The following is an 86,453-nucleotide window of genomic DNA, read 5'->3' on the forward strand; positions in this document are numbered from 1 at the left end:
GCTTTTGGGATAGATAGTGGTTTGGCGATTACTATCAGATCAAATTCAGAGCATGTTTTCAAGTTTTATTCCTTAAGATCCAACCTATGAATAATACTTAGACTTTCCAACCTAATTAACTTTCCTTGTATTAAGTAACAGGAGTTCAACTTAAATAATTTTATTTCACTAACTTTGCTATTACCTATACCTTTCAACCTGTTTTGGTGGCTAAAATTTATGTAGATGCATTTCGCCACGCAATTAATATATTTTCTGATTTAACATGAAGTAAACTCACCTACAACTTATCAAGTCAGTCGAAAAGTAATTTACATAATTAATAAACTTAATGTTTAAGTGCTAAATAACGATAAACACCCTAAATTTTAGCCATCTAGACGTTGAAACGTTTTTTGTAAAAGCGTAGTATGTAGTTAATCTGAGCTGAACTCACTTTTACCATGAGAATTTTTAAAGATGATTGGTCTTAAACACTTAAAAACTATTGCTACCCTAAAAGAAACTGGATCTTTGGTTAATACAGCACGAGAGCTGTTTTTAACGCAATCAGCTTTATCGCATCAAATCAAAGATCTAGAGAATAAACTGGATTGCCAACTATTTGAGCGTAAAACTCAGCCGGTACGATTTACCCCACAAGGAATGTTATTACTCGAGCTTGCTAACGAAATATTACCAAAAGTAGAAGCAACAAAGTGCCGATTAAAAGAAAGTTTAAATCAGCCAATCTCTCAACTTCGTTTGAGTGTTGAGTGCCATGCATGTTTTCATTGGTTACTTCCTACTATTAAAGAATTTAATAACTTTTGGCCTGACATAAAAATTGATTACGAGCGTGGTTTTAGCTACGACGCTATTCCTGATTTGTTAAATGACGAACTAGATTTAGTTTTAACATCTGATATACGTGAGCCAGACAAATTAGAATATGCGCATTTATTCGACTTTAAACTTAAACTGATTGTGGCTCCAGATCACGATTTAGCTAAAAAAGCGTATGTAACAGCGCTTGATTTAAAAAACGAAACTATTATTTCGTATCCAATACCACGTGAACGCCAAGATATTTTTAAACACTTTATCCAAAATGCACGCTTCGATGGTACGTTAAAAACAGTTGATCAAGGGCTACTTATTTTTCAGCTTGTTAGTGCTGGAATGGGAGTTGCTGCATTACCTGATTGGCTTGTTACACCTTATGAAAGCCAAGGCTTAATTAAATCTATTCCTTTGGGAGCACTTGGGTTAACACGCCCAATGTATTTGGCAATGAAAAAAGATATGAAAGATAACCCTGTTTACCGCCACTTTTTAAATACCTGTAAGTTAAATAACGGTCGATAAACACTTAGCTTATGAGTAATATAAACACTAACTTAGCTTTTTATATTACTCATTATGCTTGTTTTTAAAAAATTACTCGGCGGCTTATTAATGCCACTCCCTCTATTTGGTCTACTCGCATTTATTGCGATTTTCTTTGCGCTTAAAGGTTCAAAATCAGCACTGTTTTTATCTTCTTTAAGTATACTTATTTTACTTTTACTAAGTACTCCTTTTGTTGCTAATTTAATTTTAAAAAATAACGAGTCCCCTTCACTCGCTTTTAACTCATTAAAGCACCCTAAAATAGATAAAATAGTGGTACTAGGATGCGACATAAATCCAAACCCGTCCCTAAGCGCAAATAACCAACTTGGTAATTGTGCACTTACACGTTTAGTTGAAGGGGTAAAACTTGCAAAGCATTACCCTAATGCACAACTTATTGTGTCTGGTGCAGGGCACGAAAATATAACTAATAGCGAACTAATGTATAAAACAGCAATTACGTTAGGGGTTAATAAAAATCGGCTCGCTCAAAATGCGAGCGCTACTGATACTGCTGAGGAAGCAAAATTATTGGCACCAAAATTAGTCGACTATAACGTTGCATTAGTTACATCTGTACTGCATATGCCTCGTGCCAAAGACTTATTTAATGCTCAAGGTGTTGAAGTAATAACCGCAGCAACCGATTATCATAACTTTGCAGCTCTACCGTGGCATAAACAATTTATCCCTAATGCTCATGCATTATTTGTGGTTACACAATACAGCCACGAAATAATAGGGAATGCTTGGATAAGCATACGCCGCTGGATAGACCCAGAAGCGCTTTAGTTTTTATTAATTTAATTACTTTAATAGACTTAAATACTAGATCCATGAATAAATTAACCCGTTTATACCAATCTGCTTAAATATGGGTTCTATTTAACGATAAAAGAATTGCACTATAACAAGTTAAAAAATTTTATATCCAGTTGTTCTAAATGAAAATTTTTAACGGTGTTATCTGGAGATTTAATTCGTTAAATTATTTAAGTACTCATGCCGATTGGTATTAAATACCTTTGCTAATTAGTATTAAACTGGGTTATCTATATCTATAAATGTCACGTCAAAGCCATGTTCTTGGGCAAGTAACTCGCCCAAGGCTTTAATCCCATAACGCTCAGTTGCATGATGTCCAGCTGCAAAAAAATCAATATTTTGCTCTCGAGAGCTATGAATTGTTTGCTCCGATGCTTCACCCGTTAAATACGCATCAATACCTTGCTCTGCAGCAAGATCAATATAGCCTTGCCCGCCACCTGTGCATAATGCAATTGTTTCAATTTTAGCTGAGCGCACTAAACTTGTGAGTGGTATACGATTAAGTACTTTTGCAATTTTGTTCGCAAACTCCTCTCCACTTAAAGGGGTTTTTAAACGCCCTTTCATCGCCACACTATTCGCAACAGGCTCAAGCCCTGCTTCAATTTCAATATCTAATAACTTTGCAAGTTGTGCGTTATTACCAATTTCAGGATGAACATCGAGCGGTAGATGATAGCCAAATAAATTAATATCATTTGCTAATAGCGCACCTATACGACGTTTTTTCATTCCTGTAATTTGTTGCGTTTCACCTTTCCAAAAATAGCCATGATGAACCAAAATAGCATCTGCTTTTTGCTCAATTGCAGCATCAATCAATGCTTGGCTTGCTGTTACACCTGTAACTATTTTTTTTATCTCGTTTTTGCCTTCAACTTGTAAGCCATTCGGGCAAAAATCTTTAATTGTGTGGGGTTTTAAAATACCATTTAGAAGTTGGTCAAATTCTCGACGTTGCATACAACTTACCTTACTTAACACTGAATTTTGTACAAATTTTGGCGTTTTAATGATTAAAATGAAAGGAAAATCGCAAAAAATTGAAAAACTATTCTAAAATAGGTATAAATACGGCTTCTTTATCTGTGTTAACAACGTATAGGGTCTCTGATGAGCAAACTAGACAAAACAGAAGTGTTATCTGCCTTTGAAGCAGCGTACGAAACTGCCAATGGTAAAAAACCTGAAATCACAACTAAACCAGGCTGGTATAGCATTGATGGCGGTAAAAATTTACGCCTAGCTGACGTAGCAGAATTAACTAAAAAGTTAAATTCTGGTAAAACGGCTAAAACGAAAAAAACTAAAGCAGCTGCACCAGCTAAAACACAGAAAAAAGCGCCATTCACTGTTGTTACCGAAAACAAAGAAGGTTACACAGCTGAGGAGTCTTGGATTGTTGAATTAGCACGTAAAGATCACGACTGCCGCTTACCGCGCGGTGTTGTTTAATCAACTCACTGTGACTTTAAAAAAACCGCGTTAAGCGGTTTTTTTATGTTTGTTACTTATTGAAAAAGTCAGAAGCCATTTTGCCGCAAAACCACAAATAACAATAAACACCGTACCGACTAATACAGGCATGATCAAAAAATCCCAACTCTGTCCCGATACAATAATTAAAATTGGATTAGCACCCGCTGCTGGATGCACTGTTTTTGTTAGCATCATCAGTGTAATTGCAATCCCAACAGCCAATGCAATTGATACGCTACTATCGCCAATATAAGTTACAAATACAACTCCTACAAACGCTGTAATCAAATGGCCAACAATTACATTTTTTGGCTGTGCTAATGGACTATCCGAAATACCAAATACAAGTACCGCCGTTGCACCAAATGGTGCCATTAACCACAACCCATAATCTCCAACATTGCTTAACCATGCTAAAAAGCCCAGTACTAATGCAGAAAAAATGCCGGCAAAACAGGCTGATTTAATATCAATTGAATTCACTTTAACCTCCCCCTCAAAAGTAGACAGAGCTGTCTACCTATGTAGGGTAGACAATTCGGTCTACTCATGTCAATATTTGTTTTCTAGGAGAGTAAATGACTAAACAAGAACATATTATAGATACCGCACTTAATTTGTTTTACGCCAAGGGCTTGCACGCAGTTGGTATTAATGAAATTTTAACGGTATCTAAAGTAGCTAAAAAAACACTCTATAATCATTTTATTAGCAAAGATGAGTTAATTTGTGCATGTTTAACTAAAAGAGATGAGCGTTTTAATAAATGGTTTAAAAAACGCTGTGATAAACCTCATGCTTTAGAGATAGCCACTTCAATATTTGCAGGGTTAGAGCTATGGTTTGCCAACAAAGTACCTGAGCTTGGAAATTTTCATGGCTGTTTTTTTATAAATACCGCTGCTGAATACCCAATCGCTGAACACCCTATAGCAAAGCAGTGTATACAACATAAACAGACTATATTAGACATAATTTTAGTCGCTTTACTCGCTACACCTGAACTTAAAAGTAATAAAGCTAAAGCATTAGAAATTGCACACACCTTACTAACTCTTAAAGAAGGGTTAATATGCCAAGCGCGTGTAATGCATATTCAACCTATTATTATTCCAAACGTTACTTTGCTAAAACACATAATACAAAGCTAAAAAAAGCGGCTAATAGCCGCTTTTAAAAAGATTAAAAATAAATTATAACTTTTCGAAGTAAAGTGGTTGGCGTTCTTTTTTACCTACTTCATTCATTGTTTCGGCATTGAATAATCGACCATTGATCATGGTGTAATCGATTTTGTCTGAATCACGAATGTTTTTAAGTGGATCGCCATCAATAACCATTAAATCAGCAAGCTTGCCAACTTCAAGTGATCCTACGTTTTTATCAAGCCCTAAATACTTAGCCGGATCAATTGTCGATGCACGTATAGCTTCAAGTGATGTCATACCGCCTTGTGCAAACATCCACATTTCCCAGTGTGCACCTAATCCTTCACGCTGACCGTGTGCACCTAAGTTAACCAGAACACCTAAGTCTTGCAGTTCAGCAGCAACTCGTGCGTTATTAAAGTGGTTATAGTGATGATCGGGCGCTTTAACTCGGCGCATAGAACGCGGTAATAATTGGTTTTTAGGCACAAATTTACTTAAACGCGGATGATTCCATACATCGGTTTTATCGTACCAGTAATTTTCACCCCAAATGCCACCATAAGCCACTACAAGCGTAGGTGTGTAACCTACATCACTTTGCGACCATAACTGTTTTATATCGTCGTATATGTGCTCTACAGGGATTGAATGCTCAATACCTGTATGCCCATCAACAATCATACTTAGATTATGTTGTAATAATGAGCCGCCTTCTGGTACTACCATCATTTCAAGCTCACGACCTGCTTCGATAACTTGTTGGCGCTGCTCACGGCGAGGCTGGTTATACGACTTAACACTAAACGCACCTACTTTTTTTAGACGCTCTAAGTGAAATTTAGCATCATCTAACGAGTCAATATGCGAAGTATAACCTGGCATATTAGCTCCATATAAAATAGTGCCCGTTGAGAAAATACGTGGGCCGACAATCATGCCAGCTTTTTGCATTTCACTTGCTGTAAATATTTCTGAGGTATCGTTTGATGGATCGTGAATTGTAGTTACACCCAATGCTAAGCCTGCAAAATTTTTCCAGTTTTGCTCAGGTATAATTTCATCACTTGCTTGCGAGCCATGTGCATGAGCATCAACAATACCAGGCATTATTGTTTTACCTGTTACATCAATAACCTCAGCATCTTTAGGAATGCTTATATCATTGGCTGCGCCGATTGCTTTAATATGCTTGCCATCAGTTATAATTACACCATTTTCAATAACTTTTTCGCCATCCATAGTAATAATTTTTGCGCCAGTAAGCGCAATCATACCTTTTGGCTCAGCCATTTTTTTACTAAAGCCAATGCTTTCGCCACTCTTAACTTTAAAATCGCTATCGTCTGCGCTGTTAATAGCAAACATACCGTCAAGGCTTGCATGATAAAGTTCAGGACCTAATGTCCAGTAAAGTTTGTTACTTTTAGCGCTCCAACTAATATTTTCACCAGCACGTACCGATAGCTGCTCTATGGGAAATTGGCTGTCTTTAGGACCAATATTAATTATTTTACCGCTTTCAACAAGTGGCGTTACATACACTTTAAAGCGCTCAGCAAAAGCTAAGTACTGCCCATCTGGCGATATTCTAAATTCAGTAGCATGTTCTGATTCATATAATTTACGAACTTTTTTACTTTCAAGCTCCACTACGCTCAATGTTGGCTTTGGCCAAGGGCTCATTATATAAACACGATCATTCGCTGCACCAAATTGTGGTTGATAACCACTTTTTGAAATAAGCTCACTTTTACCGCCTTTAACGCTTACACTATAAACCCCCGGATTGAGTGACCATTTAGGGTTTAAAATACTGCCACCTGTCGCTTTTCGGTAAACAACTGTTTTACCGTCTGGACTAAACGTTGGCTCTACGTACTTGCCAGGCTCTTTAGTAATTGTATCGCCACGACCTCTGCGTGCAGACACAACTCTCACTGACCCTTGTTTGTTATCGTCCCATGTGGTGTAAACTATTTTTTTACCATCGCGGGAGTACTGCGGGAATAATTCATAATGATCAGTTTGCTTTGTTAAACGCTTAATTTTTCCTGATTCTAAATCACGCTTATAAATGTGCCCAAGCGCTTCAAAAATTGCGGTTTTTCCATCTGGGCTTACTTGCACATTACGCAACATTTTTACTTCAAACTCATCGGTATCTAAGTTTTGTGTAAAACGGACTGCTTTTTGGATTTTTTTAGTAGTTTGTACTTTAAAAGGAATGGTTTTTACAGATTTGTCTTCAACATCTAGCTTATGAATTGTTCCACCAGCCCAAAATACCAGTTCTTCATTATCTGGTGTCCATGCAATGGTTGGATAAACCCCGTGAATAGCCCATGTTTCTTGCATATCACGTTCAAGCTTATCGTAAAGCTTAGTGTGCTCACCGCTGGTTAAATCGTATAAATACAGGCTAGTTTGAAAATCATCACGTTTTATATAAGCAAGTTTTTTACCATCAGGAGACGGTGTTGGTCTTATTGCGCCGCCCATGCCATCAATCACGGTTTCAATTTCACCTGTTTCACGGTCGTAGCGTTTAATTTTATAAATACCTGCTACAGAATCCTTTGAATAATGAAATGTTTTACCAGGTGTCGCATCATGTGAAAAGTATACATAACGACCATCAGGCGAAAACATAGGCTCACCTAAATCTTTTTGATCGTTCTCACGTTTAGTAAGTTGTACTCCTTTGCCACCCGCTTTATGGTAAAGCCATACTTCACCTGCACCAAGTGAACGACTAGCCGTAAAGTGTTTACGAGCAACTAAATAATCACCATCGGGGCTCCATGCAGGGCTATTTAATAAACGAAAGGTTTCGTCGGTAACGGCTGTTTGGTTTTCACCTTTTAAGTCCATTATCCAAATGTTATCGCCACCACCTTGATCTGAGGTAAACGCAATATGTTTTCCATCTGGGCTAAAACGGGGCTGCATTTGCCATGCAATATCGGATGTAAGTTTTGTCGCTGTACCGCCACTCATCGCCATGGTGTAAATATCGCCAAGTAAGTCAAACACAACGGTTTTACCATCGGGGCTAATATCAATATTCATCCAAGTGCCTTGCTCAACACTTATAGCAGCATCTACAAACTGCCCTTTAGGTGAATCTACTTGCCATTTTTGTTCATCTTCTTCTGTGGCATTCACTTGCCCTACTGCTAATGACACAGATAGTGCCAATACTGTATGAAGCATTTTTTTCATGCGTTTCTCGCTTGTTATTGTTGCAGGTAAAACTATTTTACATGATTGCAACAAAAACAAGCGAGACTTGCCAGCATTATATGATAAAGCGCAGTTTATTAAGTTTAATGCCAAACAATAGGGTCAAATTGATAGTAATTAACCAACATACTATAAATTTCAGGATCGTAGCGTCGAAGTTCAGCTGGTTTTTCAATAAAGGTCTCGGTGAGCACAGCAAAAAACTCCGCTTCATTAGTTGCACCATAACTGTGAATAACATGCGGCATGCTATAGGCAACATGGCTTTTTAACTGCGTAAACGCACGACTAAATACTCGCCCCCATTCTTTGTAATCTGCTGAGCTTTTTAAAAGTGGTGTGCCTGTGGTTTTACCTGTTTCTTGATCGAGTTGATGTGCAAATTCGTGAAAAACCAAATTATGCCCATCACTAGGCAAGCGATTTCCTTCAAGCACATCGTGCCAACTTAGTACAAGCGTACCCCCAGGCCAAGATTCGCCTAACCGCACTGTATTATGGTAACTCACAAGCCCTGCACTATCGCGAGTTGATTGCGGCGCGTAATAAGCACTTGGATATAATAAAATTTCTTTTACATTTTTATAAAGTGGCCACGGTTTATTTAAAACCAGTACACACGCATCAGCAGCAACAATCAATTTCATTGCCGGTGTAAGCTTTAAGCCATCACAGCCAACAAAGCGTTTTTCATTTAAAAACCACGTTATATGACGCTCTAACTTTTCTCTATCGGCATCTGTCATTTTTTTATAAATAGGCATGCAGCGTAATAAAATATCTTTTTGCTGTGAATTTAAAGCAAAGTCTCTATATTTTTTACGCCATAGTCGAGTTTGAATTGATGGCCAGCGCCAAAAAACAACGACGAAAAGAATTAAAATAAAAATTAACAGTCCATTTATCATGAGGGCATCCTAAGCCAAAGTGTTCTATATAAATATGTCCGCAGAGGGCATTTTTCAATCAAATAATTTCAGTGCGATTTCGACCACTATTTTTAGCTTTGTATAGTGCTTGATCTGCCCGCGATAGTAATCGGTCGTAGTCATTAATACCAATTGAATCTGAAATACCAAAACTTACCGTTACATTAAGGTTTTGAGCTACCGTTGAAAAATCGTTATTACTGATATTTTCTCGAAGTTGCTCGCAAATAACGCGTGCCTCAAAAGCCGTTTTACCCGGAAATAACAGTGTAAACTCTTCGCCGCCCCAACGAGCAATTTCTTGCTCACCTTCACTATTTGTTTTAAGAATTCGGGCTATCGTACAAATTACTTTATCCCCAACAATATGCGACCAACCATCATTAATACGTTTAAAGTGATCAATATCCATTATTGCAATAGCGAGTGGTTTATTTTGAGTTTTAAATGATGCAAAGTTTTTAGCAAGCCAGCTATCAAATGCACGCCTATTTGGCATATCGGTTAATTGATCGTGAGTTGCTTGGTAAGCAAAAGCATCAGCTTGCTTTTGTAAGTCTTGAGTTTGGCTTTCAACTCGGCTAATTAGTTTTATTTCTACCTGTTTATAATGGTACAAACGATACTTATAAATAGCGTAAACGGTTAAGGTAAGTATAAAAAACACAAATAATTTAAAACTCATTTTTTGCCAAAAATGTGCTTGAATAACAAAACTAATTACTTTGTGATTTTGTTGCCACTTTGCGTTTGGATAACCTGCACGAACCATAAAGGTGTACCTACCAGCCGGTAAATTAGTGTATTCCGCTGTAGTACTATGTTGTCGATTAACCCACTTGTTATTAAACCCCTCTAATCGAGTCTGAAAGTTTAATCGCTGAGGCATAATAAAACTCAACCCAGCATACTGAAAAGATAACCGAGATACTCCCGGCGGCAATAACACCGATTCACCATCTAATGGTAAAGCGGTTGGTTTACCATCAACATAAAAGCTTTCAATAATAGTGGGCAACGAAACTTGAGTAGATGCCTGTAAACGAGCTGGTTTAACTGAGCTCACGCCCTTTGCGGTTGCAAACCAAAGCGTCCCATCATTATGTGCTGTAGCAGAGGGCGTTGAGCCCCCATTAGCTTGAGCACTGAGCATACCATCACCCTCATCATAAAGCTGATACTCTAATGGAATCACTTTTTTTTCTGCATCTGTATTAAGAATGTATTGAATCTGTTTTTTTTCTATTTGAATAATGCCGCGATTACTCGATAACCAAAAGGATTTTTCGGTAGCGACTACCTGAAATAACTTATCTACGGGTAGGCCTTGCTCACGTCCTAATATAGCCATTTCGCCTGTTGTGTATGTGTAGCGTACTAATCCTCGATCGGTAGCCATCCACATATAATCTTTATCTATATAAAAGCCAAACGCATACTCAGCAGCAAAACTTTTAGGAAAACTTAATGTAGTAAATTTCTCAGTGATTATATCAAATACAACAACACCAATGCCTGTTCCTACCCATATATTGCCTTGATTATCCTCACTCAATGCCATAACAAAGCCACTTGGCAGCTCTGCTTTATTAGTAAATTGCACTAACGTGCCATCTTCTTCTACACGAGTAAGCCCAGAGGCAGTACCAATCCATAAACGATTTTTTGAATCAAGGAGCAGCGTTCTTACTTCATTGCTGCCCAAACCATTATCACGATTTAAATAAGGCGTAATAACTCCGTTCTCAACTTTTAATACGCCTGAGGTGTAAGTTCCTAATAAAACCTCACCATTTTTGCCTTCAAGCAAACTAAGTACTGAATAAGATGAGTCTTTATTAATATCAGTGAAACTAGTTATCTTATTTTTATTAAGACGATTAAGCCCAGTGCTACTTCCAATCCATAAGCTGCCATCTGAATGCGATAATACGGTTCGGACGTAATCTCCAGCTAACCCTCTTTTTTTAGTCCAATATGAAAACGGGGCTTCTCTTAATCTAAACAAGCCTGCGTTAGTGCCTATCCAAATACTATTTTCTCGGTCTTGTAGCATGGATAATATACGGTTAGCAGGTAACCCATTTTCAGAATCTAGTTGCTCTAAGCCATCAGGGCTAAGTCTAAATACGCCTTTGTTTATAGTACCAAACCATAAATCACCATGATCATCTTCCAACAAACTAGAAATAGATTCAGTACTTAGTTGAGGGTCAACAGGCTCAAAGTGTTCATTATTTAAAATGTAAGCTCCTTTTTCACTGCCAATCAATAACTGTCCATCTCTCGTAATAAGTAAGTTATAAACAGGAGAATTAGGGAGTCCATATTCAGGGGTAACTAAAGTGGCATGTTTATCTGTAATTTTATAAAGACCGTCGCTTGTTGCTGCCCATATAATATTACTAGCATCTTCGATTATTCTATAAGCGCTCACATTTTTTATTATCGAAATGTCTTTTTTACTATTCGCTGCACGATAAAATACGCCATCGTTTTCAAGTGCAAGCCACAATGCGTTATCTTTGCTTTTAAATAAATGGTTAACCATACCGGCTGCCGAAAATTGGGTATCCCAAAGACGGTTATGATATAGGCTGACCCCCCCTCTTGAGCCGGCTATATATAAGTCACCATCATCTGTAGGTGTAAGTGTACGTAAACCAGAATCGGGAAGGTTGTTTATCTCGGAGCGAGTAAACAATTTAAATTCTTGACCATTAAAGCGCGCTAGCCCTTCCCAAGTCGCTATCCACAAATAACCATCTTGAGTTTGAGCAACGCTATTAATACTATTATGAGGTAAACCTGAGCGTGTATTCCATGTCTCAGAAAAGTAATCGCTAAGCGGTAAACGCGTTTGCTCTTGTGCTTCACAAACAAATATGACGAACAAAGAACATAAAATGCCTAAACATTTCATCATAAACAGCCTTTATAATTATTTTTTAACTAATAAATTAGCGATACAGACTAGACACCAATGTAACTAAACGTAATTACATCTAAACCTAAACTTTTGAATAACTGGAAATATTACCACAGGGCTTACTTCTATTACATTAACAAATCGTTACAAAAGTCATTAAATGTAGTTTGAAGCGTGTTTATAAACTTTGCTACGTGCAATCCATCCATTAATGAATGATGCACATCAATTGCTAAAGGTATCGTTCCTGTATGTTTATCATACTGACCAAACACAAATTTGGGGATCCCTAAACTTTGATCGTCACTAAATGCATGCGAAAATGCGCTAAAATTTAACCATGGCAAAACTGATATATGAATTAAATCTGCTTGTCCTTCGGTTTGGGCAAACGCATCAGAAAAAAGCGGTTGCGACTTCGCTTTTTCACCCACCTGCTCTGCATGAACAGTAAACTCTTTGAACGTGTTTTTATAATTAAAATAACTAAATATAAACGTATCGTTTTTGGCAAGTTCAACCACACTGGCACGCACAGTATTAAGTAAACATGGCTTACTATTATTTATACGTAACATTATTGGTTCATATGCATAGCAAGCTTTTAAGGTGCAATACACATACGCTTGAAAAAAAGAAATTTGATTGGTTTTACAATAATCGTATAGCGTTTGAATATCTAAACGTACACACACATTAAAATAAGGCTGAGAGAAGTTTTTAAATAATTCAAAATGTTGCTTTCGAGGCCAATTATCGAAGTCGATAGGCTGCATAAGAGAAGTTGAAGAAGTCATAATTTGCCGCACAAAATTAAAAATAAATTGTACCGCTGTTCAATAATAATTGCATTAACTTACAGATAAACAAAAGGTGTGCAATTGCACACCTTTATTGCATTTCAGCTTAAATTTATAGACCGTTTTTAATGATCTCTTGTGCTAATTCGTCAGCAATTAAATGCGTAGATTTTTGCTCTTTTTCGCTTCGAGCAAAGATTTCAGTTAACGTTTTAAAAATACCTTCAACATGCTTATTTGAAGCATCGCTACTGTAACCTTCTGGTGCTGTTTCGTAATAAACGTTAATAATACCACCGGCGTTAATTACGTAATCTGGAGCATATAAAATGCCTTTTTCACGAATAACTTCACCGTGGCGAGATTCAGCTAACTGATTGTTAGCACAACCCGCAATAATAGTTGCCTTTAAACGCGGTATAGTTAAATCGTTAACAGTTGCACCTAATGCACAAGGTGCATATACATCAACATCTAAGTCGTAAATTTCATCAATGCCAACCGCAGTTGCGCCAAACTCATTAACAACACGGTCAATAGCTACTTGGTTAATATCTGTTACAAACAACTCAGCGCCAGCATCGGCTAAATGTTTACATAAACCATAGGCAACAGCACCTAAACCTTGAACGGCTACTTTTATACCTGCAAAGTTTTGATGACCACGTTGATGTTGTAACGCGGCTTTAATTCCTAAAAAAGTACCGTATGCTGTAAATGGTGATGGATTACCACTTTTGCCTTCAAGTCCAAGTACGTAATTAGTTTCTTTATTCATAAGTGCAACATCAGCACAGGTAATATTTACATCTTCGGCTGAGTAATAGCTGCCATTTAATCGCTCTAATTGACGACCAAATGCACGAAATAATTGTTCCGATTTAATTTCTTTCGCATTGCCTATAATTACAGATTTGCCGCCACCAAATGGTAAGCGTGCTACTGCGTTTTTATAAGTCATGCCCTTCGATAAGCGCAGTACGTCATAAACCGCATCTTCGTCGTTCGCATAATCCCACATTCTACATCCGCCAACAGCAGGACCTAGCTTAGTGTTATGTACAGCAATAATTGCTTTTAAACCCGACTCTTCATCAGAACAAAAAACCACTTGTTCGTGGTTATCAAATTCAACTCGATTAAACACAGCCACTTAAAATACTCCGAAATAGTTAACCCGTGAGAGGGTATGCGCGCTGGAAATTGCCGAGACTTTATCACTTCATATTCGAGTTCGCTATACTCACAGAAGATAAAACCAATGAAAACATCAAGCTTAAATTAAATAACCTAATTAAAACTTTTATATAGATAAAAAATTCACAAAACCGCCATTTGTAAGTTTTAAAAACTATAAATAGAACAACCACACCAACTTACGTTTACGTGAACGTAATGCAGCTGTTGCATGTAAAGTTTAATATACAAGTGCTACTTGCCCGCCACGTACTGCTGCCTATAGGTTTTCAGTAAAAAGTGAGCTTTTTCGCAAACTGGTCAGAGCTGTAAGATTGGTAATGGCTCTATTTAAAAAACAAAAAAGCGAGCACTAGGCTCGCTTTTAAAAGCATAACTTACGTTATTTTAGTTTGCTATCAAGCTCTTCTATTTTAGCTTTCCAGATCGCAGGACCTTGTGTATGCGCATTAGCGCCTTCACTGTCTACTGCAACGGTCACTGGCATATCTTCTACTTCAAATTCATAAATAGCTTCCATACCTAAATCTTCAAAAGCAACTACGCGTGCTTTTTTAATTGCTTTAGATACTAAGTAAGCCGCACCGCCTACGGCCATTAAATAAACAGATTTATGCTCTTTAATAGACTCAACAGTTGCAGGTCCACGTTCAGCTTTACCAATCATGCCTACAATGCCTGTTTTTTCTAGCATCATATCGGTGAATTTATCCATGCGAGTAGCTGTTGTAGGGCCTGCAGGACCTACCGCTTCATCACGTACCGCATCTACTGGTCCAACGTAATAAATAAATTTATTATCAAAGTCTACGCCTTTTGGTAAACCTTCGCCTGAGTTGATCATATCTTGTAGACGTTTATGCGCTGCATCACGACCCGTTAAAATAGTGCCTGAAAGTAAAACGGTTTCGCCCATTTTCCATTCTTGAACATCTTTTTTGGTCAGTGTATTTAAGTCAACACGACGTGTGCCTTCGCCCACTTCAAATGTAACTTGTGGCCAATCCTCTAGTTTAGGTGCTTTTAAATTAGCAGGACCAGAACCATCAAGCGTAAAATGTACATGACGAGTTGCTGCGCAGTTAGGGATCATTACTACAGGTTTTGAAGCCGCATGCGTTGGTGCTGTTTTAATTTTAACGTCAACAACCGTTGTTAAACCGCCTAACCCTTGTGCACCAATACCTAATTTATTAGCACGGTCAAAAATTTCTAAACGTAGTTTTTCTTCTGTTGTTTCTGCACCGCGTTCCATTAACTCATGGATATCAACTGGGTCCATTAACGACTCTTTAGCCATTACTGCCGCTTTTTCAGCCGTACCACCAATACCTATACCTAGCATGCCTGGCGGACACCAACCAGCACCCATTGTCGGTAATGTTTTTTCTACCCATTCAGCAACATCATCTGACGGGTTTAACATAACCATTTTACTTTTGTTTTCAGAGCCGCCGCCTTTAGCCGCAACCATTACTTCTACTTTACCACCAGCCACTAAATCAATATGTACAACCGAAGGCGTATTATCTTTCGTGTTTTTACGCGTGCCCGCAGGGTCTGCAACAATAGATGCACGTAAAGGATTATCTGGATTCAAATATGCACGACGAGTACCTTCATCAACCATTTGTTGAACGGTTAAATCTGTTTTATCCCACTTAACATCCATACCTACTTTAACAAAACAGGTAATAATACCGGTATCTTGGCAAAGTGGACGCTTGCCTTCAGCCGACATGCGTGAGTTAATTAAAATTTGTGCAATGGCGTCTTTAGCCGCTTTACTTTGTTCTTTGTTGTAGGCTTTCTCGAGTGCTTGAACAAAATCAAGTGGGTGATAGAACGAAATATATTGTAATGCATCTTCAATGCTATCAATAAAATCTTGCTGACAAATTGTACTCATAGTGGTTCCTTAAGTTACCGTTACGCGTTGTCGCGTAAACTAAATCAAACCGGTGACGGTGGTTTGCACTGTTTTTTGCAGCTTAGTGCTGCCAAAAAATTTGACTTATGATACCCTCCCAGCCCGTTTCGAGCCAGTTCTTAAAGGGGTAGTAAATGCTAAACAATAAAAATAATTGTATTAAATTAGCCATAAAGCAAAGCTGTATTGATGTATTTGCACATTTTGCACACCTTCCTTATGCCATATTGCTCGATTCTGCCAATAGTGACCATGTAAATAGTCGCTTTGATATTATAGCTATCGAACCTACAAAAACGCTTGAAGTTCAAAACAACAAAAGTTTTCTAAATGATCAACAAAGCTGTAAAAGCTGTTTTGAAATAATGAATAGTGAACTTGCACTTCTTGATAAAACAAAAGCCGATTACGATTTACCCTTTAACGGCGGTTGGCTTGGTTACTTTGGCTACGACCTAGGCCGTACAATTGAAAACATTCCCACTAATGCTATCGAAGATATTAATCTTCCTCAAATGGCTATTGGCCTTTATTTAGATGCCCTTATTTACGATAAACAACAACAAAGCTGGTTTTATGTATCGCAGCCAAACGTTAATCGCCTCAGGCTTTATGAGCAGTATTTAGATGCACCAATAACTAACTTAAACTTCAAATTGAGTACTGATTGGCACTCAAACATGAGTAAAGATGCGTATGCTGCAAAATTTGCCCAAATTGAGGAGTATTTAAAAAGTGGCGATTGTTACCAAATTAATTTAGCGCAGCGCTTTAACGCTCAGTTTGAAGGCTCCCCTTGGGCAGCTTATATTAAACTGCGTGAGGCTAATAAAGCGCCGTTTTCAAGCTTTATAAATCACCCTCAAGGGGCTATTTTATCAATCTCCCCTGAGCGCTTTATATCTGTAAATAATAACGTTGTAGAAACCAAACCGATTAAAGGCACACTGCCACGAAAAGCGGATGCGTTAGAGGATCAATGTCAAGCACAAATACTCGCTGCATCAGCAAAAGATCGCGCTGAAAATGTCATGATTGTTGATTTACTGCGTAACGATTTAGGCAAAGTAGCAAAGCCTGGAAGTGTTCAGGTCCCTTCCCTTTTTGCTATCGAAAGCTTTCCGGCAGTGCATCATTTAGTGAGCACAGTAACCTCAGAACTTGATGAAGGAAAAACAGCGGTCGATCAGCTTCAGGCGGCTTTTCCGGGCGGCTCTATTACTGGCGCACCTAAAATAAGAGCGATGCAAATAATTGAAGAACTAGAGCCACATCGTCGCAGTATTTACTGCGGTTCAATTGGCTATTTAAGTGCGTGCGGCAATATGGACACCAGTATTACTATTCGTACCTTGGTATGCCACCAACAACAAATTTACTGTTGGGCAGGCGGCGGAATCGTAGCTGATTCTAAAGTCGAATTGGAATATCAAGAAACATACGATAAAGTAAACAAAATCCTCCCTTTATTAAAACAGTAGGTCGCTTTGAATAGTGAACATATTATGGCGCGTTTTCTGTTAAGCCCTACGGCTGCGCCAAATCAATTAAAAGACACGCGTAAAAAGCGTGCTAGCGCTGTTATGCTGCCTATTATTGATATAAATGACCATGCCCATATTTTACTGTGTAAGCGCCCTACCTATTTACACCATCACCCTGGGGAGATTTGTTTGCCTGGGGGCAAATTTGAAGTAAGCGATGTTACTCTTCGCACCACAGCACTTCGTGAATTAAAAGAAGAGTTAAATATTGCCGCGAGTAACGTTAAAGTATTAGGCAGCTTACCAGAGTATTCAACTTTAACGGGTTTTAGTATTAGCCCGTACGTGGGCTTACTAAGCAAAGGCACCACGTGGGAAAATGACTATAATGAAGTACAAGCCAGCTTTTTGTTGTCGATCTCAGATTTAAATAACGAAGCTAACTGGCAACCTTTACCTTTTCAACGGTTTGGAAAAACAGTGATTTTGCAGGGGTTTAAAACGCCTAATGGACTACTGTGGGGTGCTACGGCAAACATTATAAAAAACTTTACAAAACAACTCGCCTTACCAGTTTAAATCTTAGCTATTAGTAGTTACACGATTGCAATTCCACGTTATCATGGTCGACCGTTCAAAGAACAGCCTCGTGCTGAGAAACAAAGTAGAGACACACACATTATGATCAGTGCATTTGATATGTTTAGCATTGGCATTGGCCCATCGTCGTCACACACCGTTGGTCCAATGCGCGCATCACGTTTATTTGTTAATGAACTCCAAGAAAAACAATTATTAGCAAATGTTACCGATATAAAAGTAGAGCTTTATGGCTCGCTAGGTCAAACAGGCGTTGGACATGGTTCAGGTAAAGCCGTCATACTTGGCTTAGCTGGTTACGATCCTGAAACTATAGATGCCGATTTAGTCGATGATATTTTAGCGACCATTGAAAATGATCAGGTTATTTATTTAAATCAAATACACAAAGCAAAGTTTCCAAAACAAGGGGCTATTGTTTTTCATCGCCGTAAAACCCTGCCAAAGCATTCTAATGCAATGGAAATTATTGCCTCAAACAACGGCGAAAAAGTTTACAGTAAAGTGTATTACTCTATCGGTGGCGGTTTTATTGTTACTGACGAAGAATTTGAAAACGAAAAACAAGCTGCCCTCGATATTAGAGAAGAAAACCCCGCTCCTTTTCCATTCGATAGCGCAAAAGAGCTACTAGAAATGTGTAAAGAATCTGGCTTTAGCGTATCAAGCTTGATGATGAAAAACGAAAAGACACTACGCACTGAAGATGAAGTAAAAGATGAGTTGTTTCATATCTGGCAAGTAATGATGGCTTGTATTGACCGTGGTGTTCGAACCGAAGGTATTTTACCAGGTGGCTTAAAAGTAAAACGTCGTGCACCGAGTTTATACTTAAAACTAAATATAGAAGTAAGTAACGACCCTCTTCGTGCAATGGACTGGGTTGATTTATTTGCTCTTGCTGTAAATGAAGAAAATGCTGCTGGTGGTCGAGTAGTTACCGCCCCCACCAACGGTGCTGCAGGTATTTTACCTGCTGTACTGATGTACTATCACAAATTTGTAAAAGAAGTAGACCGCGATATAGCAACACGTTATTTATTAACGGCTGCGGCTATTGGTATTTTATATAAAAAGAATGCCTCTATTTCGGGTGCTGAAGTAGGTTGCCAAGGTGAAGTTGGCGTTGCATGTTCTATGGCAGCAGGCGCATTAACAGAAATTGTTGGTGGTAATGTTGTACAAGTAGAAAACGCAGCAGAAATTGGTATGGAACATAACTTAGGTCTAACGTGTGACCCTGTTGGTGGCTTAGTGCAAGTGCCATGCATTGAACGCAATGCAATGGGCGCCATTAAAGCGATTAACGCTTCGCGTTTAGCTATTCGTGGCAGTGGCGAGCAAAAGGTATCTCTTGATAAAGTGATTAAAACCATGCTTGAAACCGGCAACGATATGAAAACTAAATACAAAGAAACCGCTCGCGGTGGATTAGCTGTTAATATTATCGAGTGTTAGTCAGCCCTTTATAAAAAGAAAAAAGCCATCTATTTAAAGTAGACGGCTTTTTTATTATTCGTTGAATGTAATTAACCTGAACTTTAGATAATACATCTATCTCAAGCAGCTATTTAACTGGTAATTCTATATCTGCAAATAATTTATCTACGTCATCTTGATTACGCATTAAACTTGCACGCTCTACTCGCTCTTTGGTTAAGTGCGGCGCAAAACGCTCAATAAAGTCATACATATAGGTACGTAAAAAACTGCCTTTTCTAAAGCCAATTTTAGTTGTGCTCGCTTCAAATAAATGACTTGCATCAATACAAACCAAATCTGTATCGCTTACTTGATCTATTGCCATTGAAGCCACAACACCTACACCTAAACCCAATCGTACGTATGTTTTAATAACATCAGCATCGGTTGCTGTAAATACAATATGCGGCTCAAGCCCGTGTGCACTAAATGCTTTATCTAACTCTGAGCGTCCGGTAAAACCAAATACATAAGTAATTAATGGATACTGAGCAATATCAGCCACAGTTAAACTATGTGCTTTTTTAGCTAACGGATGGTCTTTAGCTACTACAATGCTGCGATTCCAGTGATAACACGGCAACATGACTAAATCTGAATACAAATGCAAAGCTTCTGTTGCTATTGCAAAGTCAGCATCGCCTCGTGCTGCTGCATCAGATATTTGTTGTGGTGTGCCTTGGTGCATATGCAGTGATACCGCAGGGTATTTTTTCATAAACCCTTGGATAACATTTGGGAGCGCGTAGCGAGCCTGAGTATGTGTAGTGGCAATATTCAATTTACCTTGATCAGGCAAAGTATGCTCATTCGCAACTGCTTTTATACCTTCTACTTTAGAAAGTATTTCGCGCGAAATGTTAATGATATCCTCACCAGCACCAGTAACATGCGTTAAATGCTTTCCGCTACGACCAAAAATTTGCACACCTAACTCATCTTCTAACATTCGTACTTGTTTAGAAATACCAGGTTGCGAGGTAAATAAGCTCTCAGCAGTTGCTGAAACATTTAATTTATGATTTTGTACTTCTACGATATATCTGAGCTGTTGTAGTTTCATGGCTGCATATTTTAACGTTATTATTCATATTATATATAAAGGCTACACTCACTAAAACCAAGCGTTATTTCACTTTAAAGGTAGTTTTAGTTCAATGTTAATGTATTTTATATGTTTAGAGTTTAAGGCTAGCACAATAAATATGCTTCAGATAGCAATGATTATCCGGTTTAATCTTATAATCCCTTAAGGTTGTAGCGCTTTATTTGCATATTTTAAAGTTAATCGGTGCAAAACTATCCTGTAACCATATTTTTAATGTAAGATTAACGAATTAGGTTATGAATCCGAGAATTACACCATGATCGTTTCTATTATAATTGTACTTATAGTTGCACTGATTGTGATTGCACTTTGGGTAAGTGCTGTACAACAACACAAAGAAAAACAAGAAAGCGAGCGTCGTAAAGAACTCACAAAACAAAAAGCGATAATAGAAGAAACTGAAGAAGCACTTATGAATAGTGCCAACATTCCGCTATCTGAATATATTATCCGTATTTTACAACGCCGTATTTACGAAGCACTAAGTACCATGGTGACTAACTCACCTAATTCTAAAGCACTGAAAAGTCGTTTAAATGAAGCAAAAGAACATCTTACAAATGCTGTGCAAGGTAACAACAACGAGACTCTATCTTTACCAAGTAACGACAAGCAACTCGTTAGCCTTATACAAGGCATAAAAAAGTTACGCGTTATTTTACGTTCAGAACATAATAAAGGTAGAGTAGATAGCCAAACGTTTGTAGCCGAAGATAAACGCCTTGAAAAACTTCAACTGCGTATAAACATTGAAAGCCAAATTAAGCGTGGTTTATCTGCACGTTCAGCGAATATGGTTGGCTCTGCAAGACAATATTTTGAAAAGGCACATGCAACATTAAGCGCTGTTTCTTATTCTGATGATTATGTAACCGCTAAGCGCCAAGAAGTTGAAGGTTACCTAGAAGCCATAAGTGTTGAGCTTAGAGCATCTAATGCAAGTGCACTTAAAAAGAAAAACGAACAAGAGCAAGATGATTTAGATGTACTGTTTGCTCCAAAGAAAAAATGGTAACCCCTTTGTAAAATTAAATATTAAAAAAGCCCATATAAACCTATATGGGCTTTTTACTATCTAAGTATTTATTAAGGTAAAAACACAAATTTCATGACAAACAATGCCGTTAATATCCAGACACTAATCGTTATTTGATCTTGCTTACCACACAACACTTTAACAGCCGTATATGATATGAAACCAAGCGCAATACCGTTTGCAATCGAAAACGTTAGTGGTGTCATTAGGAGCACAACGGTAACAGGGATAGCATCTGTCATATCATCCCAATTAACAAACTTTAGGTTTTGCAGCATTAAAACCGCAACATATAAAATAGCACCCGCAGTAGCATAAGCCGGAACCATTTGCGCAAGCGGTGCAAAAAACATCATCAATAAAAAGCAAGCGCCAACAACGACAGCCGTTAAGCCCGTTCGTCCGCCCACAGACACACCAGCAACCGATTCTATATAAGATGTTGTCGTAGAAGTACCGAGCATTGCACCTGCAATAGTTGCTGTACTATCTGCGCTCAACGCACGACCTAAACGTGGCATATTGCCCTTCTCATCTGCTAATCCTGCTTTTTGTGTTACCGCAACCAACGTGCCTGAAGTATCGAATAAATCGACGAATAAAAAAGCAAAAATAACACTCAGCATTGAAACATCAAATGCCGCAGCAAAATCAAGTTGCATAAAAGTAGGTAGAATAGAAGGTGGCATATCAACTACCCCATGATATTCAACTAGCCCTAAACCTAATGCAATGCAAGTTACTGATAAAATACTAATTAAAACACCGCTTTTAAAATCACGATATAAAAGAGCCGCAATAACAAAAAAGCTAAAAATAGCGAGTAATGGCCCTGCTGATGTTATGTCTCCTAATTGAACTAAAGTTTTAGGATTAGACACAATAATACCTGCATTTTTAAGCGCAATTAATGCTAAAAATGCGCCAATTCCTGTTGCGATAGCGCGTTTTAAAACCAAGGGGATGGCATTAATAATCCATTCTCTAACTTTAAATAAGCTTAAAAATAAGAAAATACACCCAGACATAAACACAGCACCTAATGCAGCCTGCCAAGTGTGCTCTAATCCTATTACAACACCGTACGTAAAAAAGGCATTTAAGCCCATTCCTGGTGCAAGTGCTAAAGGGTAATTAGCCCATAGCCCCATAATAAAACAACCAATGGCAGCAGCAATGCAAGTAGCCACAAACGCAGCACCTTGGTCCATTCCCGCTTCAGCTAGCATCGCAGGATTAACAAATACAATATAAACCATTGTAATAAATGTAGTTACACCTGCAATACATTCACGGCGAACCGATGAACCATTTTCATTAATTTTAAATAAGGTTTCGAGCATAATAAACTTACGATAATAAAAAGTGGCAAGATTTTATCACAAAAATTATCTTTTAAAGGACATTTTCCCTTGCGGTATACTAAACTATTGAGGTAACTAAAATAATGAATGAGTATGATAAAAACAATGCCCAAAGACCAAGATTTAGAGCAACAGTTAGATAATATACTGTTTTTTGTAACGCAACCAACCGATATAAACTCAGTGCAGGTTAGCGATAACAATCAACAAAGGACGCTAAATAAAGCTCTTTATTATTTAAAGAGTAAGCAACATGCCCTTGCTGCAAAATGGATGCGTTTAGCTGCAATGTCTGGCGATCATAGAGCGCAATTTTATTTAGGAATATTGTTTATTAAAGGTCAAGGCGTACCAAAAAGTATATTTCATGCTGCAGCTTGGTTAAGCTTATCAAGCTCTCAAGAACACCAACCCGCAATTGCCGCTTTAGCTGATTTACGTAAGCATATTGAAACAAAACGCTTCAAAGACGCACAATGCTATGCTGCAAGCTTATATGAACAAATTCACCAATTACAATTTTCTGATTTAATTCCAAGGACCCCATGTACTGAATAATCATTATGAATTACCTTCATCGTATTTAGTACAAAAAACCACTGTTTAAAAAAATAATATAAGTGCGAAATTGATCTCTACAATAAACGCACTACTGTATAAATAGTTACTTTAATTTGGATGAAGTTAAAGATGCTAAAAATAAGCCTTATAAATCAAATGATAAAAAATAAAATAATGTTGAGTAACATCTAAAAATGAATGACTGTACAAATAAATAGCAAAAAACACTTGCACACAAGCACTGTATAAACTACTGTATACGCATACTGTATATACAACCAGTGAGTGAGAGACATGTTACAGCCAATTACCGTAAGAACTGTTAAAAGCTATCAGCAAGATAACAAAAGCGATTGTGTTAACTTAATTCAAATAGAGGATGAAATTTCGGCTACATTTGAGTTATTAAAAGTGCTGCACCAATATAATAGCTTGAATGCATGGACGTTATTAATTGCGCCGGATCATGTTCCTAGCAAAGCTTTACTCGACTCATGCTCAATCGATACCAGTAAGCTACTTGTTATTAGGCAAAAGCATTTAGTAAATTTAGAGTACGTATTAAACTCTGCTTTGCATAATGGTAATTTTGCAGCTGTTATTACATGGACTGATATAGTTAATAACCAACTACTTACAAGCTTATCTTTAGATTTAAGTAAAACAAATACTAAACTATATTGCTTTACAAAAAATATCAAAGTCACAGAGATACCGCTTGCCCAATAAGGTTGTTAAACTAGGGTTTTATACTTTATATTAATATTATGAACTCACTAAATTCTATAATCTGTGTTTGTGGCAGTCAGCAAAGCTATGTTGATTGCTGTGAGCCTTTTCATTTAGCAACACAACAAGCTCAAACACCTGAGCAATTAATGCGATCTCGCTACAGTGCATATGTACTTAAAAATGCAAAATATGTTTATCAAACCTACGCCAGCGAAAAACAAGCTGAAAACCCAGTTAAAGAAATTAAAGACTTTGCAGATAGTTGTCGTTTTATAAAATTAACTGTTATTGACTCCGGCTACGAAGAAAATCTGGGATTTGTAGAGTTTAAAGCGAATTATTTCTATCAAAATCTTTTTTGTGAATTAAATGAAAAGTCGGATTTTATTAAAGAAGATGGCCAATGGCGTTATCTTGATGGGGTAATACACCCTGTTGCTGATATAAAAGTGGGTAGGAACGATGATTGCCCTTGCGGCAGTGGTAAAAAATATAAAAAGTGCCATTCTGAATAAAAATGTAAGCCTTGTTGGGGTTAGTTTGAACAATAAGGTTTTATTATTTTCAACTAAATATATTTTACAAATAGATTAGCCAAGTTATTAGACTTCATTGATTTTTATATTTAAAAATAAGATGATTTTATAATATTACAAAATTTGCAATCTAGGAGAACAGTAAAAAACCTTTAGTATGCTACTAGCTCAAATTCTTAACGTTTAGGCGTGTAAAAAGCTAGCCGCCCATGAGATTACCTAAAATTAAGCACATATTTTGCATTACCTTCATTTTTAAACTAACCAAATTAAACTAACAAAACTAATCGTTATTGGTTAAAGTTTTAGATGTTTTGCTGTGATTTTTAAAAGCAAACTTGATTTCGACCCAGGTCTTTTGCTTTGTACAGCTTTTTGTCAGCTAAATCTAACGTACTTTTATTATTTCTATGTGGCTGTAATGTAGAACCGCCAATGCTAACTGTTAAAAAATTAAACTCTGAATATTTATGTAAGATCCCCAGATCAATTATATTTTTCTTAAGTTTTTCAGCAACACAAAGTGCACCTTCACTACTAGTATTAGGCAAAACAACAATGAATTCCTCACCGCCATACCTTGCAACAAAATCGCTTGGTCTTTGTAAGCTATTTGTGAGTGTTTGTGCAACCAGCCTTAAAGCATTATCGCCTTGAATATGTCCGTAAATATCGTTGTATTGTTTAAAATAATCAATATCTATAAGCAATAATGCATAATCAGATTTTTCTCGTAATGCACTTAATTCAACTTTTTTAAAGTGAGCATCAAAATACCGACGGTTAAATACTTTTGTTAAGTCATCAAAATAAACTTTTTGGCTTAATAAATCTTGCTGAAGTTTTATTGTAATATGCGCACGTACTCTTCTGAATAGAGTTTCAGGATTAATAGGCTTTTTAACAAAGTCTACTGCACCCGCCTCCCAGCAAGCTGTTTCTTGGTTTTCAAATGAGGTAACAAAAATAACAGGGATATCTTGTGATTCTGGTGTGGTTTTTAGTTTTAAGCACATTTCTATTCCACTCATACCGCCCATTGTAATATCTAATAAAATTATATCTGGTGCATTAATTTTACATACTTCGATAGCTTCTTCACCACTATTTGCAGTGATAATATTAAAGTGCTCTGCTAGTATTCTTTTTAATACAATTACACTTAACAATTGATCATCAACAATAAGTACGCTTGAGCTCTTCAAACTTAACTTTAATTCACTATCTGTATAATTTAATGGCATAAGTACAACAACTATTTAATCGCTCATCGCACATTATAATACTGATTAGAGATATGCAAATGTAAGTAATACTCTTTTCACTTTTTTCTAGTTAGTACAACACTATTAAACGAAAACAAGTTAAGCATTAAAAATCAATAACATAACCTGTAATATTAATAATTCGATAGCTAAATAACCTGAACCCAGTTAACAAAGCCACTAAAGCATTGAATCATAATGATATTTTAATTTATTCTACTCTAGTCAAAAATTTTTAATGATAATAAGGAGAATTTGCGCACCAATAGCTGGATGGCAAGTGAATTTAACGCTGTTAGCATAGAAAATAGCTGTTTGAGATAGATTCATCTATCCAGAATTCAGGTAAATAGTAAGCTAACCAAATAAACGAATATGATCTATTAACTCTAATGAAAAGTAGATGTTATCCGCAGGCACCTTACATACGAAGTCAGCGTAGGCATTCTTGGTATATAACTAAATATCAGCCACCAGTATGTTCTCAGGTTTGTTTATTGGTTAAATAAGATTCGCATTAACTCGTATAAAACAAAAAGTGTTTATTTTAAGAGATTAAATTTACAATTGCTTATTTAGCTTGTGAGTAGATAGCTTTTTGTGGTGTTTTTATAGTTTATAAATAACAGAGGGATCTGCTTATAAATACTAAATATACGCACAAAAAAGTTTTTAGGAATGCTTTAGTTTTAAATATTCGTTTTCATTTAGCCTAGTAACTTGCATATTCATTAATGCAATTAGATTCACCTCAATTTGAACAATTACCTAACTTTAAAACTTTGCACATTTTAAATGTTAGTCAATAAAAAATGGGCCTTTAAATTAAGGCCCATTTCTGAATTAATACATACTTAAAACTAAGTATTACTCATCGTCATCAAGATCTAATTGCTGACGCTGTGCAGGTCGCGCTAAAATTTCTACATAAAAAGAAGTTAAACCTTGCTTTTCAATTTCGCCAATTTGATTGCTTAACTCAGCAACGTGCACAACTTGTGCATCTTCAACTGTATTACCAAACTTACAATCGAATGCCCAATAGTCAGCATCTTCAGGCAGCGTTTTATTACGCTCTCTTTTCAAATATTTTTTCACTTCGTGCTTTGCAGCATCAACCATACGAGGGTATTTGATTTTCTCATGATTCAGCGTGAATGTTTTCTTCATTACGTTCCTAATTACCTTGATTTAATGATAACGGCATTTAATGTCATACCATTTGTACTCATTATAGCAATTGCAATAAATTTTTGGATGCTTTTTTTACACTAAATCAGTTTTTAAAAAAATTAAGGTTGTCTGCATTCGCATATAAATTGTCTAACTTGAACTTAAAGCCTTTTATAGGCTTGATCATTTAAGCGCTAGCAAGATGCAAAGGCTGGTGTAGATTCTCGTTATTAAGATTATCATAAAAAGCAGCGGCATCCATTTGTGGATTAGAGAGTTGAGTTTCAGTGCTTTTTAAACGCCTACGTACTGCAAGTTCACAATTATCAATCACATTAAGCGGGATATATGTAGCGTCATCCCTTATCGAAAGAGGCTCTGGATTTAAACAATGGTTCAATTTAATATCGCTCATGCCTGAACGCTCCCCATTCTTTACTAATAAGGATGCATTATATTGCCCTATTAACATATCAAATTTATCTGGGGCTAAAAGTTGCTTAGGAGCTGCTCCAATTTGTTTACGCAGTATATCTTCTTCAACAATTAAATTTTCAATTTCTGTTTTTGGTAAATGAAACTGACTAAAATCCAGAGCATCATGAGAAAGCATTGCAAGTAAAAGAGAAAACTCTCCTCTGCGATGTTCGTGGACACTTTTATTGAGCCGTGTGCTCAACTGCCCTTCTGTGATTAACAAATCATCGATTTGCATAGACTTTAGCCGATTGTTATAGGTTATAGATATTTATCGGCTTTATTTCATTTTTCTTTAGCTTTTTTCTTTACTTAAATACAAGTTTTGCTATTATCAGCGCCGTTGCATTGGAGGGGTTCCCGAGCGGCCAAAGGGATCAGACTGTAAATCTGACGGCTCAGCCTTCGCTGGTTCGAATCCAGCTCCCTCCACCACTTTTCTTACCGCTAAGTTAAGTGGGGCCAAATGCAATAAAATTAGTGTGGAGGGGTTCCCGAGCGGCCAAAGGGATCAGACTGTAAATCTGACGGCTCAGCCTTCGCTGGTTCGAATCCAGCTCCCTCCACCACTTTTCTACTTCTTATCTAGTAATTCATCTGTTTTATACAAACGACTTAAAATACCCATTGCAAACTACTTCCATGTATTTTTAACCATTGTGATGCTGCTTTATATTCAGGATAAAACGTTTCAACCCGTTGCCAAAATGCCTTACTGTGATTTAAATAACGCAAATGTGCTAATTCATGAACTATTACATAATCTATAATGTGATGAGGCGCACAAACAAGATGCAAATTAAACGTTAGCTCACGTTTACTATTACAACTTCCCCACTTTCGCTTATAAACTCCAATATTTAAATTCTCAGGTAATATCTCTTTCATTTGAGTGCAGTAATAAGCTAATTGCATTTCTATATAGGCAGTTAACTTCTCTTTTAAATATGCTTCCAATAACTTTTGATGCTTTTGTTGCTGATACTTAACACGAGAAGATACCGTAATTAATAATCCATCATCTAAATAAGGTTTTACTGCAGAGTCAGGACCTTGCTCAAACCGTAAATTAACTACGTCTGAAAAAAGACGTATTTGTTCTTTTTCAAAGGGGTATTGTTTGGTGTCAGTTGCATTAAGCTGCTTTCGTAACTGGGCATCTACCCACGACTTTTTTTCATGTAACCAGCTATCAATTTGATTTTTTGCCACATAACTAGGAGCATATACCGTCACTTTTTGATTGTGTACTTTAATTGCAACTGTTTTTCGTCGGGCACTTTTTTTTAGCTGGTACTCAAACACAATAACTTCTCATAAATAAATTTTATATGCTGATGCAATAATATCGTATCTACTGCGTATATTTAATACTTATATTTACATAATAAAATTGCCTCTTATTTAATAATTAGCATTGTAACCTTCTTTACTTGTAGTTTTATAACTAACGAAATCGCATTAATAATTTAAAGTTGTTTTTTATAGTTCAAAAAGCATACAGTCCCGATCTAAATATAAAAGTTAAAGCGATATTTGAGTAATAAAAGATAATTATTAGTTATAAAGTTGTTGTTTTAAGGCATTCTTGGAATTAACAGTTTATTTATTAAGAAATTACATTAAAATAAAAATATAAAGACTATATTTTGAGCCGCTATGTTATCCGCATTTTTCATTAAAGACCAAGATCCAAGCTTAATTGTGAATGGGGTTTACGATCCTGTTTTGGTATCGATGTCTGTTTTAATTGCAATATTTGCTGCATTTTTTACAACTAAGCTCATTGATTTAGCAAAAGAGACTAAATTTCCAAGTTATCAACGTATCGCTAATATAACGGCAGCAACTGTCTTTTCAGCCGGTATTTGGAGTATGCATTTTATTGGTATGCTGGCTTTTTCGTTGTGCACTAATATCAAGTATGATCCAACTATTACATTGTTATCTTTTATTCCCGCATTTTTGGCCTGCCAATATGCTGTATCAATGCTGGTAAACAGTAATGGTAATTTTAAAGTATTAGCTATCTGCTCAGTATTACTCGGCTCAGGTATAGGTACCATGCATTACAGTGGCATGGCTGCAATGGAGCTCTCCCCATTATTGCGTTACGATCCTTTAATGTTTGGGCTTTCAATTATTGTTGCAGTGGCACTGTCTTTCATTGCTTTATATTGTCGTTTCAACCTTGAAAAAATACTCCCAAATTTAACCTCTCTCCAAAACCGCTCAATTAGCGCTCTTATTCTAGGTTCAGCCGTCGCAGGCATGCACTATATGGGAATGGCAGCAACGCGTTTTGTTGCAACCTCTCCACTGCTATACGACGATGTTAATGCTACAGCAGGTCTTACTTTTGTCGCTATCGCGGTTGCCACAGCAACGGTCGCAATAACAAGTGTAGTTGCCGTTCTTAACGGCATGGTAAGATATAAAATGTTGCTGGAAGAAAAGTCGGCTGATGAGTCTCGTTTAAATGCTATTTTAGGCACCGCTATTGATGGCATTGTGACAATAGATCATAAAGGCGTGATTTTGAGCTTTAACGAATCAGCGAGTAAAATTTTTGGTTGGCGTGAAAGTGAAGTACAAAGCAAGAACATAAAAATGTTAATGGACGATACCATCGCAGCACATCACGATAGCTATCTTTCAAATGCTAAAAATGTTGACTTAGGCAAGGTCATTGGTGTTAACCGTGAAATATTAGCAAAACATAAAAAGGGTCACTTATTCCCTATTCGCTTGGGTGTAGGAGAGGTAAACCAACCAGGGCAAAACCCGTTATATGTTGGTTTTATAACTGATTTAAGTGAACAGCGAAAACTACAACGAAACATTATTGAAAAAGAACAAAAATATCGCTCTTTAATAGACAATATGCCAGGTGTCGTGTTTCGATGTAAATTTGATATTAATTGGACTATGTTATTTATAAGCCCCAGAATATTAGAATTAACGGGCTATAAATCAGAGGAATTTACTGAGCATTGCATCGAGTTTAACGATCTTGTTTTAAAAGTTGACCAACAACCTATCCTAGATGCTATTACATTAGCCATTGAAGAAAAAAGACAATATTCTATTGAATATAGAATTAGGCATAGAAATGGCAAAATTTTATGGCTTTTAGATAAAGGTAGTTTTGATTTTTCAGATAAAGCGACACCGCAATGGATTGACGGCGTACTAGTCGATATTACTGAACGAAAAGAATACGAAGCAAAATTAGAAAAAGCTAAACTCCAAGCAGAAGAAGCCGCGTTTGCAAAGCAATCTTTTATGGCTAATATGAGCCACGAAATACGTACGCCTATGAATTCAATTATTGGTTTTAGTGACTTGTTAATGGATACCCCACTAGATCAAGAACAACAAAAACATCTTATTACCGTTAATAATGCCGCACGTTCTTTGTTACGTCTACTTAATGAAATTCTTGATTCAGCAAAATTAGAGCGCGGCAAACTGACTATAGAACCAATTCACTTTAGTTTAAAACCTGTAATAGATAGTATTATTTCTACCTTTTGGCTTGAAGCTAAAAAGAAAGATCTTAACCTAACTCTCGATATTAAAGCATCTGTACATACAGCCTACTATGGTGACCCTGATCGAGTAAGACAGGTGCTTACTAATCTTATAGGTAATGCTATAAAATTTACCGAACAAGGCTCTGTAACTGTCACCGTAAGTACAACACAAAACGAGCACCTGTTTTTTGAAGTTCAAGATACGGGTATTGGTATTGCTAAGGATCGTGTAAAAGCTGTTTTTCAGCCTTTTGAACAAGCAGATGGCACAACTACACGTCGATTTGGAGGCACTGGGCTTGGTACAACGATAAGTAAGCAACTTGTTGAACTTATGGGCGGTACAATTAATCTAGTGAGTAACATAGGCAAAGGCACTTGCTTTTACTTTTCATTGCCACTAGAGGTAGGTGACGAAACTAAAATAGATTATTTTGACGGTCTACATACTCAGCTACCAGCGCTTAGAGTGTTAGTTGTTGATGATATAGAACAAAATACAGAGCTTCTTTCGTTGTTACTTTCTCGCGATCAACACATAGTAACTAAAGCGAGTAATGGGCTTGAAGCCATTGATATTTTTGAGAAACAAGATTTTGATGTTATTTTAATGGATATACATATGCCTGAATGCGACGGTATTGAGGCAACAATTAAAATACGCAAAATTGAAAAACAAAGGCAATTAAAATACACACCTATTATCGCCTTAACAGCGAGTGTGTTACAGCAAGATAAACTGACTGCAAAAAAAGCAGGTATGAACGGTTTTGCAAACAAACCAGTCGATATAAATCAACTAAACCAAGAAATTGCTCAAGTTTTAGGCCTGGGTTTAGCAAAAGAAATTGTAATATCGCAAACAGACCCTAGTGCCCAACACATTGATTTTGAAAAAGGCTTAGCTTTATGGGGCTCTAGGTGCAAACAATTAACTGAAATCACTAAATTTACTAATGACACAGACAAACGATTTGAAACTCTATTAAACGAACCGTTATCTGATATAAAAGATATTGATAGTTTAATTCATACCCTGAAAGGTGTTGCTGGAAATCTAGGTCTTAGTACTTTAATGAAGCTATTAGCCAGTTTAGAACAAGCAACCGATGCTAATATTGATGGTATTTTATCGGCAATAAAAAATGAGCTTGCCGTCATAACTAAGTTACTAGCAAGTAGTGTGTGTAAAAAACCAGATAATACAGTTGAAGAGACCGATACATTATCAATAACTGAAATAAAAGCACTTTGTGAGCAACTTTACCAAGATGCCAAAAATGCTGAACTTAATGATGATCTACTTACTCAATTACAACGTAACCCTGCATCACAATTTAAAGAAAATATAGCTGATATAGCAGACGCATTTGATGAGTTCGATTTCGATGCCGCAGAAGTGAAATTAGAAACTTTACTTGAAAAATTAACACATGAATGAGTATTAATTAATGGATTTTTCTTCCGATAGGCCACGTATATTAATTGTTGACGATGAGCCAGCAAATCTAAAAGTAATGCGAGAAGTGTTAGGTAATCAATATCGAATGTCTTTTGCTAAATCAGGAGATGCAGCCCTTGCTTTGCTAGAAAAAGATCTGCCACAGCTCATTTTACTCGATATTATGATGCCAGATATGAATGGCTTTGAAGTATGTCAATTAGTAAAAAGCAATCCAAAAACATCTCATATTCCAGTTGTTTTTGTAACCGCCTTAGGTGATGAAAGTGATGAATTTAAAGGTTTTGAGCTTGGTGCTGTAGATTATATTACTAAGCCTATTAGTCCTGCAATTGTAAGAGCAAGGGTTAAAACACATCTTTCACTTGTGCAAGCTGAACAACTAAAACAAGCCCATGTAGATTTAGTACAGCGATTAGGGCGCGCTGCAGAGTATAAAGATACCGATACGGGTGAGCATATTGTTCGAATGAGCCAATATTGCAAAGTACTTGCATTAGCATTAGGTATGCCAGAGCATCAGGCTGAATTATTACGCCAAGCCGCCCCTATGCACGATGTTGGTAAAATAGGTATTCCAGATGCTATTTTATTAAAGCCTGGACGACTAACAAGCGAAGAATTTGATCATATGAAAAAGCATGCTGTTATAGGTGCGCAAATTTTAGCTAATTCATCATCTCCTTTATTGCAACTTGCTCATAAGCTGGCAATTGAACATCATGAAAAGTGGGATGGTACCGGCTACCCTAATGGGCTAAAAGCTGAAGAAATATCAATAGAAGGTCGAATCGTTGCTATAGCAGACGTATTCGATGCACTTACATCTAAACGCCCTTACAAAGAAGCTTGGAGTGTTGAAGAAACAGTTTCACATATGCAAAAACAAGCCGGAATTCATTTCGACTCTGCTCTAATGGAACTATTTATCAGTAAGTTAGACGATATTCTTGCTATAAAGAATGCAAATCAAGGAAGTTAATCTTTCTTAGCTGAATGAGACCCTAAGCTAACTTTTGGAAAATAAGATTTAATATAAGTGTAGTCGTGAGAAGTAATCTCATGGCTATTGCCGCTTTCATCTTTAAAGTACATAGAAAATGTTACACCATGATCTGCTAAAATTGCTTTTATATTTAAACACTCAAAATGTGAAAGCCACTGTATAAACTGCTCGCCAGTTGCCAAAAATGCAATCCCTTTACTGCATCCCTCTCCTTCAAAAAGTGCTAAACGAGTTGTTAAACTAGCATCTTCAAGAGTTAAAGGTCCTTGCCCACTCTCATTCCAAAAGGCAAGCTCGGTTACTACGCTAAAACCTAAAACATGTTCATACCACTTAACGGCATTAGCTAAGTTATCAACATTTAAATGACAATGATCGATACCAGATAATGTAGGTGTGTTTGTATTATTCACATTACTCACCAATTTCTGACTTTAATTGTTCTAAAAATTCGTGCATGTACGTTGTACGTCTTTTAGCTTCATCTTTAGCTGATGGCGTATTCATGCTATCGGCAATATGTAATAACTTTATAAAAAAATGATCAAGCGTGTATTTCTTATCATCGGCTTCACGTTCAATACAAAAAGGGTCTTCTGGATTATACAATAACCGAGAAATTGAGCCACCAACCTTCATGCACCTGCTCACCCCAATAGCGCCCAATGCATCCATTCTGTCGGCATCTTGTACTATTTGCGCTTCAACAGTTTTAATTTTTATATTGGCGCTGAAGCTATGTGCTGCAATTGCATGATGAATCTCATCAAAAAGTGATTCGTCATAATTAACAGATTTTAAAAACTCTAGTGCTTTATCTGCAGCCATAGTAGAAGCTTTTGCACGATCGGGATGATTTTTAGCTACGGCTACACAGTCGTGCATCCACGCTGCCGGTAACACTACCGACATGTTTGCCTGCTCTGCATTACACAATTGTATTGCAACGCGCACCACTCGCTCTATGTGTGTAATGTCGTGAGCTACATCGGCATGCACCAAAGAGGTTATAAATTTTCTACATTGTGAATTAAGCATTTCTAAATCGGGGCTTAAAATGGCGTCAGGCACTAATAGGTTCCAAAAGCTAATGAATCGATGAATTACCCGTACTTTACCGTGCTTTATGCCCCTCTTGCAAAACATTCATTGTATGTTGCTCGTTGCTTGACTAAAATACAGCGCTTATTTATTACTACTGAGAAGCCCTATGTCATCTGCCGTTTACCTACAAGCTGGTCGCGATAAATCATTAAAAAGAAAACACCCTTGGTTATTTTCAAAAGCCATCAAAAAAATTAAAGGTAAACCAGGATTAGGCGACACAGTAACGATTCATGACAGTGAAGGTAAGTTTTTAGCAACAGCCGCTTACAGCCCTCATTCACAAATTCGTGCTCGTGTTTGGAGCTTTGACGAGAAAGAAGTAATCGATCAAAACTTTTTTGAACGCCGTTTACGCCGCTCATTAGAAGCACGTAGCCAAGTAATTGAAGAAGGCGGGTTAACAGGCTTTAGATTATGTGCTGCGGAATCTGATTACCTACCTGGCGTTACAATCGACAAGTTTGATAACGTATTAGTGTGTCAGCTATTAAGTGCTGGTGCTGAGCGTCATAAAGGCGAAATTGTAGGCGCACTAATGTCTATTTTCCCTGGATGTAGTATTTATGAGCGCTCTGACGTAGAAGTACGTAACAAAGAAGGCTTAGAGCCAATTAAGGGTGCACTTTGGGGTAATGAACCAACACAGCCAGTACTTATTGATGAAAATGGTTTTAAAATTGAAGTCGATATAATTAATGGTCATAAAACAGGATTTTATTTAGACCAACGCGATAGTCGTGCTGCACTTGAACGCTTTTCAAAAGGTAAAACCGTACTTAACTGCTTTAGCTACACAGGTACATTTTCATTATACGCTTTGCGTGGTGGATGTGAGCATGTAACTAATGTAGATGTATCTCAACCTGCTTTAGATACAGCAAAGCGTAACGTTGAGCATAATAACTTAGATTTAGATAAAGTTGATTTTGTTAAACAGGATGTATTTAAGTTACTACGCCAATACCGCGATGAAGGCAGACAGTTTGATACTATAGTGATGGATCCACCTAAATTTGCTGATAATAAAGCACAGCTAACAGGTGCATGTCGTGGTTATAAAGATATCAACATGATTGCCATGCAAATACTTAAACCAGGTGGAACGCTATTAACGTTTTCATGTTCTGGTTTGATGGAACAAAATTTATTTCAAAAAGTAGTCGCTGATGCAGCACTTGATGCGGGTAAAGACCTACTTATAATGGAGCGCTTGAATCAAGCTGCCGATCACCCTATCGCGGGTAGTTACCCTGAAGGCTTTTACTTAAAAGGCTTAATCTGTAAGGTATATTAATAACTAATGATTCAATTTAATTAGTTAAACTGAATGATTTCAAGCCCTGCGGTTATAGTGCCATCATCTTCTTTGCTGGCACGTATTACTTTAGCCGTTGCCTTTAAAGGGGCAATACTTGGATGAGTAGACGCTATATCAACAGATAAAATAGTGTTTGGTTCGAGTAAATCATCTAAATGCAGCGACAACCCCGTCGCACTTAAATCTGTACACTCTGCTGTATAGTTTAAACCCGCAACAGGTTCTATTGTTGTTAAATTTGCAGGCGTATTCACCTGCATACGTCTAAAGTTTCGTTTGTCGTCTGTAAACATATTACCCTCTACACAATCGTATTAATTTGCTCTAGTAATACACCCATAGAAAAAGGCTTTACTACATAAGCATCACATCCGGCATCAAATCCAGCTTGTTTTTCAAGTGGCGATTCAAGTCCTGAAACCATAACAACGGGAATATTTTTTGTTTCTGGGGTATGTTTAAGCATTCGACATGTATCATAACCATCAAGCCCTGGCATACATACATCGAGTAATATAATGTCCGGAGGATTAGCAATTGCCGATGCAAGGCAACTTTGCCCAGAGTCAGCGTAGCTAACCTCAAACTTTGATGCTAGCCCAGCTTTGAGTATCTCGTAATTAAAATACTCATCGTCTACCACTAACAAATGTTGTCTTCTCGTTTCATTCAATGAGGACATGTGTATGCCGTTTCCTTCTCATAACAAAAAATAAATCCTTCTATTAAGGTACTAAGCTTAATAGAAAATGCAAGTTTTATTCAATTTCTTTTATCGCATTTAATACACGTTTAGCAGAAATTGGATAAGGCGTACCTAACGTTTGTGCGAATAATGATACTCTTAGCTCTTGCTGCATCCAAAAAATAGCTTCTACTTCTGGTGGATGAGGCATACCTTTTGGTGTTTTATTCGCTAATTTTTTATACTCTAATGCTACTTTATCTAGCTCAAGTACACATAGCCTATCTTTGTTAGGGTCTACAGGCAGTTTTTCTAAACGCTTTTGAATCGCTTTTAAATAACGAATTAAATCCCCTAGTTTCATTGCACCATGTTGGCTAACAAAACCTTTAAAAATGAGTGATTCCAGTTGAGATTTAATGTCGCCATGCGCGGTTATCATAGTTAAATCAACTCGCCCTTTCATTTTTTTATGTAAAACATGGGCAATACTTAAAACTTGTTCAACTTGGACTGCAATTTCTACAACAGCATCACCTAACTCACCGCGTATATGCTCTTTTACATTTTCAAATGCATCACTGGTACGAATATCCCCGTACTTAACTAACAGGCTATCTACGCCAGAAGCTATACAATCATCAATTAGATCAGCTATTTTACCAAACGGATTAAAATACAAACCAAGCTTAGCTTTGTTTGGTAAATTTTGCTGTAAATATTTAATTGGCGATGGCACATTTAACAATACTAAGCGGCGCAAACCTTGTTGGTGCGATACTTGTGCTTTAACTTCGTTATCAAAAAGCTCAACTGCAGCACTTGATTTTTTATCCACCAGCGCAGGGTAAGCCTTTATTTCATACTGCCCTTGCTTTTTAACATACGAGCTAGGTAACTCGCCAAAATCCCATTGTGTTAAATCTACTTTTTCTATGCCTTTATCGGCTACTTTAGATAACGTTTGAGTCACTTCGCCTTGTAACTCAGCTTTAAGCTTAGCTAAATCAAGCCCGCGTGCGAGTAATTTATCGTTATCATCACGTACTTCAAACTGAAAACGTAAATGCGGTGCAAGCGCGCTCAAATCCCATGCCTCTGGGTCTACTCGCACGCCGGTCATTCTTAGCAAGCGATTGCTCAATGACTCAATTAAATTACCTTGCATTGGTTCTATTGCAGCAAGTACAGCATCTGCATAATTAGGCGCTGGTACAAAGTTACGACGAAGTGATTTAGGCAGCGATTTAATTAGTCCACTTATCAACTCATGTCTAAACGCTGGTATATGCCAATCAAAACCAATCTCTTGAACTTGGTTTAGCAAGGCAACCGGAATTTGTACAGCAACACCATCAACTGCTTGTCCAGGATCAAAATGATAAGCAAGCGGTAAAATTAAATTATCTTGTTGCCATGTATCAGGGTAATCAAACTCTGTAATACTATTTGCACCGTGCTGCATTAACTCTTCGCGGGTCATGTGCAAATAGTGCTTATTTTGCTGTTTTTGGGTTTTATACCATTTTACAAATGCAGCACGATTATTGATCTCTTTTGGAATCTTTTTATCGTAAAACTCAAATAATGTTTGCTCATCAACTAAAATATCGCGACGACGCGATTTATTTTCAAGAACTTGAATATCTTCAATTAATTCACGATTAAACTGTAAAAAGCTTTCATTTAAACCGAGATCTTGTTCTACCAGTGCAGTACGAACAAACAGCTCTCTACTTACTTTAGGGTCGATGTTGCTATAAATACATCGGCGCTTATTAACGACTAGTAAACCGTAAAGTGTTTGTTGTTCAAACGCGATTACTGCACCAGGCTTTTTCTCCCAATGAGGTTCTGTATAACTACGCTTAACCAAGTGCTGAGCTAAAGGTTCAACCCAGTTAATATCAATTTTAGCGTTAATACGTGCGTATAATTTACTTGTTTCTACAAGCTCCGCCGACATCATCCATTTAGGGCTTTTCTTAAATAATCCCGAACCCGGAAATATATAAAACAGGCTATTACGTGCACCTTTATAAACTTGTTTTTCATCTTTAAAGCCAATATGACTTAGCATACCGCTCAATAACGCTTTGTGGATAAGTTCGCCATCAGCCGCTTGGCTGGTTGCTTTCATACCCATTTCGTTGCATACAGTACTTATTTGATAAACAATATCTTGCCACTCACGCAAACGCATATACGCTAAAAAATCTTTTTGACACAACTTTCTAAACTGACCATTAGTCAGATCACTTTGCTGCTCTTCTAAGTAATTCCATAGATTTAAAAAAGCGATAAAATCTGAATCTGGGTCATCAAAGCGTCCGTGTTTTTCATTTGCAGCGGCACGTTTTTCTTGAGGTCGCTCACGGGGATCTTGAATCGAAAGCGCAGCAACAATTATAATAACTTCTCGTAGTGCGCCAAGCTTATGCGCTGTTAACACCATTTTAGCTAAACGAGGGTCAACGGGTAATCGGCTAAGCTCTCTACCCGATTGCGTTAAACTCGTTTTGCTATCTCGCTGCGCAGGTTTTACTGCTTGTAGTTCTTCGAGCAGCATTAAACCATCGTTAATATTACGGCTATCTGGGGCTTGCACAAACGGAAACTGTGCCATATCACCAAGCCCAAGTGCTAACATTTGTAAAATTACAGAGGCTAAATTGGTACGTAGTATTTCGGGATCTGTAAATTCAGGTCGCGATATAAAGTCATCCTCAGCGTATAAACGGATACAAATACCCGCTTCAACACGCCCACAACGACCCATACGCTGATTAGCACTTGCTTGTGATATAGGTTCTATTGGTAAACGCTGAACTTTTGTACGGTAGCTATAACGGCTTATACGCGCAGTTCCTGGGTCTATTACATAACGAATACCCGGCACGGTTAATGATGTTTCGGCTACGTTTGTCGATAAAATAATATGGCGACGAGAATGCGGTGCAAATATACGGTTTTGCTCTGCGTTCGATAAACGAGAATAAAGCGGCAATACGTCGGTGTGTTTTAAATTACGCTTGCTGAGTGCATCAGCTGTATCGCGTATTTCACGCTCACCATTTAAAAAGATCAGTATATCGCCAGGACCTTCAGCACAAAGCTCGTCAACCGCATCAAAAATACCTTGCAGTTGATCGCCTTCTGCTTCCATATCATCTTTATTAATGTCGGTAATCGGGTTATAACGCACATCAACAGGGAAAGTACGTCCCGACACTTCAATAATTGGCGCATCGTCAAAATGTTTAGAAAAGCGCTCAGGGTCAATGGTTGCAGAGGTAATGATTATTTTTAAATCAGGGCGTTTAGGAAGTAGGTTTTTTAAATAACCTAAAATAAAGTCAATATTTAAACTACGTTCATGCGCTTCATCAATAATAATAGTATCGTATTGATTTAAAAAACGATCTTGCTGAATTTCTGCCAGTAAAATACCGTCGGTCATTAATTTAACGTAAGTATTATTTGAAACCTGATCGCTAAAACGAATTTTAAAGCCAACTTGCTGACCAAGTTCACACTTCATTTCTTCTGCGATACGATTGGCAACTGTACGTGCAGCTAATCGACGTGGTTGAGTATGACCAATTAAGCCATCAACACCTCGACCAAGCTCTAAACACATTTTAGGGATTTGCGTGGTTTTCCCTGAGCCCGTTTCGCCGGCAATAATAACCACTTGGTTATTTGCTATAGCGTTTTTAATCACATCCTTTTTTTGACTTACTGGCAATTGCTCTGGGTAAGTCACCTTAGGAAGATTAGCTAAACGTTTATCACGAAACTCTTGGCTACGGGTAATATCAGCCGCTATTTTTTCAAGCGCGTGTGCATGTTTGCTTTCATCTGTTATTTTTTTTACGCCATGTAAGCGTTTTTTGAAAATGAATTGATCTTTTTTTAAGCACGTTTTTAGTTCGCCAAACAGCTGACCTAGGTTTACCACCCGCATACCTTACAAAATTAGTAAAAGAGTCGTAATTATATCAAATTAAATGGCTGGGGTTAATCCTACAAAACGTATAACAACCACACGTTTATTATATAAAAGGATTAGTTACTCACTTAAACCAATTATTCATCGTTAAAAATGCCCACATAGGTTGCTTGCGTGTTCGATTTGCTCGCGCGATACATTCCAGAAGTATTAAACGGCAAACTAATATTACCTTTAGTATCAATAATAATAACGCCACCAGTACCGCCAATCGGTTTAAGTACGCCGTTTATAACATCATTCCCCGCATCAGCAATGGTTTTACCCTGATACTTAACACGTGCACAAATATCACTGGCTACATTGTAACGAATAAAATACTCGCCATGCCCAGTTGCCGATACAGCACACGATTCATTCTCAGCAAATGTACCGGCGCCAATTACTGGTGCATCACCAACACGACCATAACGTTTTGCCGTCATACCTCCCGTTGATGTACCTGCCGCTAAATTACCATTTTTATCCAACGCTACAGCGCCAACAGTACCCATTTTATAATTATTAGGTAACGCCTTATGTGCGGCTTGATACGCTTTGCTGGTTGCTTTCGCTTTATCTAATTTTTGTTTTGCTTTTATCAGCGCTTCATAACGATGGGGTGTATCAAATAAGTTATTTTCAATTAACGTTACGCCTTGCTCTTTAGCAAACTCCTCAGCCCCTTGACCACTTAGCATTACATGTACAGAATTTTCCATTACTAAACGCGCTAAATTAATTGGGCTCTCTATATGCTTTACACCTGCCACTGCACCTGCTTGGCGATTTCGTCCATCCATAATTGACGCGTCGAGTTCATGGCTTCCTTCATAAGTATATACCGCACCACGACCAGCATTAAAATAAGGCGACTGTTCCAGCACTTCAATAGCCGCTGTAACCGCATCTAAACTTTCACCACCAAGTTCAAGTACTTTGTAACCAGTTTCAACGGCTTCACTTAGTTTATCTCGGTAAAGTTGCTCTTGCTCTGGTGTAAACCGTGCTTTTTCGATTGTGCCAGCCCCACCATGAATCGCAATAGCAAAAGGAGTCTCCACGCTTAACGCATCATTACTTAACGTTAAACAGCTGCTGGCAGTAATTGCAAATAATAATTTTTTCATAGTGGACTCTCAGGGTTTATAGGCTATTTATACAATTTGAATTGTTGTGGCTAAAATTTCAACTAAAGTGAGTTTAATGACATAAAAAAAGCGCCCTAAGGCGCTTTTTAAATTTAACGTGTTTTTAATTAAGCTTGTTTAGCTTTTAAACGCGCTAAACGTGCTACTTGGTGTGTAGACGTTAGGAAAGAATAAATTGGTGCTAAATAACCGCGTTTACGAAGTTCTAAGAAGTCTGCATCGCTTAAGCTATTTAATTTTTTCTCATCGATAAGGTAAATACCGTTGATGTCTTTTTTCTCGCCTTTAATATCTACTGTTAGCGTTTGTGCTACTAGTAACTCTTTATCAGCAAGGAATTTAGTGAACGCGTCAGTCACTTGAGAAAACTCAATGAACGATACTAGCGCTTCTTTACGACGTTTAAGGTAATCAGTTTCTTCGCCGTTTTCAAACAACGCGTTACCTTCTTCTTTACCTACAAGTGAACTGCCTTCATCAAGCACAATACCAAATTGATCTTGGTCAGGGTGTTTAACAAGACCTAATGGGTAACGAGTAGACGCCATTGGTGCAAATGCAGCTGTCCATTTACCATCTTCAACAAAAAGGTTTTCGCCTGGCTCAAGACCAAACATAGCAACGGCTTGATAAGTATCATTTTCGTTATTTTTAACGAATGACATTGGAAACTCGTTTGCTACACGTGCAAACTCATGTGCAACTACTGGCACTAAATGTTGAGTTTTCATAAATTCTACGTTGATGCCATTTTTAATTTTAATGTCGGCATGTTTTTCGTTGTGTAAAGGCTGTACTTGTTGCTCCGCCATGATACTGCTCCGTTTATTTTTAAATTATATAATTCATTGTTAATACCTTTAGGCTAATGCTTTTGAAACCAAAAAGGAAGGGAAACTTTTATGACAACCGTCATGAAAAAATAAAATTTAAATAAATCTGTACGTTGCCAAAAAACATACAAGTAATAAAATTAAAATGTGCTTAAAAATAATACGTTACATGGCTAATACCTATACAGACCCAGCGTTTTAATTAACAAAAGTTAACACTTAAAATATTATTTCTTTGTTTTTAGCGAGTGATATTTAAGCAAACAAAAAGGCAGCTAAAATTAGCTGCCTTTTCTAAATGTACATTAAACGTCTAATTTTTAAATTAAGGCGCCCAATACACTTCAATATTTATACTTGGGTGATTAAGTACAGCGCGTAATGGCATGTCGTTTACATTACCATCCGCTCTAGCTTGTTTGTAAACAGCGAGCTTTTCTTCACCGCTAATTAAAAGCTTAACGACTTTTGATTGTGCAATCGCATTTAAGGTCAGGCTCATTCGCTCTGTAATACTTCCTGTAACATCACTTTGTATTGCATTAATAGCGCATACAAGGTTCTCGGTCGTTAAACCGTTCTCTAAACCTTCAGCATTAGGAAAAAGCGACGCAGTGTGTCCATCAGGACCCATACCTAAAATAGTTACATCAAACGGGCGTTTTAATGCACCAAACGCATTTTCACATACATTGGTACCTTGCTCTGCTGTTTGTGCTTCATTTTTCATAGTAATGAAATTTGCAGCAGCACCATGATTTTGAAGTAATGTGCTTTTTATAAAAGCTTCGTTACTTTTTTCGTGAGTTGGCTCTACCCAGCGCTCATCAACCATTGCAACATCAACATTTTGCCAATCTAAATCAAGCGTCGATAAATGTTTATATGCAGGTGCTGGCGACGAGCCGCCAGATACCATTAATACAGCACGTCCATCATTTGCTATACCATCACGTAAAGATTGCTCTAGCGTGGCAGAAAGCTCTGCTGTTAGTTCGTCTTTACTGTTAAAAAACTTTTCAACTAGTGTCGCCATTACTTATGCCTTATCGCCAGTGTTAAACCAAACATGGTTATTTTCTGCCAATAGTTCATCAGCATCATCCGGTCCCCAACTACCAGCACGGTAAAGCGCAGGTTTACCCTTTTCTTGCCAACGGTCGATAATTGGATCAATCCATTTCCATGCTTGACGAACTTCGTCGCGATGAATAAATAGCGAAGGATTATTTGCAGCCGCATCTAGCATTAAGCGCTTGTATGCATCTGAATGAAAACCATTGCTATAAGCTTGTGAAAGCTCAATGTTCATTGTTACTGGCTCTAGCTGCATTTGAAGGTTATCAAGGCGCTTAGACATAAGCGTTAATTGAATTGTTTCCTCTGGTTGCAAGCGAATAACAAGACGGTTTGGTTCGATATTACCTACATCATCTTCGTATATATTGTGTGATACTTTTTTGTATTCAACCACAATTTCAGCACAGCGTTTAGCCATACGTTTACCTGTACGAAGGTAAAATGGAACACCGGCCCAACGCCAGTTATCAATGTGTGCACGAATAGCTACAAACGTTTCCGTTTTACTTGAACCTTCTTTTAGCTCTTCTAAGTAACCTGGTACAATTTTACCGTTTAAGTCACCCGGTACATATTGACCACGTACAATGTTTTCATCAACATCGCTGCCATCGATTGGGCGAAGCGCTTCTAATACTTTTAATTTTTCGTTGCGGATACTATTCGCATTAAGTTTATTTGGCGCTTCCATTGCCACTAAACATAATAACTGAAGTAAATGGTTTTGAACCATGTCGCGTAGTGCACCCGCTTTATCGTAAAAACCTGCACGGCTTTCTAGCCCTACTGTTTCAGACAAACTAATTTGGATGTTATCAATAGATTTAGCGTCCCACATGTTTTCAAATAATGAATTTGAAAATCGTAGTGCCATTAAGTTTTGTACTGTTTCTTTACCTAAGTAATGGTCAATACGGAATATTTGTTCTTCTTCAAAAAACTCTGCAATTTTAGAGTTAATTGCTTCAGCAGATTGACCGCAATAGCCAATTGGCTTTTCAACAACAACACGAGATGTTGGTGTTACTAAGCCTTTTGTAGATAATATTTCACAGCAAGTGCCATATACAGCAGGTGGAAGTGATAAATAGAACACACGTGATTTAGTGCTTTCGTGTTCATCTAAAATACCTTTTAACACATCCCAATTGTCGTCAGCTTCAGTAACGTTGCTTACTACAGGTACTAAAAAGGTAGAGAATGCTTTCCAATCTTTAGCGTTAAATTCGCCTTTACTTAAAAATTCTTGTAATGCTTGGTGCGCTGTTTCTATGTACTCAGCTCGCTTATCTTCTTCGCGAACAGTTGGCAGTATACGTGAGCCTTCAGGTAAATTACCTTCTTGATATGCTCGATACATTGCTGGTAGTAATTTGCGTAACGCAAGATCACCACCGCCCCCAAAAATTATAATATCAAAAGGATTAAGCATAGTTACTCTCTACGTTTAGGATACCTATTACGACTGCACCGGCAGTATGGTATGCCTGTTTACTTATTGGATGATGTTAGCTTTTATAAGTATGTTTAAACAAAAGCCTACTGAATTGTTCTTTATTGATGATGTTTTTATTATTTGATCATCTGCGCTTGTTAAATGAGCCTTAGGGGCCCTGTATTTCCTCTCACAAAAATACAGACCCTAAGCACTCCAGCGCTACCCGTTCAAAGGTACTCGGTTTGCTTACTTTAGTTACGTAAGCTAATTTTTTACTGCGTACGGTGTTGTTTATAGTACGCCATTAAGCCGTTTGTAGAACTATCGTGATCGTGTTTAACACTCTCATCAGTTAGTTCACTCTCAATTTTAGATGCCAACCCTTTACCTAGTTCAACACCCCATTGATCAAACGAACATATTTCTAAAATAATGCCTTGGCAAAATATTTTGTGCTCGTACAGTGCAATTAAACGACCAACTGTCTTAGCATCTACAGTATCTAATAGCATAGACGTTGTAGGACGATTGCCTTGATGAATTTTATGATTTAGCAATTCATCTATTTGCGCTTGTGATTTACCTTTAGCGGTTAAATCAGCAGTTATTTGCGCTGCATCTACACCGGTCATCATCGCTTCTGTTTGTGCAAAAAAGTTAGATAATAAAATATCATGGTGCTTATCAACACTTACTTGTGGTTTAACCGATGCTATAAAATCAGCTGGCACAACTACATTACCTTGATGTAAACACTGGTAAAATGCATGTTGACCATTAATACCAGTCATACCCCAAATAATTGGAACCGTTGTGTACGGCACTGTTTCACCAGCAAAGTTTACGTGTTTACCATTACTTTCCATTTCGCCTTGCTGTAAATAAGCAGGCAACATATGAAGTGCTTGGTCGTACGGCAAAATAGCTTGTGCTGTGTAACCTAAAAAGCTGGTATTCCATACACTTAAAAGCGCCATAATTAACGGTACGTTTTGCTCCAAAGGCGCAGCTTTAAAGTGTTCATCAACTTCAAATGCCCCTTCTAAAATAGCTTCAAATGCTTCAAAACCTAAATACAAAGCAATCGGTAAGCCTATCGCACTCCAAAGAGAAAAGCGACCGCCAACCCAATCCCACATAGTAAATACGTTTTCGTCGCTAATGCCAAAAGCGGCTGTTTTTTCTAAATTAGTACTTACCGCAACAAAGTGCTTTGCAACAGCACTGTTATCATTTGCGGTTTCTAAAAACCAGTCAACGGCTGTTTTAGCGTTAGTCATGGTTTCAGATGTAGTGAATGTTTTAGAAGAAATAACAAACAATGTTGTTTCAGGGTCAATTGCTTTTAAAACAGACGCAATCTGCACGCCATCGGCGTTAGATACATAATGAATATTTAAGGTGTCGTCAGCTAATGCTTTTAATGCTTCAGTTGCCATTTGCGGACCAAGGTTTGATCCACCAACACCAATGCTAACCACATTTTTTACAGCTTTACCTGTGTAGCCTACCCATTTACCACTGCGTACTTTTTCAACAAACACTTTAATTTTTGCTAGTTCGTTATCTACCGCTTGCGTTACATTTTCACCATCAACAATCAGTGGTGTATGTGCACGGTTACGAAGGGCTGTATGTAATACTGAACGATCTTCGGTGATATTAATTTTTTCACCGCTAAACATTTTTTCACGCCACGTGGCAATGTCACACTCTTTGGCAAGTGAAATTAACTGAGCAAAAACATTTTTATCAATAAGCTGTTTTGAGTAGTCGAATAATACACCCGGAATTTGGGTCGAAAATTCAGAAAAACGCGAATCGTCTTGTGCAAATAATGTTTTAAGATGTGTTTGTTTCATCTTTGCTGCACTTTGCTCAAGCGCTTGCCAACTTGCTAATTGCGATCGGTTAGACATTTAATTATCCCCTAAGTTTTTCAACTAATTGATTTAATATTTCTTTTTTATAAAAGCAACACATTTGTAAGTGCTCATTTATACGTAAATAAAGCGTTCTTAGTATAACGAATAATGAAAAAAAAATGCTGTTTTTATAATTTCAGGTGCAGATGATAACGCACTTTTTTGCTTTTGACACCGGTATCATAAAATTTTTATAAATTAATTGACCCGCAATTTTAAAGGCACTGGCATAGTTTAATTGTTTAAAATGAAATATTAATGAATTTTAATATACCGTTAAATTCAAGTAATCGCTATTTGCTAATATAGAACAAATAAAAAGGTCAGCTATAAAGCTGACCTTCAATATTTTTTATAATTAATTAGTAGCTAAGCGCTAAACCACCATTGAGGTTATAAACAGTTTTGTAGCCAAGCTGCGATAAATTTGTAGCAGCAAGCTTTGAACGGTTGCCACTTCGACACAGTAATATATAGCTATTATTTTTATTGAGCTGACCTTCTACAATAGCATTTGCCATTCGACTTAACGGAATATTTAGCGTTTTATCACTATTGCTGTTAAACAACTGAGCTACATTATTAGCACCGTGCTCGTAAGGTTCTCGTGTATCTATTAAAAATGCATTATCGTTATTTAACATCGTTTTTGCAGCATCAAAAGTGAGTTGCAACGTTGTCACACTCGGTATTGCATCAACATAGCCACATAACTGCGTACTACTAACTTGCTTTTGTGTATCGTAATGCTCTTTTTTTACAGCAAACTCATCAACCGTTATATCACCCGAAAGTAGTTCATTAAGTAAGGGGGTTTGTTGCTGCTGCACATACCAGTTCATAGCAAAGCATTGTTGATAGTCGTGCCCGGAGCAAATTACGCTATTATTTGAAAGTTGTTCGTTTAGTAAAACTAAAGACTGCCCCATGCTATAAGCGCTTCCCCCTTCTAGTTTGGTATTGCCCAAACCGGCTGGTAAAACTAAGTCTCCGCAAAAGCAATAACGTGCCTGCCCACTTTTACTTTTTAATATGTAAGTTACGCTATCTTTGCTGTGACCTGGCGTTGCTATTTTTTCAAGTATATCATTATCTAATTCAATGGATTTACTGTGCGTTGACCAACCTAATTCGTCAACGTCAGTCTCAATTAAATGCGATGCTAAAACACTTCTTAATATAGCGGCTGCTGGGTTACGGTCTTGGTGTGCGTGCGTATCTAAAATTGCAGCTATTGTTAAGTTTTGCGTATTTGCGATTTTTTCAAAGCGAGGGATCAGCTCACTTATTGGATCAATTATTACCGCTTGTTTATTATCGCTTACGTATAACCAACTACATGCCCCTAAATGTCTAAATTGTGTTAAGCCAAGTGCACACACTTCTTGTGTTGGTGTTGTGCTGTCTGACACGATTAAACAATTTGCTTGTAAAATAGGTTTTAGCGCTCTAATACACCTGCATGCGTGTGCAATCTCTTGCTCAGTAGTTGCAGGTCCAAACGATAACCGAATCGCATTTTCGCTTTGCCACGTTGTTGCCCCCATTGCATCTAACACAAAACTTGTTGATGCACCTGTACTGCAAGCAGACCCACCACTAACACGAATTCCTGCTGCATCAAATAAATCAATCACCTCTTTGCTTGTTAAGTCATTAACTGCAAAGTTAAGTGTTGTAGGCACCGAATAAGCAAAATCATGATTAAATGTAATATCACCAAATGTATCGCTTAGCGCGCAATGTAATTGATCTCTGTAAATATTTAATACATCAGTTGATTTGAATGTTGAGTCGGTTTTATCAAGCAATAAACTGAATAACTTATTAAGCCCTGCAATACCTGGTAAGTTTTCGGTACCTGAGCGCATACCGTTTTCTTGCCCGCCACCCGCAATAAAAGCCGTATAAGCACTACCACTGCGAATATATAAAAGCCCTATTCCTTTTGGAGCATAAAGTTTGTGCCCTGAAAACGGTGCATAATCTATTGTTGTTTCGCTAAGTGCTAGCTGTTGCTTACCCAGCGCTTGAACGCAATCAACCATCCACGACACATCGCTATTGCGGCTTCTTATTGTGTGCTCTATTGCTTTTAAGTCTTGATATACACCGGTTTCGTTATTAACTGCCATAGTGCATATCATTAATGCATCATCAATATGTTGAGCAATAAACTCTAAATCTAAAATACCGTTACTATCAACAGGAATGGCAAGTACTTTGGCGTTTATTTCAAGCACACTATTCCAATGCTTTAACGTATTTGGTACCGCTTTGTGCTCTGTAGCACCATATAGCAACACTGGATTTTTTTTATTATGTTTTTTAGCGTTAATCAGTGTAGAAACAACAGCGGTTTGAATACCTTCGGTCGCGCCAGATAAAAATAAAATATCGCCATCGGTCGCACCAATAACTGTACGTGCTTTTTGGCGTGTTTGTTCTAATAAATGTTTGGCTTGAATACCTGTAATGTGCGGGCTTGAGGGGTTACCAAAACATATTTGCATGGTATGAGAAACTACATCAGCGATACAAGGCAACACGGGAGTTGTTGCGTTTGCGTCAAGATAAACTTGTTTCGCTGGTTCATCTTGCAATAAAAACTCAGACATTAAAAAACGCACCTTATTACTAAAAAATATATCTTATTACCAATAGTACATAAATTTAAAGGTAATGAGTAATAATCAATTAGCACTAGAGGTGCGTTTACTATGCTTTTTTATACTAAAAGTCTGTTTACTTAATTATTCACTGAGCTCTTTAGCAATTTCTTCGTGGGTAGATGACCACGCTGTTATTAATGCTTTTACTAATGAAGCCAGCGGTATCGCAAAAAACACCCCCCAAAAACCCCATAAGCCACCAAAAAACAGCACAGCAACAATTATAAACACTGGGTTTAAATCGACTGCTTCTGAAAAGAGTAAAGGTACAAGCACGTTGCCATCAAGTGCTTGAATAATTCCGTAGATAATTAAAATAGTCCAAAATTGAGTTTCTAATCCAAATTGAAATAATGCCACTGCGGCTACCGGAATGGTTACAAGTGCAGCGCCAATAAACGGAATTAACACCGAAAACCCAACAAGTACGCCAAGTAATGCTGCATAGCGTAAATCTAAAACAGTAAACGCAATAAATGAAGTGCCACCTACAATCAAAATTTCAAACACTTTTCCGCGAATGTAATTCATGATTTGCTGATTCATTTCGTTCCATACTTGTAAAATTAAACGTCGTTGCTGCGGAATAAGTGTAGCAACGCTGCTTGTTAGCTCAAGTTTGTCTTTAAGCATAAAAAACACAAGTAGTGGCACTAATACTAGGTAAATTAGCCATGCAACTACATCTTTTAAAGACGTAAGCGAAAACGAAAGTACAGCTTGACCAAACTCAACTACTTTAGCTTCAACGTTTGCCACTATTACTTGTACTTGTTCGGCGTTAATTAAACTCGGGTAATGCTCAGGAAGCGCAAGTAAAAATGACTTTCCTTGCTCAATCATATGCGGTGTTTCTTGCACCAAATTACTCGTTTGCTGCCAAAGCACCGGTCCTATTACTAAAATAAGCGTTAGCATAATGCCAATAAAAATTAGCATTACAATAATTGTGGATGTAAATCGTTTTAAGCCAAAACGCTCTAAATGCAGCACAGGCCAATCAAGTAAGTAGGCTATTACCAATGCAACGAGTACAGGCACTATTAACGAGCCAAAAAAATACAGTAAGGCAACAGATGCCAGTAACAAAAATAATAGGGTAAACGAATGAGGATCTGAGAACTTCCTTTCGTACCACGTTTTTACATACTCAAACACGTAATAACTCCACTAATAACAACCCCTGTTGTTTATTTAAATTATAATTATAATCATTTTTTTGCAAAAACCGCTCTATGTCATCTGCGGCTTCACCCTTGTTCAAACTAAACGTAATGCTTTGCTGTAATGATAATGCTTTACGTAGTCCTAATTTAAACTGAATAAACTGTTGAGGACACTTATAAATTCGCAAATCTTGTTTCAACATACTCGCTTTACCAACGTGTTAAAATGAATAATAAGTCGTATCGCCACGGTCTAGTAATTTATAACACGTGAACAAAGGTAACTTTTTCTTAAAACAACCACTGCAATGGTTTATCCTTACACCATAGTTAGCAGTAAGGATAAGTTAATGCCCGGCACGCATAATAAAGCGCAACTGCCAAGTAATCCAACACTCAAAGAGATTAATTGGTTTAAAAAACAGATAAACTGGGGAGAGTTACCTCCTTTTTATCACCTTGTTGCCTCATCAATAAGCGAATCTGAAGGGATTTTAGAGCATGGGTTTGATAACGCTGTTAAAAATTTAATTGATAAGCGTAATTGGAATTTAGATTTATTAGAGGGTTATGAAGATAACCTTGGCGAAATTCATACTAAACATAAGCCACGTATAGCACTGCACCAAGTGTTTACAGACAGAGGGTTTGAGCTTTGGGCTCAGCCTTATGCTAAAGACGTAATTATTGATCAATACATTAAAGGTAACCGCTTTGTAGAGTTTAAAGTATGGGACCCACTTTCAATGAAAAATTTGATTAGAATAAACCAATTACATAAGTTTATTGGTTTTTACTTTGAAAGCGGCGACAAAGCAGATAAAGCCATTATTTTACACGCACATAAAGTAGTGCATAAAATTATCACTTTTTTGCAGCGTGAATTGAACGTTGTAAAGCTAGATGGAGTCACAATAAAAGAACTCTATCAATTGTGCGAAAAAGATAGCCGTGCAAGTAGCGACGAAATAGACATTGCCAAAATTGCTATTGGCGAAAAAATTAACAAGGAATAAAATGCAGCTAAAATCAGCCTTTATCACTTTATGCAGTGCCGCGCTTACGTTTAGTCTGTTAGTAAGTGAGCCTTTAAAGGCGCAAACTAACTTTACACTTCCTGATTTAGGAACTTCTGCATTACAAGCTCTTCCGCTCGAAAAAGAACAAGCGATTGGCGAAGTAATGATGATGCAAATACGTGGTTCATCACCGGTAATAAACGACCCTGTACTTGACGAATACTTAACGACTATTGGTCGTAAACTAGTCGCCAACGCGAACGATGTGCGTTTTCCATTTTCATTTTTTTGGATAAACAACTCTGAAATAAATGCATTTGCGTTTTACGGTGGTCATGTAGGTGTGCACACAGGGTTAATAGCTCAAGCAGATAACGAAAGTCAATTTGCCTCAGTGCTTGGTCACGAAATTGCCCACGTTACTCAACGTCATTTAGCGCGCAGAATTCAACAACAACAAGATAACAGCGCCCTTACTATTGCAGGTATGATTGCCGGTATATTAGCCACGGTTGTTGCGCCAGATGCAGGTATTGCGATTATTTCAGCAAGCCAAACACAATCGGCTTTTAGTCAGTTAACGCATAGTCGCTCTGCTGAGCAAGAAGCTGACCGCATAGGTATGCAAACACTTAATAATGCAGGCTTTGATCCACGCGCTTCAAGCGAGTTTTTAACTAAACTAGCTGCACAAATACGTTATAAATATAAGCCACCTGCATTTTTGCTAACTCACCCATTACCAGAGAGTCGTGTATCAGACGTACGCTTACGTGCGCAACAATTCCCTGTTCGCCTTATGAATGCAAGCCTTGAGTTTAATTTAGCAAAAAGTAGAGTACTTGCGCGCTACGACAATAAACCGGAAGAAGCTGAAAACTTATTTAGAAAACTACTTCGCGAAAACACATATAATAACACCGCGTTAAAATACGGTTTAGCCATAAGCTTGCTTGATCAGAAAAAACTAGACGAAGCGGCTCCAATTTTAGATGAGCTTTTAAAAAGCGACCCTAAAAACCTATTTTATATAGATACACATACAGATTTACTTATAGCGCAAAAAAAACCTGATGAAGCCGTTAAGTATTTAGCTAATTTAAATCAATATCGTCCCAATAACCAAGTAATTACGCTTAATTATGCCAATGCTGCGCTTGAAGCTAAGCAGTATCAGCTTGCCGAAAATATTCTTAAGAGTTTCTTACTTGAAAAGCCCGATCACAACTTAGGTAAACAACTACTTGCTGATGCCTACAAAGAACAAGATAAATTAGCCGCCTACCACGAAGCTAACGCAGATGTATTATCGCAATATGGTGCATATTTAAAAGCGGCTGACGAAGTGCAAAAAGCACTTAATTTTGTAGATTCAACTGAGCTTGTTAAACAACAACGCTTAAAAGCACTGCTTACTCAGTACCGACGTTTACAAAAAGAGCTTGCAAGACTTTAAGTCTGCAAGCGCTTGCCCTAAAATAGAGGCAATTCACACTTTGGATACATTTTATGTCTGTTACTATTTACCACAACCCACGTTGCTCTAAGTCTCGCGAAACCCTAGCGTTACTTCAAAGTAATGATATAGAGCCAAGTATTGTAGAATATTTAAAAACACAGTTAACTAACGAGCAAATTTCAACGCTTATAAATCAGCTAGGCTTTACATCTGCACGAGAACTAATGCGTACAAAAGAAGACGACTACAAAGCACTTAGTTTAAAAGATGAAGCAAACGAAGACGCACTTATTAACGCTATGGTGCAAAACCCAAAACTGATTGAGCGCCCTATTGTGGTTAACAATGGTAAAGCAGCAATTGGTCGCCCGCCAGAAAACGTACTAAGCGTTTTATAATGAGTGTAACTATAGTAGTGCTTTATCACTCAAGCCATGGTTCAGTTGAAGCAATGGCGCACGAAATAGCTGAATCGATAGAACAGCAAGGTGCCACAGCACTGCTTCGTACTTTTGTAGCAAAAAATGCACACGACATTGTGATAAGTAAAGATGATTTAATAAATTGTGATGGACTTGCATTTGGCACCCCTACTCGCTTTGGTATGATGGCTTCTCAGGCAAAAATGTTTTGGGAAACCACCAGCGATTTATGGTTAAAAGGTCAACTAATAGATAAACCTGCATGTGTATTTTCGTCATCAAGTAGTATGCATGGCGGCAATGAAGCAACCTTGCTCAACTTATCGCTACCGCTACTACATCACGGAATGATGTTACTTGGCGTGCCGTACGATGTCCCTGAACTACTTGGCACACAAACAGGCGGAACGCCCTACGGTGCGAGCCATGTTGCAGGCAGCAGTAATAGTTCGCAGTTAAGTAAAGACGAAATTAAAATATGTCAAAGTGTGGGCAAACGCCTCACTCAAATAGCGAGAAAACTTAAATGAATACAGCTGATATTCCAGCTAAAAAGCCGATAACAATTAAATTTCAACGCACAGCCCTCATTGGCTATATTGGGTTGTTTATTTTAATGCCACTGTGGATGTATATAGTGCCTCCTCAAGAAGGTCCGCTTGATGTGGTTTCTCTTTTTCTGCCAATTATACCGTTATTACTCCCGCTTAGAGGAATAATTAAAGACAACACATACACCTATGCATGGGCTAACTTTATTGTAATGCTGTATTTTATTCATGGGCTTACTATGCTTTGGGTAGCACCAGATGAGCTAATATGGGTATTGTTAGAACTAGTATTTGCATCGGCAATGTTTATTGGCTGTACATATTACGCAAGGCATCGCGGTCAAGAGCTTGGTTTAAAAATTCGTAAACTTAAAGAAGAACTTGCAGAAGAAAAAGCGGTAAATGAGCACAATAAATAACAATATATTTGTTTAATTTAAACATAAAAAAACGCGCTAAAATAAATTTCAGCGCGTTTTTTATTAATTTTTTAGCTTATTATCACATAAGTAACTTTAACTAAACCAAATCACTCAATGCCGCAAGCGTTACAATACTCGCCAAACCAAGCTGAGCAACTAAGCTTATTAAAGAAAATATTCTTAAAACAAACAAACCCCATGGATGTTTAATATGAGGATACAAAGCACAGCGCTTAAGGCTCATCGCAAAGAAAAAACATATAACGGTAAGCATCGTTAAACCAAGCGTTAATTCGCTTTTAACCGTGAGCGTATCATCAAAAAAGAAAAACAACTGCAAAGGGAAAAGTAACGTAACAATAGCATGTAACGCATGTACTTTTTTAATTCGAGCAAACTGCCCATCTGGCGACAATTCTTTAATTCCAAAATCGCGCTCTAAGCACTTCACTAAATTAGTAGCTTTAATACTAACCGCTAATCGGTAGCAACTTAAGCCTTCTTTGTTTCGAGTTCTAAAATCGTAACCGGCTTTAATTAACAACACCATTAACGATTCATTTTTAGAAAGCACCGCGTAATGTAGGGCTGTGTTACCTAAATTATCACTCACTTTTTTGTCTTGTTTTGTAAGAAGCGTTTCAACTACACTTACAAAACCTCGCTCGGCCGCCCACATAAATGCTGTTTTGTTGTTTTCATCAGCGAGAGTACCTGTAGCACCTTGCTCAATAAAACGCATTGCCATAGTTTGCTTAGCTGTTTTTTTACGTAAGTGCGTTAGTAGTGCTTTTTCAAGCAATACAACAGAGTCAACATCAGGGGACACTTGCGTAAGTAACGTAAAGTAATCTTTTCCTGTCGCTACTTTTTCACTTGCAAGCTCAGATAGTTTTTCTAAGTCTGCAACTGATTCAGGAATAAAAGTACTTAGGCGATCTCTAAAATCGAGTTCTTTCCATAGCGCTAAAGTATCAACCGCAGAAAGCTTACTGCCATTATTTAAAGCATGTTCAATGAGCGTAAAATAACGTTTGCTAAAAAACAGGCTTAGTAAAGATTGAGGTGTAGCAATAGCATTTTGCGCAGCAACACTTGCATATTGCTCCAAGCGCTGGCAAAGCATTAATACTAAGCTTTCAGGGGTATATTCATTATCATAAAAATGGTTTTTAACCGCACTAATATACGCTTGCGCGTCTTCGTCATATTCAGAAATATGTTGAAAGAAACACTCTTCAAAAGGTTCTAACGGCGTTAACCACGCCAAATAATAAATAGGCGGTAAAACAGTGGTACATACACCATCATCTTCATCTGTAGAACGACAAGCAGGCCAGGCTTCCAAAGCATCTAAAATAAAGGCACCGTTTTGTTCTACAAGTCCTTTAATAAGTAATGGGTATTCCTTTGGCCAAATCAGTACATTTTCCATTAAAACAACACAACTCCAGTGTAGCTTGGGTAAGTGGTCAGTTATAGCAGTTTTTAGCTGACACCACGCTTAATCAAAGAGTGAATATTCTAGCACACCCTGATCCCCACGCTAGCCCTAAGTCGATGAATAAGCAAAAATATAAAAGCAGCCGAGTACATAAGTACTTGGCTGCTTTTTTGGTTGGAGCTATGCTTAATCAGAGCCAGACAAATATGGGTTATTTATTCTTCAATTCTGTAATTACTTGCTCTAAACCAACATCTGAAATACGCTGAGTAATCTCTTTTTGTTTAGCACTTAGTAACGAAATACCTTCAGCAACAATATCGTATACTTTCCACTCATCATTTTTACCTAAACGAAGCTTAAAACTTAAATCGATTGTTGGTGCGTTTGGTTCAATAATTTGCGTATTAACTGTCGCGTATTCAGAGTCACTTTTTGCATTATTTTTTTCAAATACTACTTTTTGACCCGTGTATTTCATTAATGCACCAGCATAAGTGCCTGTTAAGTAATGATCTACGGAATCAATAAAGCGAACGGCTTGTTCACGCTCAATGCCTTTGATGTGCTTACCTAATAATTTAAACGACACAAACTTAACATCTATATGTGGCATTAAACGTTTTGATACGATTGCCGACATTGCCTCTTTGCTTGCATTACCTTTGGCATTTACTTGGGCAATGTCAGAAAATAATGTATTGGCTACTGATTCAAGCAATTGATCAGGAGATGTTTGTTCTTTAGCAAAAACCGAGCTGCTTAAAAATGCAGTAGCAAGTAGTAAAAGTTTAATGAGTTTCATAATATGTTTTGTCTGTGTGATTAATATGTCTGCAATTTACGCGATAAATACGCAACGAAAAAGACACAAATAAGCAATTTATTAATGCCAATTCAGCACCAATAAATTTATTAACGCAAATTCAAGTAGTTACTAGCCTCTATTAACACCCCATAAACAACCGGCATTTTGTCCTCATTGAATTTGCTAGTGGGTCGCCCTTACTATTTGTTTATCAACTTGAACAAAATAAAAGTAGTCACCTATGAAAACGTCACTCAAAACATTTTTTATAGCTTTTATATTAATACTTTCGCTTTTTGGAAAATTTGCTTTTGCCCAATCAAACCATGGGTACGCGGTTGATATACTTAAGGGTGAAGGTAACGTAAACGGAATTAAATTAGCATATCAATATCATGCACCTAGTATGCAAAATCTGATTGGCGATGCCCGTTTTTATTTTGAAACCAGTGTAAATATGTGGGAGTACCGACACGGCGATCAAACACAGTCAAACCTAGTTTTAGCCATGTCGCCTGTATTACAATTTCCCGCGTTTAGCTTTAACAACACTCCGTTTTATGTTGAAGCAGGAATTGGCGTATCACTAATAGATGAAACCGAGTTTGCAGGTAAAAATATTAGTACACACTACCAATTTGAAGATCGAGTTGGTTTAGTTGCCGACTTTGGTGAAACAAACGTAGCCCTTAGAGTAATACACTATTCCAATGCGGGGTTTAAAGAACCAAATCCAGGTCTTAATTTTATGACATTGTCGGTAGCAAGGCGCTTTTAAAGCAACCTAAATCTTAGTTAAAATAATTACTAATATGCTGAATTACAATAATATTAAAATTTATCTTTCTCTGGTCAAAATTTATAGTAGTAGCAATGCAAATTTACGCGTTAATAGCTTACTTATTGCAAATAAATTAAACGCAGTTAGTATTCTATATAGCTGTTTTAAATAGATTTACTATCAAGGTTTTAAGCGGTATGAGTACTAACGTAATGTGGTTTTATTTATCAAATAGAATGATTTTGTATTTTATTGATATTTAAATACAAAGCCGTCAAACTTTAGCTTTGTTTAAACTTAAGAAAAACCCTTATGCAAACTTGGCATATAGTCACTATTGTAACCATTGTTTTTGCCATTATTATTGGCAACATTGCACTTATTAAATACTCTGCAAAAGTGGAATTTAAAAAGCACGAACCAAAACTCAAAAACACGGTACGCACAAAAAAGCCCTGATTAATCAGGGCTTTTTAATACCTGCTAAACCTAACCTACTAGCCAATGCGCCATAAGGGCAATAACCGGTAAAGTAATTAGCGTTCGCAGAATAAAAATAATAAATAACTCTAAAATATTTACTGGTATTTTACTGCCTAATAAAAGTGCGCCAACCTCAGACATATAAATAAGCTGAGTTACACTCATTGCTGCAATAATAAAGCGCGTTACATCACTTTCAATAGTAGTCGCCAATATTGACGGAATAAACATATCGGCAAAACCAACCATAATAGTTTGTGATGCTGCGGCTGCTTCTGGTACTTGCAATAACTCTAAAAATGGCACAAACGGCATACCCAAATACTGAAATATAGGCGTATGCTCAGCAATAATGAGTGCAAATGTACCTACAGCCATAACTACGGGTAATACACCAAACACCATATCAAGCGCGTTATGTACGCCCTCTTTTATAGTGCCTTTAACACCTGTTGAGTTATCTGCTTTAGCAAGCGCTACATCTAACGAATGACCAAATAAGCTTTTATGATCAGGAATTGACTCAGCATTTCTATCTGGCTCACTGCCATCTATTAGTAAATCTTTTTTAAAGCGCAGTGGCGGTAATCGCGGCACAATAATAGCGGCTACAATACCCGCTAAACATACCGTTGCATAAAATGGTGCAAATAGGTATTCAAGTTTAACTTGCCCTAACACCACTAAGCTAAACGTAATAGACACCGCTGAAAATGTAGTACCAATAATGGCTGCTTCGCGTTGTGTATAATGCTTTTGCTCATACTGCCTTGCAGTCATCAAAATACCTACGCTGCCATCACCTAACCACGATGCAGTACAATCAACCGCGCTTCTACCTGGTACACCAAATATAGGGCGCATCACTTTAGTCATTAACGTACCAGCAAGCTCTAACAGACCAAAATTAATTAATAGCGGTAATAATAAACCCGCTAAAATAAATACTGAAAACAACACAGGCAATAACTCATTTAATACGAGTGCACCAGTGCTGGTTGAGGTAATCATCTCGCTGCCCATGCTTAAGTACGTCATTAAAACAAATGCCATACCAAATAATCGCACCACTAACCATGCCCAGCTCACATCAAACAAATGCTTTAGCAAAGGCGACTGACTAATAGCAGCGGGCTTAAAGGCTTTAGTAACAATAGAAACAACACCAGTAATACAAATAATTACAGTAATAAAGGTTTGTATTGATTCAGCCATAACCCCTTGTACAATTTTTGCCATAACGGCAATAGGAATGGTCATTCCTGCAGAAATATCAATAACTATTTCTTTAAAGAAAATACTGCTGAGTGTTTCAGAGAGAGCTACTTTCATCTCTGCGGAGGTCGTTATGGGTGTCATAAATAAAAACACACCAATTAACGATGGAACTAAAAAAGTAAACCAAGTGCGCCACGTGTAGTGTGAGCGAGGAGGTAACTGTGACATATTGTTTAACCCATAAAAACCACAAAAAGAGCATAGCGCTCTTTTTGTAGTAAAATTTATTATTATTTAAATTTTAATGCCACGCTTAATGAGTGCAGCTTCTAATGCTTGTTGTAAACCATTCATAGTACCAGGCTCAAGCGTTTCGCCCTTTTCATCCATCCACGTTAAGCTTGTACCGCCTTCTTTAGTTTTACTAACTAAAATTTGGTACTGACCTTCATCAATAGGTAATTGTGCAACTTCATCGCCCCAAATAGAATCCCATACACTGGTTTCTGGTGCTTTGTAATCTGCCGTAATTAAGCCAGTTTCTTGGTTAATTTCAACTATAGTGAAAGATAAACGCTCTAAAAAGCCAGAAAAACGATCAAATACAGCATCGTAAGACTGCTCAGTAACCAATGCTGCATTACCTTTATTATCAAAGCCCATTTCAATTGAAATAATACCTTGGCGTTTACGCATATCAACTTCAAGTTGGCGATAACGATAATCAAACTCTGCAATTACTTCGTTAAGTGCACGCACTTCTAATTGCTGCTTTAATATATCAGTAAGTGTGTTGTCACCTTTAAAGTCAATCAACTCAACGCGTAAAGAAGCAGTACGTTGGTGTGATTTTTCTTCAATAGTAAATCTAAACTTTTCTAAATCGGCGTTTTCACTATCGCCCCAAAGCCAGCTTTCTTCTGTTTTAATAATTGAATACCAATCGGTTTCAATCACACCTAACAGCTTATCTTCTTTAATCGTTGTTGCATTATTGTCGCTTAGAACCGATTGAATCGAATCCCATACAAAGTCATCTAAATCAACAATGCCATCACTTTTATCAAAATAAACACGAGACAACGTATCTGTTTCTTCAACCCAACTGCCTTTTGCTACGGTAAGAACTTGAGCAGGCGGACGGTAATTAGTTGCGTCTGGATTATTGTCGTACTGACCTACTTCCATTTTAAAAACGGGGTCTTGAGCTGGTTGAGACAATGACGCTGGCGCTTTTACAGGCTCATGTGTGCGATAATTACGCTCATTATGTGCATCGTTAGTAAATACACTACACCCTGATAAACTTACCAATACACTTACTGCAAGTGCTTTTGGGATCCAATACTGCACAGATATTTCTCCTTAGCATACCCTTTAATTGTTTTAACAAGTATATGAGTGGGTTATGCCGATTTGGTTCAGTGTAAAATCGATATTAACTTTACATTTATTATTTGGCTGCCTAATTGCAATAAAGTTCAGCACTTCAACTTAGAAAAAAACTAAGCGCAAATAAACAAATTTTAGCTATGGTACTTTCCTGTGCCAGTAAAAACAAGAAACACCGCACTTTAAAAACGCTTAATTACCGTGTGCTGTAGTTTACAGACGGTTTTGTGTTAAACTTCGCCGCCAAACAGCCTCTCGCGTGTGTTTAGTGCTGTTGCCAATTTAGTTGTTAATAATCCAAGTAACTTAGGTATTTTAACCCATGACTGCATTTTCAAATCATCAAATTGTTTTAACTGCTATTGGCGAGGATAGGCCTGGTATTGTAAGCGAACTTACCCAATTAGTAAGTGACTGCCACTGTAATATAATAGACAGCCGCATTGCTATTTTAGGCTGCGAATTTACCTTTATAATGTTACTAAGCGGCGATATGTCGGCAATAAGCCGTATTGAACACGTTTTACCAACTAAAGCCATGGAACTCGGTCTGCTTACCATGATGAAGCGCACAGCAAGCCACACTCAAAGTGAGTTTTGTGCAGGATACACACTCGAATACACAGGCATAGACACCCCTGGTACACTTAGTAAAGTGACCCGTTACTTTGCCGACAACAATATCAGCATTTGCTCGTTAAAATCAGACACATTCGATGAACAAGTCGATACTAAAATGCGCTGTGAAATAGAATTTAATATTCCGGTTGATGTCGACATAGATCAATTTAAAATTAGTTTTGAGAGCCTTTCTCACACACTAAACGTAGATTATATTTTTAAACGAATTCGTTAAGGATGCTAAACATGAACACAATTAGTCCATTACAAGCCGGCGATGCTGCACCCGCTTTTAGCCTACAAAACCAAAACGACGAAACAGTAACATTAAGCGAACTGTTAAAAGAGCAACAAGTGCTTGTGTACTTTTACCCTAAAGCGTCAACTCCTGGGTGTACTGTACAAGCCGAAAACCTGCGCGATGAGCAAGCACAACTTGCTAAATTTAACACCCGCGTTGTAGGTATTAGCCCAGACCCGATTAAGCGCCTTAAAAACTTTGAAACTAAAAAAGAACTTAACTTTGATTTATTAGCCGACGAAGACCACGCCATTGCAGAAGCATTTGGTGTATGGGGTTACAAAAAGTTTATGGGTAAAGAATACGATGGTATTCACCGCCTTACGTTTTTAGTAGGTCAAGACGGTAAAGTTAAACACCTATTTGATAAGTTTAAAACCAAAGATCATCATCAAGTGGTTTTGGACTATCTCGCAGCAGAGTAAGTAAGTGGCAGAGTAAGTTAGCTACCAGCTATTAAAAAAACAGAAAAGCGTTGCTCAAGGGCAACGCTTTTTTATGCCTATAAATTTGCGCTATATAAAACTTAAATAGCAATAGAGTAAATAATTTATTAAAACTTTCAAAGCACTTATTTTTAGCACCTTGCCAATTGGATACTTAAACCTTGAATAACAGCCTAAAATTTAAACTTTATTTAACTGCCTTAATCATCTGTATTATCGGTTTTAATTTTTCTGAGCCAAGTATGCAATTTTACTCAAACCCGTTTTATATCGGTAGTTTCGTTTTTGCTATTGCACTTATAATCTCTGTAATTAATTACGCCTGCCCTGCCTGTAAGAAAAACTAAGTAATGCGATCTATTTCTAGTTATAAGCTCCCCACTAACAATTGTTATAACTGTGGGAAAGAGATTGATAACAAGAGAAGTCAGTAAGTCGCGTATTCGATGCGGCTTATTACTACTTAGTAAATTTAAAGTGCATGGTTTGAATGTTCTGTCATAACCTAGAGCAAATACCCCTAATATTTACATTAAAGGATTCACCAAGCTCTACCTGCTTTCTTTTGTGATAACTCTTTTTTGGATAACCCATTATCTAACTTTATTTTGATAACTCGTCATTGCTTTATTTATTTTGCTTCTGGAATTTTTTAATAATTATCATTCCTTGATGTCTTATTTCAGGGTACATTGCTGTTTCATAAAAATGGGATGTACCTAAAAAATATAGCAACTCACGCAAATCATAATTAATACAACTAAGCCATTGAAACAAAGAAGAAAGAGGATTTTGTCTATCTTCTGTTTTAAAAAAATATAAATTAGAAGACTCCTCACTTTCATAGATATCAATAACCATATAAGAGTTGTCGTATTCTCCATATATATTTAAATCTATGCGGGGATCTTGTAAACAAATACCCTCTTCATTAGCAATGATTAAAATCCAAGTGCTCAAGCTAGTAATATCGCCTATGGTAAGCATACCAACATCTACTTTTTTAACCGACTCAATCCCTTTTTCGATTCCTGTTGCATTGTTTACTTTTTCTGTAAGATCATCTTCTACTTTATGTTCTATAAATTCGTCTGAACTCATGCAATATCCAAATAGTTAAATATATATTTTGGGAAGCCTGTTAGGACGTTGAGTAGTAAAGATTTGTCGGGTTTCGTTTCAATCAGAAACTAAATTAGTCACCCAAACTTAGCTAAATAAAAATTAAAGTGGGTTATGAAGTGGACGACCCCCCAAACAGTATCTATGCGTCACACTGGTAATAACTCAAACTCAGTTAAAGGAAACATTCACCATGAAAATTAAGAAATTATAGAAAACTAAAGGAGACAAATTTTGACTTCACACATCATGATTAATTAATGACAACTTTTATCACTTTTCAGCCATTTGATAATACAAAGGACCGAAATAAATTGATAGAGCCTTTTTATCGTTAGGTTGGGTTTCGTTTCACTTAATAACAACGATGAAATAACAACTTTGACACTCCTCCTAACCTCCTTCACAGGTAACGATAAAAAATGGACTTTTAGTTAAAAAGTTAGCTTATTAGTAGCTTTGCTTATTCAATTAAGATGTCTGCCGTGTACTTTTAAAGAACAACCGTATTAGTAATAGCAATGTGAACAATACTTAAAAAAACACTTTACGATTAGGCATAAAATTTTCTTATGTTCTATAACTTATAAATTACATCGAATAGAAGATGATTAAAACTGCATTTCAGGCACGTGTTCAGGGACAATCAACTCGCCTTCGGTTAATTGCATTATTTCATCAACAGACACACCAGGCGCACGTTCTAATAAATGAAACTTACCTTCTTTAATTTCAATAAAAGCTAAATCAGTAAGTACTTTTTTAATGCAAGCTTTACCGGTAAGCGGTAACGTACACTGCTTTAATAACTTAGATACGCCATGTTTTGATGCATGAGTCATCGTGACAATGATATTGTCTGCGCCAGCAACTAAATCCATAGCCCCACCCATGCCCTTTATTAATTTTCCAGGGATCATATATGAGGCGATATTTCCTTGGCTATCAACTTCAAATGCTCCTAGAACGGTTAAATCAACATGACCACCACGGATCATGGCAAATGATTCAGCAGAATCAAAAAGTGATGCGCCTATTGCCATTGTTACGGTTTGTTTACCTGCATTAATAAGGTCAGCATCAATTTCCTCTTCAGTTGGAAATTGCCCCATGCCTAATAACCCGTTTTCAGAGTGCAACATTACTTCAATACCTTCAGGGACATAATTAGCCACCAGAGTTGGAATACCAATCCCCAAGTTAACGTAATAACCATCTTTTAATTCTTGCGCAACTCGTTGTGCCAGCTGTTCTCTTGAAAGAGCCATAAATCCTCCTTATTTGTTAACCGATTGAGTAGAACGAGTCGTTCGTTGTTCTATTTTTTTTTCGAATGATCCTAGAATTAATCGGTCTACGTAAATACCCGGTGTGTGAATTTCATCGGGATCTAATTCTCCCGGCTGTACTATTTCTTCAACTTCAACGACGGTTATCTTACCTGCTGTAGCCACCATAGGATTAAAATTACGTGCTGTTTTCCGGTAAACCAAGTTTCCATATGTATCTGCTTTCCATGCTTTTACGATGGCAAAGTCACCCGTTATAGCTTCTTCTAGAATATAATTCTTTCCATTAAACTCGCCTACAACTTTACCTTGGGCAACTGGTGTTCCATAACCTGTGGCAGTATAAAAAGCAGGAATACCAGCACCACCGGCACGTATTTTTTCGGCTAAGGTACCTTGGGGAGTCAATTCTACTTCAAGTTCACCAGCCATCATTTGTGATTCAAAGTTAGTATTTTCACCAACATAAGACGCTATCATTTTTTTTATTTGTCGATCAAAAAGTAGTATACCTAAACCATGTGTAGTGGTTCCGCAATTATTTGAAACAACCGTTAAGTTTGTGGTTCCTTTTCTTTTTATTTCATGAATTAGGTTCTCTGGTATACCGCAAAGGCCAAAACCACCCGATATTATGGTCATACCGTCCATTAAGCCCGCCATTGCCTCTTCGTAACTATCGACTACTTTGTTAAAGCCTGACATTGCGTATCCCCTTAGATATTTGTGTTGTTATTTTTATGATAGATATCGTATTAAATACCCGATTTTTTAGCTCGTGCTAAAATAGCTCTAGCGTGGGTACGCACCGGTTCATCCACCATTTCGCCATCAACTGAAATTGCGCCATCACCTGAAAGCACTATTTTTTCCGCCCAAATCATTTCTGCTTTTGAAGGAAGAAATGCACGCTTAACCTCTCCAACTTGTTTAGGGTGTATGCATAGTTTCCCTGTAAAACCGAGGTTTTTTGCATGAACGCTATCATCGAAGCTGATGTTTAGATCATCAAGTGCTGTTGTTACACCATCAATCGGAGCCGCAATTCCAGCAAGTCGAGATGCCATTATTAATTCAGACCGTATCGGTAGAAGAACCTCACGCAAATGAGCGCAACCGAGGTCAGTACAAAAGTCCACTGAACCAAAAGCAATTCGTTTAACCCCTTGTGTTGCCGCAATGCTTCGAGCATTCGATACTCCAAGAGCTGTCTCAATGAGTGCGATAATTGGAATTTTTTCTCCGAGCGCCTCGAAAACGCTTCTTATTTGCTGAGAATTTTCAGTTTTGGGAAGCATAACTGCAGCAACAGAAAGTTGGCGCACGGCTTGCAAATCTTCGATGTGCCACGATGACCCTTCCTGATTTACCCGAACAATTACTGGAAGATCAGTAAAATCACAAGTAAGTGCCTTACGAGCATATTCCTTTGCATCAACAGCTACAGCATCTTCAAGGTCAAGGATAATAGAATCTGCACCAGAAGCAGCCGCTTTACTAAAGCGTTCAGGTCGGTTTGCGGGTACAAAAAGTGGAGTAACAATATTTTCAATATTTAACATTAAGTGGCTTCCCCGTAAAAAAGTTATGTGCCCAATTACAGCAAAGCTGTAGGTTATCGTGCATTATAAAAACAGAAATTTACTCAACAATATTATTTAAATTTATCTCTCTGGCTTTTTTAACGCAGGAATAGGACCGTAATTACGTTGTTCTCCCACAAATATAGCTGCAGGTGCAGGATAAGATACAGGACCATTTGGAGAATCGACTGTGATCCGACGTAAATGAGGATGATTTGATAGTCCGCCCATATCATTTACTGAAGCAAAAGCGACATCAGCATTATCGAGTAAAACTTCTGCTTCATCTTTAGATAAAGTTGCAAATCGAGCAGCTACAATTCCGTCTGTTTGCTCTCTAATGCCGACACGATCCACATTAGTTGCAAAGCGTGAATCTTTACCAAGCGCAGCATCTCCTATAAATTCAGAGCAAAGCTTGACCCACTCTCTATCGCTTTGAATAGAGATCAAAATTTGTTGACCATCTTTAGTATCAAAAACACCGTAAGGAGAAATTGATGGGTGAGCCATACCTACACGCTTTGGCGGTTTTCCGCCTTCAAAATGAAGCAGTGGTACAGTGAGCCAATCAGCCATAACATCAAACATTGAAACTGATATTTGAGCCCCTTTACCAGTTATTCCTCGACCAATTAAAGCTTCCAAAATGGCTGCATGTGCAGCCGCCCCAGTAGCAATATCGACAACAGAAGTGCCAACACGAGCTGCCTGATCTGGTCCGCCAGTAATAGAACAAAGACCTGACTCTGCTTGAATTAAAAGATCATAAGCTTTTCGATGTGCCATTGGCCCTTCTTCACCATAGCCACTAATAGAACAAACAATAAGTTTAGGATAATCACGTTTAAGCATCTCGAAATCGAAGCCTAACCTGGCTAATGAACCTGGTTTAAGATTTTGAACAAGAACATCAGCTTCAGATAAAAGATTCGTTAGATCGTCTTTTCCTTCAGGAGTAGTTAGATCAACAGTGAACGTGTCTTTACCCCGGTTAAGCCAAACAAAATAGCTGCTCTGTCCCGCTGCAACAGTGTCATATCCGCGAGCAAAATCTCCAGCTGGTCGTTCAATTTTTATAACCTGGGCGCCAGCATCGGCAAGGCGAGAAGTAGCAAAAGGAGCTGCAACAGCTTGCTCTATAGCTAATACTTTTAGACCTGCCAGTGGAAGGTTCGATTCTTTAGGGTTTTCCTGCGCGTTGAATTTCATATCAATAGTTCTCTAATTAAATTTTATGGGCGTCAGCTTGAACTTCGGGAATAGCTGCACGAAAACTATCAAGTTCTAAGCATGCCGCCTCTATCCGACAAATCGTTGGAAAGGGAGACAGATCGACATCAAAGCGGCGGGCATTATATACCTGAGGTACTAATAACACGTCTGCTAGAGTCGGTGTGTCACCATGGCAAAATTTTCCAGTTTTAGTAGAACAAGTTAATAGTTTTTCAAGTGCAGGAAAGCCTTTTTCAATAGTGTTGCGATACCAAATAACTTTATTTTCTGGATCAACCTTCATGTCGTTAATTAGATAATTTAGAACATTAAGGTTATTAACTGGATGGATATCGCAAGCAATTACTTGAGATAATGCTCGTACTCGAGCTCTATCTACTGGCTCACAGGGAAGTAGTGGTGGCTCTGGGTAGGTTTCATCTAAGTATTCTAGGATAGCTAAAGATTGAATTAAGATGGTTCCATCATCTAACTCCATTGAAGGTACCTGCCTTTGAGGGTTTATTTTTGCATAGCTTTGTTTAAGTTGTTCACCGCCATCTCTAAGTAAATGAACAGGAACACTTTTATAAGGCAGACCTTTTAAGCTAAGACCAATGCGCACGCGATAAGCAGCAGACGAACGCCAATATGTATATAGTTTCACAGATTATCTCCCCTATTTTCTTGTGATTTGTTCAGATGAATGCAATTTTATACCTTCAGCATTCAAGCGAACTTTTTCCATTAGCCGGATTAATGTTTCACGCTCATCCTGCGATAAACCGTCAAGTGCCTGTTTTTCTACATCACGAACAATTGGGATCAACTCGGTCATCGCCTTTTTTCCTTTAGGCGTTAAATTCAAGAGTACCGATCTGCGATCTGTTGGGTCTTCGTGTCGCTCTAAATATTTACGTTTTTCAAGGTCTGCAACCCCCCTAGAAACATTAACCTTAGCCATACTAGAATATTTAACGACATCTTTTGCCGTTACGTGTTTATGCTCATTAAGCACAACTAAAACTCGCCATTCGTGAACAGAAAGTCCATGGGATGTAGCATATGCTTCTCGGACCTTACTGCTTATAGATGTGTAGTAAACTCTTACCTGATAAGGAAAAAAATCACTAAAAATGAATTCTTTTATTGGTTTGCTCATTACAATACTGTCTCTCGTTATTTATTAAAGACCTTGACCATATAGCCTAATGTTATTCAACTAACCGGCTGTACATAGATAATCTCGACCTTAAACAATTGGAGTTTGTTTCATATGGAACTAGTTTAGTTGAGATTAAATAAATTGCAACAAACAATGAAACATAAATAAAAATCATATTTAAAAGCATGTTATGCATAAGAATCTATAATTTAAACATTGTTAATATATTAAAAAATAAAAAACGCAATGCTAAACAATTGACATAGTTCCAAATGTATCTAATAATTGTTTTCTATTTATATCCTTATTTGATGACGAATAGTCAGTGCCTAGACCAACGAGTAATAACAGGACATATAGAAGGCTCAAGAAACTCGATGTAGTTAAGTAGTAGATGATCGAATCGGAATATAAAACCAAGCGAGATCCCAACACACCTGTGGGATGCGTGATAAATAATTAAGCTTATAAAAGGAATCGACACATGAAACTAGCAACATTAAAAAACGATACACGAGATGGTCAACTAGTTGTCGTCTCTCGTGATTTAAGTCAGTGCATTACAGTACCTAATATAGCCAGTTCGCTACAGCAAGCACTTGATAATTGGAGTACAACATCACCATTACTTAATACTGTTTACCTTGCTCTAAATAATGGTAGTTTAGAGTCTCAACCTTTTAACCAGTCTGCTTGTACTGCGCCACTACCTCGCGCTTATCAATGGGCTGATGGCTCGGCTTATGTAAACCACGTTGAGTTAGTCCGTAAAGCACGAAATGCTGTATTGCCAGAAAGCTTCTGGACAGAACCTCTAATTTACCAAGGGGGGTCTGACGTATTTCTTGCACCCCACGATGATATTCCACTAGAGGATGAGTCTTGGGGGATGGATCTCGAAGGTGAAATTGCTGTTATTACTGACGATGTAAAAATGGGAACCAAGCCTGAAGACGCTGCAGATAAAATCAAGTTAGTGATGTTAGTTAATGATGTAACGTTACGTAACGAAGTTCCTGCAGAACTCGCTAAAGGGTTTGGTTTTTATCAAGCCAAACCTTTCGGTACATTTTCACCTGTTGCAGTAACGCCTGATGAGCTGGGTGATGCATGGCATGGAGGAAAGCTCCATTTACCGCTACTTGTTACCATTAATGGGGAGTTATTTGGTAAGGCTAACGCAGGCGTAGATATGACCTTTAATTTTTCGACCATTATATCTCATGCCGCTAAAACACGTCCTTTAGGTGCTGGGACTATTGTTGGATCAGGTACTGTATCTAACAAACAAAATGGTGGTCCTGGTAAACCTGTTCCAGAAGGTGGATTAGGTTATTCTTGTTTAGGCGAGATACGTATGATTGAAACAATTCAGTATGGTAAACCAAGTACACCTTTCCTACAGTTTGGCGATCATGTGTGTATAGAAATGAATGATGCAAAAGGTAGTTCAATCTTTGGATCTATCAAGCAGACAGTTGTTAAGTTTAAATCAAATAACTAAAAAAATTCAATCCAGCCCATCACAGGCTGGATAGCGTTTGGAGTTATCTCATAAGAAAAAAGAGTGACTAAAGTACAATAACTCTGAAACTTTAACCTTTTAAACCTAAAAGTTTGCGATATTTACTTATAAACAAATCTTTACCTTTGATAACACTCGTTACCCAATTTCCAAAGGTTGCAATAACAAGAAATGAATTACCTTTATTTGGACCTAGTGGCAAAAATAAAGGTGCTTTTCCTGCGGCCCAAGGGGAGTAAGGTTTAATTTGATTTAGGGCCTTTCCTTTCACTTGTTCTTTTAGCATTTTGGTAAGCCATCGTACTTGTCGACTAACAGCAACAATCGTCATAGCATCTGTGTTATTTGCAACATCACCTGCAGCAAATACATTATCAAATGTAGATGGACGTAAGTAACTATCGACCTTAACACGATCCGATTTATCTTTTGTAATGTTAGGTAACCCGTTAAGTACAACTGAAGCAGCACGTGAACCTACCGTAGGAATGATCAGATCTGCTATCAGTGTATTACCGTCAGACAAACTAAGGGTACCAGAATAAGGAGTGGTTAAGCTTTCAAGATTGTTCACTCTCACACCTAACTTTACATCAACACCAGCGTCATTAAGTTTTGAGGCAAGGGAAGCTCCAAACTTAGGTGGCATTTGTAAAAATAGACTGGAATCACTAGAGATCAACGTAACGTTTTTCTCTGACATTGCATAACTAATTTCACCAGCTAACTCTGTTCCAACAGTACCGGCACCGACAATAGCAACAGACGATGCTGCTTTTAATTTATCATGTAACCCCTTGACGACAGAACAAAAGTCATCGATATTATCACCTGCAGGTTTGAAAGCGTCTCCATTAGTAGATCCCGTTGCAATGACTATAAAGTCGGCCGCAATGTGTGTGTCATCCATTAACGTGACACCATTTTCATCTACGCTAGTCACTTTTCCTTTTATTACTTTCCCTTTTGATAGGAGTAAGTCATAAGGCATTAATGCGCGATCTAATAACGAAGGGTCTACAATGGCACGTATCATTGCTGGCGCATGAACGAAGGATTTGCGTTGCTCTATAAGTGTAACGTCAAGATCATTATCTAACGCTTTAGCTAATTCAACGCCTAAATAGCCGCCACCGACTATTACAAGTTTCTTTCTCATTTTAAGACCTATTACTTTTTTGGATAAACAATTTCATGTAAACCTTCTGATAGATAGGTTTGGGTAACGCCATTTCGAGTTACTATAAGCTCTTCTTTTGCTATGTAACGATAAGCATCTTCTCCAGGAAGGAACTCCCCTGGTTCAATCATTACTAAAGCTATAAGGTCTATATTGGCGATATAACTTAAATCACCTTTTGAACCTTTAAGCGTCAAACTTTTTGAGAATGTATAACCCATGATATCTTCAGTCATGATGTCATTAATGACAGCTGTGGCTTTTACATTCTCTGGATCTGTCATCGATTCAGAAGGAGATATTATAAGATTTTTACTGTCAGTGACCAATGCGCCAGACTGAAGTATATTATCTTCAAAATCCATAATTACAGAGTAGTCGATAGAAATATCAGATGAATGCACTTTCCCCCAGTACCAATTTTTCACCCTACCCGCTAGACTTTTTTCCCCCCAATTATGATCGTGATAACCTGTTCCTTTTACTTTTGTTGTTTTACCATTTTTATAAAGTTCGCCTTCGATATGACCAGAAGGAACAGCAACTGTCCAAGGCATTGGTGTGTCGGTTCCTTCGGATGTGTACGGGTGATTACCTTTATTTAAGGTTAACTTTGCACCATAGCCGTCAATCATTGTATAAAGTTCGTAATGATCGCCACAGTCTTTGCAGTATTCTTCTTTACCAAATGTTACATCACACTTTATATCGCTAGTTGATACGTCTGTCTCCGTGTATTTCTTTATTTTAGATATTTCAGATTGGCCCCTCGGATAAATATTTAATCTAACAGAAGGTTGTCTAGGTTTTAGCCGTGTGTCATTTAAGGAGAACATTACAACCAGGAAGTCACCATTCTCAAAATGGGCATCAAAGTACCACCACTCAAAATGTTCTTCTCTATTGGTGACAGGAAAATCAATATGAGTTGCATCTGCTTTAACGTAATTAAGTGTTTTATTAACCATTTAAAAACCTCTTAAATGTGTAGTGTTGAGTATATTCCATAGCCGTTTAGTAAAATATTATTTTTACATGCTTATGAAACAGACCGCAATATATGCGGCCTTGTCATTTTTATCTAAAACTTAGACTGTGGTCGGTACACTAGATCAGCCTCATTGAGTTGACGATTTACCCAATCTCGCCTTTCTTTGGTAATTTTCTTATCAAGCTTTTCAGCATAAGCTGGATTGTTCAACCGACGTGTACCTCGAATATAATTCTTTGGTCCTGTTACGATCAAATAAACAAGCCCCCAAAATTTCGCTTTAGGAAGCTCTGCAACCTCATGTGTTTCGGGTGAAACAAAAAATGCAGTCATCGCTATGTTTGACTTGTATTCCCACCAACGCTTAAATCTCTCAAGACCTTTAAGTTCTTTAGGCGGTTCAAAACAATCCATAAAGGATTTACACAAGCGAATACCATCCGGATCATCCGACGCTTCTGACGAAAGCATCAAGTGATACAAAATTTTCTGCCCCTCCTTGATCGTTGTAGGGAATGGAATATCATAGCTGTAACCCATCACATGTGACACATAGCGCCACAAGTGCATCATTGCTTCGATTTCTTCATCGGTTACTTTTCGACCCAACATACGACTGGCTTTACCCAAAACTAAAGCGGAAATAATTGGTGCAGCCAGTAAACCTGCTTGGTTAATCGGCATGCCGAACTCTTCAGGGTCCCACTTTTCGCTACTAAACACCGCACGACGGATAAGTGTATGCAGCAAGCGCACACGAAGTGCTGTTTTCCAGCCTTCCCCAAATTTTTTCATGCCGCCCACTTCAGAAATTTCAGTCCAGAAGTTACAGGTTAACAAGAAACGTTTATATGCAGTATCATCTGAATATTGTCCTGTGGACATTAATGTACGTGAAATGTTACGAACGCGGTAACCGTCTAATGTAGCAATACCTTGAAATTGAAAACCATAAGAACCATAACCACGATAAGTTTTTGCACCGAGCTCTATCTTGTCCCAATCTAGCCATTCTGGATCTTCAGAGACCTCTTCCCAAATAGCTTTCAATTCAGGAGATGGGCTTTCAACGGCATCAATGCCACCCGTCAAAATTTGGTTGATTACTTCATGCGGGTTCTCGCCGTCACGACGAATTTTAAGAATAGCAGCATCCGACAACGGGTCCCCAGACCAGTTCGACATGCTCATTTTTTTCGCGAATTCAGGATCATATTCAGGGATTTCCTTAAACAAAAGCTTCATGAGTTTGTCTACATTTTTCCGACCAGGATTCTCTTCAAACGGATATACAACCATGTCACTAGGAGGCGCTGTTCGCCCCTCTGCTATTGTTAACATTGCTTGGTCTATTGCAAGCTCTGCAGCAAGATCTTTTTCATCAAGTAATTTCATTAGTGTTGTTCTCCGATGCGAGCGATAACCGATTTTGATTCTAAATAACCACCAAGTCCTTCAGTGCCTAAATCACGTCCAACACCAGATTGACGGAAGCCTCCAGTTGGTACGCCTGCAGGGGGGAAAGCTGCACTATTTATAAACACCGTACCAACGCGCAAGTCACGTGCCGTTCGTTGAAGAGTCGCGTGGTTTGAACCGAAAATGGTTGCACACAAACCATAGTCAGATGCATTAGCTGCCTCGATGACTTCGTTGATATCATCAAAAGTTTCGATAGTCATTACAGGACCAAAAATTTCTTCTGTAAGTAACGCACTATTTTTAGGGAGATCGGTGATAATAGTGGGTTTAATAAAATAACCATCACTTTCAATTGCCTTTCCTCCGACTAGAACTCGACCTTCTTTTTCGCCAAGTTTAATGTAGTTCATTACACGTTCAAATTGGGTTGCAGAGCACATAGGGCCAATCATATTACCATCTTGTAATGCATTACCTTGTGGTAAGTTTTCTGTAAACGCAATACAAGCTTTAGCCAATTTTTCAGCAATAGAGGTATGAGCAATAACCTTAGAGCCAGATACGCAGATCTGACCTGAGTTGGCAAATGTCGCCATGCAAATCATCGGAACTATAGGTTCAAGATCCGCATCACCCATAACAATTACTGGATTTTTTCCGCCTAGTTCTAAACTTAGGCGCACCATTCTATTTGATGCTTTTTCGTGAATGTGTTTACCGATAGAAGTTGAGCCAGTAAAGGCAAATTTGTCTATGTTTGGGTTATCTAATATAGCTTCTCCAACTACTGGACCTTCACCCGTTACCACATTAAATACACCTGCAGGAAAACCAACCTGTCGCACAAGTTCTGCAAGACGGAGTACAACTAATGAGGCGTCTTCAGCAGGTTTCATAACTACAGTACAACCTGCAGCAAGTGCTGGCGCTAACTTCCAGCTCGCTATCATTAATGGAGCATTCCAAGGAATAATGGCACCAACAACACCTACTGGCTCTTTTGTTGTGTAACTAAAGTAATCACCTTCGTGCATATCAGGATCAATATCGATTGTTTCACCCTTAATCTTTGTTGGGAAACCCGCAAAATAACGAAAGGTTTGAACGGTTTTCAACACTTCAAAACCAAGGGCAAGGTGGCGAGGTAGACCTAAATCTGCAGCGATAAGATCAGCAAGTGTTTCACTGTCTTCTTCAATCGCGTCTGCTAGTTTGTTCAGCAGCTTCTCACGATCTTGAGGGCTACATTTACGCCATGGAGAGCCAATAGCAAAAGCGCTTTTGGCCGCCGCACAAGCCCTATCTACGTCTTGCGCTGTTGCGCGAACTGTTTGACCGATGACCGTTGCAGTCGATGGATCAATGACATCAGTCGTTTGATCACTGTTACTGGCTGTCCATTGTCCATTGATAAATAGCCCAGGGTTACTCTCAATGAAATGACGAGATGTGTCGCTGATTAAATCTAGAGCTGATTGCATTACTTTTCTATTCATTATTACTCCCCACAATGCCGTGAAGTGACATTTTCAATAATTGTGTGTGTTGTGTAGTGTGTGTTGTGTGTTTTTGTTAATTCAAACCTTAACGTAAATAATATATTACAAAGTGTAATGTAAACGCAAGATATATTACAACTTGTAACGTATCTAGGATTTAATCAAAAGAGATAAGTAAATTTCATCCGAAAGCACCTCTCTTATATAACGTTCAACACAAATCGGCTTATATTGGGGTCTATTTAACGACAAGAAAATTGAGTTAGCGCTAGGCAAAAATATTTGCATCTCGTTGTTATCACTCATTGCTCCTGCATTACTCTACTTTCAGCACACATAACGTCGTAAATAAAAAAGTGTGTTCAATTATTTATGCATGTTGGCATAAATGAAGTTATTTCCAGATCATTTGATTAAAGTGAAACATTGCGAGGTTTAGAGAAATGTATGTTTATCTTTGAATATAAGCACGATCATATACTCGTCGGAATATAGTCTATATTAAACAAAAATAGTTTATGGACATCACTTGAGAATTTTTAAAATATCGTTGAAATAAAAATTAGTCATTTTTATTTCGTTTGAAAAGACTTGAAGTTATCAACACCAAGGTGAATAAGTTGTGCGACATTGAATGACGTTGTTTCGATATCCCAAGGATTATTTTTTTGTAAAAAACTTTGCAAAACACCATCTAATGCAGCGGTAGTAAAAGTAGCAATAAACTGCATATCATTATCACCAAGAGAGTGACCATAAGACTCTTTGAGTAAACTTACCGCCCTTTTTCGACCGCGCTCTTGCAATAATAATTTCGTTTTTAACCCTGCGTGACCGCGTAAAGCTAAGTGTAAAAGATGATTTTCTGGATCTATACTATCAAAAACAATGCGAAAGTATCCGGCGAGAAGATTTACACTAGGCTCCATCTTATACTGACTCACTTGCTCAATTTTAACATCTAGTTGATCTTGCCATTCCTTCACCGCTTCATCCAATATTGCCTGTCGCCCTGTATAATTACGATAAAACGTTGGACGTGAAACGCCTGCTTTTAGCGCTATTTCTTCAATAGAAAGTTCATCTAAAGACTTTGTTTCTAATAACGTTGCGAGCGCTTGCTCGATCTTTTTTCTACTTTTTATTTGTCTTGCGTCCAAAATAAAACGATCTCTATTTAACTTTAATATCAGGTTAAGGACCAAAGTAAAACATTATTATGATGATTATTTACGTATTCTACTTTGAATAAATTGGAAATTAGATTGTGATAACGTCTCTAATATATCACATTATTTTTGTTAAATTTGGGCTAGATTCTAAAAGCTATAGCAAAATATGAGTATATTCATAAGGGTTATCTAAAATCATTAAGGTAAGTAATACGTAGCGTAAACATCTTCATCTTATAGGTTTTACATTAAATGTTGGTTTGGTTATTTATCATCTCTTTTTTGACTATTTGAAAAAAATGACACAAAATCCCGAATACTAGCTTACACCGCACATAGCGAGAAATTATTCTTTCTCAAGATCGATTATAATCTACTTTGGCTTGCTATAAATAATGTATACCAAAAGGAAATATTTTGACGTTAACTGAACAAGCTATTGAAAAACTGCGTGAGGTCATTTTAATTGGAGTCCTTGCTGATGGAGCGTCTATTACAGAGAGGCAGATCAGTGATCTTCTAAGTATGTCTCGCACGCCTGTGCGTGCTGCAATGCAAGCATTAGCAAACGAAGGGTTGCTGGAGTACGAATCACAACGAGGTTATCGGGTTCGCACGATTAATCTTGAGACTATTTTTGATGCATTTAAAGTGCGAAGTGCTTTAGAAGGGCTCGCCTGCCAAATAGTGTGCGAAACAGGCTTGTCAGATGAAACCACAGCAATACTGAAAAGTTGTATTGAAAAAGGAAGAATGTTACTTGAAGGTGCGGGAGAGGGATTTCAGCATAACGAATGGCGAAATATGAATGAGCTATTTCATCAAACTATTGTTGATGCTGCTAATAACGACACCCTTAGTAGCTCTTTGGCAAAAGTAGTTATGATGCCGATGCTCTCATTTAAAGTGATTGCCACTACGTTGACTAGCCCAAATATGACTCTATTGGAAGGCTCGCAGCGCGATCATGAACAAATTTTAGATAGCCTGCAAGCTGGTCAATCAACTCGAGCATCTAATCGTATGCAAGAGCATATTCTCGTGGCTGCGGATTTAATTTCGAAAGATGCTAGAAAGCAACTATTAGTGGTTAATAAAATATCACCAAGCATTTAACATTGGCAGTTTTATAAAAATAGATAAAAAAATATTATTCCTGTACTCCTTAAACATAAGGAATACAGGGTTTATATACTATGATGTTATGTATTGCCGTGCATGAAATCGTCAACATCAGGTGCACGTTTCGTCTTCGACCACTCTTCTAACATTGGTCCTGCTCTTTGGTTTAACTTTAAGACCATTTCTGGTGTTGTTGTGTCTGCAACTAACTCCATTCGGTGCCCATTCGGATCAAAGAAATATATAGACTGGCAAATTTTGTGATCAGTAGGCCCAACCACCTTGATGCCCCCGTCTTGCAAGCGATTTTTATAGGCTAAAAGAGTTTCCATGTCCGCAACGCGAAGTGCTAAATGCTGTACCCAATCAGGTGTGTTCTTATCCATCTGCATATCTGGTGATTCCGGCAATTCGAAAAATGCTAAAAATGAACCATCCTCCATCTTTAAAAAAATATGAATATGAGGGGACCATTCGCCTGTTGATGGCACCTTATTTTCTGCAACGGAGATAGTTAGATTAAGGTCCATGTATTTTTTATAGAATTCAGTTGTTTCTTTAGCATCGCGACAACGATAGGCAACATGGTGCAAGCCATATACGGTCATATTATTCTCCTGTTATATATTTAAATTATTGATCTAATAAATTTACTCGTCATTTTTAGAACCAAAGCCTGGTAATAAATTAAAGCGTTTTAAAATAGTTTTATTCTTTTCTCATTTACTCAATTTTATCTTTTAATACTTTGCCTGTAATAGTTCAGGGTTGTTTGCATGAGCAATTCAAAAATGTATTCCTTCTAGTCTTTCTTTTCCCTTATCTTTTTATGCTTCCTTCCCATCAACATTAAGAAAAAAATAATTTTTGGATCTCTTATTTGAGATGAACAGACGTATTCTGATGATAAATTAACCTTTCTGGTATACATTTTACTAGCAAAACCTATTTATGTATGTATATTAAACTAAAATGTATACCAAAGCATTTAAAATAATAATTATTTCTAATAGACCATGGGGAGCAGAACAATATGTTTAATAATAAAAACTTTAAAAATAAATTGAGTAAAAAAGTATTAGCAAGCACCGTAGTAATGTCCATCATTAGTAGTAATGCGTTAGCGGGAGCCATTGACTTTAGTGGAATGCCTATCACTAAACTATTTGAAGAAGGAACTTTTATTGAAGCTACATATAGCCAAATTTCAGTCGATTTTTCAGGAACGGATATAGCAGGTATAGATACAGGGCAGCTAACGGATGACATTAAAGTTTATTCATTTACCTATAAGCAAGATATAAACGAAAAACTATCGTTTGCATTAATAAAAGATACGCCTTTTTATAATGAGACCACTTATGGTGAAGGTTTTTTTGCGGGGGTAAAAAATGAAGTACAAGTTGATAGTATTACTGGTCTATTGAGATATAAACTTAGCGAGAATTGGGCGGTACATGGCGGAATAAGTGGACATAAAAAAGATGCAACAACGTATGCACCTGCTACGTTAGTTGAAGGTGGATATACGCTAGAAACTAAAGGTAATGTCAGCTTTGGTTATGTAGCTGGAGCAACATATGAAATTCCGCAGTATCATGTACTTGTTGGACTCACGTACTTTTCTGACGTTGACCAAGAGTTAGATGCTACAGAAAATGGCGTGGAAACAGGGAAGTTTGATGTTACGACTCCTGAATCAGTTAATCTCGACTTTCGCTTTCCTGTGAGTACAGAAAACTTGGTTTTCGGTACTGTAAGATGGACGAATTGGGATGGTTATGAAGTAAAACCACCAAGCGGTTTTCCTATTGCAAATATTTCAGAAGACTCATATAAATATAGCTTAGGTGCTTTACATCTATTTACGGAACGGTGGGTTGGATTCGTACGTGGTGGTTATGAATCCGGACCAAACGAGGAACAAACGCTTAATGGCTTTTATGGCAATATAAAGCAATTTGGAATTGGCACATCTTATACACAAGATAAGGTAAAGGTTACTGGGTTCGTAAATCGTATCACTACTGAAGCAAGAACAGGTATTATAGGGGCATTTGATGATGGTTCTGTAACAGCATTATCACTCTCCATTCAGTATAACTTTTAAGGGTGAGACTAGGAGCTGCTGATCTTTCAAATTAGCAGCTAAATCATTGAATGCGCCAGTACTGCCTTGATCTCAAATTACAATTTTAATTCATCGCATATGCTACTATTGCACGAAAATGTTTTAACCTTGCAAACGCATTTTCAACTAAAACCAAAAGAGTCCCCCACTAGAAAATTTTGGTCAAGCAGGCAACTGTGTTTTCTTGAACTTTTTTATTCAAAAACCAAGTGTTCTTATTATTTAAAGTCAATTTAAACTCAATTTAAATATGACTACGCACCTAGTTAGACAGTATAATTAAGCATCATTGATGATTAATTAAGACCCTTGGCTTTCACCTCATTCATCGTTTAGTGCCAATGTCAGTAACGTCAACTTTTGCTACTTTTAACCATTTGATCATACATAGGTTAAACCTCCCCCGCCATCACACCATAACTTAAATTTTTACGCAGACGAAAATAGCGTTGCCTGAGCGCTGTGCCCATGGGGTTATTTTGTCGTAGTCATGTTCAAACACGTGGATTTCGAAGTACGGTTTTAAGGCTTCTTTAAGCTCGGTATAACTAAAAGCAACCATTGGATGCTCGTCGTGCCATACGAGTGTGTTGTCTGCGGTGGTTTTTTCTATGTTGAGTTTTAATAGCTGTTTATTGCCTGTGCCACTGTAGTGCCAGCCAGAGCGAAATGTGAATAAGCTATTTTCACTTGTTGCGGTATGCTCTACAAATGAATCGCTGTCGATTTTATTTTTATCAACGGCGTTAAAGCAAAATATTCCACCTGTGTTTAATGCACTGTGTACGCTAGCAAGGCATTCTTTTAACTTATCAATACCGTCGCAGTAATGCAGTGAATACAAAAAACAGGTAATTAAATCCAAGTGCTCAGTGACTTTAAATTCACTCATGTTTTGCAACGAAAATTGCGCTTCTGGGCAGCGAATTTTTGCTTTATCAAGCATTGGTTGGTTTAAATCAAGGCCACTACTTTGGTAACCGTTATCTATAAAATGACGTACATGCGGGCCGGTGCCACACGCTAAATCGAGGTGGGTGTTTCCGCTATTACCAAAAATTTGGTGCAGCCTGTGAATAGAATTACTTTGGGCTTGATAATCTATATCTGCGCACATTAAGTCGTAGTAATCAGAGAGGTCGGTGTAAAGCGCGTTTGCGGACATATAAGCCTAGTAGTTTGTAGTAGCGTGTTTTGAGTCGCGCATAATAAACTAGTTATGGCTATTAACGAAGAAGATATGAACTTTGGGGTAGATGTAGTTTAAGGCTACAAAATTTAGGATTGACGGATGGCGCTTCAGCTATACAGCCTACCTATTTCAATATCATGGAAAGTTGTTAAGAACGGTGTGTGATTGAAGGTACGTTGGGTTTCGCTACGCTCTACCCAACCTACGTACTATAACTTTATGCAAAGTGGGTATTAATTAATACCTAAATACTTGTGAACTTGTATTGATAGGCGCCAGTTTTTAGCAATGCAGGTGTCGATTGCTAATTTGGTGGCTGATACTTTTTGGCTAATTGGCTGTAAGTAAACAAGCTTTGGATTAACACCTGTTTTAGCAAATAACGCTTCGAGCTCTTCTACGTGTTTTTGCATAGCAACGGGGTGTTTAATTTCGTTTGCGCGCTTCATAGCGCTGGTAAGTACTTCATAACCGCCACGCATATTAATTTTTGGCGATACCGTTACCCACGTTTGCTCTGGGGCAAGTATTTCAAATGTACCACTGGTTTCTATTTGCGTGCTAAAGCCGTTCTCGTGTAATAAGTTACACACTGGGTTTAAATCGAACATACATGGTTCGCCGCCAGTTATTACAACGTGCTTAGCTGTGTAACCTCGCGATTGAAATAATGCGAGTACTTGCTCGGCGCTTGCCGTTGCCCAATGATCTGAGTCAGCCTTTTTTTCTACGGTTTCGTCGAGCGATACTTTATATACGTTATCTACATCCCACGTTTGCTTGGTGTCGCACCAAGAACATCCTACAGGGCAGCCTTGTAGTCGTAAAAATATTGAGGGTGTGCCAGTAAAACTTGCTTCACCTTGAATGGTTTCAAACACTTCATTAATTTTGTACAAAAGAGATCTCACTTACTACCTAGCAGCAAAATTGCTACTATAAAAACCCAAAAAGCGCTGTGCAAAAATTGTTATTTAAGCTGCGGGCGTGTAGTATATCGCGCCCTGATATAAACCTCTATTAAAACTAAGAGCAAAACAGATATGACGCAAAAAGTAGTTGTTATTTATTCCGGCGGTATGGACTCATTTACCGTATTAAATAAAGCCCTGCAACAAGGCCATGATGTATATGCCCTATCATTTGACTATGGTCAGCGTCATGTAAAAGAGCTTAAAGTGGCAGCAAGTGTGTGCGAAAAACTAAACGTGCCGCACAAAATTGTAGATATTTCGGCAATTAATCAGCTTATTGGTGGCTCGTCACTTACCGATGATATTGACGTACCTGAAGGCCATTACGAAGAAGAAAGCATGAAAAGTACGATTGTGCCTAATCGTAATATGATCTTACTCTCTTTAGCGGTAGGTTACGCGGTATCACTTAAAGCAAGCCAAGTTTATTACGGTGCTCATTCTGGGGATCATGCTATTTACCCTGATTGCCGTCCTGAATTTGTGCAAAAAATGGATGATGTTTGCCGTATTGCAAACTACGACGCGGTAGAAATTTTTAGCCCGTACTTAAATAATACTAAAATTGGTATTTTAACCGACGGTATGGAAATGGGTTTAGACTACAGCCAAACATGGACTTGCTACAATGGTCGTGAAAAAGCCTGTGGTAAATGTGGTGCTTGCCAAGAACGTCTTGAAGCATTTGCATTAAACAATATTACAGACCCGTTAGAATACGAATAGGCGCTATTTAGGTAATATTACCAACACTATTTGTATAAAATATAAAGGCTATCGTTGATAGCCTTTTTTATGCACGCTCTTCTGGCATCTAAATAAACATTTTTTATTTAATTTTTCCTGTCCTAACTTAATCAGCTTAATTGCATGTTTTCTATCATGCTCAAATTTACTGTTTTCAAAAACATATTGTGAATGCTCAAGAACGGCAAACCAATTTTCTTGTGCTTTATATAAATAAGTCAATTTTTCATGAATACTGTTTTTATTACATGTAATTCTATCTAGGCAATTTGTATATTGCTTGCACTTAAAAATCATCAATAGCAGATAACTTGCTAAAACTTGAATCATCACAGGTCCAATAGTCTTTTTTGCCATTTTTTTGTATGGTTACTGATCTTTCCTCTGTAACCATATCAAACTCTTCACTATAGTAATCGCTTACTACGACTCCACCATTAGCTTGTGTAAAAGTCATACTATGCTCTGTTACCAAAAAACGGTGATAACTCGACTTAGTTACATCATTAAGTCGGATAGAGTTGGTGAGGTTGGTTCCTTCAACATTAAACGTCTCCAACTTAAATGTTCCATTCATTTTACTAACAACAATTTCAATTGGCTTAGGTGCATCTGCTTGGCATTTAAATATAACCCCTAACTCACTTTGAGTTGCATTACACGGTGCAATAAAAAATAAGAGAAAGCTCAAAAAAACCAAAAAAAAGTTATTTTTTATCATATTTGAATCAGCTTAAATAAGAGGAGTTATAAATTAGTGACGTTTTTTATCGCACTTAAAATAGATAGTTTATTATTGTCGTTAAATTGCGCACGTATACATATTTTATTAATTATAAAAGTAAGCGTGTTATTTATTGCTGAATGTTCATCGTCAGCACTTAAAGGCTCTTCAACAACGTTATATTCTTTGTATTTATTTTTAACGTCATCAGGGGTCGAACTTTTATTTAAAGAAATAACATCAAGTGCACACGGTGTAATATCGGCATCATCATCGCCATCAAAATGAAAAAACAGGCACTCGGCCATTCTTTCTTCAAAAGTAACAGACATGCCTTTTTCTGGCATCACTACAGAGGCTTTATTAAACTTATGATTGTAACGATACTCAGGGTTTTCGTTAAACAAATCACGGCATAACCCCATCGCATTATTACTAAAATTAGAGCCAAGTACTTGCTCAATCACGTCAAAATCAATCATTATAAATATTCCTTTAAATTATTGGTTTTAATATAAGCATAATAAGTAAACATAAAGCACTCACGGTTTAAATGAATGCTTTATGCCGGTGTATATTTGCAATACTAAGTAATTAAAACTGCTTAATTAACGTATAAGGTGCATCGGCGGTTAGTCGTGTTAGCACATAGCCATAAGAAGAGGAGTAACTACCACGTTCAACTGCATTTGCCATATGCAGAACTATGTCCTCAATACCATCTTGGTTATAATCGCCCTTCGCCATTATTGTTAATCTTTGAATACCGCCACTGTTATCGTAATAAATAGCTTGGTCATCATTTACAGGTTCTACTTTTTTAATGTGGCTCATTTCTTCCCAGCTACTTGCTTTTGCTAAGCGGCGCTCGTCATCATTCGAAATAATTAAAGACAACTCAGGCGGCATTTTTTTGGCAATACTGCACTGTGTTTAAATGAACCTAAAAAGCTTTCTTTTTAAGACTTTAACGTCCCCATATCAGCCCACGTGGTACATATTTTATTGGTAGCTATTAACGCGACCTGATCTTTATAATTTGCTGATTTATAGCCCTCTTGCAATGCCTTAGATAAAACCTTACAACTATCAACTTTAATAGCTGGCTTACTATCTAAAACAACTTCATAGGAATAAAACCAGTTTTTACTAAATAAAGCATTAACCTGCTTCGGCGTTTCTAAAACTTCCGGTTCCATAAAATATCCGTTAGTTTTATTCTCTAAACTGTATGTTGGAGCTATTTTATTTTCTTTTATATTTGCACATGCAGTGCTCGATACAACAGTTAAAGTGAGTAATACTGTATTTTTAATCATTTTTCGCTTAAAAGTAAATTGCGGACATAAGTATTACGCTCAGCCGATACATTTCTTTTAGTTAACCCAATAGTTGCTTTATAAAGTAACGTACCTTGCATGAAACTAAATCACACACCCAACTTAACTAAACAAAAAATTAAGATGGGGGTTGATGTTATGCTGTTATAGCTCAAACCTGTCTAAGGCTTAATAAATACGCCAGATAAACTAAAATCATAAAGTGTGACCGAGTTAGTCGGCTTTTCTTCAACTAACTCATTATTCTCAACGTTAATTAATCCATCAATTATATTGATACTGCTTACATTACCACTTAAAGTAAAATTAGGTAGTTCATACAGCTCCGAACCTATAAGTTGATACCCTTTCAATACTTGTAGTTTATTACCAGCGTAATACTTAATTAACGCATAGTCATTGTCATTTTTTTCTATCAAGGTTATGTCTGGTGTATGCCCCTTTAAACGTGCCGTAATAAAAGGAACACCTTCATTAAAAGCTAAAACATAGGTATCTTGAGTAGGCAAACAAATACCCGACTTATCTTTATGAAGCAGTTTAACTTTATCAAATTTGATTGACTGCATACGCTCAGTTTTATCATTAACTTTAATCGGTTCAATTACTTTTATGCTCAAACAATCAGAAGCTATAGATACATGGCTTGTGATTAATAAGAAAACACAAGTAAAAATTTTATTTATATTCATACGTCAACTCCATATGTTTGCCAATTATGTACCTACTCTTGGACTGTACCTGTTCCTAGAGGTGTATTGTAATATTTTTTCCAATATTTGACCTGGGCATTAACATCACTTGTTCTCGGTAAAGCTGCTGGGCTCTTAAATAATGAACTCTAGCAATAGCGCATGCATAAGCATCGTTACTTTTTGTGCCAGCTCTGGTCTATAGCTCAAGTGATTTTTCCAAATATCATGATTCGTAGCAGATTCAATTTGAAAATAACTCAAAGCAGGACTTTCACCTAATTACTGTCTATATTTTCAAACGACTTTCCTGTATTACCGTGCCTAGCAACAACACTTCAGCTTGAGTTGATGCTAAGCCAATCTTTATGTGAGTTGGTTTTATTACTTTGTTCATAAACACTTTAGAATCGACCACTCCTATATTTTTAATACTTTTCCCCAGTAGCTTTTCACTGATTTTTTATGAGAGCGTTCACTTGGATCTATTTTTCCGTCTGGGCGTACCATATTTACAACTTTGCTTTAAAACAACTTAATATTGGCTACGGTTTTAGAGTTTTCAAGGCGTGAGCCTAAACGCCTGTCTACTTTTAATTTTTGAGTGGCTGCTATAAAGGAGAGAAGTGAATTTAAAGCGGTTTGTACTGCTTTTACATCGTCTGGCTTATTTGCGCCGCAATCCCTACATATTGCATTAGCTTCATTGCAGGCATCGAAGTATCCTTTTCTTTAGTGTTATGTTGTTTAAGTAAAACGGTTAGTAGTAAATTAACTCCTATTATTTGAAATGGGTGCCTTTGGTATTTTCTCTAAATTCAACATAATGAAAGTAGATGTATGAAGTCAAGATTTGACCCTGAGGGATCCCCACAATTATTAATAAGCTACAAGCACTCACGGCAATCCTTATTTAATTGTTTGAGTGCTTCTGAAAAAATTTTCAGCTTTAT

78 protein-coding genes and 2 tRNA genes are annotated in these 86,453 nt (G+C 37.5%); 29 read left to right on the top strand and 51 right to left on the bottom strand.

Going from position 1 to position 86,453, the window contains the following annotated elements; genetic code table 11:
* Nucleotides 1–459 precede the first annotated feature (459 nt).
* Complete coding sequence (locus tag GQR56_RS11980; protein ID WP_024611887.1) at nucleotides 460–1,347, top strand: LysR family transcriptional regulator; 888 nt, start codon at nucleotides 460–462, stop codon at nucleotides 1,345–1,347.
* A gap of 54 nt (nucleotides 1,348–1,401) precedes the next feature.
* Nucleotides 1,402–2,166: a YdcF family protein gene (locus tag GQR56_RS11985; protein WP_166111755.1), complete on the top strand. Its 765-nt coding sequence runs from the start codon at nucleotides 1,402–1,404 to the stop codon at nucleotides 2,164–2,166.
* 246 nt (nucleotides 2,167–2,412) lie between these two features.
* Here GQR56_RS11985 and GQR56_RS11990 read toward each other — a convergent pair whose 3' ends face one another.
* Nucleotides 2,413–3,165 (bottom strand): Nif3-like dinuclear metal center hexameric protein, encoded by a 753-nt coding sequence (locus GQR56_RS11990; protein ID WP_166111758.1) that lies wholly within the window; start codon nucleotides 3,163–3,165, stop codon nucleotides 2,413–2,415.
* Between the two features lie 150 nt (nucleotides 3,166–3,315).
* Here GQR56_RS11990 and GQR56_RS11995 point away from each other — a divergent pair, with 150 nt between their 5' ends.
* Nucleotides 3,316–3,657, top strand: a complete 342-nt coding sequence (locus GQR56_RS11995; RefSeq protein ID WP_024611884.1) for a hypothetical protein — start codon at nucleotides 3,316–3,318, stop codon at nucleotides 3,655–3,657.
* Between the two features lie 30 nt (nucleotides 3,658–3,687).
* On the opposite strand, the gene GQR56_RS12000 is transcribed toward GQR56_RS11995, so the two are convergent.
* The gene (locus tag GQR56_RS12000) at nucleotides 3,688–4,164 is read right to left on the bottom strand and encodes an HPP family protein (RefSeq protein WP_166111761.1); all 477 of its coding nucleotides are present in this window, start codon (nucleotides 4,162–4,164) and stop codon (nucleotides 3,688–3,690) included.
* A gap of 95 nt (nucleotides 4,165–4,259) precedes the next feature.
* Here GQR56_RS12000 and GQR56_RS12005 point away from each other — a divergent pair, with 95 nt between their 5' ends.
* A complete protein-coding gene (locus tag GQR56_RS12005) occupies nucleotides 4,260–4,832 on the top strand; it encodes a TetR/AcrR family transcriptional regulator (protein ID WP_024611882.1) in 573 nt (190 codons plus the stop codon).
* 42 nt (nucleotides 4,833–4,874) lie between these two features.
* Here GQR56_RS12005 and GQR56_RS12010 read toward each other — a convergent pair whose 3' ends face one another.
* From GQR56_RS12010 to GQR56_RS12035, 6 genes are all read right to left on the bottom strand, one after another.
* Complete coding sequence (locus GQR56_RS12010; protein WP_024611881.1) at nucleotides 4,875–8,054, bottom strand: amidohydrolase family protein; 3,180 nt, start codon at nucleotides 8,052–8,054, stop codon at nucleotides 4,875–4,877.
* Nucleotides 8,055–8,158: 104 nt separating this feature from the next.
* A complete protein-coding gene (locus GQR56_RS12015) occupies nucleotides 8,159–8,983 on the bottom strand; it encodes a M90 family metallopeptidase (RefSeq protein WP_166111764.1) in 825 nt (274 codons plus the stop codon).
* Between the two features lie 58 nt (nucleotides 8,984–9,041).
* Nucleotides 9,042–11,930 carry a two-component regulator propeller domain-containing protein gene (locus tag GQR56_RS12020; protein WP_346775765.1) on the bottom strand — a complete coding sequence of 963 codons (2,889 nt, stop codon included), beginning with the start codon at nucleotides 11,928–11,930 and terminating at the stop codon, nucleotides 9,042–9,044.
* Nucleotides 11,931–12,061: 131 nt separating this feature from the next.
* The gene (locus GQR56_RS12025) at nucleotides 12,062–12,709 is read right to left on the bottom strand and encodes a chloramphenicol acetyltransferase (RefSeq protein ID WP_166111882.1); all 648 of its coding nucleotides are present in this window, start codon (nucleotides 12,707–12,709) and stop codon (nucleotides 12,062–12,064) included.
* A 136-nt stretch (nucleotides 12,710–12,845) separates the two neighbouring features.
* A complete protein-coding gene (locus GQR56_RS12030) occupies nucleotides 12,846–13,886 on the bottom strand; it encodes a Glu/Leu/Phe/Val dehydrogenase (RefSeq protein ID WP_024611554.1) in 1,041 nt (346 codons plus the stop codon).
* Nucleotides 13,887–14,312: 426 nt separating this feature from the next.
* Complete coding sequence (locus GQR56_RS12035; protein ID WP_007583843.1) at nucleotides 14,313–15,839, bottom strand: fumarate hydratase; 1,527 nt, start codon at nucleotides 15,837–15,839, stop codon at nucleotides 14,313–14,315.
* 155 nt (nucleotides 15,840–15,994) lie between these two features.
* On the opposite strand from GQR56_RS12035, the gene pabB reads away from it, so the two are divergent.
* The 3 genes from pabB (at nucleotide 15,995) to GQR56_RS12050 (ending at nucleotide 19,402) form a co-directional block, all read left to right on the top strand.
* Nucleotides 15,995–17,341 (top strand): aminodeoxychorismate synthase component I, encoded by a 1,347-nt coding sequence (gene pabB / locus GQR56_RS12040; protein WP_024611555.1) that lies wholly within the window; start codon nucleotides 15,995–15,997, stop codon nucleotides 17,339–17,341.
* A 6-nt stretch (nucleotides 17,342–17,347) separates the two neighbouring features.
* Nucleotides 17,348–17,923 (top strand): CoA pyrophosphatase, encoded by a 576-nt coding sequence (locus tag GQR56_RS12045; RefSeq protein WP_024611556.1) that lies wholly within the window; start codon nucleotides 17,348–17,350, stop codon nucleotides 17,921–17,923.
* A 102-nt stretch (nucleotides 17,924–18,025) separates the two neighbouring features.
* Nucleotides 18,026–19,402: an L-serine ammonia-lyase gene (locus GQR56_RS12050; protein WP_024611557.1), complete on the top strand. Its 1,377-nt coding sequence runs from the start codon at nucleotides 18,026–18,028 to the stop codon at nucleotides 19,400–19,402.
* 109 nt (nucleotides 19,403–19,511) lie between these two features.
* On the opposite strand, the gene cysB is transcribed toward GQR56_RS12050, so the two are convergent.
* Nucleotides 19,512–20,489 (bottom strand): HTH-type transcriptional regulator CysB, encoded by a 978-nt coding sequence (gene cysB, locus GQR56_RS12055; protein ID WP_024611558.1) that lies wholly within the window; start codon nucleotides 20,487–20,489, stop codon nucleotides 19,512–19,514.
* A gap of 301 nt (nucleotides 20,490–20,790) precedes the next feature.
* Between cysB and GQR56_RS12060 the strand changes: the two genes are divergently transcribed.
* Entirely contained in the window at nucleotides 20,791–21,549 is a 759-nt protein-coding gene (locus GQR56_RS12060) for a hypothetical protein (protein WP_024611559.1), read from the top strand.
* A gap of 71 nt (nucleotides 21,550–21,620) precedes the next feature.
* Here GQR56_RS12060 and GQR56_RS12065 read toward each other — a convergent pair whose 3' ends face one another.
* Nucleotides 21,621–22,913: an NCS2 family permease gene (locus tag GQR56_RS12065; RefSeq protein ID WP_166111767.1), complete on the bottom strand. Its 1,293-nt coding sequence runs from the start codon at nucleotides 22,911–22,913 to the stop codon at nucleotides 21,621–21,623.
* Between the two features lie 114 nt (nucleotides 22,914–23,027).
* Between GQR56_RS12065 and GQR56_RS12070 the strand changes: the two genes are divergently transcribed.
* From GQR56_RS12070 to GQR56_RS12080, 3 genes are all read left to right on the top strand, one after another.
* Nucleotides 23,028–23,492 (top strand): sel1 repeat family protein, encoded by a 465-nt coding sequence (locus GQR56_RS12070; RefSeq protein WP_166111770.1) that lies wholly within the window; start codon nucleotides 23,028–23,030, stop codon nucleotides 23,490–23,492.
* Between the two features lie 297 nt (nucleotides 23,493–23,789).
* Nucleotides 23,790–24,224 (top strand): SulA-like leucine-rich domain-containing protein, encoded by a 435-nt coding sequence (locus GQR56_RS12075; protein WP_024611562.1) that lies wholly within the window; start codon nucleotides 23,790–23,792, stop codon nucleotides 24,222–24,224.
* Between the two features lie 38 nt (nucleotides 24,225–24,262).
* Nucleotides 24,263–24,742: a YchJ family protein gene (locus tag GQR56_RS12080; protein WP_024611563.1), complete on the top strand. Its 480-nt coding sequence runs from the start codon at nucleotides 24,263–24,265 to the stop codon at nucleotides 24,740–24,742.
* Between the two features lie 347 nt (nucleotides 24,743–25,089).
* Here the strand turns inward: GQR56_RS12080 and GQR56_RS12085 are convergent, their stop codons facing one another.
* The 3 genes from GQR56_RS12085 to GQR56_RS12095 all read right to left on the bottom strand — a co-directional run bounded on the left by GQR56_RS12085 (nucleotide 25,090) and on the right by GQR56_RS12095 (nucleotide 27,916).
* Nucleotides 25,090–26,007, bottom strand: a complete 918-nt coding sequence (locus GQR56_RS12085; protein ID WP_166111773.1) for a diguanylate cyclase — start codon at nucleotides 26,005–26,007, stop codon at nucleotides 25,090–25,092.
* A gap of 888 nt (nucleotides 26,008–26,895) precedes the next feature.
* A complete protein-coding gene (locus GQR56_RS12090) occupies nucleotides 26,896–27,198 on the bottom strand; it encodes a DUF6172 family protein (protein WP_024611565.1) in 303 nt (100 codons plus the stop codon).
* Nucleotides 27,199–27,388: 190 nt separating this feature from the next.
* A complete protein-coding gene (locus GQR56_RS12095) occupies nucleotides 27,389–27,916 on the bottom strand; it encodes a VC2046/SO_2500 family protein (RefSeq protein ID WP_166111776.1) in 528 nt (175 codons plus the stop codon).
* 112 nt (nucleotides 27,917–28,028) lie between these two features.
* On the opposite strand from GQR56_RS12095, the gene GQR56_RS12100 reads away from it, so the two are divergent.
* Nucleotides 28,029–28,113 (top strand) — tRNA-Tyr (locus GQR56_RS12100).
* Nucleotides 28,114–28,162: 49 nt separating this feature from the next.
* A tRNA-Tyr gene (locus GQR56_RS12105) sits at nucleotides 28,163–28,247 on the top strand.
* Between the two features lie 46 nt (nucleotides 28,248–28,293).
* Here GQR56_RS12105 and GQR56_RS12110 read toward each other — a convergent pair.
* Complete coding sequence (locus GQR56_RS12110; RefSeq protein WP_166111779.1) at nucleotides 28,294–28,983, bottom strand: SprT family zinc-dependent metalloprotease; 690 nt, start codon at nucleotides 28,981–28,983, stop codon at nucleotides 28,294–28,296.
* 354 nt (nucleotides 28,984–29,337) lie between these two features.
* On the opposite strand from GQR56_RS12110, the gene GQR56_RS12115 reads away from it, so the two are divergent.
* Both GQR56_RS12115 and GQR56_RS12120 read left to right on the top strand, forming a co-directional pair.
* Entirely contained in the window at nucleotides 29,338–32,655 is a 3,318-nt protein-coding gene (locus GQR56_RS12115) for an MHYT domain-containing protein (RefSeq protein WP_166111782.1), read from the top strand.
* A 10-nt stretch (nucleotides 32,656–32,665) separates the two neighbouring features.
* A complete protein-coding gene (locus tag GQR56_RS12120; protein ID WP_166111785.1) occupies nucleotides 32,666–33,658 on the top strand; it encodes a two-component system response regulator in 993 nt (330 codons plus the stop codon).
* Here GQR56_RS12120 and GQR56_RS12125 read toward each other — a convergent pair.
* A complete protein-coding gene (locus GQR56_RS12125; RefSeq protein ID WP_024611570.1) occupies nucleotides 33,655–34,095 on the bottom strand; it encodes a VOC family protein in 441 nt (146 codons plus the stop codon). The genes GQR56_RS12120 and GQR56_RS12125 overlap by 4 nt on opposite strands.
* Before the next feature lies 1 nt (nucleotide 34,096).
* Complete coding sequence (locus GQR56_RS12130) at nucleotides 34,097–34,753, bottom strand: HD domain-containing protein (RefSeq protein ID WP_166111788.1); 657 nt, start codon at nucleotides 34,751–34,753, stop codon at nucleotides 34,097–34,099.
* A 139-nt stretch (nucleotides 34,754–34,892) separates the two neighbouring features.
* On the opposite strand from GQR56_RS12130, the gene GQR56_RS12135 reads away from it, so the two are divergent.
* A complete protein-coding gene (locus tag GQR56_RS12135; protein ID WP_024611572.1) occupies nucleotides 34,893–36,083 on the top strand; it encodes a class I SAM-dependent methyltransferase in 1,191 nt (396 codons plus the stop codon).
* A gap of 20 nt (nucleotides 36,084–36,103) precedes the next feature.
* On the opposite strand, the gene GQR56_RS12140 is transcribed toward GQR56_RS12135, so the two are convergent.
* The 11 genes from GQR56_RS12140 to GQR56_RS12190 all read right to left on the bottom strand — a co-directional run bounded on the left by GQR56_RS12140 (nucleotide 36,104) and on the right by GQR56_RS12190 (nucleotide 51,251).
* Nucleotides 36,104–36,400, bottom strand: coding sequence for a PilZ domain-containing protein (locus GQR56_RS12140; RefSeq protein ID WP_024611573.1), 297 nt, complete (start codon nucleotides 36,398–36,400; stop codon nucleotides 36,104–36,106).
* Nucleotides 36,401–36,408: 8 nt separating this feature from the next.
* A complete protein-coding gene (locus GQR56_RS12145) occupies nucleotides 36,409–36,789 on the bottom strand; it encodes a response regulator (RefSeq protein ID WP_024611574.1) in 381 nt (126 codons plus the stop codon).
* Between the two features lie 76 nt (nucleotides 36,790–36,865).
* The gene (hrpA, locus tag GQR56_RS12150) at nucleotides 36,866–40,753 is read right to left on the bottom strand and encodes an ATP-dependent RNA helicase HrpA (protein ID WP_346775766.1); all 3,888 of its coding nucleotides are present in this window, start codon (nucleotides 40,751–40,753) and stop codon (nucleotides 36,866–36,868) included.
* Nucleotides 40,754–40,881: 128 nt separating this feature from the next.
* A complete protein-coding gene (locus GQR56_RS12155; protein ID WP_166111795.1) occupies nucleotides 40,882–41,913 on the bottom strand; it encodes an isoaspartyl peptidase/L-asparaginase in 1,032 nt (343 codons plus the stop codon).
* Between the two features lie 128 nt (nucleotides 41,914–42,041).
* The gene (locus GQR56_RS12160) at nucleotides 42,042–42,746 is read right to left on the bottom strand and encodes a SapC family protein (protein WP_024612935.1); all 705 of its coding nucleotides are present in this window, start codon (nucleotides 42,744–42,746) and stop codon (nucleotides 42,042–42,044) included.
* 346 nt (nucleotides 42,747–43,092) lie between these two features.
* Nucleotides 43,093–43,803 (bottom strand): 6-phosphogluconolactonase, encoded by a 711-nt coding sequence (pgl, locus tag GQR56_RS12165; RefSeq protein ID WP_024612936.1) that lies wholly within the window; start codon nucleotides 43,801–43,803, stop codon nucleotides 43,093–43,095.
* Between the two features lie 3 nt (nucleotides 43,804–43,806).
* Nucleotides 43,807–45,279 (bottom strand): glucose-6-phosphate dehydrogenase, encoded by a 1,473-nt coding sequence (gene zwf / locus GQR56_RS12170; RefSeq protein WP_024612937.1) that lies wholly within the window; start codon nucleotides 45,277–45,279, stop codon nucleotides 43,807–43,809.
* Nucleotides 45,280–45,557: 278 nt separating this feature from the next.
* Nucleotides 45,558–47,204: a glucose-6-phosphate isomerase gene (gene pgi / locus GQR56_RS12175; RefSeq protein WP_166111798.1), complete on the bottom strand. Its 1,647-nt coding sequence runs from the start codon at nucleotides 47,202–47,204 to the stop codon at nucleotides 45,558–45,560.
* A gap of 368 nt (nucleotides 47,205–47,572) precedes the next feature.
* Nucleotides 47,573–49,828 (bottom strand): aminotransferase class V-fold PLP-dependent enzyme, encoded by a 2,256-nt coding sequence (locus tag GQR56_RS12180; RefSeq protein ID WP_166111801.1) that lies wholly within the window; start codon nucleotides 49,826–49,828, stop codon nucleotides 47,573–47,575.
* A gap of 135 nt (nucleotides 49,829–49,963) precedes the next feature.
* A complete protein-coding gene (locus GQR56_RS12185; protein WP_024612940.1) occupies nucleotides 49,964–51,040 on the bottom strand; it encodes an AI-2E family transporter in 1,077 nt (358 codons plus the stop codon).
* Nucleotides 51,033–51,251 carry a hypothetical protein gene (locus GQR56_RS12190; RefSeq protein ID WP_024612941.1) on the bottom strand — a complete coding sequence of 73 codons (219 nt, stop codon included), beginning with the start codon at nucleotides 51,249–51,251 and terminating at the stop codon, nucleotides 51,033–51,035. The genes GQR56_RS12185 and GQR56_RS12190 overlap by 8 nt, the downstream gene beginning before the upstream one ends.
* Nucleotides 51,252–51,398: 147 nt before the next feature.
* Between GQR56_RS12190 and GQR56_RS12195 the strand changes: the two genes are divergently transcribed.
* From GQR56_RS12195 to GQR56_RS12215, 5 genes are read left to right on the top strand one after another with little or no spacing between them, the layout of a single operon-like run.
* A complete protein-coding gene (locus GQR56_RS12195; protein WP_024612942.1) occupies nucleotides 51,399–52,064 on the top strand; it encodes a hypothetical protein in 666 nt (221 codons plus the stop codon).
* Between the two features lies 1 nt (nucleotide 52,065).
* A complete protein-coding gene (locus tag GQR56_RS12200; protein WP_024612943.1) occupies nucleotides 52,066–53,523 on the top strand; it encodes a M48 family metalloprotease in 1,458 nt (485 codons plus the stop codon).
* A gap of 53 nt (nucleotides 53,524–53,576) precedes the next feature.
* Nucleotides 53,577–53,924, top strand: a complete 348-nt coding sequence (gene arsC / locus GQR56_RS12205) for an arsenate reductase (glutaredoxin) (protein ID WP_024612944.1) — start codon at nucleotides 53,577–53,579, stop codon at nucleotides 53,922–53,924.
* On the top strand, nucleotides 53,924–54,478 hold the full coding sequence (gene wrbA / locus GQR56_RS12210; protein ID WP_166111804.1) for an NAD(P)H:quinone oxidoreductase: 555 nt from the start codon (nucleotides 53,924–53,926) through the stop codon (nucleotides 54,476–54,478). The genes arsC and wrbA overlap by 1 nt, the downstream gene beginning before the upstream one ends.
* A complete protein-coding gene (locus GQR56_RS12215; protein ID WP_166111806.1) occupies nucleotides 54,475–54,918 on the top strand; it encodes a DUF2069 domain-containing protein in 444 nt (147 codons plus the stop codon). Before wrbA ends, GQR56_RS12215 begins: the two co-directional genes overlap by 4 nt.
* Before the next feature lie 100 nt (nucleotides 54,919–55,018).
* On the opposite strand, the gene GQR56_RS12220 is transcribed toward GQR56_RS12215, so the two are convergent.
* Complete coding sequence (locus tag GQR56_RS12220) at nucleotides 55,019–56,356, bottom strand: ankyrin repeat domain-containing protein (RefSeq protein WP_024612947.1); 1,338 nt, start codon at nucleotides 56,354–56,356, stop codon at nucleotides 55,019–55,021.
* Between the two features lie 220 nt (nucleotides 56,357–56,576).
* The gene (locus GQR56_RS12225) at nucleotides 56,577–57,170 is read right to left on the bottom strand and encodes an ABC transporter substrate-binding protein (RefSeq protein WP_166111809.1); all 594 of its coding nucleotides are present in this window, start codon (nucleotides 57,168–57,170) and stop codon (nucleotides 56,577–56,579) included.
* Between the two features lie 244 nt (nucleotides 57,171–57,414).
* On the opposite strand from GQR56_RS12225, the gene GQR56_RS12230 reads away from it, so the two are divergent.
* Both GQR56_RS12230 and GQR56_RS12235 read left to right on the top strand, forming a co-directional pair.
* On the top strand, nucleotides 57,415–57,951 hold the full coding sequence (locus GQR56_RS12230) for an acyloxyacyl hydrolase (protein ID WP_166111811.1): 537 nt from the start codon (nucleotides 57,415–57,417) through the stop codon (nucleotides 57,949–57,951).
* Between the two features lie 315 nt (nucleotides 57,952–58,266).
* Entirely contained in the window at nucleotides 58,267–58,413 is a 147-nt protein-coding gene (locus tag GQR56_RS12235) for a DUF2897 family protein (protein WP_076917075.1), read from the top strand.
* 30 nt (nucleotides 58,414–58,443) lie between these two features.
* On the opposite strand, the gene GQR56_RS12240 is transcribed toward GQR56_RS12235, so the two are convergent.
* Together GQR56_RS12240 and bamC are read right to left on the bottom strand one after the other, a co-directional pair.
* Nucleotides 58,444–59,883 carry a YjiH family protein gene (locus GQR56_RS12240; protein ID WP_024612950.1) on the bottom strand — a complete coding sequence of 480 codons (1,440 nt, stop codon included), beginning with the start codon at nucleotides 59,881–59,883 and terminating at the stop codon, nucleotides 58,444–58,446.
* 66 nt (nucleotides 59,884–59,949) lie between these two features.
* Complete coding sequence (bamC, locus tag GQR56_RS12245; RefSeq protein ID WP_166111814.1) at nucleotides 59,950–61,008, bottom strand: outer membrane protein assembly factor BamC; 1,059 nt, start codon at nucleotides 61,006–61,008, stop codon at nucleotides 59,950–59,952.
* Between the two features lie 361 nt (nucleotides 61,009–61,369).
* On the opposite strand from bamC, the gene GQR56_RS12250 reads away from it, so the two are divergent.
* Both GQR56_RS12250 and bcp read left to right on the top strand, forming a co-directional pair.
* Complete coding sequence (locus tag GQR56_RS12250) at nucleotides 61,370–61,903, top strand: ACT domain-containing protein (RefSeq protein WP_166111817.1); 534 nt, start codon at nucleotides 61,370–61,372, stop codon at nucleotides 61,901–61,903.
* Between the two features lie 11 nt (nucleotides 61,904–61,914).
* Nucleotides 61,915–62,394 (top strand): thioredoxin-dependent thiol peroxidase, encoded by a 480-nt coding sequence (gene bcp / locus GQR56_RS12255; RefSeq protein ID WP_166111820.1) that lies wholly within the window; start codon nucleotides 61,915–61,917, stop codon nucleotides 62,392–62,394.
* 648 nt (nucleotides 62,395–63,042) lie between these two features.
* On the opposite strand, the gene GQR56_RS12260 is transcribed toward bcp, so the two are convergent.
* The 7 genes from GQR56_RS12260 to GQR56_RS12290 form a co-directional block, all read right to left on the bottom strand.
* A complete protein-coding gene (locus GQR56_RS12260; protein WP_166111823.1) occupies nucleotides 63,043–63,516 on the bottom strand; it encodes a hypothetical protein in 474 nt (157 codons plus the stop codon).
* A 632-nt stretch (nucleotides 63,517–64,148) separates the two neighbouring features.
* A complete protein-coding gene (locus tag GQR56_RS12265) occupies nucleotides 64,149–64,805 on the bottom strand; it encodes a 3-oxoacid CoA-transferase subunit B (protein WP_166111826.1) in 657 nt (218 codons plus the stop codon).
* Between the two features lie 9 nt (nucleotides 64,806–64,814).
* Entirely contained in the window at nucleotides 64,815–65,531 is a 717-nt protein-coding gene (locus tag GQR56_RS12270) for a CoA transferase subunit A (RefSeq protein ID WP_166111829.1), read from the bottom strand.
* A 50-nt stretch (nucleotides 65,532–65,581) separates the two neighbouring features.
* Entirely contained in the window at nucleotides 65,582–66,388 is an 807-nt protein-coding gene (locus GQR56_RS12275; RefSeq protein ID WP_166111831.1) for a CoA ester lyase, read from the bottom strand.
* A gap of 102 nt (nucleotides 66,389–66,490) precedes the next feature.
* On the bottom strand, nucleotides 66,491–67,621 hold the full coding sequence (locus GQR56_RS12280; RefSeq protein WP_166111834.1) for a CaiB/BaiF CoA-transferase family protein: 1,131 nt from the start codon (nucleotides 67,619–67,621) through the stop codon (nucleotides 66,491–66,493).
* A 16-nt stretch (nucleotides 67,622–67,637) separates the two neighbouring features.
* Nucleotides 67,638–68,291 carry a maleylacetoacetate isomerase gene (gene maiA, locus GQR56_RS12285; protein ID WP_166111836.1) on the bottom strand — a complete coding sequence of 218 codons (654 nt, stop codon included), beginning with the start codon at nucleotides 68,289–68,291 and terminating at the stop codon, nucleotides 67,638–67,640.
* 12 nt (nucleotides 68,292–68,303) lie between these two features.
* Nucleotides 68,304–68,786 carry a MarR family winged helix-turn-helix transcriptional regulator gene (locus tag GQR56_RS12290; RefSeq protein WP_166111839.1) on the bottom strand — a complete coding sequence of 161 codons (483 nt, stop codon included), beginning with the start codon at nucleotides 68,784–68,786 and terminating at the stop codon, nucleotides 68,304–68,306.
* 487 nt (nucleotides 68,787–69,273) lie between these two features.
* Between GQR56_RS12290 and GQR56_RS12295 the strand changes: the two genes are divergently transcribed.
* On the top strand, nucleotides 69,274–70,293 hold the full coding sequence (locus GQR56_RS12295; RefSeq protein ID WP_166111842.1) for a fumarylacetoacetate hydrolase family protein: 1,020 nt from the start codon (nucleotides 69,274–69,276) through the stop codon (nucleotides 70,291–70,293).
* Nucleotides 70,294–70,384: 91 nt separating this feature from the next.
* Here GQR56_RS12295 and GQR56_RS12300 read toward each other — a convergent pair whose 3' ends face one another.
* The 5 genes from GQR56_RS12300 to GQR56_RS12320 form a co-directional block, all read right to left on the bottom strand.
* Nucleotides 70,385–71,473, bottom strand: a complete 1,089-nt coding sequence (locus GQR56_RS12300; protein ID WP_166111845.1) for an FAD-dependent oxidoreductase — start codon at nucleotides 71,471–71,473, stop codon at nucleotides 70,385–70,387.
* A gap of 11 nt (nucleotides 71,474–71,484) precedes the next feature.
* The gene (locus GQR56_RS12305) at nucleotides 71,485–72,462 is read right to left on the bottom strand and encodes a hypothetical protein (protein ID WP_166111847.1); all 978 of its coding nucleotides are present in this window, start codon (nucleotides 72,460–72,462) and stop codon (nucleotides 71,485–71,487) included.
* A 113-nt stretch (nucleotides 72,463–72,575) separates the two neighbouring features.
* Nucleotides 72,576–73,880 (bottom strand): oxygenase MpaB family protein, encoded by a 1,305-nt coding sequence (locus GQR56_RS12310; RefSeq protein ID WP_166111850.1) that lies wholly within the window; start codon nucleotides 73,878–73,880, stop codon nucleotides 72,576–72,578.
* Nucleotides 73,880–75,403 carry an aldehyde dehydrogenase family protein gene (locus tag GQR56_RS12315; protein WP_166111853.1) on the bottom strand — a complete coding sequence of 508 codons (1,524 nt, stop codon included), beginning with the start codon at nucleotides 75,401–75,403 and terminating at the stop codon, nucleotides 73,880–73,882. The genes GQR56_RS12310 and GQR56_RS12315 overlap by 1 nt, the downstream gene beginning before the upstream one ends.
* Nucleotides 75,404–75,978: 575 nt before the next feature.
* A complete protein-coding gene (locus GQR56_RS12320; RefSeq protein ID WP_166111856.1) occupies nucleotides 75,979–76,566 on the bottom strand; it encodes a TetR/AcrR family transcriptional regulator in 588 nt (195 codons plus the stop codon).
* Nucleotides 76,567–76,995: 429 nt separating this feature from the next.
* Here GQR56_RS12320 and GQR56_RS12325 point away from each other — a divergent pair, with 429 nt between their 5' ends.
* Nucleotides 76,996–77,694 (top strand): GntR family transcriptional regulator, encoded by a 699-nt coding sequence (locus GQR56_RS12325; protein WP_166111859.1) that lies wholly within the window; start codon nucleotides 76,996–76,998, stop codon nucleotides 77,692–77,694.
* Nucleotides 77,695–77,780: 86 nt separating this feature from the next.
* On the opposite strand, the gene GQR56_RS12330 is transcribed toward GQR56_RS12325, so the two are convergent.
* Nucleotides 77,781–78,308: a VOC family protein gene (locus GQR56_RS12330; protein WP_166111862.1), complete on the bottom strand. Its 528-nt coding sequence runs from the start codon at nucleotides 78,306–78,308 to the stop codon at nucleotides 77,781–77,783.
* A 425-nt stretch (nucleotides 78,309–78,733) separates the two neighbouring features.
* On the opposite strand from GQR56_RS12330, the gene GQR56_RS12335 reads away from it, so the two are divergent.
* Entirely contained in the window at nucleotides 78,734–79,810 is a 1,077-nt protein-coding gene (locus GQR56_RS12335; RefSeq protein WP_166111867.1) for a hypothetical protein, read from the top strand.
* A gap of 442 nt (nucleotides 79,811–80,252) precedes the next feature.
* On the opposite strand, the gene GQR56_RS12340 is transcribed toward GQR56_RS12335, so the two are convergent.
* Together GQR56_RS12340 and queE are read right to left on the bottom strand one after the other, a co-directional pair.
* Nucleotides 80,253–80,996, bottom strand: a complete 744-nt coding sequence (locus GQR56_RS12340; RefSeq protein ID WP_166111870.1) for a class I SAM-dependent methyltransferase — start codon at nucleotides 80,994–80,996, stop codon at nucleotides 80,253–80,255.
* 260 nt (nucleotides 80,997–81,256) lie between these two features.
* Nucleotides 81,257–81,922 carry a 7-carboxy-7-deazaguanine synthase QueE gene (gene queE / locus GQR56_RS12345; RefSeq protein WP_166111885.1) on the bottom strand — a complete coding sequence of 222 codons (666 nt, stop codon included), beginning with the start codon at nucleotides 81,920–81,922 and terminating at the stop codon, nucleotides 81,257–81,259.
* Between the two features lie 144 nt (nucleotides 81,923–82,066).
* Between queE and queC the strand changes: the two genes are divergently transcribed.
* Nucleotides 82,067–82,723 (top strand): 7-cyano-7-deazaguanine synthase QueC, encoded by a 657-nt coding sequence (gene queC, locus GQR56_RS12350; protein WP_166111873.1) that lies wholly within the window; start codon nucleotides 82,067–82,069, stop codon nucleotides 82,721–82,723.
* A gap of 307 nt (nucleotides 82,724–83,030) precedes the next feature.
* On the opposite strand, the gene GQR56_RS12355 is transcribed toward queC, so the two are convergent.
* From GQR56_RS12355 to GQR56_RS12375, 5 genes are all read right to left on the bottom strand, one after another.
* Nucleotides 83,031–83,465, bottom strand: a complete 435-nt coding sequence (locus tag GQR56_RS12355) for a hypothetical protein (protein ID WP_024612960.1) — start codon at nucleotides 83,463–83,465, stop codon at nucleotides 83,031–83,033.
* Nucleotides 83,466–83,491: 26 nt separating this feature from the next.
* Nucleotides 83,492–83,950, bottom strand: a complete 459-nt coding sequence (locus GQR56_RS12360; RefSeq protein ID WP_024612961.1) for a hypothetical protein — start codon at nucleotides 83,948–83,950, stop codon at nucleotides 83,492–83,494.
* 112 nt (nucleotides 83,951–84,062) lie between these two features.
* Nucleotides 84,063–84,377, bottom strand: coding sequence for a hypothetical protein (locus tag GQR56_RS12365; protein ID WP_024612962.1), 315 nt, complete (start codon nucleotides 84,375–84,377; stop codon nucleotides 84,063–84,065).
* Nucleotides 84,378–84,427: 50 nt separating this feature from the next.
* A complete protein-coding gene (locus GQR56_RS12370) occupies nucleotides 84,428–84,787 on the bottom strand; it encodes a hypothetical protein (protein ID WP_024612963.1) in 360 nt (119 codons plus the stop codon).
* A gap of 182 nt (nucleotides 84,788–84,969) precedes the next feature.
* Nucleotides 84,970–85,500 carry a hypothetical protein gene (locus GQR56_RS12375; protein ID WP_166111876.1) on the bottom strand — a complete coding sequence of 177 codons (531 nt, stop codon included), beginning with the start codon at nucleotides 85,498–85,500 and terminating at the stop codon, nucleotides 84,970–84,972.
* Nucleotides 85,501–86,453 lie beyond the last annotated feature (953 nt).

Source organism: Pseudoalteromonas sp. Z9A5 (assembly GCF_011378875.1).
Lineage (GTDB): Bacteria > Pseudomonadota > Gammaproteobacteria > Enterobacterales > Alteromonadaceae > Pseudoalteromonas.

What these genes read in the sequence shown, in the direction of transcription:
- GQR56_RS11980 (WP_024611887.1), top strand. Translation starts at nt 460, where the DNA reads ATGATTGGTCTTAAACACTTAAAAACTATTGCTACCCTAAAAGAAACT.
- GQR56_RS11985 (WP_166111755.1), top strand. Translation starts at nt 1,402, where the DNA reads ATGCTTGTTTTTAAAAAATTACTCGGCGGCTTATTAATGCCACTCCCT.
- GQR56_RS11990 (WP_166111758.1), bottom strand. Translation starts at nt 3,165, where the DNA reads ATGCAACGTCGAGAATTTGACCAACTTCTAAATGGTATTTTAAAACCC.
- GQR56_RS11995 (WP_024611884.1), top strand. Translation starts at nt 3,316, where the DNA reads ATGAGCAAACTAGACAAAACAGAAGTGTTATCTGCCTTTGAAGCAGCG.
- GQR56_RS12005 (WP_024611882.1), top strand. Translation starts at nt 4,260, where the DNA reads ATGACTAAACAAGAACATATTATAGATACCGCACTTAATTTGTTTTAC.
- GQR56_RS12010 (WP_024611881.1), bottom strand. Translation starts at nt 8,054, where the DNA reads ATGAAAAAAATGCTTCATACAGTATTGGCACTATCTGTGTCATTAGCA.
- GQR56_RS12015 (WP_166111764.1), bottom strand. Translation starts at nt 8,983, where the DNA reads ATGATAAATGGACTGTTAATTTTTATTTTAATTCTTTTCGTCGTTGTT.
- GQR56_RS12020 (WP_346775765.1), bottom strand. Translation starts at nt 11,930, where the DNA reads ATGATGAAATGTTTAGGCATTTTATGTTCTTTGTTCGTCATATTTGTT.
- GQR56_RS12025 (WP_166111882.1), bottom strand. Translation starts at nt 12,709, where the DNA reads ATGCAGCCTATCGACTTCGATAATTGGCCTCGAAAGCAACATTTTGAA.
- GQR56_RS12035 (WP_007583843.1), bottom strand. Translation starts at nt 15,839, where the DNA reads ATGAGTACAATTTGTCAGCAAGATTTTATTGATAGCATTGAAGATGCA.
- pabB (WP_024611555.1), top strand. Translation starts at nt 15,995, where the DNA reads ATGCTAAACAATAAAAATAATTGTATTAAATTAGCCATAAAGCAAAGC.
- GQR56_RS12050 (WP_024611557.1), top strand. Translation starts at nt 18,026, where the DNA reads ATGATCAGTGCATTTGATATGTTTAGCATTGGCATTGGCCCATCGTCG.
- cysB (WP_024611558.1), bottom strand. Translation starts at nt 20,489, where the DNA reads ATGAAACTACAACAGCTCAGATATATCGTAGAAGTACAAAATCATAAA.
- GQR56_RS12060 (WP_024611559.1), top strand. Translation starts at nt 20,791, where the DNA reads ATGATCGTTTCTATTATAATTGTACTTATAGTTGCACTGATTGTGATT.
- GQR56_RS12065 (WP_166111767.1), bottom strand. Translation starts at nt 22,913, where the DNA reads ATGCTCGAAACCTTATTTAAAATTAATGAAAATGGTTCATCGGTTCGC.
- GQR56_RS12070 (WP_166111770.1), top strand. Translation starts at nt 23,028, where the DNA reads ATGATAAAAACAATGCCCAAAGACCAAGATTTAGAGCAACAGTTAGAT.
- GQR56_RS12075 (WP_024611562.1), top strand. Translation starts at nt 23,790, where the DNA reads ATGTTACAGCCAATTACCGTAAGAACTGTTAAAAGCTATCAGCAAGAT.
- GQR56_RS12080 (WP_024611563.1), top strand. Translation starts at nt 24,263, where the DNA reads ATGAACTCACTAAATTCTATAATCTGTGTTTGTGGCAGTCAGCAAAGC.
- GQR56_RS12085 (WP_166111773.1), bottom strand. Translation starts at nt 26,007, where the DNA reads ATGCCATTAAATTATACAGATAGTGAATTAAAGTTAAGTTTGAAGAGC.
- GQR56_RS12090 (WP_024611565.1), bottom strand. Translation starts at nt 27,198, where the DNA reads ATGAAGAAAACATTCACGCTGAATCATGAGAAAATCAAATACCCTCGT.
- GQR56_RS12095 (WP_166111776.1), bottom strand. Translation starts at nt 27,916, where the DNA reads ATGCAAATCGATGATTTGTTAATCACAGAAGGGCAGTTGAGCACACGG.
- GQR56_RS12115 (WP_166111782.1), top strand. Translation starts at nt 29,338, where the DNA reads ATGTTATCCGCATTTTTCATTAAAGACCAAGATCCAAGCTTAATTGTG.
- GQR56_RS12120 (WP_166111785.1), top strand. Translation starts at nt 32,666, where the DNA reads ATGGATTTTTCTTCCGATAGGCCACGTATATTAATTGTTGACGATGAG.
- GQR56_RS12135 (WP_024611572.1), top strand. Translation starts at nt 34,893, where the DNA reads ATGTCATCTGCCGTTTACCTACAAGCTGGTCGCGATAAATCATTAAAA.
- GQR56_RS12140 (WP_024611573.1), bottom strand. Translation starts at nt 36,400, where the DNA reads ATGTTTACAGACGACAAACGAAACTTTAGACGTATGCAGGTGAATACG.
- GQR56_RS12145 (WP_024611574.1), bottom strand. Translation starts at nt 36,789, where the DNA reads ATGTCCTCATTGAATGAAACGAGAAGACAACATTTGTTAGTGGTAGAC.
- GQR56_RS12155 (WP_166111795.1), bottom strand. Translation starts at nt 41,913, where the DNA reads ATGAAAAAATTATTATTTGCAATTACTGCCAGCAGCTGTTTAACGTTA.
- GQR56_RS12160 (WP_024612935.1), bottom strand. Translation starts at nt 42,746, where the DNA reads ATGGCGGAGCAACAAGTACAGCCTTTACACAACGAAAAACATGCCGAC.
- pgl (WP_024612936.1), bottom strand. Translation starts at nt 43,803, where the DNA reads ATGGCGACACTAGTTGAAAAGTTTTTTAACAGTAAAGACGAACTAACA.
- zwf (WP_024612937.1), bottom strand. Translation starts at nt 45,279, where the DNA reads ATGCTTAATCCTTTTGATATTATAATTTTTGGGGGCGGTGGTGATCTT.
- pgi (WP_166111798.1), bottom strand. Translation starts at nt 47,204, where the DNA reads ATGTCTAACCGATCGCAATTAGCAAGTTGGCAAGCGCTTGAGCAAAGT.
- GQR56_RS12180 (WP_166111801.1), bottom strand. Translation starts at nt 49,828, where the DNA reads ATGTCTGAGTTTTTATTGCAAGATGAACCAGCGAAACAAGTTTATCTT.
- GQR56_RS12190 (WP_024612941.1), bottom strand. Translation starts at nt 51,251, where the DNA reads ATGTTGAAACAAGATTTGCGAATTTATAAGTGTCCTCAACAGTTTATT.
- GQR56_RS12195 (WP_024612942.1), top strand. Translation starts at nt 51,399, where the DNA reads ATGCCCGGCACGCATAATAAAGCGCAACTGCCAAGTAATCCAACACTC.
- GQR56_RS12200 (WP_024612943.1), top strand. Translation starts at nt 52,066, where the DNA reads ATGCAGCTAAAATCAGCCTTTATCACTTTATGCAGTGCCGCGCTTACG.
- arsC (WP_024612944.1), top strand. Translation starts at nt 53,577, where the DNA reads ATGTCTGTTACTATTTACCACAACCCACGTTGCTCTAAGTCTCGCGAA.
- wrbA (WP_166111804.1), top strand. Translation starts at nt 53,924, where the DNA reads ATGAGTGTAACTATAGTAGTGCTTTATCACTCAAGCCATGGTTCAGTT.
- GQR56_RS12215 (WP_166111806.1), top strand. Translation starts at nt 54,475, where the DNA reads ATGAATACAGCTGATATTCCAGCTAAAAAGCCGATAACAATTAAATTT.
- GQR56_RS12220 (WP_024612947.1), bottom strand. Translation starts at nt 56,356, where the DNA reads ATGGAAAATGTACTGATTTGGCCAAAGGAATACCCATTACTTATTAAA.
- GQR56_RS12225 (WP_166111809.1), bottom strand. Translation starts at nt 57,170, where the DNA reads ATGAAACTCATTAAACTTTTACTACTTGCTACTGCATTTTTAAGCAGC.
- GQR56_RS12230 (WP_166111811.1), top strand. Translation starts at nt 57,415, where the DNA reads ATGAAAACGTCACTCAAAACATTTTTTATAGCTTTTATATTAATACTT.
- GQR56_RS12235 (WP_076917075.1), top strand. Translation starts at nt 58,267, where the DNA reads ATGCAAACTTGGCATATAGTCACTATTGTAACCATTGTTTTTGCCATT.
- GQR56_RS12240 (WP_024612950.1), bottom strand. Translation starts at nt 59,883, where the DNA reads ATGTCACAGTTACCTCCTCGCTCACACTACACGTGGCGCACTTGGTTT.
- GQR56_RS12250 (WP_166111817.1), top strand. Translation starts at nt 61,370, where the DNA reads ATGACTGCATTTTCAAATCATCAAATTGTTTTAACTGCTATTGGCGAG.
- bcp (WP_166111820.1), top strand. Translation starts at nt 61,915, where the DNA reads ATGAACACAATTAGTCCATTACAAGCCGGCGATGCTGCACCCGCTTTT.
- GQR56_RS12260 (WP_166111823.1), bottom strand. Translation starts at nt 63,516, where the DNA reads ATGAGTTCAGACGAATTTATAGAACATAAAGTAGAAGATGATCTTACA.
- GQR56_RS12265 (WP_166111826.1), bottom strand. Translation starts at nt 64,805, where the DNA reads ATGGCTCTTTCAAGAGAACAGCTGGCACAACGAGTTGCGCAAGAATTA.
- GQR56_RS12270 (WP_166111829.1), bottom strand. Translation starts at nt 65,531, where the DNA reads ATGTCAGGCTTTAACAAAGTAGTCGATAGTTACGAAGAGGCAATGGCG.
- GQR56_RS12275 (WP_166111831.1), bottom strand. Translation starts at nt 66,388, where the DNA reads ATGTTAAATATTGAAAATATTGTTACTCCACTTTTTGTACCCGCAAAC.
- GQR56_RS12280 (WP_166111834.1), bottom strand. Translation starts at nt 67,621, where the DNA reads ATGAAATTCAACGCGCAGGAAAACCCTAAAGAATCGAACCTTCCACTG.
- GQR56_RS12290 (WP_166111839.1), bottom strand. Translation starts at nt 68,786, where the DNA reads ATGAGCAAACCAATAAAAGAATTCATTTTTAGTGATTTTTTTCCTTAT.
- GQR56_RS12295 (WP_166111842.1), top strand. Translation starts at nt 69,274, where the DNA reads ATGAAACTAGCAACATTAAAAAACGATACACGAGATGGTCAACTAGTT.
- GQR56_RS12300 (WP_166111845.1), bottom strand. Translation starts at nt 71,473, where the DNA reads ATGAGAAAGAAACTTGTAATAGTCGGTGGCGGCTATTTAGGCGTTGAA.
- GQR56_RS12305 (WP_166111847.1), bottom strand. Translation starts at nt 72,462, where the DNA reads ATGGTTAATAAAACACTTAATTACGTTAAAGCAGATGCAACTCATATT.
- GQR56_RS12310 (WP_166111850.1), bottom strand. Translation starts at nt 73,880, where the DNA reads ATGAAATTACTTGATGAAAAAGATCTTGCTGCAGAGCTTGCAATAGAC.
- GQR56_RS12315 (WP_166111853.1), bottom strand. Translation starts at nt 75,403, where the DNA reads ATGAATAGAAAAGTAATGCAATCAGCTCTAGATTTAATCAGCGACACA.
- GQR56_RS12330 (WP_166111862.1), bottom strand. Translation starts at nt 78,308, where the DNA reads ATGACCGTATATGGCTTGCACCATGTTGCCTATCGTTGTCGCGATGCT.
- GQR56_RS12335 (WP_166111867.1), top strand. Translation starts at nt 78,734, where the DNA reads ATGTTTAATAATAAAAACTTTAAAAATAAATTGAGTAAAAAAGTATTA.
- GQR56_RS12340 (WP_166111870.1), bottom strand. Translation starts at nt 80,996, where the DNA reads ATGTCCGCAAACGCGCTTTACACCGACCTCTCTGATTACTACGACTTA.
- queC (WP_166111873.1), top strand. Translation starts at nt 82,067, where the DNA reads ATGACGCAAAAAGTAGTTGTTATTTATTCCGGCGGTATGGACTCATTT.
- GQR56_RS12355 (WP_024612960.1), bottom strand. Translation starts at nt 83,465, where the DNA reads ATGATAAAAAATAACTTTTTTTTGGTTTTTTTGAGCTTTCTCTTATTT.
- GQR56_RS12360 (WP_024612961.1), bottom strand. Translation starts at nt 83,950, where the DNA reads ATGATTGATTTTGACGTGATTGAGCAAGTACTTGGCTCTAATTTTAGT.
- GQR56_RS12365 (WP_024612962.1), bottom strand. Translation starts at nt 84,377, where the DNA reads ATGCCGCCTGAGTTGTCTTTAATTATTTCGAATGATGACGAGCGCCGC.
- GQR56_RS12370 (WP_024612963.1), bottom strand. Translation starts at nt 84,787, where the DNA reads ATGATTAAAAATACAGTATTACTCACTTTAACTGTTGTATCGAGCACT.
- GQR56_RS12375 (WP_166111876.1), bottom strand. Translation starts at nt 85,500, where the DNA reads ATGAATATAAATAAAATTTTTACTTGTGTTTTCTTATTAATCACAAGC.